At 63.7% G+C, this 113,661-nt stretch carries 106 protein-coding genes (1 of these 106 only partly in view); 59 read left to right on the top strand and 47 right to left on the bottom strand.

The genetic code is table 11. From position 1 onward, the window contains the following. The 6 genes in view from FJ951_RS11145 to FJ951_RS11120 are tightly spaced (at most 53 nt apart) and all read left to right on the top strand, a layout consistent with a single transcriptional unit that may run on beyond the window. A protein-coding gene (locus FJ951_RS11145; RefSeq protein ID WP_224619126.1) for an ABC transporter permease crosses the window boundary here: on the top strand, positions 1-599 show its 3' portion. The gene continues 340 nt to the left of window position 1, outside the view; 599 of the gene's 939 nt are visible here — the last part of the coding sequence; its start codon lies beyond the left edge, outside the window; the stop codon is at positions 597-599. A 15-nt stretch (positions 600-614) separates the two neighbouring features. After that, the gene (locus tag FJ951_RS11140) at positions 615-2,570 is read left to right on the top strand and encodes a hypothetical protein (RefSeq protein ID WP_140515077.1); all 1,956 of its coding nucleotides are present in this window, start codon (positions 615-617) and stop codon (positions 2,568-2,570) included. Positions 2,571-2,611: 41 nt separating this feature from the next. Beyond that, a complete protein-coding gene (gene denD / locus FJ951_RS11135) occupies positions 2,612-3,598 on the top strand; it encodes a D-erythronate dehydrogenase (protein ID WP_140498331.1) in 987 nt (328 codons plus the stop codon). Between the two features lie 53 nt (positions 3,599-3,651). After that, on the top strand, positions 3,652-4,917 hold the full coding sequence (otnK, locus tag FJ951_RS11130; protein WP_140515075.1) for a 3-oxo-tetronate kinase: 1,266 nt from the start codon (positions 3,652-3,654) through the stop codon (positions 4,915-4,917). Then, a complete protein-coding gene (otnC, locus tag FJ951_RS11125; RefSeq protein ID WP_140498333.1) occupies positions 4,914-5,567 on the top strand; it encodes a 3-oxo-tetronate 4-phosphate decarboxylase in 654 nt (217 codons plus the stop codon). The genes otnK and otnC overlap by 4 nt, the downstream gene beginning before the upstream one ends. Continuing rightward, a complete protein-coding gene (locus FJ951_RS11120) occupies positions 5,567-6,319 on the top strand; it encodes a TIM barrel protein (RefSeq protein ID WP_140515074.1) in 753 nt (250 codons plus the stop codon). The genes otnC and FJ951_RS11120 overlap by 1 nt, the downstream gene beginning before the upstream one ends. 402 nt (positions 6,320-6,721) lie before the next feature. Here the strand turns inward: FJ951_RS11120 and guaA are convergent, their stop codons facing one another. The 4 genes from guaA to FJ951_RS11100 all read right to left on the bottom strand — a co-directional run bounded on the left by guaA (position 6,722) and on the right by FJ951_RS11100 (position 11,018). Beyond that, positions 6,722-8,284: a glutamine-hydrolyzing GMP synthase gene (gene guaA / locus FJ951_RS11115; RefSeq protein WP_140515072.1), complete on the bottom strand. Its 1,563-nt coding sequence runs from the start codon at positions 8,282-8,284 to the stop codon at positions 6,722-6,724. 54 nt (positions 8,285-8,338) lie between these two features. Continuing rightward, entirely contained in the window at positions 8,339-9,007 is a 669-nt protein-coding gene (locus FJ951_RS11110) for a 5'-methylthioadenosine/S-adenosylhomocysteine nucleosidase (RefSeq protein WP_140515070.1), read from the bottom strand. 134 nt (positions 9,008-9,141) lie between these two features. After that, complete coding sequence (locus FJ951_RS11105; RefSeq protein WP_027146613.1) at positions 9,142-9,600, bottom strand: PaaI family thioesterase; 459 nt, start codon at positions 9,598-9,600, stop codon at positions 9,142-9,144. A gap of 128 nt (positions 9,601-9,728) precedes the next feature. Then, positions 9,729-11,018 (bottom strand): RsmB/NOP family class I SAM-dependent RNA methyltransferase, encoded by a 1,290-nt coding sequence (locus FJ951_RS11100; protein ID WP_140515069.1) that lies wholly within the window; start codon positions 11,016-11,018, stop codon positions 9,729-9,731. Between the two features lie 318 nt (positions 11,019-11,336). Here FJ951_RS11100 and FJ951_RS11095 point away from each other — a divergent pair, with 318 nt between their 5' ends. After that, entirely contained in the window at positions 11,337-12,014 is a 678-nt protein-coding gene (locus FJ951_RS11095) for an MIP family channel protein (RefSeq protein ID WP_140498338.1), read from the top strand. A 77-nt stretch (positions 12,015-12,091) separates the two neighbouring features. Here FJ951_RS11095 and katG read toward each other — a convergent pair whose 3' ends face one another. Further along, positions 12,092-14,290, bottom strand: coding sequence for a catalase/peroxidase HPI (gene katG / locus FJ951_RS11090; protein WP_140515067.1), 2,199 nt, complete (start codon positions 14,288-14,290; stop codon positions 12,092-12,094). 125 nt (positions 14,291-14,415) lie between these two features. On the opposite strand from katG, the gene FJ951_RS11085 reads away from it, so the two are divergent. Then, positions 14,416-15,324 (top strand): hydrogen peroxide-inducible genes activator, encoded by a 909-nt coding sequence (locus tag FJ951_RS11085; RefSeq protein WP_140515065.1) that lies wholly within the window; start codon positions 14,416-14,418, stop codon positions 15,322-15,324. Positions 15,325-15,552: 228 nt separating this feature from the next. On the opposite strand, the gene FJ951_RS11080 is transcribed toward FJ951_RS11085, so the two are convergent. The 5 genes from FJ951_RS11080 to FJ951_RS11060 form a co-directional block, all read right to left on the bottom strand. Next, complete coding sequence (locus tag FJ951_RS11080; RefSeq protein WP_140498341.1) at positions 15,553-16,236, bottom strand: SGNH/GDSL hydrolase family protein; 684 nt, start codon at positions 16,234-16,236, stop codon at positions 15,553-15,555. 88 nt (positions 16,237-16,324) lie between these two features. Next, positions 16,325-17,278 carry an ABC transporter permease gene (locus FJ951_RS11075; protein ID WP_140498342.1) on the bottom strand — a complete coding sequence of 318 codons (954 nt, stop codon included), beginning with the start codon at positions 17,276-17,278 and terminating at the stop codon, positions 16,325-16,327. A gap of 3 nt (positions 17,279-17,281) precedes the next feature. Continuing rightward, entirely contained in the window at positions 17,282-18,244 is a 963-nt protein-coding gene (locus FJ951_RS11070; protein WP_140515064.1) for an ABC transporter permease, read from the bottom strand. Between the two features lie 9 nt (positions 18,245-18,253). After that, on the bottom strand, positions 18,254-19,765 hold the full coding sequence (locus tag FJ951_RS11065) for a sugar ABC transporter ATP-binding protein (protein ID WP_140515062.1): 1,512 nt from the start codon (positions 19,763-19,765) through the stop codon (positions 18,254-18,256). A gap of 68 nt (positions 19,766-19,833) precedes the next feature. Then, entirely contained in the window at positions 19,834-20,880 is a 1,047-nt protein-coding gene (locus FJ951_RS11060; protein WP_318013802.1) for a substrate-binding domain-containing protein, read from the bottom strand. Between the two features lie 355 nt (positions 20,881-21,235). On the opposite strand from FJ951_RS11060, the gene FJ951_RS11055 reads away from it, so the two are divergent. Both FJ951_RS11055 and FJ951_RS11050 read left to right on the top strand, forming a co-directional pair. Then, positions 21,236-21,886, top strand: coding sequence for an SGNH/GDSL hydrolase family protein (locus FJ951_RS11055; protein ID WP_140498346.1), 651 nt, complete (start codon positions 21,236-21,238; stop codon positions 21,884-21,886). Positions 21,887-21,967: 81 nt separating this feature from the next. Beyond that, positions 21,968-23,038 carry an ROK family transcriptional regulator gene (locus tag FJ951_RS11050; RefSeq protein ID WP_246671711.1) on the top strand — a complete coding sequence of 357 codons (1,071 nt, stop codon included), beginning with the start codon at positions 21,968-21,970 and terminating at the stop codon, positions 23,036-23,038. On the opposite strand, the gene FJ951_RS11045 is transcribed toward FJ951_RS11050, so the two are convergent. After that, positions 23,032-23,814 (bottom strand): class I SAM-dependent methyltransferase, encoded by a 783-nt coding sequence (locus tag FJ951_RS11045; protein WP_246671710.1) that lies wholly within the window; start codon positions 23,812-23,814, stop codon positions 23,032-23,034. The two genes, FJ951_RS11050 and FJ951_RS11045, sit on opposite strands and share 7 nt — an antisense overlap. Positions 23,815-24,109: 295 nt before the next feature. On the opposite strand from FJ951_RS11045, the gene FJ951_RS11040 reads away from it, so the two are divergent. Beyond that, the gene (locus FJ951_RS11040) at positions 24,110-25,654 is read left to right on the top strand and encodes an alpha/beta hydrolase (protein ID WP_140515254.1); all 1,545 of its coding nucleotides are present in this window, start codon (positions 24,110-24,112) and stop codon (positions 25,652-25,654) included. 160 nt (positions 25,655-25,814) lie between these two features. Here the strand turns inward: FJ951_RS11040 and FJ951_RS11035 are convergent, their stop codons facing one another. After that, positions 25,815-26,342, bottom strand: coding sequence for a cytochrome c (locus FJ951_RS11035; RefSeq protein WP_140498540.1), 528 nt, complete (start codon positions 26,340-26,342; stop codon positions 25,815-25,817). Between the two features lie 121 nt (positions 26,343-26,463). Beyond that, on the bottom strand, positions 26,464-27,939 hold the full coding sequence (locus FJ951_RS11030) for an acetylserotonin O-methyltransferase (protein WP_246671709.1): 1,476 nt from the start codon (positions 27,937-27,939) through the stop codon (positions 26,464-26,466). Between the two features lie 225 nt (positions 27,940-28,164). On the opposite strand from FJ951_RS11030, the gene FJ951_RS11025 reads away from it, so the two are divergent. Further along, the gene (locus FJ951_RS11025; protein ID WP_140515057.1) at positions 28,165-29,601 is read left to right on the top strand and encodes a PLP-dependent aminotransferase family protein; all 1,437 of its coding nucleotides are present in this window, start codon (positions 28,165-28,167) and stop codon (positions 29,599-29,601) included. A 12-nt stretch (positions 29,602-29,613) separates the two neighbouring features. Here FJ951_RS11025 and FJ951_RS11020 read toward each other — a convergent pair whose 3' ends face one another. Then, entirely contained in the window at positions 29,614-30,567 is a 954-nt protein-coding gene (locus tag FJ951_RS11020; RefSeq protein ID WP_140515056.1) for an EamA family transporter, read from the bottom strand. Between the two features lie 262 nt (positions 30,568-30,829). Here FJ951_RS11020 and FJ951_RS11015 point away from each other — a divergent pair, with 262 nt between their 5' ends. The 3 genes from FJ951_RS11015 to FJ951_RS11005 all read left to right on the top strand — a co-directional run bounded on the left by FJ951_RS11015 (position 30,830) and on the right by FJ951_RS11005 (position 33,692). Beyond that, positions 30,830-31,786: an AraC family transcriptional regulator gene (locus FJ951_RS11015; RefSeq protein WP_140515054.1), complete on the top strand. Its 957-nt coding sequence runs from the start codon at positions 30,830-30,832 to the stop codon at positions 31,784-31,786. Positions 31,787-31,916: 130 nt separating this feature from the next. After that, the gene (locus tag FJ951_RS11010; protein ID WP_246671708.1) at positions 31,917-32,618 is read left to right on the top strand and encodes a nitroreductase family protein; all 702 of its coding nucleotides are present in this window, start codon (positions 31,917-31,919) and stop codon (positions 32,616-32,618) included. A gap of 156 nt (positions 32,619-32,774) precedes the next feature. Next, positions 32,775-33,692: an NADP-dependent oxidoreductase gene (locus FJ951_RS11005; RefSeq protein WP_140515053.1), complete on the top strand. Its 918-nt coding sequence runs from the start codon at positions 32,775-32,777 to the stop codon at positions 33,690-33,692. A gap of 195 nt (positions 33,693-33,887) precedes the next feature. Here FJ951_RS11005 and FJ951_RS11000 read toward each other — a convergent pair whose 3' ends face one another. Then, positions 33,888-34,793, bottom strand: coding sequence for a LysR family transcriptional regulator (locus FJ951_RS11000; protein ID WP_140498353.1), 906 nt, complete (start codon positions 34,791-34,793; stop codon positions 33,888-33,890). A gap of 117 nt (positions 34,794-34,910) precedes the next feature. Between FJ951_RS11000 and FJ951_RS10995 the strand changes: the two genes are divergently transcribed. From FJ951_RS10995 to FJ951_RS28730, 3 genes are all read left to right on the top strand, one after another. Then, complete coding sequence (locus tag FJ951_RS10995) at positions 34,911-35,333, top strand: DoxX family protein (RefSeq protein WP_140515051.1); 423 nt, start codon at positions 34,911-34,913, stop codon at positions 35,331-35,333. Positions 35,334-35,378: 45 nt separating this feature from the next. Next, positions 35,379-36,251, top strand: coding sequence for an NmrA family NAD(P)-binding protein (locus FJ951_RS10990; protein WP_140515049.1), 873 nt, complete (start codon positions 35,379-35,381; stop codon positions 36,249-36,251). A 563-nt stretch (positions 36,252-36,814) separates the two neighbouring features. Then, positions 36,815-37,084 (top strand): TMEM175 family protein, encoded by a 270-nt coding sequence (locus FJ951_RS28730; RefSeq protein ID WP_246670999.1) that lies wholly within the window; start codon positions 36,815-36,817, stop codon positions 37,082-37,084. Between the two features lie 341 nt (positions 37,085-37,425). Here the strand turns inward: FJ951_RS28730 and FJ951_RS10980 are convergent, their stop codons facing one another. The 7 genes from FJ951_RS10980 to hisS all read right to left on the bottom strand — a co-directional run bounded on the left by FJ951_RS10980 (position 37,426) and on the right by hisS (position 46,463). After that, a complete protein-coding gene (locus FJ951_RS10980; RefSeq protein WP_140515048.1) occupies positions 37,426-37,881 on the bottom strand; it encodes a VOC family protein in 456 nt (151 codons plus the stop codon). Positions 37,882-37,902: 21 nt separating this feature from the next. Further along, complete coding sequence (locus tag FJ951_RS10975) at positions 37,903-39,666, bottom strand: MOSC and FAD-binding oxidoreductase domain-containing protein (RefSeq protein ID WP_140498357.1); 1,764 nt, start codon at positions 39,664-39,666, stop codon at positions 37,903-37,905. 29 nt (positions 39,667-39,695) lie between these two features. Then, complete coding sequence (locus FJ951_RS10970) at positions 39,696-40,511, bottom strand: DUF427 domain-containing protein (RefSeq protein WP_246671707.1); 816 nt, start codon at positions 40,509-40,511, stop codon at positions 39,696-39,698. 432 nt (positions 40,512-40,943) lie between these two features. Further along, the gene (locus tag FJ951_RS10965) at positions 40,944-42,716 is read right to left on the bottom strand and encodes an AMP-binding protein (RefSeq protein ID WP_140515044.1); all 1,773 of its coding nucleotides are present in this window, start codon (positions 42,714-42,716) and stop codon (positions 40,944-40,946) included. Positions 42,717-42,962: 246 nt separating this feature from the next. Continuing rightward, a complete protein-coding gene (gene hisG / locus FJ951_RS10960; RefSeq protein ID WP_140498360.1) occupies positions 42,963-43,661 on the bottom strand; it encodes an ATP phosphoribosyltransferase in 699 nt (232 codons plus the stop codon). Beyond that, positions 43,658-44,779 (bottom strand): ATP phosphoribosyltransferase regulatory subunit, encoded by a 1,122-nt coding sequence (locus FJ951_RS10955; protein ID WP_140515251.1) that lies wholly within the window; start codon positions 44,777-44,779, stop codon positions 43,658-43,660. Before FJ951_RS10955 ends, hisG begins: the two co-directional genes overlap by 4 nt. A gap of 178 nt (positions 44,780-44,957) precedes the next feature. Then, a complete protein-coding gene (gene hisS, locus FJ951_RS10950) occupies positions 44,958-46,463 on the bottom strand; it encodes a histidine--tRNA ligase (RefSeq protein ID WP_140515042.1) in 1,506 nt (501 codons plus the stop codon). Between the two features lie 249 nt (positions 46,464-46,712). Here hisS and FJ951_RS10945 point away from each other — a divergent pair, with 249 nt between their 5' ends. Then, entirely contained in the window at positions 46,713-46,964 is a 252-nt protein-coding gene (locus FJ951_RS10945) for a hypothetical protein (RefSeq protein ID WP_140515041.1), read from the top strand. Positions 46,965-46,966: 2 nt separating this feature from the next. On the opposite strand, the gene FJ951_RS10940 is transcribed toward FJ951_RS10945, so the two are convergent. Beyond that, positions 46,967-47,605, bottom strand: coding sequence for a DNA-3-methyladenine glycosylase I (locus FJ951_RS10940; RefSeq protein WP_140515039.1), 639 nt, complete (start codon positions 47,603-47,605; stop codon positions 46,967-46,969). A 214-nt stretch (positions 47,606-47,819) separates the two neighbouring features. Between FJ951_RS10940 and FJ951_RS10935 the strand changes: the two genes are divergently transcribed. Further along, on the top strand, positions 47,820-48,554 hold the full coding sequence (locus FJ951_RS10935) for a L,D-transpeptidase (RefSeq protein ID WP_140515038.1): 735 nt from the start codon (positions 47,820-47,822) through the stop codon (positions 48,552-48,554). Between the two features lie 249 nt (positions 48,555-48,803). Then, a complete protein-coding gene (locus tag FJ951_RS10930) occupies positions 48,804-49,724 on the top strand; it encodes a bifunctional 5,10-methylenetetrahydrofolate dehydrogenase/5,10-methenyltetrahydrofolate cyclohydrolase (RefSeq protein ID WP_140498366.1) in 921 nt (306 codons plus the stop codon). 14 nt (positions 49,725-49,738) lie between these two features. On the opposite strand, the gene glcF is transcribed toward FJ951_RS10930, so the two are convergent. The 4 genes from glcF to FJ951_RS10905 all read right to left on the bottom strand — a co-directional run bounded on the left by glcF (position 49,739) and on the right by FJ951_RS10905 (position 55,477). Continuing rightward, positions 49,739-51,064, bottom strand: coding sequence for a glycolate oxidase subunit GlcF (gene glcF, locus FJ951_RS10925; protein ID WP_140515036.1), 1,326 nt, complete (start codon positions 51,062-51,064; stop codon positions 49,739-49,741). A gap of 10 nt (positions 51,065-51,074) precedes the next feature. After that, positions 51,075-52,280 carry a glycolate oxidase subunit GlcE gene (gene glcE, locus FJ951_RS10920; RefSeq protein WP_140515034.1) on the bottom strand — a complete coding sequence of 402 codons (1,206 nt, stop codon included), beginning with the start codon at positions 52,278-52,280 and terminating at the stop codon, positions 51,075-51,077. Positions 52,281-52,497: 217 nt separating this feature from the next. Beyond that, positions 52,498-53,994 carry an FAD-linked oxidase C-terminal domain-containing protein gene (locus FJ951_RS10910; protein WP_140515031.1) on the bottom strand — a complete coding sequence of 499 codons (1,497 nt, stop codon included), beginning with the start codon at positions 53,992-53,994 and terminating at the stop codon, positions 52,498-52,500. A gap of 160 nt (positions 53,995-54,154) precedes the next feature. Continuing rightward, a complete protein-coding gene (locus FJ951_RS10905) occupies positions 54,155-55,477 on the bottom strand; it encodes a DUF3422 family protein (RefSeq protein WP_140498370.1) in 1,323 nt (440 codons plus the stop codon). 210 nt (positions 55,478-55,687) lie between these two features. Between FJ951_RS10905 and FJ951_RS10900 the strand changes: the two genes are divergently transcribed. Genes FJ951_RS10900 through FJ951_RS10890 form a run of 3 tightly spaced genes read left to right on the top strand, consistent with a single transcriptional unit; the run spans position 55,688 to position 58,460 of the window. Then, positions 55,688-56,491: an FCD domain-containing protein gene (locus FJ951_RS10900; RefSeq protein WP_140515030.1), complete on the top strand. Its 804-nt coding sequence runs from the start codon at positions 55,688-55,690 to the stop codon at positions 56,489-56,491. Between the two features lie 25 nt (positions 56,492-56,516). Further along, positions 56,517-57,653: an alpha-hydroxy acid oxidase gene (locus tag FJ951_RS10895; RefSeq protein WP_140515028.1), complete on the top strand. Its 1,137-nt coding sequence runs from the start codon at positions 56,517-56,519 to the stop codon at positions 57,651-57,653. A 39-nt stretch (positions 57,654-57,692) separates the two neighbouring features. Continuing rightward, complete coding sequence (locus FJ951_RS10890) at positions 57,693-58,460, top strand: metallophosphoesterase family protein (protein WP_140498373.1); 768 nt, start codon at positions 57,693-57,695, stop codon at positions 58,458-58,460. A 40-nt stretch (positions 58,461-58,500) separates the two neighbouring features. Here FJ951_RS10890 and FJ951_RS10885 read toward each other — a convergent pair whose 3' ends face one another. Next, a complete protein-coding gene (locus FJ951_RS10885) occupies positions 58,501-58,641 on the bottom strand; it encodes a hypothetical protein (protein ID WP_181165325.1) in 141 nt (46 codons plus the stop codon). Positions 58,642-58,922: 281 nt separating this feature from the next. Further along, positions 58,923-59,621, bottom strand: coding sequence for a type 1 glutamine amidotransferase (locus FJ951_RS10880; RefSeq protein ID WP_140515250.1), 699 nt, complete (start codon positions 59,619-59,621; stop codon positions 58,923-58,925). Positions 59,622-59,709: 88 nt separating this feature from the next. Between FJ951_RS10880 and FJ951_RS10875 the strand changes: the two genes are divergently transcribed. From FJ951_RS10875 to FJ951_RS10860, 4 genes are all read left to right on the top strand, one after another. Further along, on the top strand, positions 59,710-60,372 hold the full coding sequence (locus FJ951_RS10875; RefSeq protein ID WP_140515026.1) for a hypothetical protein: 663 nt from the start codon (positions 59,710-59,712) through the stop codon (positions 60,370-60,372). A gap of 31 nt (positions 60,373-60,403) precedes the next feature. Next, positions 60,404-61,138 carry a 16S rRNA (uracil(1498)-N(3))-methyltransferase gene (locus tag FJ951_RS10870; protein ID WP_140515024.1) on the top strand — a complete coding sequence of 245 codons (735 nt, stop codon included), beginning with the start codon at positions 60,404-60,406 and terminating at the stop codon, positions 61,136-61,138. A 244-nt stretch (positions 61,139-61,382) separates the two neighbouring features. After that, complete coding sequence (locus tag FJ951_RS10865; RefSeq protein ID WP_140515023.1) at positions 61,383-62,756, top strand: glutamate--cysteine ligase; 1,374 nt, start codon at positions 61,383-61,385, stop codon at positions 62,754-62,756. A gap of 99 nt (positions 62,757-62,855) precedes the next feature. Further along, positions 62,856-63,902, top strand: coding sequence for a DUF937 domain-containing protein (locus FJ951_RS10860; protein ID WP_140515021.1), 1,047 nt, complete (start codon positions 62,856-62,858; stop codon positions 63,900-63,902). Positions 63,903-64,071: 169 nt separating this feature from the next. Here FJ951_RS10860 and FJ951_RS10855 read toward each other — a convergent pair whose 3' ends face one another. Then, complete coding sequence (locus FJ951_RS10855; RefSeq protein WP_140498379.1) at positions 64,072-64,362, bottom strand: DUF1127 domain-containing protein; 291 nt, start codon at positions 64,360-64,362, stop codon at positions 64,072-64,074. 177 nt (positions 64,363-64,539) lie between these two features. Between FJ951_RS10855 and FJ951_RS10850 the strand changes: the two genes are divergently transcribed. The 3 genes from FJ951_RS10850 to FJ951_RS10840 all read left to right on the top strand — a co-directional run bounded on the left by FJ951_RS10850 (position 64,540) and on the right by FJ951_RS10840 (position 68,331). Beyond that, positions 64,540-65,496, top strand: a complete 957-nt coding sequence (locus FJ951_RS10850; RefSeq protein WP_140498380.1) for a LysR substrate-binding domain-containing protein — start codon at positions 64,540-64,542, stop codon at positions 65,494-65,496. 76 nt (positions 65,497-65,572) lie between these two features. Next, complete coding sequence (gene xseA, locus FJ951_RS10845) at positions 65,573-67,204, top strand: exodeoxyribonuclease VII large subunit (RefSeq protein ID WP_140515019.1); 1,632 nt, start codon at positions 65,573-65,575, stop codon at positions 67,202-67,204. Positions 67,205-67,212: 8 nt separating this feature from the next. Next, complete coding sequence (locus tag FJ951_RS10840) at positions 67,213-68,331, top strand: P1 family peptidase (RefSeq protein ID WP_140515017.1); 1,119 nt, start codon at positions 67,213-67,215, stop codon at positions 68,329-68,331. A 52-nt stretch (positions 68,332-68,383) separates the two neighbouring features. Here FJ951_RS10840 and FJ951_RS10835 read toward each other — a convergent pair whose 3' ends face one another. From FJ951_RS10835 to FJ951_RS10825, 3 genes are all read right to left on the bottom strand, one after another. After that, on the bottom strand, positions 68,384-68,635 hold the full coding sequence (locus tag FJ951_RS10835) for a DUF768 domain-containing protein (RefSeq protein WP_140498383.1): 252 nt from the start codon (positions 68,633-68,635) through the stop codon (positions 68,384-68,386). Between the two features lie 409 nt (positions 68,636-69,044). Then, positions 69,045-69,734: an SDR family NAD(P)-dependent oxidoreductase gene (locus tag FJ951_RS10830; RefSeq protein ID WP_140515016.1), complete on the bottom strand. Its 690-nt coding sequence runs from the start codon at positions 69,732-69,734 to the stop codon at positions 69,045-69,047. Between the two features lie 325 nt (positions 69,735-70,059). Further along, a complete protein-coding gene (locus FJ951_RS10825) occupies positions 70,060-71,079 on the bottom strand; it encodes an isopenicillin N synthase family oxygenase (RefSeq protein ID WP_140515014.1) in 1,020 nt (339 codons plus the stop codon). A 63-nt stretch (positions 71,080-71,142) separates the two neighbouring features. Between FJ951_RS10825 and FJ951_RS10820 the strand changes: the two genes are divergently transcribed. Further along, the gene (locus FJ951_RS10820) at positions 71,143-71,358 is read left to right on the top strand and encodes a hypothetical protein (protein WP_140498386.1); all 216 of its coding nucleotides are present in this window, start codon (positions 71,143-71,145) and stop codon (positions 71,356-71,358) included. Between the two features lie 93 nt (positions 71,359-71,451). Next, entirely contained in the window at positions 71,452-71,733 is a 282-nt protein-coding gene (locus FJ951_RS10815; RefSeq protein WP_224619155.1) for a hypothetical protein, read from the top strand. A 214-nt stretch (positions 71,734-71,947) separates the two neighbouring features. On the opposite strand, the gene FJ951_RS10810 is transcribed toward FJ951_RS10815, so the two are convergent. The 4 genes from FJ951_RS10810 to FJ951_RS10795 all read right to left on the bottom strand — a co-directional run bounded on the left by FJ951_RS10810 (position 71,948) and on the right by FJ951_RS10795 (position 76,918). Then, a complete protein-coding gene (locus FJ951_RS10810) occupies positions 71,948-74,227 on the bottom strand; it encodes a xanthine dehydrogenase family protein molybdopterin-binding subunit (protein WP_140515013.1) in 2,280 nt (759 codons plus the stop codon). A 2-nt stretch (positions 74,228-74,229) separates the two neighbouring features. Continuing rightward, positions 74,230-75,249 carry a xanthine dehydrogenase family protein subunit M gene (locus FJ951_RS10805; RefSeq protein ID WP_140515011.1) on the bottom strand — a complete coding sequence of 340 codons (1,020 nt, stop codon included), beginning with the start codon at positions 75,247-75,249 and terminating at the stop codon, positions 74,230-74,232. Between the two features lies 1 nt (position 75,250). Next, on the bottom strand, positions 75,251-75,871 hold the full coding sequence (locus FJ951_RS10800) for a (2Fe-2S)-binding protein (protein WP_140498389.1): 621 nt from the start codon (positions 75,869-75,871) through the stop codon (positions 75,251-75,253). A gap of 213 nt (positions 75,872-76,084) precedes the next feature. Continuing rightward, positions 76,085-76,918, bottom strand: coding sequence for a 3-keto-5-aminohexanoate cleavage protein (locus FJ951_RS10795; protein ID WP_210239614.1), 834 nt, complete (start codon positions 76,916-76,918; stop codon positions 76,085-76,087). A gap of 80 nt (positions 76,919-76,998) precedes the next feature. Between FJ951_RS10795 and FJ951_RS10790 the strand changes: the two genes are divergently transcribed. Continuing rightward, on the top strand, positions 76,999-78,414 hold the full coding sequence (locus FJ951_RS10790) for an amidase (RefSeq protein WP_140515008.1): 1,416 nt from the start codon (positions 76,999-77,001) through the stop codon (positions 78,412-78,414). Between the two features lie 9 nt (positions 78,415-78,423). On the opposite strand, the gene FJ951_RS28725 is transcribed toward FJ951_RS10790, so the two are convergent. The 5 genes from FJ951_RS28725 to FJ951_RS10765 form a co-directional block, all read right to left on the bottom strand. Then, entirely contained in the window at positions 78,424-79,182 is a 759-nt protein-coding gene (locus FJ951_RS28725; protein WP_181168460.1) for an ABC transporter ATP-binding protein, read from the bottom strand. After that, on the bottom strand, positions 79,182-79,937 hold the full coding sequence (locus FJ951_RS10780) for an ATP-binding cassette domain-containing protein (protein ID WP_140515007.1): 756 nt from the start codon (positions 79,935-79,937) through the stop codon (positions 79,182-79,184). The genes FJ951_RS28725 and FJ951_RS10780 overlap by 1 nt, the downstream gene beginning before the upstream one ends. Then, positions 79,927-80,907, bottom strand: coding sequence for a branched-chain amino acid ABC transporter permease (locus FJ951_RS10775; protein WP_140498394.1), 981 nt, complete (start codon positions 80,905-80,907; stop codon positions 79,927-79,929). The genes FJ951_RS10780 and FJ951_RS10775 overlap by 11 nt, the downstream gene beginning before the upstream one ends. Positions 80,908-80,917: 10 nt before the next feature. Further along, a complete protein-coding gene (locus tag FJ951_RS10770) occupies positions 80,918-81,817 on the bottom strand; it encodes a branched-chain amino acid ABC transporter permease (protein WP_140515005.1) in 900 nt (299 codons plus the stop codon). Positions 81,818-81,894: 77 nt separating this feature from the next. Beyond that, entirely contained in the window at positions 81,895-83,124 is a 1,230-nt protein-coding gene (locus FJ951_RS10765; protein WP_140515004.1) for an ABC transporter substrate-binding protein, read from the bottom strand. Between the two features lie 107 nt (positions 83,125-83,231). On the opposite strand from FJ951_RS10765, the gene FJ951_RS10760 reads away from it, so the two are divergent. After that, complete coding sequence (locus FJ951_RS10760) at positions 83,232-84,116, top strand: MurR/RpiR family transcriptional regulator (RefSeq protein ID WP_140515002.1); 885 nt, start codon at positions 83,232-83,234, stop codon at positions 84,114-84,116. Next, a complete protein-coding gene (locus FJ951_RS10755; RefSeq protein WP_140515001.1) occupies positions 84,113-85,444 on the top strand; it encodes an aspartate aminotransferase family protein in 1,332 nt (443 codons plus the stop codon). The genes FJ951_RS10760 and FJ951_RS10755 overlap by 4 nt, the downstream gene beginning before the upstream one ends. A 41-nt stretch (positions 85,445-85,485) precedes the next feature. Here the strand turns inward: FJ951_RS10755 and FJ951_RS10750 are convergent, their stop codons facing one another. Beyond that, the gene (locus tag FJ951_RS10750; RefSeq protein ID WP_140514999.1) at positions 85,486-86,511 is read right to left on the bottom strand and encodes a substrate-binding domain-containing protein; all 1,026 of its coding nucleotides are present in this window, start codon (positions 86,509-86,511) and stop codon (positions 85,486-85,488) included. Positions 86,512-86,747: 236 nt separating this feature from the next. On the opposite strand from FJ951_RS10750, the gene FJ951_RS10745 reads away from it, so the two are divergent. The 13 genes from FJ951_RS10745 to FJ951_RS10685 all read left to right on the top strand — a co-directional run bounded on the left by FJ951_RS10745 (position 86,748) and on the right by FJ951_RS10685 (position 101,473). Then, complete coding sequence (locus FJ951_RS10745; protein WP_181172228.1) at positions 86,748-87,548, top strand: inositol monophosphatase family protein; 801 nt, start codon at positions 86,748-86,750, stop codon at positions 87,546-87,548. Between the two features lie 34 nt (positions 87,549-87,582). After that, entirely contained in the window at positions 87,583-88,629 is a 1,047-nt protein-coding gene (locus tag FJ951_RS10740; protein WP_140514998.1) for an ABC transporter substrate-binding protein, read from the top strand. 78 nt (positions 88,630-88,707) lie between these two features. Continuing rightward, positions 88,708-90,918 (top strand): iron ABC transporter permease, encoded by a 2,211-nt coding sequence (locus tag FJ951_RS10735; RefSeq protein WP_246671706.1) that lies wholly within the window; start codon positions 88,708-88,710, stop codon positions 90,916-90,918. Positions 90,919-90,931: 13 nt separating this feature from the next. Next, the gene (locus FJ951_RS10730; protein ID WP_140514996.1) at positions 90,932-92,041 is read left to right on the top strand and encodes an ABC transporter ATP-binding protein; all 1,110 of its coding nucleotides are present in this window, start codon (positions 90,932-90,934) and stop codon (positions 92,039-92,041) included. A 238-nt stretch (positions 92,042-92,279) separates the two neighbouring features. Then, positions 92,280-93,488, top strand: a complete 1,209-nt coding sequence (locus tag FJ951_RS10725; RefSeq protein WP_140514995.1) for an ABC transporter substrate-binding protein — start codon at positions 92,280-92,282, stop codon at positions 93,486-93,488. Next, positions 93,485-94,285 carry an ABC transporter ATP-binding protein gene (locus FJ951_RS10720; protein ID WP_181167435.1) on the top strand — a complete coding sequence of 267 codons (801 nt, stop codon included), beginning with the start codon at positions 93,485-93,487 and terminating at the stop codon, positions 94,283-94,285. Before FJ951_RS10725 ends, FJ951_RS10720 begins: the two co-directional genes overlap by 4 nt. Then, the gene (locus tag FJ951_RS10715) at positions 94,278-94,982 is read left to right on the top strand and encodes an ABC transporter ATP-binding protein (protein WP_140498404.1); all 705 of its coding nucleotides are present in this window, start codon (positions 94,278-94,280) and stop codon (positions 94,980-94,982) included. The genes FJ951_RS10720 and FJ951_RS10715 overlap by 8 nt, the downstream gene beginning before the upstream one ends. Before the next feature lie 7 nt (positions 94,983-94,989). Then, positions 94,990-95,877, top strand: coding sequence for a branched-chain amino acid ABC transporter permease (locus FJ951_RS10710; protein WP_140514993.1), 888 nt, complete (start codon positions 94,990-94,992; stop codon positions 95,875-95,877). Position 95,878: 1 nt separating this feature from the next. Further along, entirely contained in the window at positions 95,879-96,856 is a 978-nt protein-coding gene (locus FJ951_RS10705) for a branched-chain amino acid ABC transporter permease (protein ID WP_140514992.1), read from the top strand. 230 nt (positions 96,857-97,086) lie between these two features. Further along, entirely contained in the window at positions 97,087-98,169 is a 1,083-nt protein-coding gene (ugpC, locus tag FJ951_RS10700) for a sn-glycerol-3-phosphate ABC transporter ATP-binding protein UgpC (protein WP_140514990.1), read from the top strand. Between the two features lie 38 nt (positions 98,170-98,207). Further along, positions 98,208-99,533 carry an ABC transporter substrate-binding protein gene (locus FJ951_RS10695; protein ID WP_140498408.1) on the top strand — a complete coding sequence of 442 codons (1,326 nt, stop codon included), beginning with the start codon at positions 98,208-98,210 and terminating at the stop codon, positions 99,531-99,533. Between the two features lie 106 nt (positions 99,534-99,639). After that, positions 99,640-100,578: a sugar ABC transporter permease gene (locus tag FJ951_RS10690; RefSeq protein WP_140498409.1), complete on the top strand. Its 939-nt coding sequence runs from the start codon at positions 99,640-99,642 to the stop codon at positions 100,576-100,578. A gap of 1 nt (position 100,579) precedes the next feature. Continuing rightward, positions 100,580-101,473, top strand: coding sequence for a carbohydrate ABC transporter permease (locus FJ951_RS10685; protein WP_140514989.1), 894 nt, complete (start codon positions 100,580-100,582; stop codon positions 101,471-101,473). Between the two features lie 38 nt (positions 101,474-101,511). On the opposite strand, the gene FJ951_RS10680 is transcribed toward FJ951_RS10685, so the two are convergent. Then, positions 101,512-102,630, bottom strand: a complete 1,119-nt coding sequence (locus tag FJ951_RS10680; protein ID WP_140514987.1) for a mandelate racemase/muconate lactonizing enzyme family protein — start codon at positions 102,628-102,630, stop codon at positions 101,512-101,514. Positions 102,631-102,657: 27 nt separating this feature from the next. Then, positions 102,658-103,404 carry an amino acid ABC transporter ATP-binding protein gene (locus FJ951_RS10675; protein ID WP_140514986.1) on the bottom strand — a complete coding sequence of 249 codons (747 nt, stop codon included), beginning with the start codon at positions 103,402-103,404 and terminating at the stop codon, positions 102,658-102,660. Between the two features lie 119 nt (positions 103,405-103,523). Between FJ951_RS10675 and FJ951_RS10670 the strand changes: the two genes are divergently transcribed. The 10 genes from FJ951_RS10670 to FJ951_RS10625 all read left to right on the top strand — a co-directional run bounded on the left by FJ951_RS10670 (position 103,524) and on the right by FJ951_RS10625 (position 111,591). Continuing rightward, positions 103,524-104,207, top strand: coding sequence for a GntR family transcriptional regulator (locus tag FJ951_RS10670; RefSeq protein ID WP_140514984.1), 684 nt, complete (start codon positions 103,524-103,526; stop codon positions 104,205-104,207). Positions 104,208-104,222: 15 nt separating this feature from the next. Next, positions 104,223-104,894 (top strand): amino acid ABC transporter permease, encoded by a 672-nt coding sequence (locus FJ951_RS10665; protein WP_140514983.1) that lies wholly within the window; start codon positions 104,223-104,225, stop codon positions 104,892-104,894. Positions 104,895-104,896: 2 nt separating this feature from the next. After that, positions 104,897-105,550, top strand: a complete 654-nt coding sequence (locus FJ951_RS10660) for an amino acid ABC transporter permease (protein ID WP_140514981.1) — start codon at positions 104,897-104,899, stop codon at positions 105,548-105,550. Positions 105,551-105,584: 34 nt separating this feature from the next. Beyond that, on the top strand, positions 105,585-106,361 hold the full coding sequence (locus FJ951_RS10655) for a transporter substrate-binding domain-containing protein (protein WP_181165309.1): 777 nt from the start codon (positions 105,585-105,587) through the stop codon (positions 106,359-106,361). 68 nt (positions 106,362-106,429) lie between these two features. After that, a complete protein-coding gene (locus FJ951_RS10650; RefSeq protein WP_140514980.1) occupies positions 106,430-107,539 on the top strand; it encodes an enolase C-terminal domain-like protein in 1,110 nt (369 codons plus the stop codon). Between the two features lie 5 nt (positions 107,540-107,544). Next, positions 107,545-108,579: a zinc-binding alcohol dehydrogenase family protein gene (locus tag FJ951_RS10645; protein ID WP_140514978.1), complete on the top strand. Its 1,035-nt coding sequence runs from the start codon at positions 107,545-107,547 to the stop codon at positions 108,577-108,579. Then, the gene (locus tag FJ951_RS10640) at positions 108,576-109,337 is read left to right on the top strand and encodes an SDR family oxidoreductase (protein ID WP_140514976.1); all 762 of its coding nucleotides are present in this window, start codon (positions 108,576-108,578) and stop codon (positions 109,335-109,337) included. The genes FJ951_RS10645 and FJ951_RS10640 overlap by 4 nt, the downstream gene beginning before the upstream one ends. 28 nt (positions 109,338-109,365) lie before the next feature. After that, positions 109,366-110,055, top strand: a complete 690-nt coding sequence (locus FJ951_RS10635; protein WP_140514975.1) for an RraA family protein — start codon at positions 109,366-109,368, stop codon at positions 110,053-110,055. Positions 110,056-110,062: 7 nt separating this feature from the next. Further along, positions 110,063-110,359 carry a UxaA family hydrolase gene (locus FJ951_RS10630; protein WP_140498421.1) on the top strand — a complete coding sequence of 99 codons (297 nt, stop codon included), beginning with the start codon at positions 110,063-110,065 and terminating at the stop codon, positions 110,357-110,359. After that, on the top strand, positions 110,356-111,591 hold the full coding sequence (locus tag FJ951_RS10625; protein WP_140514973.1) for a UxaA family hydrolase: 1,236 nt from the start codon (positions 110,356-110,358) through the stop codon (positions 111,589-111,591). The genes FJ951_RS10630 and FJ951_RS10625 overlap by 4 nt, the downstream gene beginning before the upstream one ends. Positions 111,592-111,859: 268 nt before the next feature. Here the strand turns inward: FJ951_RS10625 and FJ951_RS10620 are convergent, their stop codons facing one another. Together FJ951_RS10620 and FJ951_RS10615 are read right to left on the bottom strand one after the other, a co-directional pair. Further along, complete coding sequence (locus FJ951_RS10620; RefSeq protein WP_140514972.1) at positions 111,860-113,008, bottom strand: sulfate/molybdate ABC transporter ATP-binding protein; 1,149 nt, start codon at positions 113,006-113,008, stop codon at positions 111,860-111,862. A 125-nt stretch (positions 113,009-113,133) separates the two neighbouring features. After that, positions 113,134-113,661 (bottom strand): ABC transporter permease subunit (locus FJ951_RS10615; protein ID WP_140514970.1); only part of this gene is annotated, 528 nt, incomplete at its 5' end.

Here is a 113,661-nt window from a genome sequence, read left to right as displayed (position 1 = left end):
CCCCCTTCGTGGTGACGCTCGGGGTCATGGCGATGGGGCGCAGTCTCGCCTACATCGTGTCGGGACAGCGCTCGATTTCGGGACTGCCCATGGGGCTGCAGAATATCGTCTACACGAACCTGCTGGGCATCCCCGCCAACGTCATCTTCCTCATCGCGCTCTACCTCGCCACCTGGGCGTGGCTGACATATTCCAAGGGCGGGCGAACCATCTACGCGGTCGGCTCGAACATTGAAGCCGCCCGGGCGGCCGGCCTCAACACCCTCTTCTACTCGATCTTTCCCTACGTGGCGTCCGGTGCCCTTTCGGCGACGGCGATGACCTTTTCGCTGGCGCAGATCATGTCGGCTGACCCGATCGGGGGGAACCAGCTTGAACTCGACGCCATCGCGGCCGTGGTCATCGGTGGCGCGAGCCTCTACGGCGGACGAGGCACGATATTCGGCACGCTGATGGGGGTTCTGATCATGGTGATGATCCGCAATGGCCTCAACCTGCTCGGCGTCTCGCCGTTCTGGCAGGGGACCGCCATCGGCGCCATCATCATCCTCGCCTTGCTGGCCGAGCGCCTCATCACCTGGAAATCGCGCCGCGTTTGAGACCAGGAGAATCCTATGACACAGTCCGATCCTTCCCGCGCCGTCCGCCTCTACGGCACCGAAGAACTACCGGCAGAGGAGCGGCTACTGAGCGCCGGGCCCCTCAGCGTGCTTTTCGACGGCGCGAACCTGCGCGACTGCCGCATGCATGGCGAAGAGGTGATCCGCGCAATCTCGTTCGTGGTCCGCGACAAGGACTGGGCGACGCTCATTCCGAAGATCACCGACCTGGTCGTCGAAAAGGACGACGATCGCTTTCGTGTGGCCTATCGCGCAAGCGTTGCCAGCAAAGGCGAGACCTTCGGCTATGACGTGGGCATCGCTGGTACCGCGGCAGGCGTTCTGACCTATTCGGCTCGCGGAACCACGCCGACCGGGCTTCTCACGAACCGGACCGGCTTTGTCGTCCTGCATCCCATAGAGGGCATAAGCGGCGCGGCCGCCACGATCACGCACACAAGCGGCGAGAGGGTCGAGACACGGTTTCCTGTGGAGATCGATCCGGTGCAGCCGATGATGGATCTGCGTGAAATCTCGCACCGTACTCCCGGCGGGCTGGAGGTCAGCTGCCTTATGGAGGGCGACGCGTTCGAGATGGAGGACCAGCGGAACTGGACCGACGCCTCCTACAAGACCTATGTTCGTCCCCTCGCTCTGCCCTGGCCATACAGGATCGAGCCCGGCGAGGTCGTCGAACAGAAGATCACCCTGACCGTCAAGGGCTCTCCCAAGGGTCCGTCGCGTCAGGCGGGAGGCATCGCCGCCCTGACGCTCGGCGAGGCGGCGGACGCGATTCCACCTCTCGGCGTCGGATTGCATCCCGATGACGCTTCGGCCGCATTGCGGCATGTCGAGACGCTTGCCCAGCTCGGCGTCGCCCATGTCATCTGCCATTACGATCCGCGGCTCGGCCATGATGCCGAAACGCTGGCGAGGCAGGTCGAGATCGCCATCGCAATGGGCGCCCAACCCTGGCTCGAAGCAGTGGTCGAGCATGCCGACGATGCTGGCGCCGCGGCGGAAATCGACTCCCTGGGCAAGGTGGCCGCGAGGCTCGATCATCGCTTCACGACGGTTCTGGTGTCGCCCGCACCCGATCTTAAATGCACGCTGCCCGGCAGCATCTGGCCGCCAGCGCCGGATGCGGCGAAGCTCTATACGGCCGCGCGCGCGGCCTTCCCCGGATCTCGCATCGGCGGAGGCATGTTCAGCTTCTTCACCGAGCTCAACCGCAAACGTCCCCCGGCCGAGGCGATAGACCTCGTGACATTCACGACGGCGGCGATCTTCCACGCTGGTGACGACCGCTCCTTGATGGAGACGCTCGAATGCCTGCCGCATATTGTCAGGACCGTGCCGGCGATCGCCAAGGGCCGCCCATATTCCGTTGGGCCGTCCGCAATCGGGTTGCGCGACAATCCCTATGGCGAAGCGCCGGTCGCCAATCCCGCCAACATCCGGCAGGCGGTCAATTTCAATGATCCGCGCCAGCGGGGCGTCATGGGAGCGGCCTGGAACCTCGGCTACTTCGCCGCCTTCGCGGAAGGCGGCGCGGCGGCCATCGCGCTCGGCGCCGCGGTCGGCCCGTTCGGCGTCCTCTCCGTGCCGACGTCGTTTCCGCAGCCCTGGTTCGAAGGCAAGGGCGAGCTCTATCCTGTCTGGCACATCGTGCGAGGCCTGGCGAAGCTCAAAGGCTGCCCGCTCCGTCCGCTGCGATCGTCGGTCCCTGGCGCAGTGCGAGGGATCGCGGCGGTTACCGAAAAAGGCACCGAGCTGTGGTTATGCAACCCCTCGCCCAACGCGCTGGAGGTGCGCCTCCCCGAAGGCTTCGCGCGCGCTGCAATTCTTGACGCCTCATCTTTCGTCGCGGCATCGCGCCAACCGGATCTGCTCGATCGGCTGACGCATGACGGAACGCAAACCCTGTCGCTCGAAGCCTACGCAGTCGTGCGCGCGCTCAGGCAGGTCTGAAGCGGCATCACAAACCAGTCCCGGAAGAGAACGGAGCATCCATGCATATACTCATCATTGGCGCTGGTGGAATGATCGGCCGCAAACTCGCGGCCGAGCTTTCGCGGACAGCATCGCTTGGAGATCGAAAGATCGACCGGATGACGCTGGCGGACGTGACGAAGCCGCCGGTGCCAACCGGTGACATAGGTTTTGTCGAAGCCATTGCCGCCGATATTTCCGCTCCCGGCGCAGCGCAGGATCTGGCCGCGCGCCGCGCGGATGTGATCTTCCATCTCGCGGCCATCGTGTCCGGCGAAGCGGAACGCGATTTCGAGAAGGGCTATCGCATCAATATGGACGGCACGCGCGCTCTTTTCGAGGCGATCCGGCTGGAAGGAACCCGGCGGAAATATATCCCCAGGCTGGTGTTCACCTCCTCGGTTGCTGTCTATGGCGCGCCTCTGCCCGACCCTATTCCCGACGACTACATCCTTGCCCCGCTGACCAGCTACGGCACCCAGAAGGCGATATCCGAGCTGTTGCTGGCCGACTATTCGCGCCGCGGCTTCCTCGACGGCGTCGGGATACGCCTGCCGACGATCGTCATTCGGCCCGGCGCTCCCAACGCGGCAGCCTCGGGCTTCTTCTCCGGCATCCTGCGCGAGCCACTCGCCGGGCAGCGCTCCGTGCTGCCGGTGAAGGAGACCGTCAAGCATTGGCTGGCGAGCCCGCGCTCGGCGGTAGCCTTCCTCATCCATGCCGCGATGCTCGATACATCCGCGCTGGGCGCCCGGCGCACGCTGAACATGCCGGGTGTCGCGGCCACGGTCTCCGACCAGATTGCCGCGCTCCGCCGCGTGGCAGGGGCCGAAGCCGAGGCGTTGATAGACCGCACGCCGGACGAGGCGATCGAGGCCATTATTGCCGGGTGGCCGAAATCCTTCACGCCCAGGCTGGCCAACAGTCTGGGCTTTGTGGCCGAAAGCACGGTCGACGAACTGATCGCGGTTTACCTGGCGGACGACGCCCCGAAGACCATCCCTTAACCGTTAGGGCATGGTCGCCAAAGTTCCGTGAAAGTTGAAACTGGGGAATTCCGATGCTTCTGGGCTGCATAGGCGATGATTTCACCGGGTCTTCCGACCTGGCCAACACGCTTGCAAAGGGGGGCATGCGCACGGTCCAGTACAACGGCGTTCCCAACACCGCCTCCGACCGCTCGGTTGACGCGGGCGTCGTTGCCCTGAAGACCAGAACGATATCCGCCTCGGAGGCGGTGAAGCAGTCGCTCGCGGCGTTGGAGTGGCTTCGACGCCAAGGCTGCCGCCAATATCTGTTCAAGTACTGCTCGACATTCGACTCGACGCCCGAAGGCAATATCGGTCCCGTGCTGGACGCTCTTGGCGACGCGTTGGGAGCGGCACGCGCGATCGTCTGTCCGGCGTTTCCCGCAACCGGCCGGTCGATCTACCAGGGGCATCTTTTCGTCAACGATCAGCTGTTGAGCGAATCCGGCATGGAGAAGCATCCGCTTACGCCGATGACGGATCCCGATCTGCGGCGTTGGCTTGCGCGACAGACCGCGCGCGGGATCGGTCATGTCCCCTACAGCGTCGTGGCGGAAGGAAGCGGCCCAATCAGGGATGCTCTGAAGGCGGCATCCGCCAGCGGCTCTCGCTACGTCGTGGTCGACGCCATCCAGGACAAGGACCTTATCGCCATTGGCGAGGCTGCCGAAGCCGATGTTCTGCTCAGCGGCGGTTCGGGAATAGCGCTGGGACTTCCGGCCAACCTTCGTCGGGCCGGGTTGATCGGCACGGCGGCCACGCATTGGAAGGGAATACAGGGGCCAGGGGCCGCGCTTTGCGGTTCGTGCTCGACCATGAGCCGGCGCCAGATTGCCGAGCACCGGAAAAACCATCCGACGCGCATTGTGGAGGTGGATGCGGTCGTGGACGGCACGGCCAATCCTGTTGAATATGCCGAGTGGGCGATCGGCCATCAGCACCACGGCTTGCCACTGGTGTTCTCGTCGGCCGATCCCGAAGCCGTGGCCGCCGCACAGAACCGCTACGGGAAGGAGTGCGTCGCGACGGCGGTTGAAGGTTTTTTCGGCGAACTGGCGCGTCAGCTTTCGGCGCGTGGCGTACGCCGGCTGGTTACGGCGGGCGGCGAGACATCGGGGGCCGTCGTATCAGCGCTCAACATTTCGTCATTCGAGATCGGACCGGAGATCGACCCCGGTGTTCCGGCGTTGAAGGCCCGTGACCCGGATATGGTGCTCGCCCTTAAATCGGGCAATTTCGGTTCGGCCGGGTTCTTCGAAAAGGCAGCCGACGTCCTTACGGGAGGCGTTCTACGATGAGCGATGAAACAAGACTCAGGGATCAGATCTGCAGCATCGCTGCGTCCATGTTCGCGCGGGGCCTCACTGCGGGAAGCTCGGGGAACATCTCCGCCCGCCTCGGCGATGGTCGGCTGCTCGTCACGCCGACAGGATCGTCCTTTGGCGCGCTCGACCCCGCCCGCCTGTCGCTCTTCGACGCTGAGGGACGGTTCCTGGACGGCGACAAGCCGACGAAGGAGATGCCGCTGCATCAGGCGTTCTACGAGACACGCGGCGCGCGCACCGGAGCGGTCGTCCATCTTCATTCGACCCATTCTGTCGCGGTTTCGCTTCTGCCCGACATCGATCCCGACAGCGTCTTCAAGCCGCTGACGGCCTATTCGATCATGCGGCTGGGAAAGGTGAAACTGCTGCCCTACATCCGGCCCGGCGATCCGGCGATGGGAGACGCCGTGCGCGGACTCGCTGGGAAACGGTCGGCCGTATTGCTGGCCCACCACGGACCCGTCGTCGCCGGCAAGGATCTCGAAGCCGCCGCCTACGCGATGGAGGAACTTGAGGAAACGGCCAAGCTCACGCTTCTCACCCAGGGCTTGCGGCCCAGGATCCTCGCGGCTCCGCAAATTCGCGAGTTGGTGGAACACTTTGACGTGGAGTGGGACGACTGATGCAACTTTCGGCCAATCTGGGATTTCTCTTTCGTGACCTATCGCTTCCGGATGCGATCCGCTCGGCCAAGCGGCGCGGTTTCGCGGCGGTCGAGATGCATTGGCCGTACGATACCGACGCATCGGTGGTCGCGGCGCTGCTCGCCGAAACCGGTCTTCCGCTGCTTGGCATCAACACGGCCCGGGGGGATGTTGGGGCGGGTGATTTCGGCCTCTCCGCGCTGCCGGGCCGTGAAACGGAAGCGCGCGCGGCGATCGACCAGGCGATTGAATGGGCAGCCGTAACAGGCTGTCGCAACATCCATGTGATGGCAGGAAAGGCAATCGGTGACGAAGCCTTCGCGACGTTCACCGGCAATTTGCGGTACGCTTCGAAGGCGGCGGCACGGCACAACATCGGCATATTGATCGAGCCTCTGAACCCGCGCGATGCGCCGGGCTATTTCCTCTCCGACCTTTCCACCGCATTGCGTGTGATCGATGCGACAGACGGTGCGGTAAAGGTAATGTTCGACTGCTATCACATGCAGATCATTCAAGGCGATTTGCTTAACTCGGTAAGGCAATTTTCCGACAAGATCGGCCATATCCAATTCGCCGCCGTACCGGATCGTAGCGAGCCCGATCACGGCGAGGTGGACTATGGCTGGCTCCTGCGCGCAATCGCGGACGCCGGCTATGATGGCGCATTCGGCGCCGAATATCGCCCCACTACCGATTCCTTTGCTTGGATGAAGCGTTTCGACCACTAGAGGCCTGAGTGCGCGTGCTTGGCGCGGCACGCTTTCGGCCCCGGTGGAGCCGATATCCACGCCAGACAGGAGGCGTGAGAACACCCGGTCGATAGCGGATCTGCCGCGTTCGGGATGGCCTTAGGCTAGAAAGCCGACCTTGCGTTCGAGGGGCCAATGCAACTGCCAGGGTCATATGCTGCTATGCTGCGATCAGGGACAAATGTCCCCTTTCAGAAGTTTGCAGAGCAAGTCTGTTCGACTGATATACGGCGCAAAGACGTCGTTCGCGTCATCAGCCGGGGTTGGCGATCTTCTCTGCGCACCGATTGTGGCTGATTGCCCCAGATAGGATTTATATTTGTTATCAGACAGTTACGTCGCGGATTGGCGTATTTTCGGCGGCGTTTGAGTGGGCCTGAATCACTCCCACTCGATTGTTCCCGGCGGCTTCGACGTCACATCATAGACCACGCGGTTGATGCCGCGGACCTCGTTGATGATGCGGGTGGCGGCGGCGCCCAGGAAGGCCATGTCGTAGTGATAGAAATCTGCCGTCATGCCGTCGACCGAGGTGACGGCGCGCAGCGCGCAGACGAATTCGTAGGTGCGGCCGTCGCCCATGACGCCGACCGTCTGCACCGGCAAGAGCACGGCGAAGGCCTGCCAGATGGCGTCGTACAGCCCCGCCTTGCGGATCTCGTCGAGATAGATGGCGTCGGCCTCGCGCAGGATCTCCAGCTTCTCGCGCGTGATGCCGCCGGGGCAGCGTATGGCAAGGCCCGGGCCCGGGAACGGGTGGCGGCCGATGAAACTCTCGGGCAGGCCGAGTTCCTTGCCGAGCGCGCGGACCTCGTCCTTGAACAGTTCGCGCAGCGGCTCGACCAGCTTCATGTTCATGCGCTCGGGCAGGCCGCCGACATTGTGGTGCGACTTGATCGTCACCGACGGGCCACCGGTGAAGGAGACGCTTTCGATGACGTCGGGATAGAGCGTGCCTTGCGCCAGGAAATCGGCGCCACCGAGTTTCTTGGCCTCTTCCTCGAACACCTCGATGAAGAGCCGGCCAATGGTCTTGCGTTTCTTCTCGGGATCCGCCTCGCCTTCGAGCGCACCGATGAAGCGATCCGACGCGTTCACCAGAATGAGCGGCAAATTGTAATGTTCGCGGAACATCGAAACGACGCCGGCGGCCTCGTCTTTACGCATCAGGCCATGGTCGACGAGGATGCAAGTGAGCTGGTCACCGACGGCCTCGTGGATGAGCAGCGCGGCGACCGAGGAGTCGACCCCGCCCGAGAGCGCGCAGATGACCTTGCCCTTGCCGACCTGCTTGCGGATCGCCTCGACCGCGTGCTCGCGGTAGGCGCGCATCGTCCAGTCGCCCTCGATGCCGGCGATGTTGTGGACGAAATTCCTGAGCAGCCGGGCGCCGTCGGGCGTATGCACCACTTCCGGATGGAACATGATGCCATACATCTTGCGCTCGACATTGCCGAAGATGGCGAAGGGCGAGCCTTCCGACTTGCCGAACACCTCGAACCCCTTGGGCAAGGAGATGACGCGGTCGCCATGGCTCATCCACACCTGGTGACGCTGGCCGATTGCCCAGAGGCCCTCGAACAGCGGACTTTCCTTCTCGATCTCCACGAAGGCGCGGCCGAATTCGCGATGGTTGGAGCTTTCGGCAACGCCGCCCATCTGCACGCACATTGCCATCTGGCCATAGCAGATGCCGAGCACCGGCACGCCGGCGTCGAAGACGATCTGCGGCGCCCGCGGACTGCCGATATCCGTGGTCGAGGCCGGACCGCCGGACAGGATCACGGCTTTTGGATTGATGCGCTTGAATGCCGCCTCGGCCGACTGGAACGGCACGATCTCGGAAAACACGCCGGCCTCGCGGATGCGGCGGGCAATGAGCTGGGTGAACTGGCTGCCGAAATCGACAATCAGGACGGTGTCGGGTTGATTGGCTGTTTTCATGGCGAGCGTTTAGAGAAAGAAACGAGTCGACGCAATGGGTTGCGAACCTGACTTTCAGACCGGTCCCGTCACGTCACCGGGAGATGCCGTCCGAAGCAAGCCCGAGCCGATCGCCTGTTCGAGGCGCATGACGGCATCCGCCAGCTTTTCGTCGATGACGTGCAGATATTCGGTCCAGTCGCCGACATGCCTGAGATCAGCCGCGCCGTCGGAAATGCCGCGCAGCCCAATCAGGGGCACCTCGAACAGTTGGCAGGCGCGCAGGCAGGCGAAGGTCTCCATGTCGACCATGTCGGCCGCGATTGCGTCAAAGGCCGCGCCGGTGATGATTGCGCCGCCCGTCGACAGCGTCGCCTCCTTTATGCCCGGGATGCGCAACGGCAGCGGCACCGTAACCGGCAAATCGAGAAATGGCGTCGCGCCTTTCTCAAAGCCAAGCGGCGAGGCGTCGATGTCACGATAGCTGACCGAGATGGCCTGGTAGATCTCCGTCTGCTCCAAGGTCCGGCTGCCGGCGGAGCCGAGCGACACGACGAGGTCCGGCAGCGCATCTTGCGACTTCAGCCAAGACAATTCGGCGCCAAGCCGGACGGCTGCCTCGACCGGGCCGACACCGGTCATCAGCGGGGTAAACAGCCGCTGTAGATGCGGCCCGTATTCGGCCTGCACCGCCATGACGAAGAGGACGTTCTTGCCGGACAGGCGCGACACTTTATCGGTCATGATGATTTACTCCTCCCTGTCCTGCTGTCTCCACCACCTGCTCGCCGGGACCCGCTGCCTCCGGCAGCTCCCGGCGTTCGTGGCCTTTCATCGTGCCACTGGCACGATGAATTCGCCTGCGGCGAACCGGCCATTCACCCAGCAATCCCGTCGCGGCCCACCATCGTCATCATGGTGCCGGTCATGGTGGCGATCAACTTGGCTTCGCCGTCGGCGGCGAAGGCATAGGCCTGGCCGTCGGCGACGATGATGGTGCGGCCAGGCTTGGTCACCGAGCCGCGGAACAGGAAGCGCTCGCCCCTGCCCGGCGCCAGCAGATTGACCTTGAACTCGATGGTCAGCACGCCGGAATTCTCCGGCATCAGCGAGAAGGCCGCATAGCCGCAAGCCGAGTCCAGCGCGGTCGAGATGACGCCGGCATGCAGGAAACCATGCTGCTGGGTGAGTGCGGCCGAATAGGGCATTTCGATTTCGATGATGCCGGGCGTCACCAGCGTCAATTCGGCGCCGATGGTCGCCATCGCCTGCTGGCGCGCGAAGGACGCCCTGACGCGGTCCTCATAGTCCGGAGCGGGTACGATCTTTGCTGCCATGGCCGTCGCTGCTTTCACCTTTGCCGGAAAAGCTTATTGCAGAGGCGTGAGCGGCAAGCAATCATCCAATGCTGCACTGCAGCAATTTGATCTCGAGAGCGGAAGCGCAAGTTTCGCTTCCGCTCCATTCAGGAAGCCCTACGCAGCGCGCAGATGTAGAAACCGTCGGTGCCGCTCAGCGCCGGCGACAGGCAGATACCGCCCAGCGCGCCGAGCCGCATCGCCGTTTCATGGCCGGGAAAACGGCTGTCCCAGAGCCGGCGATGGTCGACCGGGGCAAAACCGCCATTGCGCTGGCAAAACGCTGCGACCTGGTCGCCATTCTCCTCGTCGAACACCGAACAGGTGACGTAGACCAGCAGGCCACCCGGCTTGACGAAGCTGCTTGCGGCATCGAGGATCGCCATCTGCTCGCCCTTGCGGGCGTCGAGCTGCCTTTGCGTCAGCCGCCATTTGGCGTCCGGGCGCCGCCGCCAGGTGCCGCTGCCGGTGCAAGGCGCGTCGACCAGGACGAGGTCCATATGGCCAGTGAGCGGCGACAATTCCGCCGGCTTGGTGACGATCTGCACGTTGCGGTTTTCCGAGCGGCGGATGCGGTCGAAGATCGGCGCCAGGCGCGCCTTCTCGGCATCATGGGCGAAGACCTGACCCGTATTGCCCATCGCCGCCGACAGCGCCAGCGTCTTGCCGCCGGCGCCGGCGCAGAAATCGAGCACCTGCATTCCAGGCTCGGCGCCGGCAAGAGCGGCGGCGATTTGCGATCCCTCGTCCTGGACTTCGAACCAGCCCTTCTGGAAAGCCGGCTCGGCCTGCACGTTGGGATGCCGGCCGTCGCCGTCGATCGGCGGTATGCGAATGCCTTGGGGCGCGATTTGGGCTGGCTTGGCGCCGGTTTCGGCAAGTTCCGCCAGCACTTTGGCCCGATCGGCCTGCAAAGTGTTGACGCGGATGTCGAGCGGCGGGCGGGTGGCGAGCGCCGCGCCCTCCTCGACCCAGGCCTCACCGAACGCGCGTTGCAAAAGCGGCTCGCACCAATCCGGTATGTCGGCGCGCACCGCGGGCGGCGCGTCGGCAACCCGCCGCTCGTCGGTTGCCTGGAGTTCCGCGGGCGTCAGCAGCGGCGGCGCGAACTTGTCGCCGTCGAGCGCTTCGTTGAGCGAGCGCGCGGTCTGGCCCCATTCGAGCAGCAGGGCGCCGAAGCCGATGGCGCGCGGCGTGTCCTCGCCCAGCAGCCAGCCTGCCGAGCGCTTGCGGCGTAGCGCATCGTAGACGATGTTGCCGATCGCCGCACGATCGCCGCCGCCGGCGAAACGGTGCGACAGGCCCCAGTCCTTCAGCGCATCGGCCACCGGCCGGTGACGCCGGCCAATGTCTTCCAGCACTTCGATGGCCGCAGCCAGCCGTCCGCCTAGTCGCATTCTTCAGTCCACCAAATCGAGCGCATCATTTCGGTCTGCTCTTAGAGCCTTTCACGGTGAGATTGAACCCCGCCCCCTCTCGCGACGGCAGGCCGCCTGTTGGGATCGGCGAAAACCGCTCGAGCAGTAAATCTTCCGGTGCGGTCAACAGCAGTTCGTCAATAGATGCAAGCTCTCTAATGTTCTTAACTGGGGGCTGCAAGCACGGTAGGGATACGACAGCTCAGCTTTCCAAGTTTTTTGGTTGGGAATACTCTTACCACCATGATTCGCGGCGCGGAAAGCGTTTGACCGGCGGATCGTCACGAGGAGAGGGCAATGAAGACTTATCTGGCGGAAGTTCTAGGCACATTCCTGTTGGTGTTCATCGGCACCGCGTCGGTGGTGACGGGCGGCTTCGGCGGCGCGCTGCCGCTGGGACAAGAAGGCATCGGGCTGGCCTTCGGCATCGGCCTTATCGCGGCCGCTTACGCGATCGGCCCCATTTCGGGCGCGCATCTCAACCCGGCTGTGACACTCGGCGTGTTCCTTGCCGGCCGGTTGCCGGCCAAGGACGTCATCCCCTACTGGATCGCGCAGATCATCGGCGCCATCCTGGCATCGCTGGCGCTGTGGATCATCGTCTCCGGCCAGGCCGGGGGACACACTGGCGGCTTCGGCGCCAATGGCTGGGACGAGACGAAATGGGGCGTCTCTTCCGCGTTCCTGTGGGAGCTGATCGGCACCTTCACCTTCGTCACCGTGATCCTCGGCGTTACCGCGGAAAGGCATGCGACGGCCTTCGCCGGACTGGTCATTGGCCTGACGCTGGCGGGCATCCACTTCGCCATGATCCCGGTGACCGGCACATCGGTCAATCCGGCCCGTTCCATTGGCCCGGCGCTGTTCTCGGGCGGCGCCGCGATCAGCCAGCTCTGGCTGTTCATCGTCGCGCCGCTGATCGGCGGCGCCATTGCCGGCGTCGTCGCCAAGGCGCGCGTCTTCGAAAAGGACTGATTTCGAAAGCCTGGACAAGAAAAGGCGCGGGGCCGAGCCTCGCGCCTTTTTTATGGGGTGGAAAAATTCCGCCTGAATCAGGCGGTGATATCGAACCGGTCGGCGTTCATCACCTTGGTCCACGCCGCAACGAAATCCCTGGCGAATTTCTGCCCGGCATCCGCGGACCCGTACACCTCAGACAGCGCACGCAGTTGCGCATGTGAGCCGAAGATCAGGTCGGCGCGGGTGCCGGTCCACCTGACCGCCTTGGTCTTGCGGTCGCGCGCTTCGTAGATCTCATCCAACCCGGCGGCCGGATCCCAGACCGTGTTCATGCTGAGCAGGTTGACGAAGAAGTCGTTCGTCAGCGTGCCCGGCCTGTCGGTGAAAACGCCGTGCCTGGACTTGCCGGTATTGGCGCCGAGCACCCGCAGGCCGCCGACCAGCACCGTCATCTCCGGCGCGGTCAGCGTCAGCAACTGTGCCCGGTCGACCAGCATCGCCTCGATCGACATCGGCTGCGGCCCCCGGACATAGTTGCGGAAGCCGTCGACTTTCGGCTCAAGCGCGGCAAAGGAGGCGACGTCGGTCTGTTCCTGCGAGGCATCCATGCGGCCCGGCGTGAACGGCACCTTCACCTCGTTTCCACCATCCTTCGCCGCCTTCTCGATCGCGGCGACGCCGCCGAGCACGATCAGATCGGCCAGCGAGATCTTTTTCCCGCCGGTCTGTGCGGCGTTGAAGGTCTTCTGGATGGCTTCGAGCGTGGCAAGCACCTTGGCCAATTCAGCAGGCTGATTGACGTCCCAGTCCTTCTGCGGCGCTAGCCGAATGCGGGCGCCATTGGCGCCGCCGCGCTTGTCGGAACCCCTGAACGTCGAGGCCGAAGCCCAGGCGGTCGAGACCAGTTCGGAAACAGACAGGCCCGAGGCCAGGATCTTGGCCTTCAGCGATGCGATATCCTGTTCGCTGACCAGTTCATGATCGACGGCCGGGATGGGATCCTGCCAGATCAGCTCTTCCTTCGGCACGAGCGGGCCAAGGTAGCGAACGACCGGGCCCATATCGCGATGGGTGAGCTTGAACCAGGCGCGGGCGAAGGCGTCGGCGAACTGATCCGGATTCTGGTGGAACCGCCGCGAGATCTTCTCGTAAGCCGGGTCAACCCGCAGCGCGAGGTCGGTGGTCAGCATGGCCGGCGCGCGGCGCTTGGAGGGATCATGCGCGTCCGGCACCGTGCCGGCACCGGCGCCGCCCTTCGGCGTCCACTGATGGGCGCCGGCCGGGCTTTTCGTCAATTCCCATTCGTAGTTGAACAGGTTGTCGAAGAAGTTGTTGCTCCATTTTGTCGGCGTCGTGGTCCAGGTGACCTCGAGCCCCGAAGTGATGGCATCGCCGGCAATGCCTGACGCGTGCTTGCTCGACCAGCCGAGGCCCTGCGCCTCGATGCCGGCGCCTTCCGGCTCGGCGCCAACCAGCGAGGCATCGCCGGCGCCATGGGTTTTGCCGAAGGTGTGGCCGCCGGCGATCAGCGCCACCGTCTCCTCGTCATTCATCGCCATGCGGCCGAAGGTTTCCCTGATGTCGCGTGCCGAGGCAAGCGGATCAGGCTTGCCGTTCGGGCCTTCCGGATTGACGTAGATCAGGCCCATCTGCACGGCCCCGAGATGGCCGCGAAGCTCGCGGTCGCCGGAGTAGCGCTCGTCGTCGAGCCATTTGGTTTCCGATCCCCAATCGACGTCCTGCTCGGGTTCCCAGACGTCGGCGCGGCCGCCGGCGAAGCCGAAGGTCTTGAAGCCCATCGATTCCAGGGCGACATTGCCGGTGAGGATCAGCAGGTCGGCCCAGGAAATCTTGCGGCCATATTTCTGCTTGACCGGCCACAGCAGGCGGCGCGCCTTGTCGAGATTGGCGTTGTCAGGCCAGCTGTTGAGCGGTGCGAAACGCTGCTGGCCGGCGCCGGCGCCGCCGCGGCCGTCACCGATGCGGTAGGTGCCGGCGCTGTGCCAGGCCATGCGGATGAACAGCGGCCCGTAATGGCCGAAGTCGGCCGGCCACCAATCCTGCGAATCCGTCATGACATGGTGCAGGTCCTTGATCACCGCGTCGAGATCGAGGCTCGCGAACTCCTTGGCATAGTCGAAGTCCTCGCCCATCGGGTCGGAGAGGTTCGACTGCTGGTGGAGAACACCGAGGTCCAGCTGGTTGGGCCACCAGTCACGGTTGGTCCTGGCACCGGGTCCATGCGCGACAGGGCATTTGCCCGCGCTGTTGTCGTCGGTTTTCGCGTCCATCTTGCACTCCAATTTTGCCGAGGGTTCCGGGCAGCCAGCGCCGCCATCCTGGAATGATTCCAGACTAGGCCAGCCTGCCGATAAAAACAAATTGCCTTTCCTGTTCCTTTCAATAGGATTTTCTTATGATAGGCCTAACCGTCCGCCAGATGCATTATTTCGACGCACTTGCGCAGACGCTGCATTTCGGGCGTGCGGCGAAACTTGCAGGCGTGAGCCAGCCGGCGCTGTCCTCGCAGATCGCGGAAATGGAGCAGCGGCTGAACTGCCGGCTGTTCGAACGCGGCGGCAAATCGGTGCGCATGACCGACGAGGCGGCAGCCCTTTTGCCGCGCATCGAACGCATCCTTTCCGACATACGCGAGGTCGAGACCATCGCCCGGCGTGGCCGCCCTGCCATGGGAGGGCGCTTCCGGCTGGGCATCATTCCGACCGTCGCGCCCTATCTTTTGCCGCGTGCGCTGCCCGAGCTGAAAATGCATTTCCCGGACTTGATGCTCGAACTGCGCGAGGCGGTGACCGCCTCGCTCGTCGAGGACATCGCGTCGCAAAAGCTCGATGCTTTCATCGCCGCGCTTCCGCTCGACCATCCCGGCCTGGTGACCGAGGCTTTGTTCCCCGACCGGTTTTTCCTGGCCGTGCCGTCAGGCGATCCGGCTTTCGCCTCGCCGCCGGTGCCGCCTGAAAGCCCGGCGCTGGAAAGGCTGATGCTGCTGGAGGAAGGCCATTGCCTGCGCGAACAGGCACTGGCTGTCTGCGGCAATGTGCGGCCGGTGGCGATGGCAAGCTACGGCGCCACCAGCCTGACCACGCTCTTGCAGATGGTGGCGCACGGGCTCGGCGTGACGCTGATCCCGGAAATGGCCACGGGACCTGCCGGCACTATCCCCGATCTCAAGATCGTGCCGTTCCAGGAACCCATGCCGCAGCGCACGATCTGCTTTGCCTGGCGGCGCAACAGCACCTTGCACAATGAGTGCAGGGAGCTGGCGAAGATCATCCGAGGATTGGCGGCGGCGGTGCAGGCGGTGTGAAGGACGAGGAGCCCAAGCTGGCTATCGGCCCAGGCAAACCTCGAATGTGCGCTTGTTGAACGGCTTGAGTGGATAGCTCGTCTTCATAAAAGCAAGTGGGTCAAGTGCCACGGAACGTGTTGGGCAGAATTACGGACCGGGCTCATCGTTGGGTCCATAATGGCATACAGGAAGAATGCGACACGCCTGCGAACCGGCCCGTTGCGCAAGCCGGCGGGCGTCGCGACTTCAGGCGGCGGTGCTGGCGCGGCTTGGCTCAAGAATAGACTTGACCTTGTCGGCGACCGCGCGGCCGAGATCGGCGTTGTTGCCAGCGGTGAAATGGATGCCGTCGATACCGTCCGTGGTGACGAAATCGCCGGCATTCAGAAAGTCGATCTTCATGAAATCCGCCATCGCCTTGTACTGCCTGGCCAGCTCCCTGGACTTTTCGTGGCCGCCGCCGAACATACCCTCGAACCAGGGATCGGGCATCGGGGTCAGCGGCGGCGGCGCGATGACCAGCGCCTTCGGAGCCGGATAAGGCGTGCCGATACCGCCGGCGCTCGTCAGGATCTGCCCGACCAGTTTCGCCATTCCGTTGGCGATCTCGTAGGGTGTCCGGCGAAAATAGGACTTCGTGTCATTGGTGCCCAGCATGACGATGACCAGATCCAGCGGGAGATGGCTGGCGATGGCAGAGGGCAGATAATTGGCGCCGTTGAGGCGCGGATCGTTGGGATCGTCGAGACAGGTCGTGCGCGCGCTCAACCCTTCTTCGATGATATGGTAGCCCGCTCCCAGCGCCGCCGCCATAACACCCGTCCAGCGCTGATCATAGGGGTAGCGGTAGGTCGGCGACCCTTCCTTGACCGGAACCCAGCCCCAGGTCAGCGAGTCGCCGTAGCACATGATGTTTTTTGGCGGTGACATCCATGTTTCTCCATCTGTTTGCAGTTGTCTGAACGTGCAGATCTATCGATCCAGCCCTAACGCCGGTGCCGGCTTGCCTTGTTTCGATTCAGGAGGTTCGCACGCGCACTCCGTAGAAGATCGCCGCACCGAGGATGATGACGCCCTGGGCGATGAGCTTGCCGGGTTCGTCGATGCCGAGCACCGTCATCACGACGAACAAAAGCGCGAAGCACAGCGAGCCGAAGAAAGGTCCCCAGACGCCGCCGTCGCCGCGACCGAAGGCGACGCCGCCAAGGATTGTCGCCGCGACTGCCAGGATCGGCAGGTCGAGACCGACGCGCACGCTGCCGACGGCGATTGAACCTGTCTGTACCAGGGCCGCGATCGCCGCGATCAGGCCGGCGAGCGTATGCGCCAGGATGACCGTGCGCTGGACCGGCACGCCGGAAAAATGGGCGGCTTCGGCATTCTCGCCGACAGAGGCCACGTAACGACCAAACACTGTCTGCGACAGAAGCAGCCACACCGCGGCGGTCAGCATGATCCAGAACAGCACCGGCGTCGGAACCGACAGGAACTTCGTGTTGTAGAGGTCGTTGAACAGTTTCGGCACATCGCCGGGTGGATTGCCGCTCGACAGGAACTGCACCAGTCCGACCAGGATGATGCTGACGGCCAGCGTGACTATGACGGCCGACACCCGCCGGATGCCGATCATGAAGCCGTTGAACAGGCCAATGACGAGGCCCGTGGCGAGCGCCAGTACGACGAAGAAGGGCAGCGACGCGCCCGGGAAACTGCCCGACGAGATGAAATAGTTGATCAGCAGGATGATGCCGCCGCCGGAGAGGTCGATCGACTTCACGCGCATGACGACGAGCTGCCCCAGCACGAGAATGCCGAGCGGAACGATCTGCCTGATGAAGATGCCCATGATGTTGAGGTTGAGCATGTTCGGCCGTGCGACCCACAGCGTGGCCAGAAGCACGAGGAAGACAAAGTAGGACGGCGGTATGCGAAGCAGACGCCGGGCGATCGGGTTTGCGAGAACGGCAGTCATCGCTCAGAGCCCCATCTTCTTGCGGGATTGCAGCCCGACCACGGCCAAGAGAATGCCGCCCTTGATCGCCGTCTGGACAAAGGGCGAGACGTTGGCGAGGTTCATGCCATTGGCCAGCAGTGCCATCACAAGCGCGCCGATCACCGTGCCGTGCAGGCTGCCGATTCCGCCTGAAAGCTGGGTGCCTCCAAGTGCGACGGCGGTGACCGTGTCGAGTTCGAAAAGCAACCCGACATTTGGATCACCCGACACGATGCGCCCGGCCAGGAAGACACCGGCAACGGCCGCGAAACAGGAGCAGACCACATAGGCGAGGATGATGTTGCGGCGATCGGAGACGCCGAAATTGCGGGCAGCGCTTTCGGCCCCCGACGCGATGCCGCCGCCGATCGCAAACAGATGCAGGCCGTATCGCGATCCGTAGAGCAGCTTCCAGGCCAACAGCATCACGACGATTCCCCAAAAGACCGGATAAGGAATACCGAGGAAACTGCCTGAGACGGCAGCAATGACGATCTCCGGAACGGTGCCGCCGGAGACGGGACGCAAGATGCGCGTGATGCCAAGGACAATGTACTGCGTCGATAGCGTGGCGATGATTGGATGGACGTTGAAACGGGTGATCGCCAGGCCGTTGATCAGCCCGATGAATGCGGCCAGCACGAAGACCGCCGGGATCAGCACGATCGCCGGCTGGTCGAGCGCCAGCACCGCCGTCGTGAAACTGATGACCGAGCCGACCGATAGATCGAGCCCGCCGACGAGCACGACAACGAGTTGTCCGGCCGCCGCGATGACCAGCGGCATCGCCTGCGCAACCAGGTTGAAAAGGTTTTCGGCCGTTGCGAACTGCGTCGTCTGAACCGACAGCCACAGCGAAATGAGCAAGGCAACCAACAATGGCAGACCCCATTGGCCCTGCCGTGTGTTCCGGCCACTCACGATGTTGGACAGGCTACGATACATGGAAGGCCCCTAGTGCTGGCGCGCCGAGCCGCCCGTCAGGGCCGCGTCGAGGATCTTGTGCTCCGTCGCCTGTGCTGCCGGCATTTCGGCCACGACTGTGTCGTGGTGGACGACATAGATGCGGTCGCACAGCCCGATCAGCTCGATCGTCTCGCGCGACAGCACCAGCACCGCGCCACCCTTGCGGGTGAAGTCGCGCAGCAGATGGTAGATCTCGGACTTGGCGCCGATGTCGACGCCACGGGTCGGCTCTTCCACCAGGAGAAGATCGAGATCCGCGGCGAGGTAGCGGCCGAGCAGTACTTTTTGCTGATTGCCGCCCGACAGCGAACCGACCGGAGCGGACGGCCCTGTCGCCTTTATGTTCATGACATCCATCATGCGGGCGATGACGCTTCGATAGGGCCGCGCCGGCGCAAGTTCGCGTCGCCTCGAATGCAATCCGATGGCGATGTTGTGGGCGATCGGCAAAGCGAGAAAGAGCCCCTCCTCCTTGCGGTCCTCGGGGACGAAACCGACCTTCAGCTGCTGCAAATGGCGAACGCCTGATGATGTCGAGAGCGGCATGTCGAGCGTTTTGCCGTTGATGGAAATCGTCCCGGCAAAAGGATGGTAGCGGCCGATGAGGGAGCGCAAGAAGCGCTGCTGGCCCTGTCCCTCAAGCCCGGCGAGGGCGACGATCTCGCCCTTGTGCAACGTCAGCGACAGAGGCTGCGATGTCTCGGTGATCCTGAGATTCTCGACGCGCAGGATTTCGCCGCCCCTGTCGCCCGTGCGATCTGGGAACAGGTCCTGGAGTTCGCGCCCGACCATCATGGCGATGAGTTCGTCTGCGGTGATCTCGGACACCGTTCTGGTGCCGACCAGTGCGCCGTCCTTCAGCACCGTCACAGTGTCGCACAGCTCGAAGATTTCCTCCATGCGATGCGAAATGTAGACGATTGCCTTTCCCCTATCGCGCAGGCGGCGGATATTGCGGTTGAGCACATCGACATCGGCCGCGTTGAGCGCCGCTGTCGGCTCGTCGAGAATAAGCACGCCGGCGTCGGCCTGGATGCAATGCGCGATCTCGACGAATTGCCGCTCGGCAATGGTCAGGTTGGAAACGAGTTGCGAGGAGTCTAGCGTGAGACCGAGTTCGCCGAGTGCCTTGGCGGTTCGGCTGTTCATCGCGGAATAGTCGATCGAGCCGAACCGGTTCGTCGGCTCCCGGCCGAGAAACATGTTCTCGGCGATCGACAGATTAGGCAGCAGCGAGTGTTCCTGGAAAACGGTCGAGATGCCGGCATCGAGCGCGGCGCGCGGTGACTTCAGATCGAGCTTTTCCCCATTCATGAAGATCCCGCCGGAATCGGGCTGATACACGCCCGCCAGGATCTTCATCAAGGTCGATTTTCCGGCGCCGTTCTCGCCCATCAGGGCGTGAACGCTGCCGGCCTTCAGATCGAGGGAAACGGAGTGGAGCGCCTTGCTTCCCCCGAATGCCTTCGAAATGTGCGACATCTCGATAAGATTGGCCACTAAACCCTCGCTTCACCACTGGAAGGGCCCGCGGGGACGCTTGTCCACTCCCCGCCGGCCACGGCGTGTCACTTCTTGCCGTAATATTCCTTGAGCTTTTCTTCGGGGAGTTCGCTCGGCCACCAGACATTGGCCGTCAGGTCGTCGCGATAGTATTTCGCGGCCTTGTCCTTGTCCCAGCCATCAGGGTTGTAGACATAGCGCTTGTAGAGTTGCTTGCCCTCGAGCAGGGCTACAGCGGCGCGCACGCCGGCAGCACCCTGGGCCGGGCTGTATTCCGGAGAGATCGACTTGAATCCATCCGTGATCCACTGGCCGAAATAGCCATTGTTGCCCTCGCCCGAAATCGGCGGGATCGGCGTGCCGAACTGCTTGAAGACATCGACGCAGGCGCGCGTCATGTCGGCGCCGGACGACCAGATGCCGTCGACCTGCGGATTGTTCAGATAGAGCGTCTCGCACAGCTTCTTGGCCTTGTCATACTGCCAGTCGCCATGCTCCTCGGCGATGATCTGCACATGCGTGCCCTTGAGCGATTCCAGCAGCCCGTTGTAGCGGTTGGTGTCTTCCGGGTGGCCGGCAAGGCCACGCAAGACCCAGATCTTGCCGTTGTCGCCAACGGTCTTCACCAGCCAGTCGCCCATTACCTTGCCGAAGTGCTCGGCTCCCCCTTGGATTTCGGTGGTGTAGGCATCGGAATCGATGCGGCCGGTGTGAAGGATGACGGGGATGCCGGCGGCGACCGCCTTGGCAATGCTGGCGTTGGCGGACGTGCTGGTCACCGGCTGAACGATGATCGCGTCGACATGCTGGGCGATCAGATCCTCGATATCGGCTACCTGCTTCTTCTGATCGAAGCCGGCATCGAGGAGGATGAACTTCGAGATGCGCTTGTCCTTTGCCGCGGCATTTTCCGCCTCATGCGCGACCTGCACGGTCCAGGTGTTGGCGTTGACGCCGAAGTCGCTCATTCCGATCACCCAGGGGGGGTCCTTCTTGAATGCGCCGGCCGCGGTCATGCGCGTGTCGTCGTGGCGCGGCGCGACGCCGTCCATCAGCTTGATATCTTCCGCGTGCGCCAGGGGCGTTACGGCAAGCGCTGATACAACGAGCATCCCCAGCCCGACGGTTTTCAGCAATCCTAACATTGAACTCCTCCTTGTGGTTGCTCCAGCCGTACGGACGCGCACGGGCCGCGAGACGCTCTCCCGATGCATGCCTGTCGTCGCGAACCGACCTATGCACGCAATTCTCCCGCCCCCGAACACATCTGTGTCGAGGCCCAATTTCGGCTGGACAATGATGACGGTCGAGAACTCCTCCGGGCACTTTAGAAGCATAGTGGGTTTGACCTGTCAATAGTTAGTCATGTTGAATGACTATTCCGTTGCTTGCCTTTCGCCACTCCGCTATTCATCATGAAGAGCGCTCGTCCTGCACCGGCGCGCGGTCAGTCCCGGCGGGAAAATCATGCGATCAGTCTTGTGCTACGGCGACTCCAACACACACGGCCAGATCCCCGGCAAGGGGCCGCTCGAGCGCTATGGCCCGGCTGAGCGCTGGCCGGGGATACTGCGCGCTCAGCTAGGCCCCGACTGGTATGTCATCGAGGAAGGATTGAGCGGTCGAACCACCGTCCACGACGATCCGATCGAGGGGGCACACAAGAACGGTAGAACCTATCTCCGCCCCTGTCTGCAGAGCCATGCGACGCTCGACCTCGTCATCATCATGCTCGGCACCAATGACCTCAAGATCCGCTTCAACAAACCGCCGTCGGAAGTGGCTATGGGCATCGGCTGCCTTGTCTACGACATCAAGGAACTGGCGCCCGGTCCGGGCGGCACCACACCCGAAATCATGATCGTCGCACCGCCGCCGATGCAGGACGACGTCAAGGAGTGGAAGTCCATCTTCGCCGGCGCACCGGAGAAATCGCGGCTGCTGGCGCTCGAGTTCGAGGTGCTGGCGGATTCGCTCGAACTGCACTTTTTCGATGCCGGCTCGGTGGTGTCCTGCAGCGAAGCGGACGGATTTCACATCGATGCCGAAGCGCACAGACTGCTTGGAATCGCACTCGCCCGCGCGGTCGATGCGATCGGCTGGAGCCGCTCGACATGAGCAACCATACCGCCGCCCGGCAATGCGCTCTTACCGATGGGGCGACCCTTGCCTGACATGAGGTTTGCACCACCCAATCCCTTGCGCATCGCCGATCGTGCGAGCGGGCTGAACGCGTTGAGCGTGCGCAGCTACAACGAGCGTCTGGTGCTGTCGCTGCTGCTTCAGAACGAGGGCATATCGCGGATGGAAATCGGCGAGAAGACCGGTCTGTCGGCGCAGACGGCCTCGGTCATCGTCCGCTCCCTCGAACAGGAAGGGCTGGTCTCGCAGGGCGAGGCGCAGCGCGGCCGTGTCGGGCCCCCCACCATCCCGCTTTCACTCAACCCGGAAGGCGCCTACGCGGTCGGCGTCGGCTTCAGCCGGCGCAGGATCGACATCGCGCTCATCGACTTCATCGGCACCGTGCGCTTCCACACGCAGTTGCCCGCGGATGAAGCCAATCCGTTTCCGAAAAGCGGCGATTTGCTTGCGACGATCAGGCGAGCCATGACGAGCCTGCCGGTCGAGGCGCGCAGCCGGGTCGCGGGTATCGGGCTGGCCGTTCCCGATGAGGTCGACGCCATGGCTGCAACCGGCAACGGATCGAGCACGTCCCTGAAGGCTTTGCAAAGCGAGATCGAAGAGCAGATCAAGCTGCCGGTCTTCGTCCAGAACGACATCACCGCGGCGGCCGGCGGTGAGAGCATGTTCGGCGTCGCAAAGCCGCTGAACGACTATTTGTTCTTCTATCTCGGAGCTAGGCTGCAGAGCAGGCTCATCCTCAACCACCAGATCTATAAGGGAAACTCCAGTGCCAGCTTCGATCATGGCCTCATGCGCCTGGAAAGCGAACTGGCCATGCGCGGACGCTCGTCCGAAATCATCTGGAGCAGCAGCCCTGAGTGGCCTGATCTTGGAGAGGCCTACACCGAATGGCTGGGGGAATGCTCAAACCGCCTGAAAGCATCGATCTCGGCGCTGACCCAGTTTGTCGAGTTCAGGACGGTCCTCCTGTCCAGCTATGCGCCGCAGAAAATCGCCAAGGCCTTGTGCGCCGATATCGGCCGGGAATTTGCCGCTGTCCAAGCGTTGCCAGCGCGGGTGACCATCAGCCCGAAAGCCGTCGGCGCAGCCAGCCTGCCGTTCAGCTCGCGGTTTATGATTCAATGATCGGAACGCTGATAACAGAAGGGTTGCAAAGCCCCATCTGAGACGTGGATGCACCCGGTTTGAATGTCGGCTAACTCCGGTGCGAGAAGCTGTCCCTCACGCCATCTTCTGTGACCTCGCGCATCAGGAACGGGATGCCGACGACCGTCATCGGCAATTCCGCGCGGAAGCGGATGTGCGTGGGACCTCGTAATGCACGATCTGGCCTGGGGTGATGGCCCGTCACCCTGTCGGAGCACCGCGACGCCGGCGTAGTGGCTTCCCAATTGCCAGAAGGGCAGCGGGAACCGCCCGCGCTCCTCTTCAACGATGCGGAAGCCCGCCTCTCGGATCAAGTGCAGCGGTTGGCGGTTGAGATGACAGCCGCCGGCGATCTGTCCCCACGGCTTGTTCAGCCGCTCCTGCCATCTGCGGCCGCGCGGCCCCTCGGCCTGGCCGTGCTCGATGAAGATCAGCCGGCCCATAGGTTTCAATATGCGGCGGATCTCGGTCAGCGCCGCGTCAGGGTCGGGAATGGTGCAGAAGGCATAGGTGACGACGACCGTGTCGGCGAGGTCATCGATCAAGGGCAGCCTTTCGCCGCTGGCCCGGATGCAGTCGACGTCGAACGGCAGGGAACGGATCTTCGGTTCGGCCAGGCCAAGCATTGTGCCGTCGGGATCGATGCCGACCAGCCGCTCCACCCTGGCGGCGTCGTAATAGGGAAGGTTCAAGCCGGACCCGAAGCCGACTTCGACGACAATGCCCTGCGCCCGCGGGATCAGGCGCCTTCGCATGCGCGCGAACACGTTTGCCGAACAGCCGGCGTGGACGAGGTAGGGAGCAATGCAGCGTGCGTACCAGGAGAGACAGGATTGGCACATGTCTCAGCCTCCTTTCCCTGCGTTCTTGACGCCGATGGGAACGCCACCCCCGGCAATGGCCTCGGACGTGCAATGCTGGCTGAGAGTATTGACCGGTGACATTTCTCGCTCCAAGGAGTCTCCTGATCGGGCCCGATCGGCCCGACGTCGTGGGATGGATAGAAGGCCGGCGTCCCCTGAACGTCCCCGCTCGGCCGCGTACGGGTCGATGGAAAGATTGGAGTTCCGACTTCTGGGGTTTCCGGAGTTCCGTCTGAACGGGCAGCCGGTGGAGCTCGCCTTGCGCAAGGCGGCCGCGCTCCTCATCTATGTCGCCGAGGCCGGCGGGCCCGTGGCGCGCGAGGTCGCCGCCACGCTTCTGTGGCCCGAAACCGACGAAGAAGCCGCACGAGCACGCCTTCGGCGCACACTGCATAAAATTCGCATCGCGTTCGGCACGGAGGTCATCGCCGCCACGGGGGCATCCCTCAGCCTACACCCGGCGCTTTTCGTCGAGCTCGACTCCAAGATTTTCGAGCATGCCTGCAATGTCGGCCCGCTCGACGAGGCGGCCGACATCTATAAGGGCGACTATCTCGGCGGCTTCTCACTCCCGGATTGTCCGGAATTCGACGAATGGGTCTTTTTCAGGCGCGAGGCCTTGCGTAGCCGACTGGTGCAGACGCTGGAGCGTACCATCGAAGCGAAGATCGCCGGCGGCGAACCACGCAGCGGGGTGGTGCATGCGACGCGCCTGGCGGCACTCGACCCCTTGAGCGAAAGTGCGCACCGTCACCTGATCCGCGCCCACCTGGCGGCCGGGGACAGGGCGGCAGCCGAGCGCCAGGCCGAAAGCTGTGTCCGGCTGTTACGAGACGAACTCGGCGTAGCGCCGGACCCGGCCACGCTTGCCCTGGTGCGGGAGCCAACTCAAGATGTCACTTTGGACGTGCCCAGGACGCGCTACGTCGAAGTGGACGGCATCCATCTCGCCTATCAGATCGTCGGCAGCGGACCGACGGACATCGTGCTTGTTCCCGGCTTCATTTCGCATGTCGAGCGTATCTGGGAAGACAGACGCTGCCGCGCCTGGATATCAGCGGTTTCGCGCTTGGGCCGCCTGATCCTGTTCGACCGGCGCGGCATGGGACTTTCCGACCGTGTCGGTGTCCGTGCCACAGTCGAAACGACAGCGCAGGATATTCTGGCAGTCATGAACGCGGCCGGCAGCAGCCGGGCCTTGCTCATCGGCGCCTCGGAAGGCGGGCCGGGTTGTGTCCGTTTCGCCATCGATCATCCGGATCGGCTCATCGGCCTTGTCCTGTGGGGCTCGCTCGCGAAAGGCAGCCGCGCGTCGGACTATCCCTTCGCCTTGACCGCCGCGCAATACGATCTGTGGAAGCAGCGGCTGATCGCCGGCTGGGGCGGCCCGGCGGAAATCGAGACCTTCGCCCCCAGCCTCTCCGGAGACCGCCAGGCGGAGACCTGGTGGGCGGGATTGCTCAGGGCAGCCTCCAGCCCCGGCGCGGTCGCGGGTCTGCTCGAAGCGCTGCGTGATACCGATGTCCGTTCCCTGCTCGCAAAAGTCTCGGCCCCGACGGTGGTCCTGCACCGGTCCGGCGACCGCGCCGTGCGCGTCGAGGCAGGGCGGCTCCTGGCCGCCGGGATCCCGGGCGCGCGGTTCATCGAGATCGCCGGTGACGACCACTGGTTTTGGGTCGGCGACCAACAGCCGCTGCTCGACAGCATCGGCGCGCTTGCACGAAGCAGTTGATGCGCGGATGCGGCATCTGCCGCCGTCAGTTCCGCGTGTGCAAATGGTTGTGGGGACTGGCCGCGAATGGCGAGGCCGGCGCGGATGCCATTTTGGCCATGCTCCGGGACGACGCCGGGCGGCGTCGAACACGACGTCCGGTGGAAGGCCGGTTTTCGGCCTATTTCGGTGCAGCGGCAGCGGTTCCGCCCGGCGGGATGATCCGCATCATGGATGTCGACACCGTGTCGCCAGGCTTGAACGGGCCCGGGACCTTGTTGCTTACCGGCTTCACGCTTTGCAGGAACGCCGCGATGGCCATGGCATCGTCCGCTGTGAGATGCGCAAAAGCAGGCCAGGGCATAATCGGCGCCAGGGTGCGGCCGTCCGGCCGCTGGCCAGTCTGGATCGCAGCGACGATCTGCTCCGGGGTCCAGCTGCCGATGCCGGTCTCCCTGTCGGGCGTGATGTTTCGACCGGGAAAGACACCGACGCCAGGTATTTCAAAGCCCACATCCGAGCCGCCAAGAAAGCGCGACATATCGGGTTTGCCGAAGAAGTAGCCGGGCGTGTGGCAGTCGTTGCAGCCGGCGATCGTGACCAGGTACTCGCCACGCGCGACCTGCGCGTCGTCGGCCACGGCGACGTATGATGGAAGGGCGACGACCGAGGCCGTGAGCAATGCGAGACGAACTGACGCTGGAAACATGGTTTTCTCCCTTGGTTGTTCTTGGCTTCTCCTATGACCTTTGTCGTGCTCCCGTCGGGGGCTGCCGTTACGCAGCCCGGCCAGCCGATTGCGGCGCACCTGATCCGCTCTACGTTGCGCCTTACGGTTTGCGGCCGATCACGGCGCCGTTCGCGGCGGGAGCATCGAACCAGACCGTCTCGACGTGCCTGAATCCGGCTTCCTCGAGCCACGCCGAATACTCGGCCGGGGTGTAGTTTCGTCCTTCCGTCTCGATCAGCATGTTGAGGCTCATCAGCGCGGCCGGCGCCGGGCCGGTCTTTTCATCATTGACGAGAAGCTCGCTGATGACGACCGCGCCGCCGCTTGGCAAAGCCTCGAAGGATCGGCGCAGCAGGGCGCGATTCTTCGCCTCGTCCCAATCGTGCATGATCATCGACAGGAGATGCACGTCGTGATCCCCGGGAAGCTGTTCGAAGAAATTGCCGTCCGCGGTCTCGATGCGGTCGGTCAAGCCGGCCTCGGCGATCTTTCCCGCGGCGATCGCGGCCACATGCGGCAAGTCGAACACGGTCGCACGCAGCGCCCCATATTGTTTGCAAAGCTCGATGTCGTACGCGCCCGATCCGCCGCCGATGTCCAGGAGGCGGCGGAAATGACTGAGATCCACGGCTTCGCCGAGCTTGCGCGCGGTCATCGTGGAAAGCGAATGCATCGCCTCCCAGAAAAGCGCCAGCATCGTAGGATCCTCGCCCTCGAACATCGAGGATTGCACTGCCGGATCCCATGTGGTTGGCCGGTTCGTGCGCAGCGCCTCTGCAAGCCTTCCCCAGCCCGCATAGAGTCGCTTGTCGGCCATCTGCACGAAGCCACCGAAGTAATACGGCTTACCCTTCACGAGATAAGTTTCGCTTAAGGGCGTGTTGCGATAGCGGCCGTCCGTTTTCTCCAGGAGCCCAAGTGCAGCGCAGCCGGTCAACAGCATCTCGGCCGGTCGTTGATGCAGGCCGAGCGCTTCCGCCAAACCGGCAACCGTGATGGCGGCGCCGCTCGCAAGGCGGCTGAAGAGGTCCAACTCGTGCGCGGCGGCCAGAGTCTTGAAGGCCCAGAAACCGGTCGAAAGCGCCATCAGTGGGACAGCGGAAGGAAGCTCTTGCTTGGTGACGATTGGTCGGTCGGCCGCGCGCAGCCCTGTCTCGCCCGGGATCGAACCGGGCTGGTGGGCAAGCGTTGTCGTGCGCGTAGCAGAGCGCTGATGGTTGGGCATGGCACTCTCCCCAAAATGTTGACGGTTGGTTCGCAGCTTCGAGCCGCGCGGTGGTCTCGACGGCGCGGGTTTCGAAAATGCCGCCGATCGAATGGTCCACCAGCAAGCGGCGGCGGCCTTGTGCTCGCAAGGCCGCGCCGATGGCGCGAATAGGGTCAGCCGTGGCGACCGGCGTAGGATCGGCCCCGTGGTCCGAATGTCCCTCAACAGCTCGGGGGACAAATCCGCGATTGCCCGACCTCTTGAGACGGATAATTGCCAAGTCTTGAGGGCCGCGACTGTGGTTTTCGGCACAGACCAAGGTAGTCGCACGCTCGACGGGTGATGGATTCGAGTCTCCGCTCGAGGCATTTCAGCCTCCCATAGCCAGCCATCCGCTTCTTCCCTTGCCGCCGAAGCAATGGTAAGGAGGCTAGAGGACCGATAGAAGTGCCAATTCATGGATTCTTGGCCAGTCCAATTCCAATTGGCATGACGACACTTGCAAGGCGCTGCCGCTAAGCCGGCAGGACGCAGGAGGACTGGTGGCAGGCTGAATTCCAGTGCCTGCGTCAGACCAATTCCAGTTGCTGAACAATGACCACCTTTCACATAAGCCTGGTCGGGCGCAAGAATCTCAGCGGCGAGATTTATCGTCAGATACGGCGCGCCGTTCTGGATCGACGGCTGCGGCCCGGCGACCCTCTGCCGCCTGGCCGCGAACTGGCGCGGACGCTTGCCGTGTCGCGTGCCACCGTGACCGTGGTTTATGAACGGCTCGCCGCGGAAGGGTTCGTGACATCCCGGCAGGGGTCTGGGACGTTCATCAGCGAATTGGTCGTGCCGGCCGGGCGAGAAAAGACCGGACGCCGATCTACCGGCGTGCTCCAGCCACGCCAGATCTGGGAGGCGATAGCCCCACCACCCGCATTCGAGCCGGTTCGGTTCGACTTTCACGCCGGGTTTTGCGATGCTTCGCTGTTTCCGCACGGGGCGTTGCGGCGGTCGGTGGTTTGGGCGCTGCGTTCGGGCGAAGCGACCGCCGGCACTTACGAGCATCCCGCCGGACATCACGATCTCAGGGTCGCAATCGCCAGGCACATAGGCATCTCCCGAGGGATCGGGGCGGCTGCGGACGACATCATTGTCACAAACGGTACGCAGCAGGCACTGGATGTCCTGGCCCGCGTCCTGCTGGCACCGGGCGATGCAATTGCCATTGAAGATCCGGGCTACGGTCCTCCGAGGCATTTGTTCAAGGCCTTGGGTATTCGTGTGGTCGGTGTACCGGTGGATCGCCAGGGCCTGGTCGTTGATGCGCTACCGCGCGGAGTCCGAGCCGTGTATGTCACGCCGTCTCATCAATTTCCGCTTTCGGTGACGATGACGCTGCCGCGCCGGCAGGCGCTGCTGGCCTGGGCCGAGCGAAATAACGCGGCCATCATCGAAGACGACTACGACAGCGAGTTCCGTTTCGGAGGCCGTCCCCTCGAGCCGTTGCAGACGCTCGACGCAAAAGGCCGGGTCATCTACGTCGGCTCCTTCTCGAAGACAATGCTGCCGACGCTTCGGCTGGGCTTCATATTGACGCCGCCATCGCTGCGAGCGGCCGTGCACAAAGCGAAATTCGTCAGCGACTGGCATTCATCGACCCCGGCGCAAGCAGCGCTCGCGCGCTTCATCGATGAGGGCGCCTTTGCGCGTCACATCCGTCGGGTGAACGCAATCTACCGGGAACGGCACCAGATCATCGCGAACGCCATCGCCAATGATTTTGCCGATCATCTCGAACTCATCCCATCGACAACGGGGCTCCATCTCACCGCTCTTGCCCGGAAAATGTCGGCGGACCAGATCGCCGAGGTCGCGCGCCGCGCAGCCGATCGGAGCGTCGCCGTCCAGATCCTGTCACGGTTCGCCGTGAACGCCATACCGCGAGCCGGCATCATGCTGGGGTATGGCGCCATTCCGACGCCCCGCATCGAAGAAGGGTTGCATTTGCTGCGCGCCTGTTTCGACAGTGAACCGTCCTGACCTTCGATTTATCTACGCCACGCGTGGTTGAGCTGGCCTGGGTTTGACCACGGTGGCGAGTACGATGCCGGTGACGATGAAGGCCGCGCCGACCAGATCGTAATCGTGCAAGCCCTCGCCGAGCAGCAGATAGGCTAACACAGCGACGAACACCGTCTGCAGGTAGAGCAGCATGCTCGCTCGGCTCGCGCCGAGCGTTTCCACGCTTTTGTTGTAGAGATAGTACATCAAGGCGCCGCCCGGACCTGCCAGATAGGCGAGCGCGAGAATGCTGTGGACGTCCATGGCGGAGCGTTCGTCGTTGAACAATTCCCACACATGGAACGGCAAGGCGACCAGCGCACCAGCGCCGAGCAGCAGCACGACCATCGGCAGGAGTTCGATGCCGAATTTGGCACGGCGCAAAAGCACGGTGTACAGGCCCCAGCAGAACGCGCTGCCGACGATCCACAGCTCGCCGGCGTTGAACTTGAGTTGCAGCAGCGCCGTCAGGTTGCCGTGGGCAACGATGAAAATCATCCCGGCGAGCGCAACCAGCGCGCCTAGCGACTTCCACAGCCCGAGCGGCTCGCCAAGCACGAAACGGGCGAGCACCATCGTCATGACAGGCGACAGCGCCATGATGATGCCGGCAGTGGTGGCGTCGGTGTCGTTGAGGCCATGGTAGATCATACCTTGGCACAGGGTGAGGCCGATCGCCCCCACCGCGACGACCTCCACGACGCGCGTTCGCAACAGTCCGATCATCGCCTCGTGATGACGATGCACGATCGGCAGCAGGATGGCGCAGGCAAGCGTCAGCCGCCAGAAGCAGAGGCCCCAGGGTGGCATTTCAGGCGCCACCCATTTGGCCGCGATATAGACGCCAGCCGAAAGCAGCCAGCACAGGACGGCGGCCGGATAGCCGGTCAAGGAGGGCCCGACCTCGGGTTGCGCGGCGTGATGCGCTATCGGCATTGCCTGCATGTCATGCCCTCCCCTTCGATGACGTCGGCCCGATGGGACAATATAGCCTGCGCGGTTGGGTCGTGCATCCGTTTTGAAAGGCGAAAGGAACCTGCACTCGGCCGCGGCGCCTGATACAGGCCCCTGTTCCGATCGTGGGGCGCTCCGGTGGCTCGCTCGCGATCCAGGCGCAAGCGTAGCCGGGTTTGGAAATGTGAGCGACAGATAGAACCAGTGCACAATTGCGATAAGATGTTTCACCATTTCCGGTTTTCGAGGTCCAATGTCTGAAGTGGACTGGCTCAGCCATCTCTTGCAAATCATCACCGTTACCGGCCAGCTCGAGGTCCGCTGCGCCTACGGTGCGCCGTGGCGCATTGCCTGGAGCAAGGCTGCCGCCAACGAAATTCCCTACCACGTCATCGTCAGGGGCCGGGCCATTTTGGAGGACCCGGACACGAGAGCAGCAAGGGAGCTGGTGAGCGGGGATATTGTGCTGCTGCCTCACGGCGCGGCGCATGTGCTGCACGACGGCAGCGGGCAAATACCAATCCCTACTCAGCAACGCCGGGGGGCTGCCGGATGGATGCTGAGCGAGAATGATGGCCGGGGCGAGCAGCTGGATCTGCTGTGTGGGCGATTTTTTATCGCACCGCCCCATGATCGGCTGGTCCGCAACTACCTGCCTGCGGATCTGGTGGCGCGGTCCATGGACGGCGATGAAGAAAACGGCATCGGCTCCGCCTCCAGCCAACTGGCCGGTCTGGTGACGCTGATGCGAATGGAGTCCGCCGGAGACAGAGCCGGAGGACGCGCCATTCTCAACGCGCTTTCTTCGGCCCTGTTCACACTGGTACTGCGCGCGGCGAGCCAATCCGGGAAAGCCCCCGAAGGCTTGTTGGCCCTGGCCGGCAATCCCCGGCTTGCTCCAGCCATTTCCGCGATGTTCGCCGATGCGGCACGGCCTTGGAAACTGCCCGATCTGGCCGAATTGTGCGGGATGTCGCGCGCTACGTTCATGCGCCAGTTCCAGGACAAGCTGGGTCGCTCCGCGCTCGATTTGTTGACCGATCTCCGCATGAGCCTGGCCGCCAACGAGTTGAAGAAGCCGGCGATCAGCACCGAGGCCGTGGCCGAGACCGTCGGGTATCAATCCGTTTCGGCGTTCCGGCGTGTTTTCGCCGAAAGGACGGGGATGACGCCGGGGGAGTGGCGGCGACTGGCGCACAAGGGCGAGTAAGACGCGCGGTCCGGAATCGAGAAAGCGCAATTTGATCCTTTCGCGCATCATATTGAGCTAATTCAGCCTCGAAATAATCACTCTTCCCCGTAGATTAGGCTCCGCAATCACTTGATAAGGGAGCCATCCAATGAACTGCCTCGCCACCACCGGACCCGCAACCCGCGTAGCCGCCCAGATCTTCGCGCAAACCGGGAAGAGCGAAAACGCTTTCGCGACGAATGCCGTCATCGAAACGATCCTAAGCCGCAGCGCCGCCAAGTACTACGATCCCGCTGCCACCCTGAGCGACGACCAAATCCGCGACCTGGTGCGTATCGGCACGTCCGCGCCAACCTCCTTCCACCTGCAGAACTGGCGCTTCATCGCCGTACGCTCGCCGGAAGCCAAGGCACGGCTGCGCCCGATCGCCTGGAATCAGCCGGCGATCACCGATGCGGCCGTGACCTTCATCATCATCGGCAGGCTGGCCGATGCCAGCACCGTCCCAGCCCGCCTGGCGCCCGTGGTGGAGGCCGGCATCATGCCGGCGCACCTGGTGCCGGAATGGGAGATCCCCGCTCGCGGTTTGTATGACGATCAGCCGCGGCGCCAGCGCGACGAGGCGGTACGCTCCGCGACCTTTGGCACCGCGGCGATCATCTACACGGCCCGGTCGCTGGGCATGGGTTCGACGCCGATGATCGGTTTCGACGCCGAGGCGGTGCACCGCGAGTTCGGCCTGGCCGAAGACGAAGTGCCGGTCATGCTGCTGACCGTCGGGCCGGAGCGAGCCGGCAACTGGCCGCAGAAGCCGCGCATGCCGGTGGCCGATGTCCTGGACTTTGCATAATCCCCGGCAACTCCAGATCTTACGGAGACGAGGATGGCAAGAACTGCCGCTCTCGTGGAAGGCGCCGCGCCAATGGCTGATTGCATGAGAGATCGAAAAGTCCTTCCACGCCCGTAAATTACCCCGAACCAACAAATGTCTGAGGAGACAATTCCCATGAAAGCGATCGTAGTGACGGACCAGGCTGCAGGAACGGCCGGGATGAAATTGGTGCAGCGGCCCGAGCCGCAGGCGGCGATAAACGATGTCGTCGTCGAGATTCATGCGTCGGGGTTCGTCCCGACCGAGCTGACGTGGCCCTCGACCTGGACCGATCGCGTCGATCGCGACCGGACGCCATCGATCCCCGGGCACGAGCTGGCCGGGGTGGTCACCGCCCTGGGCTACGGTACGACGGGACTGTCGGTAGGCCAGCGGGTGTTCGGCCTCGCCGATTGGTATCGCGACGGCACCCTGGCGGAGTATATCGCCATCGAGGCCCGCAACCTCGCGCCATTGCCGGGCGATCTCGACTTCACGGTGGGCGCTAGCCTGCCGATCTCGGGCCTGACCGCGTGGCAGGGACTGTTTCAGCACGGCCGTCTTCAGGCGGGGCAGAGCGTCCTTGCGCATGGTGCGGCCGGCGCCGTCGGGTCGATGGTGACGCAGCTCGCACGAGAGGCCGGCGCCCACGTCATTGGCACGGGCCGCCCTGCCGACCGCCAGAAGGCGCTCGACTTCGGCGCAAATGAATTCGTCGACCTCGAGAACGACGCCCTCGAAGACGTGCGCGGCGTCGATCTGGTGTTCGATGTCATCGGCGGCGACATCCAGAAGCGGTCCGCGGCGCTGATCCGAGCCGGAGGCACGATGGTGACTGTCGTCGGCCCGGCCGAGGCGAGGCCCGTGGATGGCCTGGCGGTCGACTTCGTCGTCGAAGCCGATCGTGCCCAGCTGAGCGAGATCGTCCAGCGGGTGCGGAACGGACGGCTGCGGACGAACATCGGCAAAGTCGCTCCTCTCGACGAGGCGATCGCCGCCTTCAACTCGACCGAGCGACGCGCGGGGAAAACGGTCATCCGCGTTCGCCCGTGAGGTCTTGGGGGAGAGAGGGACGGTTCCTCTCTCCCCGATTTCGTCCAGACGGGCGGCCCCGGATAGGTTGCGAGCAGCGATATCTCATGTCGGCCCCGCCGGTTTCGGTGTCGCATTCTGTTGGCCCGCCGGGCCGCCGACCGGCAGACATACCCAGAATGTTGATTTCGAGGCGGGACGAAAATGTTCGTCCCGCTATTCGAGATACGGCGCCAGTACATCTTCGATCCATTTCATGAATGCGCGGACGCGGCGCGACAGATTGCTGCGATGTGCTACGACGAAGGACACGGGGATCGCCCGGCGACGCAAATCGGGCATGATCTCCACCAGCGCTCCACTCTTCAAGTATTGGCCAATCCCCAGAAGCGGCGCTTGAATCAGGCCAAGGCCGGCGACGGCGGCAGCGTCGTAGGTCTGCGCGCTGTTGACGTGTAGCGCGCCTGGCAACTGACGCGTCGAGTAGCCGTCGCCGTCCGGATATTCCCATCCATGCGGTCTCGCGCCCAGCATCGTCGAAAAATGAATTGTCCGATGTTCCTGGCGCTGGAGGTCGTCCAGCGACCGAGGGACGCCATAGCGCGCCAGATAAGCGGGACTGGCGGCGTTGACCATGCGCAACAGGCCCAGCGGGCGGGCAATCAGCGTCTCGTCTCCGATGGGACCAAGTCGCAAGACGCAGTCAAACCCCTCTTGAACCAGATCGACTTGCCGGTCGGTACTCGACACCTCCAGCTCCAACTCGGGGTGAGCCGCCATGAACTCCGGCAAGGCCGGCACGATCGTCGTGCGCGCCACTTCGGTCGGAAGATCGACCCGTAAGCGCCCGCGAAGCGCCACGCGATCGCCGGCGAACATCGAGTGCAGATCATCGACTTCAGCCAGCAGATCGCGGGCACGGGCATGAAACGCGCGCCCGTCCTCCGTCAGGCGCACGCTGCGCGTCGTGCGGTGCAGGAGCCTGGCACCGACGTCTTCTTCCAGCTTCCGGACCGCCGTCGAGGCCCTCCCCTTCTGGATGCCCAGGCTATCGGCCGCGCGGGTGAAGCTGCCCATTTCCGCTACCGTTATGAAAATGAGGACGTGCTCGAGATTCTGCATTTCGTGCCTCGTATTGTTTTCCAAGAAGAGAACAGTTGGTTCATTTTCTCGATGTTTATCACACTCAGGAGGCACAGTAAGTTTCGGATATGGGATCTCCCCATCGGAGAACGACAAGTGTCCGAAACCATGAACCCGCGTCAGGCAGCCGAAACCGTGACCTTGCATCGCGCCCTGTGGGCCGGCCGGATCATGAGCGCGCTTGTCGTTATCGCTCTGGTGGCAGACGGCACCATTCAGCTTTTCGCGCCGGCACAGATCGCGGGCATGTTGCAGGAAACCGGGTTCGCGATGGACCTGACCCGTGTCGTGGGGCCGATCATACTCGCCTGCGCCATCCTCTACGCCATTCCGGCCACCGCCGTCCTAGGCGCGATCCTGGTGACGGGCTTTCTGGGCGGTGCCATCTGCGCCCACGTCCGCATTGGTGAGTTGGGATCGCCGCCGGAGATCATTTCCCTGCTTCTGGGCGCGCTGGCGTGGGGCGGCCTCTATCTGCGCGATCCCCGAGTCCGGGCCATTCTACCACTCATCCATTGAACCAACCGGGGCAGTACCCTGTCCCCCGACATCAGGAGAAAACACATGTTTCTAGTCATGGGAATCACGGGAAAAGTTGGCGGCGCAACGGCAGAACATCTGTTGGCGCACCGCAAGGATGTACGCGCGCTCGTCCGCAATCGCGAGAAGGCTGCCAACTGGGCGAACAAGGGCGTGGAGCTGGTGGAGGGCGATTGGAATGATCCGGCAGCCATCGAGCAAGCGCTCGGAGGCGTCGAAGGCGCGTTCGTCATGTTGCCCCCTGTCTGGGCGCCCTCGCCCGATTACAAAGAAGCAAAGGGCGTGATTGCAAACTATGTCGAGGCGCTCACCAAGGCAGCGCCGCCGCGAGTGGTTGCGCTTTCGTCGATGGGCGCGAACCGAACCAGCGGGCACGGGGTGATCACGGCCCTGTCGCTTCTGGAGCAAGGTCTTCGCGACCTGAAATCGCCAATCGCATTTGTGCGCGCCGGCGGGTTCTTCGAAAACTTCCTCTACGGCTTGCAGGTCGCCGAAGGCGGAACGCTACCGGTCTACTACAATCCGACAAACCGGAAATCGACCATGGTCGCGACAAACGACATAGGCGCGGAGGTCGCAACCCTTTTGACCGGGCCGGCGTGGTCGGGCCAGCGCGTCATCGAGGTTGGTTCGATGGTCACCGCCGATGACGTCGCGGGGCAGCTGGGTGAGGTCCTCAATCGCGACGTGAAAGCCTTTGCAATCCCGCGTGCAGGGTGGGCGGAAGCCTTCGAGCAATTCGGCATCCCGAAAGGCCACTCCGGACCTGCCCAAGAAATGTTCGAGGCCGTCAACGCGGGATGGATGGACCTCGGCGTCGCGAGTACGGAGCACGTAGCCGGTACGACGTCCGCACGCGATGTGTTCGAGGCTGCACAGAACGCCGCCAAGGCGTAAGTCCGGGAGAGACGGAGACTTCCCGCGTTAGACGCGGCGCGGGAAGTGCTCAGCCGTTCACGCGGAGCGAGCGCCTCGGAAGCGGATGTGGCAGGCGAAAACAAGACGTGCCGGTTGGCGCGCTTACCGAGCGCCCGAACGTCTATGAATGGCAGGCGCGCTGATCGATCCGCTGCCGGTGCTCTATCATTCTTCGTCGAGCCCCCTCTACGGGGGGGCGGTGAAGGAGTGAGGGCTGAGGTCGGTGCCCTCCAGGCTTGAGGTCGGCGCAAGGCGAATGCGCGTTTGTTGGACGGCTGCTATGCGCCTCTTTCCCGCCATTCAGCAAACTTCAAACGTTCCCGAAAGTGGTCGTTTTCGTCTGCGTTCATGGCGGCAGAGATGTGAGCCGGATCCGAGCGGATCATCGATCTTCATTGCCTTCCCGATTGGCGCTTGGTTTGAGTGGCACGGGAAGACGCTATCTCGCAAGACCCTGAATGCCGGAACTCCGAGCCGAGATAGGTAAGTCGACAGCCAATTGACGTAAATATCTTGCCCTGCGACTCTAGAAACGACTGAGCATGTTCTCTGATGGCGTATTCGCCGTTCTCATCACCGTGCTAGTGCTGGAGTTGAGACCACCCGGTCAGCCGACTTTCGTTGCGTTGCTATCCCTGTGGCCGACGTGGCTGAGTTACGCCGTGAGCTACATCTTCATCGCCATCGTCTGGGCCAATCACCACTACCTCATGCGCTACGCTCGCGAGACGACACCGCACCTCATGTGGTTCAATTTCGCGCATTTGTTTTCGATCTCACTGCTCCGCTATCCACTGCTTGGATGGCGGTGAGCGAACTCGAGCCGCAGCCCGTAGCCTTTTACGCAGCCGCCTTCTCTCTGGTGAATGCAACCTACATCGGGCTGATCTGGGAGCTGCTCGATCGGCGAAGCAGCGTCAAGATTTCGCCCAAAGTACGCAGGCTCATGCGCGTCCGATCCTTACGACCTTGGCCCTCTTCGGCGTGGCTGCAATGATTGCGCTGAAGTACCCCCTTGCGGGCTTGGGTCTCTGCATCTGCTGTCTGCTCGGCTATTTGAATCCCGAACCGCCAATGGCTGAAACGCGGCGAAACTGACAAAAGTAGGCCTAACTCCGCAGCGTTTTTGCGATTTCACAGCGCTGCTCGCGCATCACACATCAGGGTGTCCCCGTTCCTGCAGCACCCAAGTGTTGCCATCTGGATCCGAGAAGCCCGCGAAGCTGGCATAGTCTCGGTGGTTGGGGTCGAAACCTGGGGCGAACGCTCCACCCCAGCCGTCGATCGGAGCCTTGTGCTTGAGTTCGCTGACTTCCACTCCGCGTTCGAGCAACCGGCTTCGCGCAGTCTCAATATCCGTAACGACAAGATAGATGTTGCGAAGCGACCCTGCGGGCGCGTCCGTAACGCCTTTGCCGAATTGTATTGAGCAGTGGGAGCCAGGCGGCGTGAGCTGGACCACACGGAAGGTGGTGTTCGGCGCATAGTCGACATCGAGCGCAAAGCCGACCCGGTCCACATAAAACCGGAGCGCACGATCGATATCGCTTATCGGCAGTGTGACAACCTCAAGCGATAATATTCCGAACGCGGCTGTGCCAGACTTCATAGTCCGTCCCCTTCGATTAGCTTACAAATCGATGACTAGATCACGGGTCGGTTGCGAGCAGCAAATGAGAAGGTTGCCGTCGGCCGGCCTTTCAAGCGGTTCAGGCTCATAGGCGATCGCGCCTGATATCAACCCACTTTCGCAGTTGTGACAAACACCGGTTCGGCATGACCACCGGGAGGGAACGTCACAGGCCTCTGCCAGCTCCAGAATGCTCCGGTACACTGAAGGGTTCCAATGGGCGGCTACACCACTTCGAGCGAAGGAGACCAGCGGACCGGCATCGGTGTCGCCTTCCGGCAGATGTGGCGCGCGCCGCTCGCTGGCAACAACACCGGGGTTCAGCGGCTCGCTCCCGTTGAAGATCTCGATACGAACGCGATCCGGGGCGACGCCCGATGCGGCTAGCGCCTCTTTCATGTCTGCCATGAAGTCGACAGGTCCGCAGAGATAGACGTCCGCGTCCTGCGGGATACTGACACTATTGAAGACCAATGATGATAGGTGGCCGGTTGCATCAAAATCGACGCCGAGTCTGTCGACCGGGTCTGGCCTGCTATAGCAGACATAACTGCGACCATGGGGGAGACTGGCCATCAGACGGCGGACTTCGGCTGCAAAAGGATGGTGCCGTCTGTCGCGAGCCGCGTATAGCCAGAGGACCTGCCGCGTGTCCCGGGCTGCCGCCAGCGCGTATAGTATTGCCAGAAGAGGTGTCGCGCCGATGCCTGCGCTGAGCAGAACCACGGGGCTCTGCCCAGGCTGCAATGTAAAGCTTCCGCGCGGCGAGCTTACGTCGACAAGATCGCCTATCCGCACATGATCCCGCAGAAAAAGGCCGGCCGTCCCGTGCGGTTCGATCTTGACGCTGATTCTGTAGCGCTCTTCCGAGAGTGGGCCCGAGAGCGAGTAGCTGCGAAATAGCGCAGCACTGGAACGGGTCGGGCGAAGGCGCAGCACGATATATTGACCAGGTAGAGCGGGCGGGAGCGGCTTTCCATCGGGATGCCGCATCGACAGAGAGACGACGTCCACGGACTCCTGCTCTAGATCAGCCACCGCGAGCGGCTGAAATCCGGGAGCAGCAGGGTGTAACGCGGCTGGCGGAGCGAGCCCGGCATTGCCGCTCTCTACGCCGGTCGATTGGCTGCGCAGCAAAGCCTCAAAAGAACCCCGCCATCCTGGCGAAAGCGCTTTGATCCGCGCCGCGCGCTCCAATTCGACGCGGGGATGTTCCGGTGAATAAAGCAGTGCATTCAGCTCAGCGACGGTTACCCGTTCATTCGCTTCGCCCACCTTGAGGATTTCGTCGCCCGCTCCTACCTCGCCTTCTTGCAGAACTCGGAAGTAGAATCCTGGCCGGCCGCTGGAAGTCAGCAATGCCGGCATTCGGGGCTCGTCCATGCGGATGCCAACCCGGTAGCATGTGACGCGAGGTTGAGTGACCTCGAAAAGCGCGCCTCCAATACGAAATCGATCTCCGATGCAAACTGCATCGTCTGGCAAGCCCTCGACCGTGAAGTTTTCGCCGAACTGACCATAGACGAAGTCGGTCCTGTTCAGGTGCTTCTGCCAGTAGCGATATGATGCGATTTGATAGACGAAGACGGCCCGCTGCTCGCCCCCGTGCCCGGCGAGGTCGCCCTGACCGTCACCGTCCAAATTCAATCGGCCAACGCGACAACGTCCGGCTACCGGGTTTTTGAAAATGCCGGTGTATACGGTGCGGTCATTCCAAGAGATGTTGCGCGGAAGCCCCACGTTCACGGACAATAGTCGCGCCATGCTCCGCTCCGTTTAATCGCGACCGGTAGCTAGCCGCCGGCAATCATTTCGGGGCCTCCACCAGGTGCCCGCTCCAACTCGGCCACATCGAGATTTCGATCAGGACCGTGAGGGACGACCGTCTGGCCAGGCTCGAGATGAAGCTGAACGTCGTCGAGGAAGACCGGAACTATGTCCGGCTCAAACGACACAAGGTTGGCAATGCGGCGGACTTCGGGATAGGCGTCGGTGTAGGACCATGCCGCCTGACGAGCGTCGCCAATAGAATAATAGCTGCAGAGCCCTTTGTAGGGACAGAACGTCTGAAGCTTTACCGCTGTGAGGGAGGACTCGTGGATGTCATCACGAGGGACATACCAGCGTGGAGCGAACCCGGATTCGTAAAGGCCCAATGGATGCCTGGTATCCGCAACGACGCGGTCGTTGTAGCGGACCACGAGGTGACGAGAACTCTGTCGAATATCTACGCGATGGTATGGGTCGGCAGCATGACCCAGGATTCGTTCGTCTTCTTCATAGAAGGCATCCATGGCGCGCCATGCGAACGCCAATCGTCCCTGGAGTTCTGTTGCATGGGCAGGGAGGTTCGTGTGTTGCCACGCTCCTCTGGCGGCCACGTGTTGCTCGCCTACCCGGACAGTGTACCATGAAGTAGACCCAAGATCAGGATGTTGGGTGATCTGCTCTGTCCGCTCCAACACATGTGCTGAAATGTCGGACTCCGGAAAATAAGCTACCGGGTAGCGGGCGGGTTCAAACAGTAGGAGAACGTCGTCGCTTTCGGCAACCCAAACCCCGCCAAACAATACGCGCATGCGCCGGCGCAGCCGTTCCACATATAACATTCTCTTGGGCAACGCTCCGGGGACGAGAAACCGACCGATGGCTCCCGTCGAGAGAGGACCTTGTTGCCAAGACAGTCCCACTGCTCAGTTCCCGATATCGCGGCAGAGCCGCAAATAGCTATTTGCAACGTAAGTCCGAGAAATTGGTTCCACCACCGATCGCAAACTTCCAGAGCGGCTCGCGCGCTCGGAAATTCGCACCCACTTCGCGGAAGACGGCTAGGCGACTGCAAGCCGGCTGAGGGACGGCCGTTCGCACGCTATATGGGTCGATCAAATCGGCGCGGCGCAGCAGCAATCGGCCATTCAACCACCCCAGCGATTGTCCACTTTGGCAGGCGCATTGCCTATAACCTGCCAGTCCGCTTTCGGCCCCGAAATGCGACATTCACACTCGTCTCGGCAACCGCACCTTCCCGCCCCGCGCTCCCCTCACGCGGTCTTCTGCGCCACCAACCCCAGCTCCTCCACCATGGCCTGGCGCATCAGGAATTTCTGCGGCTTGCCGGTCACCGTCATCGGCAATTCGGCGCGAAAGCGGATGTGACGCGGGATCTTGTAATGCGCGATCTGGCCGGCGCAGAAGGCCTTAATCTCCTGCTCGGTGGCGATCTGGCCGGGCTTGAGCACAATCCAGGCGCAGAGCTCCTCGCCGTATTTGGCGTCGGGAATACCGAACACCTGCACCTCCCTGACCTTGGGGTGCCGGTAGAGGAACTCCTCGACCTCGCGCGGATAGACGTTCTCGCCGCCGCGGATGACCATGTCCTTGACCCGGCCGACGATGTTGCAATAGCCCTCGGCATCGATCGTGGCGAGGTCGCCCGTATGCATCCAGCCGTCGGCATCGATCGCCTCGCGGGTCTTGTCCTCGTCGTCCCAATAGCCCTTCATCACGGAATAGCCGCGTGTGCAGAGTTCGCCCGGCGCACCGACGGCAACGGTTGCGCCATCGGCATCGACGGCCTTGACCTCGACATGGGGATGAACGCGCCCGACAGTCGAGACGCGTTTTTCCAAGGGGTCGTCGACGCTGCTCTGGAAGGAGACCGGGCTGGTCTCGGTCATGCCGTAGGCGATGGTCACTTCGGACATATGCATCAGCGACACCACCTTCTTCATCACCTCGATCGGGCATGGCGAGCCGGCCATGATGCCGGTGCGCAGGCTGGACAGGTCGAAGGCGGCGAAATCGGGATGGTCGAGCAGGCCGACGAACATGGTCGGCACGCCGTAGAGGCCGGTGCAGCGTTCCTGCGCCACCGCGTTCAGTGTCGCGCCGGCATCGAAGCCCTCGCCAGGGAACACCATGGTCGAGCCCTTGGTGACACAGCCCATCGTACCCATCGACATGCCGAAACAATGGTAGAGCGGCACGGGAATGCAAAGCCGGTCGTCGACCGTCAACCTGATGGCCGAGGTGACGAAATTGCCGTTGTTGAGGATGTTGTTGTGGGTCAGCGTCGCGCCCTTGGGCGCGCCCGTGGTTCCGCTGGTGAACTGGATGTTGATGGCGTCCTCCGGCTTCAGCCCTTCGGAGATGCGGTCGAGGCTGTCATGCTCGTCGCGCCCCGCCATCGCCAGCACATCGGCGAAATTGAACATGCCGGGCGAGTTCTCCTCGCCCATGCGGATGACGATCCGGAGCGCCGGCAGTTTCTGTGCCCTGAGCTTGCCGGGCGTGGCCGTCGCGATCTCCGGCGCCAGCGTCTCGATCATGCCGAGATAATCCGAGGTCTTGAAGCTGGCCGCGGTGACCAGAGCCTTGCAGCCGACCTTGTTCAGCGCATAGTCCAGCTCGGTGAGCCGGTAGGCCGGGTTGATGTTGACCAGGATCAGGCCGATGCGGGCGGTGGCGAATTGCGTCACCAGCCATTCCCAGCGGTTGGGCGACCAGATGCCGACGCGATCTCCCTTTTCGAGGCCCAGCGCCAGGAAACCGGCGGCCAGCGCATCCACCGTGTCGGACAGCTCGCTCCAGGTGAAGCGCTTGTCCTGGCCGACGAAGACGGCGGCATCGAGCGTGCCGTATTTGCCGGCCGTGTCGGAGAACAGTGCGGGAATGGTCTTGTTGAGCAGCGGCACGCCACGCTCGCCCGAGACGTGCGCCTTGCCGTCGACGGGCGCGACAAAGACGCTGCCGGCGCGCGCCCCGCGTCCGCGCAAACTGGTGGCGTTCTTCAGCTCGTCGAGATTGACCGGCATCGCTCTCTCCTCCCAGAACATCCGAACCTATCAGCCTGCCGGGACGGTGGAAATCCCGCCGAAGGTAGGGCCAAGCTTCGAAGGCGGACCGCGCCGCCTTCCACGGTCATAAGAATGGCAGGGTCGTGAGAATGGCGCAGAACGAAAAACCCCGCCTCGAAGGGCGGGGGGCGCAAATCATCACCATAGCGGTATTTGTAGCATAGTGGCCGGCACAAAGCAAGAACAAAATTTGTCCGCCGCCAGCTATCCCTTCACCGAGGCCATGCTGGCCGCTATGTCGCGCAGCATCGTCTCGTCGGCCGTGGAACGCGTCTTTCGCGATGCGACAAGACACGCCTGCGACCGCAGCACGACGCCGTCGACCAGCACCTTGAGATGGTTGGCGCGCAGCGTCGAGCCGGTGGTGGTGATGTCGACGATGACATCGGCAAGGCCGGCCGCCGGCGCGCCCTCGGTGGCGCCCAGGCTCTCGACGATGCGATAGACCTGGATACCGTGCTTCTGCGAGAAGAATTGCTGGGTCAGCCGCCAGTATTTGGTGGCGATCCTGAGCCGCCTTCCGTGACGCTGGCGGAAATCGGCGGCGACATCATCGAGGTCGGCCATGGTCTCGACGTCGAGCCAGATGTCGGGCACGGCCACCACGACATCGGCATGGCCGAAGCCGAGACGGGCGACGATTTCGGCGCGCGCCTCCCAGTCGGCGAGGTTCTCGCGCACGAGGTCCTCGCCGGTGATGCCGAGATCGACGGCACCTTGCCCGATCTCGCCCGATATTTCGGAGGCGGACAGGAAAACGACCTCGACATTGTCCATGCCTTCGACGCGGGCGTGATATTTGCGCTCGTCACCGGGCAGGCTGATGGCGAGGCCGGCTTTCGCCAGCACCTCCAGCGCCTGCTCCTTCAACCGGCCCTTGGACGGGATCGCCAGCGTGATCATGGCGCGTGCTCCCGCAATGCCTCGATGCGGTCGAGCCAGACCGAGAAGCCGACGCCGGGGATCGGCGTCTTGGCGCCGAGCAGCGTCAGCAGCCGGTCGTAGCGGCCGCCGCCGGCCAGCGGCCTTTCACCATCTTGCGCCGCGATCTCGAAGACGAGGCCGGTGTAATAATCGAGCGGGCGGCCGAAGGCGGCGTCATAGCGGATCTTTTGCGCCGGCAGGCCGTTCGCCTCGACGGCCTTGGCGCGCGCCGCGAATTTTTCCAGCGCGGCTCCCAGCGAAAGCCCGGCGGCACCGGCAAAACTCTCGAGCGCCTGGGCCGCGCCGTCGAGCGGCACGTCGATCGCCAGAAAGGTCTTCAGCGCCGCGAAGGCTTCGTTGGACAGCCGCACGCTGCGCAGCTCGGCCTTTTCGATCAGCCGCCGCGCGATATCGGCCGGCGCGCGTCCGGCCGAAGCCGACAGGCCGGCCTGTTCCATGCCGCCGGCTATATGCGCGGAGAGACCGTCCAGGTCACCGTCGAGCACAAGTGCCGCGACCGGGCCGGAGAGCTGGCTGTTGCGCGGCGGGTTGGCGAGATCGGCAAGGGATGCCTCCAGCATCGGCGCCGAGCCGAAGGCGCGGGCGAGCCGCATGCGCCAGCCGCGCGGCAGGCCGAGAGCCGCCAGCACCGCCTCGAAGATGGCCTGGTCGCCGAGTGTGATCGAGAGCGTCTGGCCCGGCAGCGCCAGCGACAGCAGCGCATGCGCGTCGGCCACCGAGCGGGCATCGGCCGCGGCCGTGTCGCGGTCGCCGAGATCCTCGATGCCGGCCTGGAAGAACTCGTTGCCGCCTTCGCGGCGCTGGCGGAACACTTCGCCCAGATAGGAGTAGCGACGCGGCGTACCGGCCTGGCTGGCGATATGATCGAGGCAGACGGGAATGGTGAATTCCGGCCGCAGGCAGAGCGTCTGCCCGGTCTCGCTTTCGGTCAGGAAAATGCGGCGGCGCAAATCCTCGCCGGCCATGTCGAGGAACGGATCGGCCGGCTGGAGCACGGCGACCTCCACCGCATGCGTGTCGCGGGTCGCGAAGAGGCCGGCGATGTCGGCCGCGATGGCGGGATAGCGGGAGGTCATAGAGCCCATGGGCGCGAGGCACCCCCCTCTGTCCTGCCGGACATCTCCCCCGCAAGGGGGGAGATCGGCAGCTTCGAGCGCAGCGCCTTTTCTGCCACGACGGAGATTGGCGAAAGCATACGCGACATCCAATCTCCCCCCTTGCGGGGGAGATGGCCGGCAGGCCAGAGGGGGGTGCTCAAGCGCCACCCTTCGCGCGGTCGGCTGCCTGCGCCGCCAGGATCTTCCTCACCTCTGCCACCAGCTCGCTTTCCGCCACCGTGACCTGCGCCGGGCGGGCGGCACGCCATTCGGCGTTATCGGTGATCTCGGCCGACAGGCGCGCGCCTTCGATCAGGTCCTTGATCTGCAATTCGCCCTTGGCGCGCTCGTCGCCGCCCTGGATGATCGCGACCGGGCAGCCGCGACGGTCGGCATATTTGAGCTGCGCCTTCATGCCGGCGCCGCCGAGATACATTTCGGAACGGATGCCGGCGGCACGCAGCTCGCCCACCATCTTCTGGTAGCGGCCGAGGCTTTCGGTGTCCCTGTCCATGACCAGCACGACGACCGGCGCGATCACATCGGGGCTGTCGAGCTTGCCGAGGTTCTTCAGCGCCGTCATCAGCCGGGAAACGCCGATGGAGAAACCGGTCGCCGGCACCGGCTCGCCGCGGAAGCGCGACACCAGCCCGTCATAGCGCCCGCCGCCTCCGACCGAACCGAAGCGCACGATCTGACCATCCTCGTTGGGGATCTCGGCCAGGAGCTCGGCTTCGAAGACCGGGCCGGTGTAGTATTCTAGGCCGCGCACCACGGAGCGGTCCATGGCGACGCGGTCTTCGCCGTATCCCGCCGCCCTGACCAGGGCCTCGATGGTCGCGAGCTCGCCAACGCCCTGCTGATAAACGGCGTTCGCACTGACGCTGGCATCCTGGCCGGCCTGCGCATTGGGCGCGGTCGCCAGAAGAACCGCTTCGGCTTGCGCATCGTTCAGTCCGGCGCCCTTGGCGAAGTCGCCCTCGCCTTCCTTGCCGCCGTCCCAGCGCCCCGGTCCCAAGAGAAGCCGCACGCCTTCCGGCCCGAGCTTGTCCAGCTTGTCGATCGCCCGCAGCACGGTCAGCCGACGGCCCATATTCTCGTCACCGCCGAGGCCGATCGCCTCGAGCACGCCGTCCAGCACCTTGCGGTTGTTGACGCGGATGACGTAGTCGCCGCGCTTGATGCCGAGCGCTTCCATCACATCGGCCATCATCATCGTCATTTCGGCGTCGGCCGCGACGCCCGGCGTGCCGATCGTGTCGGCGTCGAACTGCATGAACTGGCGGAAGCGGCCGGGACCGGGCTTCTCGTTGCGGAAAACCCAGCCGGAACGGTAGCTGCGATAAGGCTTCGGCAAGCGCTCGAAATTCTCGGCGACGAAACGCGCCGTCGGCGCGGTCAGGTCGTAGCGCAGCGACAGCCACTGGTCGTCATCGTCCTGGAAGGAGAACACGCCTTCGTTCGGCCGGTCCTGGTCGGGCAGGAATTTTCCGAGCGCATCGGTGTATTCGATCAGCGGCTGGTCGGCGGGCTCGAAACCGTAGAGTTCGTAGACCGAGCGGATCGTCGCCATCATCTTCTCGACGGCGCGGATATCTTCGGCGCTGCGGTCGGCAAAACCGCGCGGCAGCCGCGCTTTCGTCTTTTCCGATTTGTCGGCCATGGATTCGCCCGGTGTTTCGTGTTGCTGAAAACTCAACAGCGTTGCGATTTTCGCAACGGGCGTGTCCTAACCGAACAGGTCCTACCGGGCAAGGCCGGCGGCAGGCGCTGTCTCCATGCATGCGAGAAGGCACGCGGGCGTTCGCCGAAACAAAAACGCACCGAAAATGAAACAATCCCGCCATCGGCGCGGCATCGTGCCGACATAATCGAGGCCGATACAGCACACCGCAATGAAGGGGTTCGGGACATGATGAGCGCGGTGGAGTTTCACGACAACAGGGATGCGGGCGACATGCCGGCACGCCTGCGCGCCGCAGATGTCCATGCTCCCAGGATGATCGGCCAGCCGGCCGGACCGTTCGAGGTACACGCCGATACCGGCAAGGGACCTTCCCTGCGCGACGCATTGGTGACCGGCCTGCTGGTGATCTATCCAACCGTCGCCACCGTGGTCGCGATCGTCGCCGGCCTGTTCCTGGGAAGTGCCAACGGCGCCTGAGGCTATTTCGGCCGTTTGAAAGCCTTCCGCTCCTTCTCGACCTCCTTGCGGCACACACACCCCTCGAGATGATCGTTGACCAGACCCATCGCCTGCATGAAGGCGTAGACCGTGGTCGGGCCGACGAAGGTCCAGCCGCGCTTCTTCAGGTCCTTGGAAATGCGGATCGAGACCGCCGTGGTGGGATTGGCGCGCAGATGGCCGAGGTCGACGACCTGCGGCCGTTCCTCCTTGCCGGGTTCGAATTTCCAGAACCAGGCAGCGAGCGAGCCGAATTCATCGGCCATCTCGCGGGCACGCCTGGCGTTGTTGATGGTTGAGACGATCTTGCCGCGATGGCGGATGATGCCGGCATCGCCGAGCAGGCGCTCGACGTCCTTGTCGGTGAAGGCGGCGACCTTGTCGAAATCGAAGCCGGCGAAAGCGGCGCGAAAATTCTCCCGCTTGCGCAGGATGGTCAGCCAGGACAGGCCCGACTGGAAACCTTCGAGACAGATCTTCTCGAACAGCCGGCGGTCGTCCGCCACCGGGCGGCCCCATTCATGGTCATGGTAATGCAGGTAGTCGGGCAGATTGCCATGCCAGAAGCAGCGCGCGACACCGTCGGGTCCGGCGAGAAGGCCGGTTTGTTCCTTGTCCATGGCGAGAATTCCATTCGTTAACGCGCTGGTTGCGCTGCTTTACCTTGGCTTTACCAGATTCCTGAACGCGGCGGTAACCACACCAAAAGGTTTACCGACAGTTCCGCATTTTACACATTCCGATTCATGTTTCGGTTGCTGTTCCCGCGCCAATGATCGCTGAACCGGGAGGTCGTTTCCACCCGGTTTGTCAGACGATCAAGGTGCTTTCCCGATGAAGAGAGTTTTGTTTTCCGTGCTCGGCGCCGTGGCTGCGTTTGCCGCAGGCGTCACACCTTCCACGGCCGGAGACCGCTATGCCGACAGACCGCCGGTGATGGTGAGCCCCGACCTTTCCGCCCCCTGGGTGCTGCAGCTTGGCCAAGCGCCGGGGATCGTGCGGCAGAACCGGCAGGTCGCGCAGCAGCCGCGCCCGCGTTATGCGCAGCCCGACCGCGTGCAAACGGCGGCCGTGCAGGCCCCGGCCAAGCGCATGGTCGCGCGCCCGCAGATCAATCCGATCTACCTGCCGCAGGAAGTCGCCTATGACGGCTCCCAGAAGCCGGGCACCATCGTCATCGATACGACCCAGAACTTCCTCTATCTGGTCGAGAAGGACGGCAAGGCGCGGCGCTATGGCGTCGGCACCGGCAAGCCGGGCTTCGAATGGTCGGGCACGCACAAGATCACCAACAAGCGGGTCTGGCCGGACTGGCGCCCGCCGGCCGCGATGATCAAGCGCGAGGCCGCCAAGGGGCGCTACCTGCCAACCTACCTGGCCGGCGGCATGGAGAACCCGCTCGGCGCGCGCGCGCTCTATCTCGGTAGTACGGAATATCGCATCCACGGCACCAACCAGCCCTGGACCATCGGCGGCGCCGTGTCGTCGGGCTGCATCCGCATGCGCAACGAGGATGTCGTCGACCTTTATGAACGGGTCGATGTCGGAACCACTGTCGAGGTGATATAATAGTTGCTGCGAATCACCCGCTCCGGAAGCGCAGCGCTTCCCGGATCGGAAGAAATAACGGGGGACGGGCCGTATGGGGATGCGGCCGGTCAGAAAGGGCGGCACGGGAAACCGTGCTGCCCTTTCCGTTTCGGACGAAGCTGCCGCGCCCGCACGTCGCGCAAAAGGCATGACGGTTCGCATTCGTGCTGCCATTGCCGCTGTTCTTTTGCTATGGCAAGGCAACGCTCAGGTCAGAAGAGTCCGATCATGTCACTGTCCGACGACAGCCGCTATCTCAAGGGCGGCCCGGTTGCCCGGCGCATCATCGCCGCCGTGCGCGAGGATGCGGCGATCGCACGGGCCGAAGGTTTCCCGCCCAAACTGGTGTCGATCACCGTCGGCGATACGGCGGCGGTGGATGTCTATGTACGAAACCAGCGCGCCAAGGCAGAGCTGGCGGACATCGATTTCGACGAACGGCGCTTTCCCGCCACCATCACCGCGGGCGAACTGGAAGCGGCGATCCACGGCCTGAACGCCGATCCGCGCGTTACCGGCATCATCATCCAGCGGCCGGTGCCGGCACATATCCCGATCAGGACGTTGCAGGCGGCGGTGCATCCGCTGAAGGACGTCGAAGGCATGCATCCGGCCTCGATCGGCAACATCGTCTATAACCAGCTCGATCTGGCGCCCTGCACGGCGGCCGCCTCGGTCGAGTTGCTCAAGGAAACCGGCCTCGACCTCAAGGGCCTGGAAGTGGTGATGGTCGGCCACTCCGAGATCGTCGGCAAGCCGATCGCCTTCCTCTTGATGAGCGAAGGCGCGACGGTCACGGTCTGCCACCACATGACGCGCTCGGTCGCCGCACACGCGCGCCGCGCCGATGCGCTGTTCGTCGCCGTCGGCAAGCCGCGCCTGATCAAGGCCGACATGGTAAAGCCGGGTGCGGCCGTCATCGACATCGGCATCAATTCCGAGACGCTGCCGGACGGTTCCACCCGTATCGTCGGGGACGTCGACACCGACAGCGTGAAGGACGTGGCCTCCTGGATCACTCCGGTGCCGGGCGGCGTCGGTCCGATCACCGTTGCGATCCTGCTGCGCAACACGATGGTGGCGCTCAGCCGCCAGCGCGCGCTCTACGAGGCGACCTACGGCACGATCGACAGGCTGGCGGCCGAATAACGCCGGGGCGGCCCCTACTCAGCGGCGATCAGGCCGGGTTCCGCGACACCTTCCGGCCCCGGCCCGCCATAGGCCCAGTCGAGCAGCTTGATCGTATGCACCACCGGCAGCTTCGCGGCAGACGCGATCTGCGTTATGCAGCCGATATTGCCGGTGGCGACGACCGAAGCGCCGGTAGCCTCGATGTTTTTCACCTTGCGGTCGCGCAGCCCGGCCGAAATATCCGGCTGCAAGATGTTGTAGGTGCCGGCCGAACCGCAGCACAAATGCCCTTCGCGCGGCTCGCGCACGATGAAACCGGCTTTGGCCAGCAATTCCCTAGGCTGGCGGGTGATCTTCTGGCCGTGCTGCATCGAGCAGGCCGAATGATAGGCGACGACCGTGCCCGGCTTGCGCACCGGTTCGGGCAGGTCGATGGCGGTCAGGTATTCGGTAATGTCCTTGGCCAGCGCGGAGACACGTGCAGCCTTCTCGGCGTAGGCCGGATCAAGCCGCAGCATGAAACCGTAGTCCTTGATGGTCGTGCCGCAGCCCGACGCGGTGATGATGATGGCATCGATCCCGCCTTGTTCAATCGCGCGGGTCCAGGCATCGACATTTTGCCTTGCAGAAGCAAGGGCGGCTTGCTCGCGGCCCATGTGATGGACGAGCGCGCCGCAACAGCCCTCGCCCGGCGGCACCACGACCTCGACCCCAAGCCGCGTCAGCAGTGAAATGGTCGTGTCGTTGATGGCGGGATCGAGCACCGATTGCGCGCAACCGGTGAGGATGGCGACGCGGCCCCTCTTCGCCCCCTGCCCGGTATGGGTGCCCGGCGAAGCCATCGGCGATGCTCCCGGGATCGATTCCGGGGCGAGCTTGAGCATTGCGCCAAGCGGCTTCAATGCCGGGATCTTCTCGAACAGGCCAATGAACGGCTTGCCCAGTTTCGCCAATTTGAGCGCGGCGCGAAAACGCCGGGGATAGGGCAGGACGAAGGCCAGCATGGCGCGGGTCAGGCGATCGAGCAGCGGCCGCCTATAGGTCTGCTGGATATGGGCGCGGGCATGGTCGACCAGATGCATGTAGTTGACGCCAGACGGGCAGGTGGTCATGCAGGCGAGGCAGGAAAGGCAGCGATCGATATGGGTGACGATCTCCTTGTCGGCGGGGCGACCGTTTTCCAGCATGTCCTTGATCAGGTAGATGCGCCCGCGCGGTGAATCGAGTTCGTTGCCCAGCGTCACATAGGTCGGGCAGGTGGCGGTGCAGAAGCCGCAATGCACGCATTTACGCAGGATTTTTTCCGACTCGGCGACATGCGGGTCGGCAAGCTGGGCAAGCGAAAAATTGGTCTGCATCTCTGATGTCCTAGGCCATGCGGCCGGGATTGAGGATGTTCTTGGGGTCGAATTCCTGCTTCAGCCGCTGGCTGAGCGCAGTCAGCGCCGGAGCCTGCGGCTCGAACACCGGCAGAGCGGCGCGATGCGAAGGAGCCGCGCGCACCAATGTCGCATGGCCGCCGCCATGTTTTCTCAGAAGTCCGCGCAGCAGCGTCGCTTCCGGGTCACCCTCCTCCATGCGCAGCCACACCAGTCCGCCCTGCCAGTCATAGAAGGCGCTGACGGCGGCCTGCATGCGCAGCGTCAAAACCATCTTGTGCGCCTGGGCAGGCGCCATCGATACGCGCCAGAGCGGTTTGTCGTTGTTGTCCGCGAAAGGCCTGCAATCGCGCACGTCACGCCACAGGGCAGCTGACGCTTCGCTGCAAATCTCCTCCAGTGGTCCGGCATTTCCGAGCAACGCCTTCAGCGCGGCGATGCGATAGGCGACGGAGGGGCCAAAACCCTCCACCCGAAGCAGCGTGGCCGCATCATTGCCGAGCGCACCTGCGGCAACCCGTGCGGCAATCCGCTCCGGAAGGTGCGCGGCGCTCGATACTTCAGCACTGGAGCCGAGCGCCAGGGCCATGGCCGCGGCGGCCGCATCGTCGAGCAGGCCGCGGATGGCGAGCGTAACCTCGGTCTCGGCCGACGGCAGCACCTTGAAGGTGACGTCGGTGAACACGGCCAGCGTGCCCCAACTGTTGGCCATCAGCTTGGACAAGTCATAACCGGTGACGTTCTTCACCACGCGGCCGCCGGATTTGAAGGCCTCGCCGCGCCCGGAAACCACATGGATGCCCAGGATGTGATCGCGCGCCGCCCCCGCTTTCAGCCGGCGCGGGCCGGAGAGGTTCGCTGCAAGCGCACCACCAAGCGTGCCCTTGCCCGGCTCGCCGCCGAGCAGCGGGCCGTAGTCCATCGGCTCGAAAGCGAGTTGCTGGCCGTTTTGCGCCAGCAGCGTCTCGATTTCGGCCAGCGGCGTGCCGGCCTTTGCGGACAGCACCAGTTCGGCTGGTTCATAGAGCGTGACCCCGGCGAGCCTCGACAGGTCGAGCGTGTGCTCCGTCTGCAGCGGACGGCCGATGCCGCGCTTGGAGCCGTGACCGAGGATTTCGAGCGGCGAGCCTTCCGCCGCCGCCCAGGCGACGGTGGAGAGGACTTCGGAAGGGGTGATGGGAGTGAAGGTGGTCATGGCGCCGATGCGCAATATGCGGGAATGCCGCGTTCCTTCGCGCCCCCCTCTGTCCTGCCGGACATCTCCCCCTCAAGGGTGGAGATTGGATGCCGCGCCGGGTTTCGCCAATCTCCAGCGTTGGCGGAAGGGCGAAGCGACGAAGCTGCCAATCTCCCCCCGTGAGGGGGAGATGTCCGGCAGGACAGAGGGGGGCGTTCAGGCGCTGACATAACCCTCAAAACCTCGGAATGTCCGGAAACGCCATCTGTCCGCGATGCACATGCATGCGCCCCAGCTCCGCGCAGCGGCGCAGTTGCGGGAACACCTTTCCCGGGTTGAGCAGATGATTGGGATCGAAGGCGCATTTGACCCGCATCTGCTGGTCGAGGTCGATCTGGTTGAACATTTCCGGCATCAGGTCGCGTTTCTCGACGCCCACCCCATGCTCGCCGGTCAAGACGCCGCCGACCTTGACGCACAGCCGCAATATGTCGGCGCCGAAACTCTCGGCCTTGTCGAGTTCGCCCGGCACGTTGGCATCATAGAGGATCAGCGGATGCAAATTGCCGTCGCCGGCATGGAAGACATTGGCGACGCCGAGCCCGTATTTTTCGGAGAGCTCGCGCATGCCGGCCAGCACGCGCGGCAGTTCCTTGCGCGGGATGGTGCCGTCCATGCAATAATAGTCGGGCGAGATACGGCCGACCGCGGGGAAGGCAGCCTTGCGCCCTGCCCAGAAGCTCAATCGCTCCTGCTCCGACTGCGAAATGCGGCAGGTGGTCGAACCGTTGCGGATGGCGATCGCCTCGACCGCGGTGATGAGATGATCGACCTCGACGCTGGGCCCATCGAGCTCGACGATCAGCAGAGCCTCGACATCCAGGGGATATCCGGCATGGACGAAATCCTCCGCCGCATGAATCGCCGGACGGTCCATCATCTCCATGCCACCGGGAATGATGCCGGCGCCGATAATGTCGGCGACGCATTGGCCACCCTGCTCGCTGGTCGGGAAGCCGATCAGCAGCGCACGTGCCGTCTCCGGCCTCTTCAAAATGCGCACGATGACTTCGGTGACGACGCCCAGCAGGCCTTCGGAGCCGGTCATGACGCCGAGCAGGTCGTAGCCTTCCGCGTCCAGATGCCTGCCGCCGAGCCGCACCACCTCGCCGCTCATCAGCACCATCTCGATGCCGAGCACATTGTTGGCGGTCAGGCCGTATTTGAGGCAGTGCACGCCGCCGGAATTTTCGGCGACATTGCCGCCGATCGAACAGGCGATCTGGGAAGATGGGTCGGGGGCGTAGTAAAAACCCTCCTGCTCGACGGCGGTGGTGATGCCGAGATTGGTGACGCCCGGCTGGGCGACGACGATGCGATTGGGGAAATCGATCTCGATAATGCGGTTGAAGCGGCTCATGACCAGGAGCACCGCGTCCTCCAGCGGCAGCGCGCCGCCCGACAGCGAGGTGCCGGAGCCGCGCGGCACGACGCGGATGTTGCGGTCATTGCAGTATTTCAGCACGCGCGAAACCTGTGCCACCGTTTCGGGAAGCACCACGACCAATGGCAATTGCCGGTAGGCGGTCAGGCCATCGCTCTCGAAGGCGCGCATTTCGTTGGCCGCGTCGACCACACCCTCGCCCGGCACGATAATGCGCATGTCGGCGACGATCTCGCCGCGCCGGCGCATCGTGGCGTCGTCTGGCTTGGGCATGGCAAGGCCGGACATCGGCAGCCTCATCTCGCGTGACTGGTCAAAATCTTTTACCAGTGAAGGGCGTCGGTTGCAAACCCCGCTTTGACCGAGAGCGGACACGGACGCAACGGACGCCTTCCGTAGCGGCAATCTGCCGCTGGCGCGCTTTACCCTGTGGGAAGTAAAGGCGCGCCTACTCGCCCGGATGTTTCGTCGGCTCGGAATGCATGCGCCGCACCCGCCGCACGCCCCACCAGACCAGCAGGATGGCGAGCGGCACGCACGCCGCCGTGACCACTTCGGGCGCGAAGGCATGGCCGAAGATCGAGGCGCCCTTGGCGACATAGCCGACGAGGCCGACGACATAGTAGGAAACGGCCGCGACCGACAGGCCTTCGACGGTCTGCTGCAGGCGCAGTTGCAACCGGGCGCGATTGTTCATCGAGGCGAGCAGGTCGCGGTTCTGCTTCTCGACCTCGACATCGACCCAGGTGCGCAGCAGCGTGGTGGCGCGCGTCAGCTTGCGCGACAGGTTGGCCTGACGCTCCTCGACCGAACGGCAGGTGCGCATGGCAGGCGCCATGCGCCGCCGCAGGAACCCCGCCCAGGTGTCATATCCCTGTACGGCTTCTTCCTCGAGCGCTTCCAGCCTTTCGCCGACGATGCCGTCATAGGCACGGCTGGCGCCGAAGCGGTAGAGGCTCGACGCCGCGTCGGCTTCCAACTCAGCCGCGAGTTCGGTCAGGTCGGCAAGCAATTTCTGGCTGTCGCGGGTCTCGGCGAGTTTCATCTCCAGCGTGATCTGGGCCAGCCTGTCCTCGATACGGCGGGCGCGACCGGACAAGGCCAGCGCCAACGGCAGGCCGAGCATGGCGAGCGTGCGGTAGGTCTCGATGTCGATCAGCCGCTGCGACAAGGCGCCGGTACTGGCCGGCGTCAGGGCGCGGTCAAGGATCAGCATACGGGTCAGGCCGTCGCCATCCTGGCGGAAATCGGTGACGATTGCTGCATTGCCGCGTTCGACCAGCGAATAGCAGAGGCTGGTCGGATCGAAGCCGGCGATCGACCGCTCGCCCGCCTGCGTCCATTTGCGGATCTCGAGCCGGATGCCTGAAATAACGGTTCCGGGTGGAGAAAATCCGTTGCCGAACGGCGAATCCTCCTGGCCCTTGCCGCCTTCGGCAAGCGGCCCTTCCCACAGATAGGTGGAGAATTCGGTATGCCGCTCCCAGCGCAACGAGCCCTGGCCCCATCTCATGGCGTGATGGCGGGCCTGACGGTCGGGCGCGGCTATGCCGAGCCGGCGCGACAGCTCGGAAAGCACCGAATGATCGACGCCGGCGCCACCCTCGGTCATGAAGGCGAGCTGGATCAGCACACGCGGCTTCTCGACCAGCGGGTGCGGACGGGCATGGACTTCGCCCAGCGCGCCGGGCCGTCCCTCATGCGCCGGAAAGCCGAGCACGCTGCCCTTGGCGCGCGGCTGAAATTCGAGATTGGACGGGTCGTGCGACACGGCTTGTTCCCCGGGTTTCTTTGAACCCTCTTGCAGTTGCGTCCTCTAGAGCCAATAGGCTCCTGACGCAAACAGCAAAGTTTAGCCGAAGACGATATGGGCGCGAGCGGGGAAGCCGACACGCTTCGACCAATTGGATAAATAATTTGACCAGTTGGCGACGCTGGCTTTATCTTGCGTGACACCGGTTCAACACTCCCAGGCATGCCGTTGAGCGACATTTTTTCCAGGATCGAGCACTCGCGAACCGCCGACGAGGTGGTGCAGCAGATCGAAAGCCTCGTCCTCGAAGGCGTGCTGCGCACCGGCGACCGGCTGCCTGGCGAGCGCGAGCTGGCACGCCAGTTCGATGTGTCCCGGCCGATCCTGCGCGACGCGCTGAAGGCGCTCGAGGGACGCGGCCTTTTGACGACGCGGCCGGGCGGCGGCACATATGTCGCCGACATCATCGGCCAGCTGTTCACCAAGCCGGTGGCGGACCTGATCTCGACGCATCGCAAGGCGGTGGCCGATTACCTGGAATATCGCCGCGAGGTGGAGGGGATCGCCGCCGAATATGCGGCGCGGCGCGCCACGCCGGAGGACCTGGCCCTGCTCGACCGCATCATGGCACGCATGGACGAAGCGCACCGCACCGGGGATTTCGACGACGAAGCCGAGATCGACGTCGAATTCCATCATGCGATCTGCGAATGCGCGCACAACATCCTGCTCCTGCATACGCTGCGCTCCTGCTACAGGCTGCTGTCGGAAGGCGTGTTCCAGAACCGGTTGCTAGTGTTCACGGTGCCCGGCGCGCGCGATGCGCTGCTGGCCCAGCACCGGGCGATCCACATCGCGGTCAAGGCCGGCGACCCGGCCGGCGCGCGGCAGGCGGCGATGGACCACATGATCTATGTCGAGCGGTCGATGGCGCAAGCCGAGCGCAGCGGCGACTGGCAGCGCGTATCGCGGCTCAGGCTCAGGCAACGCTCTGAAGCCGGCGATGCCGAACCGGCGCGCAAACGCTCCTGAACGATATCGATCAAGCGGGGACACGATGAGCGACATTCTCACCATTGCCGACCTCAAGGACCTGGCGCGACGGCGCGTGCCCAGGATGTTCTTCGAGTATGCCGATTCCGGCGCATGGACCGAGAGCACCTACCGGGCCAACGAGGAGGACTTCCAGAAGATCAAGTTCCGCCAGCGCGTGCTGGTCGACATGAGCAACCGCTCACTGGAATCGACCATGATCGGCGAGAAGGTGGCCATGCCGGTGGCGCTGGCCCCAACCGGCCTGACCGGCATGCAGCATGCCGACGGCGAGATGCTGGCGGCGCAGGCGGCCGAGGAATTCGGCGTGCCGTTCACGCTGTCGACGATGAGCATCTGCTCGATCGAGGATGTCGCGTCGGTGACGAAGAAGCCGTTCTGGTTCCAGCTTTACGTGCTGCGCGATAAGGACTTCGTGCTCGACCTGATCGACCGGGCAAAAGCGGCGAAATGCTCGGCGTTGGTGCTGACGCTCGACCTGCAGATCCTCGGCCAACGGCACAAGGATGTCCGCAACGGACTTTCGGCGCCGCCCAAGATGACGCTGGCCAACATCGCCAACATCGCGGTCCGTCCGCGCTGGTGGATGCGCATGGCCGGCACGAAGCGCCGCACGTTCCGCAACATCGTCGGCCACGCCAAGGGCGTCGGCGACGTGGCTTCGCTGGCGTCATGGACGACGGAGCAGTTCGACCCGCATCTGTCGTGGAAGGATGTCGCCTGGATCAAGGAACGCTGGGGCGGCAAGCTGATCCTGAAAGGCATTCTCGACAAGGAAGACGCGTTGATGGCCGCTGAAACGGGCGCCGATGCGATCGTGGTTTCCAACCATGGCGGGCGTCAGTTGGACGGCGCATCCTCGTCGATCATGGCGCTGGAGGAAATCGCGGACGCGGTCGGCGACAGGATCGAGGTGCACATGGATGGCGGCATCCGCTCCGGCCAGGACGTGCTGAAGGCACTGTGCCTCGGCGCCAGGGGCACCTATATCGGCCGGCCGTTTCTCTACGGCCTGGGCGCGCTCGGCAAGGAAGGCGTTACCAAGGCGCTGGAAATCATACGTAAGGAGATGGACATCACACTGGCGCTGTGCGGAAAACGTCTGGTGACCGACATGGGCAAGGACCAGATCCGGCGCTAGCCAGGTCGGCGACGGCCTGATCACGGAGACAGCGATACGTTGGCAGAACCCGACATTCATTTCCTGGACGCGCGCGGACCGGACGGCATGCGGCTCTACGCAATCGGCGATGTCCATGGCCGGCTCGATTTGCTGGCCGCCATGCATCAGCGAATCGAGAGCGAGCTCGAATGGAAGCCGGCTCGCGACTGGCGCGTCATCCACCTCGGCGACTATGTCGACCGTGGGCCGGACTCCAAGGACGTCGTCGATTTCCTGATCGAGGCGCGCAAACGCGATCCGCGAAACCTGATGCTTGCCGGCAATCACGATCTCGGCTTTCTCGATTTTCTCGATACCCCTGACCCGGACGGGCTTTTCATGCGCTATGGCGGGGTCCAGACGGCGCTATCCTACGGTGTGCCCCTCGCGGCCGACGCCGGCTGGTTCGGCAGGATGGAGACGATGAGACGGGGGCATCAGGCTCTGCTCGAAGCAGTACCGCAACACCATATCGATTTCCTGCGTTCGCTACCCTTCTCAATCAGCTTCGGCGACTTCTTCTTCTGCCATGCCGGCATCCGGCCAGGCGTTGCCCTGGAGAACCAGAATCCGCAGGATCTGATCTGGATCCGCGACGTTTTCCACGATCACGCCGGCCTTTTCCCGAAGATCGTGGTGCACGGCCACACGCCCGTTCCCGAGGCGGAGGTCATGGCCAACCGCGTCAATGTCGATACGCTCGCCTGGCAATCAGGCATGCTGAGCGCGCTCGTTGTCGAGGACGCCGACAAACGCATTCTGACAATGACAATAAGGGAAGCTTGAGTGGCGCGCGTCGCGGAAACGACGCGAACGGTCCGGCTATTCAGCGCAGCGAAGCGGTGACGCCGTAGCCGTCGACGGCGTTGTGGTTGTTGGCGGCATCGGCCGCATAGATGCCGAGACCGCAAATCACGATGGCGGACATCATGGCAAAGGACAGAAGCGCTGCTTTCACGGACGTCATCTCTTGTTGAGCTTCCTGCATCTGTGCACGAGGCGGTTACCAATGCGTTGAAACCGAAAATACGTCTCAAAGTTTCGACGATTTCGCGCTTCTAGGCACGTTCTGTATCGGCGGTGTGTCGCACGGGCCACACAAAGGTCCATCGCGGTTGCACCGGTGATGCAGAGCGCGCGCCTTCTAGGATGGCGGGCGTACACAAGCCAAGGACGAAACCGGTTTTCCCCAGGCGGATTCACCGCCGCGTGCCAATTATGCCACGCCCTGGTCCGCAGAGATGATGCTCAGATCGTCGCCACCCATGCGCGGGCGATGGCAAGGCCGGCAGCATCGGCATCCGGTCCGTTACGGGCCATTTCGCCATCGAGCTTGCCGGCCCAGTCGGGGTGGCGCGCTGCAATGATCGGCGCGAAAGAGGTGCTCCAGTCCTTCACCAGCGGCCGATCGGCCTCGAAGTGGAACTGGAAGCCGTAGACGGCGCGGCCGACGCGGAACGCCTGGTTCTCGGCGACATCATTGCCGGCGAGCCGCACGGCGTTTTCAGGCAGCACGAAGGTGTCGTCGTGCCATTGGAAGATCGGGAACTTTTCCGGAAGCTCGGCCAGCACCGGATCGGCCTTGGCGTCCGGCGTCAGCGAAACGCCGCGCCAGCCGAATTCGTTGGCGCCGCCGATGCGGTTCTCGCCGCCGAAGGCGCGGGCAACCAGCTGGCTGCCGAGGCAGATGCCGAGCACCGCGCGGTTCTTGCCGGCGAAATCGCGGGTCAGTTCGAGCAGCGCCGGAAAATAGGGATATTCCTCATCGGCCAGCGCGTTCTGGCCGCCGCCGAGCACCACCATGGCGTCGTGGCCGTTCGCATCATCCGGCAGCGGATCGCCCTTGTAAGGAAGGCGGATGTCGAGATCGGCACCGGCTTCCGCAAGTGCCGCGCCGACCTGGCCGAGGCCGGTGTTGTCGTAGTTCTGGACCACCAGCACCCGCATCGCAAAACCCTGCTGACGTGAAAACGATGCGACGAGCGATATCATGGCGCCGGCATTTCAGCCAAGATGCGGGCGCGCGGAGAAAACTATGCCACTGCAAAACCGGGTCGATCCGTTCGGCGCTATCCACGCCGTGCCCGAGCGCGGCCTGTTCATGGGCAATCGCGGCATCATCCACGATCCCGAGACCAGGACGCTGTTGAAAAAACGCTGGGCGCTTCACGCCTGGATCATCTGCGTCTGCGACTTCGGCGACGTGCGGCGCGAGCCGATGGGCCGCAACCGGCGACGTGATGATCTATCGGGACCCAAGGCGGGCTGGACGGAACTGTTCTTCCTCGACGAGGTGACGGCGCTGGCGGCGGGCCATCGGCCCTGCTTCTTCTGCCGGCGCGAACGGGCCAGGGATTTTGTGGGTCGCTTCGGCGAAGCCTTCGGCATAACGGAGCCGCGCGCGCCGCAGGTCGACAAGCGGCTGCACAAGGAGCGGCTGGCCGCGGGCGGCAAGCCGCCGGTGGTGGCGGCTGACGAGCTTGCAGGCCTGCCCGACGGCACGATGGTCGAGGGTGGAGGCAATGCCTACGCCTTGCGTCGCGGCAAGGCGCTGCGCTGGTCGTTCGCAGGATATTGCGGAGCGCAGGATTTCAACGACCTCGCTCATCGGCCGCTACGGCTGCTGACGCCGCCGACCACGATCGGGGTGTTGAGGCGAGGCTACGAACCCGTCTGGCATCCTTCCGCCAAGGCTTGACGCCAACCGCCGGCTCGCCCATTCCTCGGCCATGCGCGCCAATTACAAGATGCAACGCCTGTTCGTGCCCGACGATCTCGGGCCGGAGATCGAGTTCGACGCCGGCCACCAGCAGAGCCATTATCTCCTGCACGTGCTGCGGCTTGGCGAGGGCGCCGAGATCCTGTTGTTCAACGGCCGCGACGGCGAATGGTCGGCGGCCATCGCGGCCAAATCCAAGAAGGCGGTGAAGTTGAGGGTGCTGGCGCGGCAACGGCCGCAGCCGCCGCTGCCCGATCTCGTCTACTGCTTCGCACCGCTGAAGCAGGGCCGGCTCGACTATCTGGTGCAGAAGGCGGTCGAAATGGGCGCCGGCGTGCTGCAGCCGGTCATCACCCAGCACACGCAAGTGGCCAAACCCTCCATCGACCGCTTGCGCGCCAACGTCGTCGAGGCGGCCGAGCAGTGCGGCATACTTGCGGTGCCGCAGGTGCGGGAAGCGGAAAAGTTCGAACGCCTGCTGACCGGCTGGGACACGGATCGGCGGCTGGTCTTCTGCGACGAGGACGCTTCGACCAACAATCCCCTGCCCGCGCTGCAAGCGGTAAGCGAAAGGAAGCTCGGCCTGCTGGTCGGGCCGGAAGGCGGATTTTCCGATGAGGAGCGCAAGCTGTTGCGCGCTCTGCCTTTCGTCACTGCCATTCCGCTCGGCCCGCGCATCCTGCGCGCCGATACGGCCGCCGTGGCCGCACTGGCGGTGATGCAGGCCACAATCGGCGATTGGTGAGGGTTTCTTCCTTCTCACACAAGGGAGACGGGAAGAGCCGCATCGTTCAATTCCTGTTGACCTCTGGCTCAGGATTTTTCGCTTGATCGGCTACTGACATTTCGTCCATCTAGCGCCGGCGGTCTTCCGGCCGCCCTGCAGTGCCGCGCGTCGACGCGCAAAGGCCGCTGTAGTACTTTGATTTTGGCGCATATCCCGAAAATCGAGGTCGATTTCGGGATCATAGCGCCGCAGGGGCTTGATGATGGCGCGCGACACAACCGATTTCCGGCCGATCGAAGGCATGGACGAACTCGTCGCGCATCTGGCCGAGGGCAACAAGCCGCGGGACAAGTGGCGCATCGGCACCGAGCACGAGAAATTCCCGTTCTACGTCGACGGCAACGGGCCCGTGCCCTATGGCGGCGAGCGCGGCATACGCGCCATCCTCGAAGGCATGCAGTCAAAGCTCGGCTGGGACCCCATCATCGATGACGGCCGCATCATCGGCCTGGTCGAGCCGACCGGCCAGGGCGCGATTTCGCTGGAGCCCGGCGGCCAGTTCGAACTCTCCGGCGCGCCGCTGGAGACGATCCACCAGACCTGCCGCGAGGGCAATGCCCACCTGGCGCAGGTGCGCGAGATCGCCGAGCCGATGGGCATCCGCTTCCTTGGCCTTGGCGGCAGCCCGAAATGGTCGCTGGCCGAGACGCCGAAAATGCCGAAGTCGCGCTACGAGATCATGACGCGCTACATGCCCAAGGTCGGCACCAAGGGCCTCGACATGATGTACCGCACCTGCACGATCCAGGTTAATCTCGACTTCGAGAGCGAGGTGGACATGCGGCGCAAGATGCAGGTGTCGCTGAAGCTGCAGCCGCTGTCGACGGCGCTGTTCGCCAATTCGCCCTTCACGGAAAGCCGGCCGAACGGCTTGCAGAGCTGGCGCGGCGACATCTGGCGGGACACCGACAACCAACGCTCGGGCCTGCTCGAATTCTGCTTCTCGCCCGATTTCGGTTTTGCCGACTATGTCGAATGGGCACTCGACGTGCCGATGTATTTCGTCATCCGCGACGGCCAGTACCACGACATGACGCACGTCACCTTCCGTCAGTTCATGGCCGGGGCCGTCCGCAATGAAATCCCGGACGGATTGCCGACGATGGGCGACTGGGCTAACCATCTGTCGACGCTCTTCCCCGACGTGCGGCTGAAGCGCTTTCTCGAGATGCGCGGCGCCGATGGCGGGCCGTGGCGGCGCATCTGCGCCCTTCCGGCCTTCTGGGTCGGGCTGCTCTACGACGAGGCAGCGCTCGATGCGGCGGAGGCGCTGACCTCGAGCTGGACCTACGGGGAAGTGCTGGCGATGCGCAACGCCGTGCCCGAACAAGGCATTTCGGCGCCGTTCCGCAACGCCACGTTGCGCGACATCGCTCGCGACGTGCTTACCATCTCGCGCATGGGGCTGAAGAACCGCGGCAAGAAGAACCGCGACGGCTATGACGAGACCTCGTTCCTCAACACGCTCGACGAGGTCGTGGCGCGCGGCACCACCAGCGCCGAGGAGATGCTGTCGGCCTACCACACACGCTGGGGCGGCTCGATCGAGCCGGTGTTCATGGAATACGCCTATTGACCCTCGGCTTCGAGGCGGCCGAGCTCCTGCAAAAGCCGCTTCAATCGGCGGTGGAAACGAATTAGGCTTCTCCGGCGAGGATTTCCGGAGGAGAGACCAATGCCTTCCTTGTTCGACATGCTGGCGCAAGCCCAGAACGGCAGCGGCATGCAGGCGCTTGCCCAACAATACGGGCTCTCGATGCAGCAGACGCAATCTGCGGTAGAGGCGTTGCTGCCCGCCTTTTCGCAAGGACTGAGGCGCAACACCGCCGATCCCTATGGGCTCGGCGCCTTCATGACGGCGATGGCGAGCGGCCAGCACGCCAAGTATTTCGAGGACGCGACCCGGGCCTTCTCGCCGCAAGGCATCAATGAGGGCAACGGCATTCTGGGGCATCTGTTCGGCTCGAAGGATCTGTCGCGCGCGGTTGCCGGCCAGGCGGCGCAAGCGACGGGTATCAGCCAGCAGGTGCTGCAACAGATGCTGCCGGCCCTGGCCTCGATGATGATGGGCGGGCTGTTCAAGCAGACCACCAATCAGTTGGCCGGGGGGCAGATGCAGGCGGCCAGCGGCTTCGGCGCCGCCGGCAGCAATCCGCTGGGCGAGATCATCGAGCAGATGATGCGCCAGGGAGGAGGCTTGGGCGGCGCCCAGGCGCCGGCGCCGCAGCCGAGCCCGCCATCGCAAGACCCCATGGACAACCCGCTTGGCAAGGTGCTGCAGGACATGTTCGGCGGCGGCGCGCCACAGCCGCAAAGCCGATCCCAGCCGCAACCGCAGCAGACACAGAACCCCTTTGGCGACAATCCGCTCGGCAAGGTGCTGCACGACATGTTCGGCGGTGGCGCGCAGCCGCCGCAAGACCAGCTTCAGCCGCAGCAGACCCAGAGCCCCTATGGCGACAGTCCGCTAGGCAAGATCTTCGAGGAGATGCTGCGGCAAGGTGGCGGTGTATCAGGCGGCGAGCAGCCGGCGCCGCAGCCCCAAGCTCGGCGGCAGCCCCAGGCGCCGCAGCCGCAGGCCAATCCGAGCGGCAGGCCGACGAACCCGTTCGACGATCTGTTCGGTAAGATGTTCGAGACCGGAGCGCAGCAGCGCGACGACTACCAGAAAGGCATGGAGTCGATTTTCGACCAGTTCAAGCGCGGCATGGATCGGCGGTAGCCGTCGCCCAGGTTTTGGCTTTTGCCTCGCGCAAAAAGAAAGCCCGGTCCTTGGGAGGACCGGGCAGCGTGCAGGCAGGCCGGCGGGGGACCGGCAGGGAGTGGGAAGCCTGCATGAACCTTGGTCGCGCTGACTGATGAAAGGTTCAGCGGGACCGAAATTCAACCGATCAGGCCACCCTGCGGGCGATGTCCTCGATGGTTTCGACGCGATCGCTGGCGATTTCGCGCAGCATCGCCGTCGGATCGCGGCCAAACGGCACGTCGATGGCGACGTGCAGGTCGGCGCGCGTCAGGCCGATATCGGCAAGCTCGGCGTCCGACATCTCGCCGAGGCGATAGAAGGCACGGCGGTTTTTCCAGGCCTGGTAGACATTGGAGACCGCATTGATCGCGCGCGTCGCAACGGCCGGACGCGTGGTGATGCGCGAGGTCTCGGTGGCGAAATCAAACGTAACCATGTCGGTCTCCTTCAGACTCGAACGGGCAAAACCAGGCGATCGGCGCTGGCGACAGCGGCCGTTCCGGCTTCGATTCACATGCCTTCATGTGGACATCAGTAATTTGCCATTGCTCGATTGATTAATCCAACGAATGTTTCTAATCTTAAGCATCAACACTAGTGATGGATCATGCCGATGAAAGCGCCGCTCGATCTCGATCAGTTGCAGACCTTCATCTCGATCGCCGACACTGGCAGTTTCACCCGGGCGGCCGAAGAGGTGCACCGCACCCAGTCGGCGGTGTCGATGCAGATGCGCCGGCTGGAGGAGCGGATCGGCAAGCCGCTGTTCGAAAAGGAGGGGCGCAGCAACCGACTGACGGAGGAAGGGGACAAGCTGCTTTCCTACGCAAGACGTCTGCTCTATCTCAACCGCGAAACGCTGGCCGCCTTCGACGACCGGCGGCTCGAAGGCACCATCCGCATCGGTACGCCGGACGACTACGCCGACCGTTTCCTGCCCGAGATCATGGCGCGCTTCACGCGTTCCAATCCACGCGTCGAACTGACCGTCGTCTGCGAACCGACGCCGGGGCTGGTCGAACACATCAAGCGCGGCAATCTCGACCTGGCGCTGGTGACGCATAACGACGTGCGCGGCCAGTCCGAGGTGGTGCGGCGCGAACCGCTGCTGTGGGTCACCTCGGCCAACCATGCCACGCACGAGCAGGAAACGCTGCCTATGGCCTTTGGCCGGCCAAACTGTATCTGGCGGCGCGCCGCCGTCGACGTGCTTGACCAGCAGAACCGCGACTATCGCATCCTGTTCACCAGCTTTTCCGCAACGGTCATCACCGCCGCGGTGTTGTCGGGCCTGGCGATCTCGGTGCTGCCGGAATGCGCGCTCAGGCCCGGCATGCGGGTGCTGGGCGAGGCCGACGGCTTCGGCGCCCTGCCCGACTGCCGCATCGGCATCATGCGCGGCCAAACCTCGCGGCCGGAGATCGTCGATGCACTGGCCCGGCACATTTCCGAAAGCCTGGACAACATCTCGGTGCCGCTTGGCGAAGAGGCGGGAACGTTCGATTTCGCGGCACTCGCCTTCAGCAAGATGCGGCGAACCAAGCCGAACCAGATCCTGCCGGGCTGGTAAGCGATCAGACGCACCTGAACGCCGACCTGAAAACAGCCAGCTTGACGCCGGCGCGCAACCACCCCCCAATCGGCCGATGAGCGAAGCAGCATCCGAATCACGCAGCAACGCCACCGAATATACGGTGAGCGAAATATCAGGCGCCCTGAAGCGCACGGTCGAGGATGCCTTCGGCAATGTACGGGTGCGCGGTGAAATCTCGGGTTATCGCGGGCCGCACTCCTCCGGCCATGCCTATTTCACGCTGAAGGACGACCGCGCTCGGCTCGACGCCGTGGTGTGGAAAGGCACGATGGGCCGGCTGAAATTCCGCCCCGAAGAAGGAATGGAGGTGATCGCCACCGGCAGGCTCACCACCTATCCCGGCAAATCCAACTACCAGATCGTCATCGACAATCTGGAACCGGCGGGCGCCGGAGCCTTGATGGCGCTGCTGGAGGAGCGCAAGCGCCGGCTGCAGGCCGAAGGCCTGTTCGAGGGGGGCCGCAAGCGGTTGCTGCCCTTCATGCCGCGCGTCATCGGCGTCGTCACCTCGCCGACGGGGGCCGTCATCCGCGACATCATCCACCGGATCAAGGATCGTTTTCCGCTGCATGTGCTCGTCTGGCCGGTGCGGGTGCAAGGCGAAACCGCGGGCGCCGAGGTGACCGCCGCCGTCGCCGGTTTCAACGCGCTGGCAAGGGATGGCACCATCGAGCGCCCGGACCTGCTGATCGTGGCGCGGGGCGGCGGCAGCCTCGAGGACTTGTGGGGCTTCAACGACGAGGCCCTGGCCCGTGCCGTCGCCGCCTCCGCCATTCCGGTGATCTCGGCCGTCGGCCACGAAACCGACTGGACGCTGATCGACCTCGTCGCGGATGTGAGGGCGCCGACGCCGACGGGGGCGGCCGAAATCGCCGTTCCGGTGAAGGCCGACCTCGAAGCGGCGCTCGCCAGTCTCGGCGCACGGCTCAAGGCTGCGGTTTCGCGCAATTTCGAGCGCAAGCGCCAGTCCGTGCGCGCGGCGGCGCGTGCGCTGCCCTCGCCCGATCAGTTGCTGGCGCTGCCACGTCGTCGCCTCGACGAGGCGGCGAGCCGGCTCGGGCGCGGCCTCATGGTTTCGACCGAACGAAAGCGCGGACGCTTCCTCGCCCTGAAACTGACGCCGGCAATGCTGTCGCAGCGAATTGCCGAGGCGCGGCGGACCAACGAGCGCAATCTCCTGCGGGCACAGGGCGCGTTGCGCACGCTGACGAGGGCCCGGCGCGCGGAGCTCAATCGCGCCGCCGATCAGTTGCCGAAATGCGCCCGGGCGTCGCTGCAGCGGCACCGGCAGCAATTGGCGGCGCTGCAGGGCCGCATCACCATCGAGCCCACGGCGCGGCGGCAGCGGACCCAAAGGGATTTCCTGACCGCGCTGACGCGGCGCAGCACGCATGCGGCATCGCTGAGGCTGGAGCGGCTGCGCAGTCGCGTCGCCCAGGCCGACCGCTTGCTGGCGACGCTGTCGCACAAGGCCGTGCTGGCACGCGGCTTCGCCCTGGTGAAGGATGCCGACGGCGCCGTCGTCAAGCGTGCGGCGGAATTGACGGCGGGGATGGCGCTGTCCCTGGAGTTCGCCGACGGCACGGCGGATGCTGTCGCGACCAGCGGCTCGGCGCGGCCACGACCGGTCGCCAAAACCGCGACCAAGGCCAAGGAGCCCGGCAGCCAGGGCTCCCTATTCTGAACCGTGACATGACAGACAATCCGCATCATCACAAAACGCCCTCCGGCAAGCCGCGCGCGCGAAGCTTCGGTATCGGCTTCGACGGCACGCCCGGCCCGTTCAACGCGATCACCGACGTGGCTGGAGTGTCGGTCGGCTATTCCACGCTGATTTCAGGCGACGGCCCGCTCGTCGTGGGCCAGGGACCGGTGCGCACCGGCGTGACCGCGATCCTGCCCAGGCCGCAGGCCGACCTTGCCACACCGGTCTTCGCCGGCATCTTCAGCCAGAACGGCAATGGCGAACTGACCGGCTCGCATATCGTCGAGGAGACCGGCGCCTTCAACTTCCCCATCACCGTCACCAACACGCATTCCTGCGGCGTTTCGCGCGACGGCACGCTGCGCTGGATGAGCCAAGTGCTGCCGGCCGCACTCGACAGCGGCTGGGGACTGCCGGTGGCAGCGGAAACCTATGACGGCTTCCTCAACGACATCAACGGCCACCACGTGACATCAGGGCATGTTGCCGAGGCGCTCGACGGTGCCGCCAGCGGACCGATCGAGGAAGGCAGCGTCGGCGGCGGCACCGGCATGATCGCCTTCGGCTTCAAGGCCGGTTCGGGCACCGCGTCGCGCATCACCGAATGGCAAGGGCGTGCCTATACTGTCGGCGCCTTCGTGCAGGCGAATTTCGGCAAGCGGCGCAATTTCACGCTTCGAGGCCTGCGCGCCGGGCTGGAGCTCGTCGAACCGGCGATCCGCGAAGGCACCCCACGTGCCGAAAAAGGCTCGATCATCGCCGTTATTGCCACCGACGCACCGTTCCTGCCGCATCAGATGAAGCGGCTGGCCCGCCGTGTGCCGCTCGGCGTCGCCATGACCGGCGGCTTCGGCTATCACAGTTCCGGCGACATCTTCCTCGCCTTCTCTACCGCCAATCCCGACGCGGCCCTGGCGCCGCCGGGCCGGATCGCTCGCGCCGAGTTCATCCCCGACAGCGACATCGATCCGTTCTTCGATGCCGTGGTCCAGGGCGTCGAGGAAGCCGTCCTCAATGCGATGGTCGCCAACGAAGACATGACCGGCCGCGACGGCAATTTCGTGCCGGCGCTGCCGAAGGCGTGGCTGGAGGAGAAATTCGGCTGAGACAAATACGCGGACCGAATGGTCCGCGTATTCATACAGGATTGCTCCTGAATTATTCCGCGGCCTTGCTCGCGGCCTGCTGGTGCTCGTCGGCCTCGGCCGCTTCCTCGAGCCGGGAGGCGATGAGTTCCTGGATGTCGCCGACTTCTTCCTGGATATCCTCCAGCGGTATGCCGACCTCGGCCGCCTTGGCAGCGCATTCCCTGGCCAGCGTCTCGGCCTGCTTCTCGATCCTGGCGTGGGACTGGCAATGGACTTTTTCGCCAATCCATCCCTGCAAGAATTCGATGGCGTGCTCACTCATATTGCTTTTCCCTGGCGGCGAAGCCGGTTGGTAATCATAAACGTCGGCATCCGGTGAAGGATGCATGTCCCCATTCCAGCCGAGTCGCCACCGGACGGCAAGCCGATGTCGTCCAAGGTCCACAGAGCCAAAGGAAATAGAGGATTGAAGAACATTTTCTGTTTCTGGGGGGCGGGTATCGTTTGGCGGGAATCCTGTCCCGCCTCGAGAGGCTGCTTCTACTTGCTTCTTACGGTTTTCAGGTCCGCTTGCATCTCAATGGCTGTCACAACAGCTGCCCGATGACGTTGCCGTTTCCAGGCACAAGCCATCGAAGCCGCCGCTATATAGTGACATCCCCATGCAATGTCGACTCTCTCCGCCGCCTTGCATGGAAGCCCCGCGAAAGCCGCATAGGTCACCGTGCCGATCAGAAGGTCTCGACCCAGGGCCTGAGCTCGAGTTCCCAGGTCCAGGCGCTGCGGTTCTGGCGATGGATGCCGAGATAGGCCTCGGCGATCGCGTCCGGCGATAACCGTCGATCCTGCGGGTCGGGAGCCCCTCCCGGCACGGTCGAGGCAATGGCGCCATCGATGACGAAATGCGCGACATGGATGTTCTTGGGGGCCAGTTCGCGAGCCATGGATTGCGCCAGTCCACGCAAGCCGAATTTGGGCATCGCGAAACCGGCCGAGCCGGCGAATCCCTTGACGCTTGCCGTCGCGCCGGTGAAGAAGATCGAGCCCGAGCCTTGCGAAAGCAGCCGGTTGGCTGCTTGCTGGCCAACCAGGAAGCCGCCATAGGCCCCCACCAGCAAGGCCTGCCTGACAGCCTCTGGATCGAGTTCGGCTATCGGGCCACGGGCGCGTCCGCTGGCATTGAAGACCACGAGCGACAGCGGGCCGGCCTTGTCAGCGACCTCGAACAGGCGCTGCACCGACGCGGCATCGGAGACATCGGTTGCCACGGCTTGGGCGCCGGTCTGCGCCAGCAACGGGTCGAGCTTCTCGACGTTGCGGGCGGCCAGCACGACACGAAAACCTTCCCTTGCGAGAAGGCGCGCAAGCGAGGCGCTCAATCCGGATCCCGCTCCGGCAATGACGGCGACATTGGATGTCATGAGCATCTCTCTTTCGCGGTGGTGACTGGATTGGAGAGGGTTGCGCCTTCCCAAGTGGAACGCAAGAGAAAGCATTTCCAAGAAAATGGCGTGTCGTCGTGGCGCGCTCCCAGGCCGCAAAAACTGTTCCCGGCAAAGAAAAATGGCCGGGCGCGAAGACGGCCCGGCCAGAAAGAAGGTCATAACCTTCAGAGGGGAACACCGTTCGGAGGAATGGGAGGAAACCTCGAACGATAATTTTATCTTGAGCCCATTTTCGCGCGCTGACGACGAATAGAATTCTAAAATTTTGCTGCCCTACAAAAATTTCTACCTGCCGAATGGCTCAGCCTGCCCGGGTCTCGGGCTCAAACAGATCGGCATAATGACGCCGCGCAACGTCGGGATGGGAGCGCAGCCTGCTCTTCAGCACATTGGTTCCGACATCGCGAAACAGCGGATTGTCGGGATCGCTGGCCGGCCCGCGCGCCTGCGCCGCCAGTTCCTCGGGAAGCTCGAGCAGCGGTATCGTGGCATCGAGCTTGGCGCTGAAGAAGAACGGCACCGAGATGCGTTCGACGCCGGCGGGCGGCGTCACGACGCGATGCACGGTGGCTCTCAAATAGCCGTTCGAGGCGAGCTCCAGCAGCTCGCCGATGTTGACGACGAGCGTTCCGGGAATCGGATCCACGTCCACCCAGCTTCCGTCATAGTCTACCTGCAGGCCCTTGTTGTCGTCCTGGAGCAGCAGCGTCAGGAAGCCGCCATCCTTATGCGCGCCGACGCCCTGGTCGCCGCCGGTCGCTTCGCGGCCGGGGTAGCGCACGATCTTCATGCGATGATTGGGTTCGCCGCCATAGATCGGATCGAAAGCGTCCTCGGCCTGGTCGAGCGACAGCGCGAAGGCCTTGAGCAGACGAATGGCCACGGCCGTCGCCTTCGCCTGCCAGGCCAGCAGCGCCGGCTTCAGCTCCGGCAACGCCGACGGCCACTGGTTCGGCCCCTGCAGCCGCGTCCAAGCAGGAATTCCCGGGCCTTGCGCGATGGGCGGGCGCTCGACGCCGATGTCGAGCTGCTCGCGCCAGTCGGCCTTGCCCTTGGTCAGTTCGCCGCCAGCGCGGGTATAACCGCGGAACTGCGAGGAATTGACCATCTCTATCGACAGCTTGTCGGCTTCCGGCAAGGCAAAGAAACGCCGCGAAGCGGCGAGCGTCTCGCTGATGTCGGCCCATGGGATGCCGTGGCCCGCCAAATAGAAAAAACCGATATCGCGCGAGGCGGAGCGCAGATCCGCCAGAAACGTCCGGCGCTCCGACGCGCCTTGTTCGAGACGGCTCAGATCGAGCACGGGCACTATTCTGGGCATGTCAGCTCCTTTCCGGGTTCTTTCCGGGTGCTGCTTGAAAACTTCGCCCGGAAAACCGGGCCCGTGGATGTGCTGCTCCTTTTCCAGCGGCCGAAGCCGCCATCGATGCCCCAAATCTCACGGAGTTCAGTGCGCCGGGAAAGGAACGATCGGCTTTTCGATGCCGCCGGGACGAACAATTTTTCTATTTGGGCGGGCAGCCTGACGATGAGCGCGATCATTGCGCGAAACAGCGGCGTGTCATTTCAGGCACAGCGCGAAGCTGTCATTGGCCCTTGAACGGCCGCGCGGGAGGCGCGTAACATCGTGGCACTTGAATTTGAGTCTGTTTCATTCGTCCGGGCTAAAGTCCGGATCGGTTTGGATAGGTCCTTGAACACGCAAGCAATCGGCAGCGCGGCGGGGCGCGGCAAATCGTTTGCCCATGTGGCGCAAGCCTCCTGGGGCAAGGGCCCTGGCACCTTGCTGCGTATCATGCGCATGACGCTGCGCCACCCTTGGCAGGTCGCCATCACCATCGTCTCGACCTTCATCGCCGCGACGCTGCAGCTTTTCATTCCGCGCCTGCTGGGACACGCCATCGACCAGGCGCAGGGCGTGGTGGCTGCCGGTGCAAATACCGGGCCGAGCAGGCGCTGTGGAATACGGCGCTGACGCTGCTCGTCGTCAGCATCCTGCGCGGCCAAGGCTGAGCGCTCCTACGGTCAGTTCCGTTCGATGGGGCGGGAAGGGTTCCGGCTGTTCCGGATCACCCTGGCATGAAACAGTCGGTTCCTGACGCATCAGCATCCCGATCCGCAAGGCAGTGAAACTGGGCGAGGACAAACCCACGCTTGTTGCGGCGGAGCAATCCTCTTTGTCTCGGTCCTCAAACGATCAGATCGTCAATTCTGATCGGCAAGTCGCGGATCCGCTTGCCGGTCGCGTGGTAGACAGCGCTGGCGACGGCAGCGGCGGTGCCGACATTGCCGAGTTCGCCCAGGCCCTTCACACCAGCCGGATTGACCTCATGGTCAATCTCCGGAACCAGTATGACGTCAAGGTCCCTGACATCGGCATTCACCGGGACCAGATAATCCTGCAGGTCGCGGTTCACATAGCGGGCATAGCGGGTATCGATCTCGGTCGCCTCATGCAGGGCCTGGCCAATGCCCCAGATCATGCCTCCCATCAGCTGGCTGCGCGCGGTGCGCGTGTTCATGATGCGCCCGGCGGCGAACGCACCGACAATGCGCGGCACACGGATTTCGCGCGTGTAGCTGTTGATGTGCACCTCCACGAATTCGGCCCCGAACGCATATTTCACCGAATCCGCGTCGGACTCGCCGCCATGGAATTCCGACTGGCCGGCATAGAGTTTTTTGAGCGCTTCGGGGGTCGAGCCCTTCGGCGCGAATTCGGCATATTCCTCGATAGCGCCTACCTGCATGGCCTTGAATATATCGGCGGTGCTTGCCGACGCCCCGCCCTTGGTGAGGATCCGTCCCTCGTGGAGGTCCAGTTCCTCATTGTGCGAGCCTGCAAGAGGGCCATCCTCCGCGACCGCTGCGGCGAACAATTTCGTGCGCACAGCATCACACGCCTTGAGCACGGCCGAACAGACGCTGGCAGTGGAAATCGAACCTCCCGATACCGGCGCCGGCGGCAAGGCACTGTCGCCCATCTCGACGGCGACCTTGCCGATGTCGACACCGAGACGTTCCGCCGCCATCTGGCCGGCAACGGTTCGCACACCGGTGCCGATTTCATGCGAGCCGCACTGCACGCGCACGTCTCCTTCGGCCGTCAGGCGCACGCGGGCCGCGCATGGCGCGGCCGCGGTCGGGTAGACTGCCGTCGCGCATCCCATGCCGACGAGCCAGTCTCCGTCACGCATCGAGCCGACTTTCGCATCCCGTCTCGTCCAGCCGAAGGCATCAGCGGCCTGATCGTAGCATTTCATCAGCGACCGGCTGGAGAACGGCTTGCCGCCGATCGGCTCCTTCTGGGGCTCGTTGATCCGGCGAAATTCGATCGGGTCCATGCCGAGTGCGACGGCCATTTCGTCCATGGCGCTCTCGAGGGCATAGACGTAGGGCGTCTCGGGCGGCGAGCGCATATAACCGGGCGTGTTGCGATCCGCCTGCACCAGCGAGACATGCGTCAGCACCGAGCCATAAGCATACATGCGACCGGTGGCCGAAGTCCCGCCGACGACATAGGAATCGGGTCTCGAGGTCACCTCCCAGCCCTCATGGCCGAAAGCAGTGATGCGGCCGTCCTTGCCGGCGCCGATGCGGATGCGGTGCCGGGTTTCGGCCCGATAGGTGTGGGTGCCGAACGCCTGCATGCGGCTGACCACACAGCGCACCGGCCGGCCAAGCCGCCTGGCGGCCACAGCCACGATGGCCGTTCGCGCCGTCATCGGCCCCTTCGAGCCGAATGCGCCGCCTACGTTGGGGCAGACGATGCGCACATTCGCTGGGTCGAGCCTCAATTGCCGCGCCAACTCGACTTTCCAGCCGGTCACGTTCTGGGAGGGCTCGTAAACGGTGAGTTGGTCGCCTTGCCAAACAGCGGTGGTCGAGAACAGCTCTATCGGGTTGTGATGCTGGGTCGGCGTCGAATACCGCGCATCGATCTTCATCGGGGCCGATTCATAGGCGGCATCGAAATCGCCGGCCTTGACGTCATCCTTGAACAACGGGCTTTTGCCGGCGGCGTCGATGGTCTTTGTCCCCGGCATGTCGAAACTGGCGGTCGGCTTTTCCTCGGCATAGTCCGCGCGGATCCTTTGCGCCGCCTCCTCGGCTGCTTCGAAGGTCTCGGCGACCACCAGCGCAATGATCTGACCGTCATGGAAGATCGCCTTGTCATGCAGCGGCCCGATAGAACTCGCGCCGGTATTTCCGAATTTCGGCGTCTCGACCTTGTCGAGGTCGCCATAGGTGACGATGTCGAGGACGCCGGGCACCGAGCGCGCGTCATCCAGGTAAAGCCTGGCGACCTTGCCCTTGGCGATGCTGCTCGTCGCGAGCACGGCGTGCGCAATGTTGGCAGCCGGGAGATCCGCCGCGTATTCGGCCTGGCCGGTCACTTTCAGCCGCGCATCGATACGCGGCAGCGGCTGTCCCATGTTTTCCTTCGGCTGTGGAGCGGCGACGTTCATGATCACACCTTCATGTCACGGGTTTCGAGCAGCCCCCTGATCAAGGTTCGCTTGCCGAGTTTTATCTTGAATGCATTGTGCCGACGCGGCTGGGCCTCGGCGAACGCGGCTTCGGCGGCCTCGGCCGCCGCTGCCTCGTCGAGCACCTTGCCGCGCAGGATCTCCTCCGCCGCTCTTGCCCGCCAGGGTACGGTCGCCACGCCGCCAAGCGCGATGCGCGCCTCGTTCACGGTCTCGCCGTCGAGGTCGAGGGCGACCGCGGCCGATGCAAGGGCAAACGCATAGGATTGCCGATCGCGGATCTTGAGATAGCGCGAACGCCTGGTCCATGCGCCGGCGGGCACCTCTATGGCGGTGACGATCTCGTCGGGTGCCAGGTCGGTCTCGATGTGAGGGCTGTCCTCGGGCAGGCGATGCAGGCTGGCAAACGGAATCTTTCGCCGCCCGTTGTGGCCTTGGACATGAACCGTGGCGTCAAGCGCGATCAGGGCCTGGGCAAAGTCACCGTGATAGGTCGCGATGCAGTTCTCACTGGTCCCCAGCACGGCATGCTGGCGGTTGAACCCGTCCATCGCGGCGCAGCCCGAGCCTGGCTCGCGCTTGTTGCATGGCCATGAGGTTTCGCGGAAATATTCGCAGCGGGTGCGCTGCAGGATGTTGCCGGCAAGACTTGCCATGTTGCGCAGCTGGCCGCTTGCCGCCAGTTGCAGGCTCTCCGCGATCACCGGATACCGACGCTTGATCTCGGCATTCTCGGCCGCGTCGCCCATCCGCACAAGAGCGCCAAGGCGCAGACCCTCACCATCGGTCTCGATCCGCCGCAATGCCGGTTCGGAGAGACCGTTCAAATCGAGCAAGCGTTCCGGCCGGGCGACGCCGAGTTTCATATAGTCGGCGAGATTGGTGCCACCGGCAATGAACTGCGCGGGGGCTTGCGTCGGCGGATGCCTGGTGGCCGAGCGCGAGGCGACGGCGACCGCCGCGGAGAGGCTGGCGGGCCTCTCATAGACGAAAGGATGCATCTCAGGCCCTCCTGATCTGGTCGCGGGCCTGGACGATTGCCGCGACGATGTTCGGGTATGCCGCGCATCGGCAAAGGTTGCCGCTCATATATTCGCGAATGTCGTCCTCTGAACCGGCATGTCCTTCGTGGACGCAGCCGATCGCGGACATGATCTGGCCGGGCGTGCAATAGCCGCACTGGAACGCATCGTGATCGATGAAGGCCTGCTGCATCGGATGCAGGCCGCCATCCGTCGACGCCAACCCTTCGACGGTGGTTACCGCCTTGCCCTCGTTCATCACCGCGAAGCTGAGGCAGGAGAGCACGCGATGGCCATCGACCAGCACCGTACAGGCACCGCATTGGCCATGATCGCAACCTTTCTTCGTGCCCGTCAGGCCGACATGGTCGCGCAAGGCGTCGAGCAGGCTGGTTCGGCTGTCGAGCGCCAGATTGTATGGCTGCTTGTTGATGGTCAGTGTTGTCATGACAGGCTCGTTTGGCTTGGCGGCAGCAGCCGGAGGCTCCTCGGACCTGGCTGTCGAGGCCAGAAGCGGAGTCACCGCAGCCGCGGAGACGGTCGCGGTCATAAAGCTTCGTCTGCTGAGACTGGAGGAGTTTGGGGGAACATGCTCGGACATCGCTGGCTCCGTCGCTCGCTATGTCGCGACCAAACCCCTCATCGGGGCCATTGTTCCGGGCCATCCGCGATAAAACGCACAAGGAAGACGGCTCGCAAGGCAAGCCGCCCGATTTGGATGCAAGGATATGACGGGTCCGTTCGAGACCGTGCCCGTCCTACCCTGGCGAATTTGCAGGCGCGCGGCCGATCCCCTAACAAGGCGCGCGGGCCCTCACTGCTGGCGGGCAATTCCGAGAATATCAAGCGCCTGCGCGGCAGAAGCAATCGGGCGCCCCGTGCGGCCAGCGGCTTCGACGATTGCCGCGACCCGTTCGGCATTGTCGCGGGCGAGGCTGCCATCGGCGTGCCAGAGAGAGTTCTCGAAGCCGACCCGCACGTGCCCTCCCGCCGCGATCGCCGCCGTCAGCGCCAAGGTCTCGCCCCGTCCGAAGGCGCAGACCGACCATACGGCGCCTTCAAGACCATGCGCATCGAGCCCTTCAAGGAAGACATCGAGGTCTTCGGGCCGGCTTTCCTGATCGGCGGCATAGCGTCCAAGGACGAACAGCAGCCGGGGGCTTGTGGGCTCCGCCAGAATGCCTCGCCGCCGCAGATCGATGAAACGGTCGAGATCGGCCCGATCATAGAGAATGTGCTGGACCGCGATGCCTTCCCGACCGGCCCACGCGAAGAAGCGGGCCGGCTCCGCCTCGCCATCGCTGATTATCTCACGCAAGCCGATCGAGACGGAAACCGGATGAAGCGCCCGAACAAGGTCCATCTGTTCGCGTGGCGAATAGAGCCCGATCGCTTCAGTCGTGATCTGGATCGCCATGACGCCCTGCGTCCGCTCCCGGATCGCCGCGATGGCATCCCGGTAAAGCGCGGCGTCAAGCGTGTGCCGGCCTGAAGCATCGCGGACATGCACATGGATGGCGGCGGCGCCGGCAGCGAGACACTGCCTCGCCGTTTCGGCAAGTTCGTCGGCGGTCATCGGCAGAGCCGGATGATCGGCCTTCGTTCTGCGCGCTCCGTTCGGCGCAACCATGATCAGCAACGGCTTCAATTTCATCTCCGGGCCCAATTGGCTCTCCCGCAACGTGGTTTTCCATGCTTCATTTCACCGACTCGCACAGGTAGGACAGCATGAACGCCACCGCCCAAGGGATTTCCGCCTTCGCCACCGCCGCCGAACTCGGCCGCGCGCTCGCCGATGGCAACACATCCTCGACCGAGATCGTCCGGCGCGCGCTGGATCGTGTCGACGTTCATGACAATTCGCTGCATGCGTTCGTCCGGCTGTTTCCTGAGGCTGCGCTCCAGGCCGCCGGCGAAGCCGACGAGCGTCGCCGTCGCGGCGTCTCGAAAGGGCCGCTGGACGGTATCCCTTTCGCGGCCAAGGACCTGCTTGACGTCGAAGGCTATCCGACCCTGGCAGGCTCGAAAGCGCTTGCGGGCGAACCCGCAACCGCCACGGCAACGGCAATCGAACGCCTTGTCGCGGCCGGGATGATCCTGCTGGGCAAGGTGCACACCGTGGAATTTGCTTTTGGCAGTTGGGGGACCAACCCGGTCGCCGGCACGCCCCTGAACCCGCGTGACAGCGCCATCCCGCGCGCGCCGGGCGGATCGTCGAGCGGTTCGGGCGTGGCCGTCGCCGCCGGACTGGTGCCGGTCGCGCTCGGCACCGACACTACGGGCTCCATCCGCAATCCGTCCGCCATGTGCGGAATCGTGGGCCTGAAGACGTCCTTCGGCCTTATCGGGCGCGGCGGCTTGCTGCCGCTTGCCATGTCCTTCGACAGCATCGGTCCCATGACCCGGTCGGTGGAGGATGCAGCCCTTCTGCTGGCCGCGCTCGAGGGTCCCGATCCCGGCGATCCGGCCACCTTTGGCGTGGCGCCGACCTCGCCGCTCGACGGGCTCGAGCGGAGCATATCGGGCCTTCGCCTGCGCATCCCCTCGGCCCTGGACCTTGCCGGCGTAGACCCCGGCATCCTGGACCGCTTCGACTCCACCGTCGCTGAACTGGAGGCGCTCGGTGCCAATGTCGATCGGATGCCGATGCCGCAATCTTACGACACCTACAAGGCCCTGGCCGGCGACATCATGGCCGTCGAAGCCTGGCATCATCTCGGCCGTTACGTGGAACCCGCGGACAGCGGCGTCGGCACGGCGATCCGCATGCGGGTTCTCAAGGGCAGGGAAATCGGCCTCGCCGCTTATCACGAGTTGATTGCAAGGCGCCGGGCCGCGCAGATCGAGTTTCATCGCGATCTCGAAGGCGCCGATGCGTTCCTGACGCCAACGGCGCCGATTACCGCGCCGCCATTGGCCGACATCGATGAGACAACGACGCCGCTTGGGACGTTTACCCGCATGGTGAACCTCCTCGACATGGCAGCGCTCAGCGTCCCCATCGGTCTCGTCAATGGTCTGCCCGCAGGATTGCAGATCGCGGTTCGCCGCTTCCAGGATCCGCTGGCGCTGAGGATCGGGCGGGCGCTCGAGATCCGGCGCGGCGGCCTGTTCGAACAGCCGCCGGGCTACGCCACGCCGTAAGCTGCCCGTTCATTCACCGCTCGCATACAGCCAACGTGCGACAAGAGCGTCGGTGTCGGCACCGAAATCCGCGCGCGCGCCTTCGGAAAAAACCGTGCCGTTCTTGACCACATAGACGTAGTCGGTGATGGCAAGCGCGGCGCGAATATCCTGGTCGACCAGCAGCACGGCCTTGCCGAGTTCGCGGGCAAGATCGCGGACGATGTCGTAGATCGTCTCGCTGGTCTGCGGATCGACGCCGGCGGTCGGTTCGTCGATCAGGTAGACCGACGGATCGGCCATCAGGCTGCGTGCGATCTCGACCTGTCGCTGCTGGCCTCCCGAGAGCTGGCCGGCAGGCTGCGTGCGTTTCTCCCGAACGACGGGAAACCGCTCATAGACATGTTCCAGTTTCTCGGTCAGCACCGTCTTCTTCGGCCTGGCATGCCAGAGACCGAGTTTCAGGTTCGATTCGACCGAGAGATGAGGAAAGAGGCTCGGCCGCTGCGGCAGGTAGGCCAGGCCAAGGCCCAGCATCCGGAAGGGCGGGTTTCCGGTGATGTCCACGTCTCGCAGAAGCACCCGGCCAGCACTCGGTTTCAGAAAGCCGAACAACGCCTTGAGAAGCGTCGACTTGCCCGTGCCGTTCGGGCCGACCACACAGGAAATGCTGCCAGACCAGGCTCTGACCGAAACGTCGCGCAATATGTCGATGTCGCGCGTATAGCCGGCGACAAGGTTCTCGCAGGCGATCAGCGGCGGGGTCGATGGCAGGGAAGCGGTTTCCATCATCGTGCTTCCCGATGCGTTGCGCGGGATCCCGTATAGGCGTGCACGACCTCGGGATTGCGCAGCACCTCGGCGACCGCGCCGTCGGCGATCTTGCGCCCTCGCGCCATCACCATGACGCGCGTTACGACCGACTGAATAGCCTCGAGGTTGTGATCGACAACGACGATGGTGTGACCGTCGCGATTGAGGCTCCTTATGTGCTCGATGATCTCCTCCAGCAGGCGCGGGTGGACGCCGGCGAAGGGCTCGTCCAGAAGCAGCAATCTCGGTTTGAGCATCAGCGCCCGGCCGAGTTCCAGCAGCTTCTGCTGGCCGCCGGAAAGCGCTCTTGCATAACTGTCGGCGAGATGGTCGAGCCTCAGGAAAGCAAGAACCCCACGGGCGCGCTCCTCTGCCGCGGCGCGCCGTTCCGCCGGGTCGGAAAGCGCCGGCACGATCAGGTTTTCCAGGACGGTCATGCGGCGGAACAGGCGGGGAACCTGAAAAGTACGGGCAACACCGCGGCGCGCGAAAAGATTGGCCGGCGAGCGCGCCATGTCGGTGCCCTCGACGAGGATGGCACCGCCGTCGGGTTTGAGCGCGCCCGTCACCATGTTGATGGTGGTTGTCTTTCCCGAGCCGTTGGGACCGATCAACCCGACAATTTCGCCGCGGGCCAAGGCAAAGGATAAGCCTTCGACGGCATGGATGCCGCCGAAATGCTTGGCAAGACCACTGACCGAGAAAAAAGCGGTGTCCTTCTCAACCGGCATGGGGTTCCTCGGTGGTAGCAGTTGGAACAGGCGCTTGTTCCCGTGGCCGCGCGCGGAAGCGCGCCCAGTTTTCGACCATCGGATACAGGCCGTTCTGCGCGAAGCGTTGCACCAGGATAAGCGCCAGACCCATCAGCACGAAACGCCATTCGCCGTAGGACCGCAGCGTCTCGGAAAGCAGGAAGACGACGACTGCGCCGACCACGGCGCCGGGCAGGCTTTCGATGCCGCCGATCACCGCCATCGCGATAACCAGACCCATCTCCGGCAGGATAGCCATGTTGGGCGTCAGGATGCCGATGAAATGGCCGTAATAAATGCCGGCTATCGCCGCGATCACGCTGGTTACCACGAAGACGAGGATCTTGTAGCGCGTGGTATCCACCCCGCTGGCGCGCGCGGCGCCCTCGTCTTCCCGGATGGCACGTAGAAAAAGACCGACGCGGGTCGCCAACAAGGCATTCATTCCCAATACCGCCAGGACGACGAGCGCAAGGCCGAGATAGTAATAAGGCAGGTCCGATCGACCGGAAAAGAGGCCGGGCACCGGCAAGCCCAGCATGCCGCGTGTGATGTCCTCCTCCGCGACCAGAACGAGGCGGAAGATTTCCGAAATGGCAAGCGTGAAGAGGGCCAGATAAGGCCCGGAAAGCCTCAGGACGAGCGCGCCGATCAGGGCGCCGGCCACGACGGCAAGAGCGATGGCGGCAAGAATGGCAAGCGGCAGCGGCATGCCGATCTGGCCAACGAACAAGGCCGAGGCATATCCGCCCAGCGCGGCAAAAGCCACATGGGCGAAGGAGAACTGACCGGCGAAACCGGCAAGCAGCGCCCAGCTCGCGGCAAGCAGCGCATAGTACCAGGCGATGGCGCCGACGTGGGTCCAGTATGGTCCGACGCCGAGCGGCACCAGCAACGCTACCACGAGCAGAATCGCCTGAGCCGATTGCGAGAATGTTGGACGGATCATTGCCGTGCCCCTATTCCAGCCGCAGATGCGAGCGGCCGAACAGGCCGGTCGGCCGGAAGAGCAACGCAATGACGAGCAGCAGCGCTCCGAACGCCTGCGTATAGGCAAGCGCGCGATTGGGATCCGGCAGATAGCCGACACCCAGCCCTTGCACCAGGCCGAGCAGGATGCCGCCGGTAATGCTTCCGCCGACGGAACCCATGCCGCCGAGCACGATGATGATGAAGGCCTGCACGGCCGGCAACTCACCCATCGACGGCGACAGGGCGAAGATCGGCGCGATCAACGCCCCTGCCCCGCCGGCAAGCGCCGAGCCGATGCCGAAAGCGATGGTGTACATGCGGCGTGGATCGATACCGATGACCGCGGCGGACTCGCGGCTCTGGCTCACCGCATCGAGTGCCTGGCCAAGCGAGGTGCGCTTCAGGAAAAGCGTCAGACCGACAAGCAGGAGGACGGCAGCGACCGCAGCGATCAGCCGGTCGTAAGGCAGGATCAACGGACCGAGGATCAGCGCTCCTGTCATGAAGGACGGCGGCGCCTTGGCGAAGGGACCGAAGACGACAAGGCCGAGATTGGTGATCAGAATGGTGAGGCCGAAGGTGACGATAATGGCGTATTCGTCCTTGCGCTCGACCTTGTCGGTATACATCGGCGCTATGACGAGCCTCTCGAAGAGCACGCCGAAGATGAACAGGGCCACCATCGCGCCGGCGACACCGACAAGCGGCGGCGCATGGAACCAGGCGATGATGTAGTAGGACGCATAGCCGCCCAGCATATAGAGCGATCCATGGCCGAAATTGACGACCTTCAACACCGAGAAGACCAAAGTGAGCCCCGCCGCCGTCAGCGCGAAAATGAGGCCGATGACCAGGCCGTTGACGGCCAGGAGGAGGAAATAGCTCATGGGTTCACATCACCTCGTTGTCGGCCGCCTGTCCAGTGAAGCGGCCGCCGGCGGCTATGGAGCCGCCGGCGTGCCGTTCATTTGCCGGGCATGACCTTGTCGGTGGTGGCCCACTTCTTCGGATAGACGATCGCAGCATCCTCCGGCGCCTGGTTCACGGCCGTGTATTGGATGATCGTGAACGGCACGTCGACGAACTGATGGAAAGCCCAGTCGGGAGATTTGGTGGTCGGGAAGGTGTAGGTGGCGTTCACCCCTTCATATTTGATCTCTTCCAGTGCCTTCACGATCGCCGCGCGGTCAGCCGAGCCTGCCTTCTTGATCGCTTCGACGACGACACCGAACGTGTCATAGGCCTCCATGGCCACGCCGGTCGGTGCCCTATTGTAGCGTTCGGTGAACGCCTTCACGAATGCTTTGGCCTTGTCGTTCCATTGCGACTTGGGCTGCGCGACGTTGACGATGAGAAGATTGTTGGCGCATTCGCCGTCGACTTCCCACACTTCCTTCTGCAGCAGACCCGAGGAGCCGATGAGGGCCGTTTCGGCAGTCGGTGCGAGGCCGAGCTGGCAGGCCTGCTTGACCAGCTGATACTGCGCCTGTCCGGCGATCACCATCTGGATCGCATCAGGCTTCGGGCTCTGGTTCATCAGGCGCAGCAGCGCGGGCGTGAAATCCTGCTGGTTCAGGTCGATCGTTGCCAGCGTATAGGGGACGTTCTTGGCCTTCAGCTCATCGGCGACGACCTTGGCCCCGCCCTGGCCGAAGTCCGTGTTTTCGGCGATGATGGCGATGTTCTTGAAACCTTGCTCGACCGTCCAGTCGGCTGCCTTAACGTAAACGAGCGAGTTGGCCGGAGCGAGACGATAGACTTCCGGATACTGCTTGGCCGTGATGGCATCCGCCCATACGTCTGTACCGACCCAGGCGACGCCGTATTTGTGCGCCTCCTCGATTTCTGCGAGGGCGACCGAGGAATGGAATTCGCCGAAGATCGCGGCGACGTTGTCCTTGGTGATGAGTCGAACCGCCGCCGCGCTGCCGTCGGCCGGCTGCCCTTTGGTGTCCTCGTAGCTCACCTTCAGCTGACGGCCGAGCACGCCGCCGGCCTTGTTGACCTCGTCAACACCGAGCTGCACCGCCCATTGCATCTCCTGGCCGCCGGAATAGTTGCCGGGCGGGGACAGCGGCCCCACCCAGCCTAGCGCGATTGGATCCTCGGCCAGAGCCGGTGCGGCTGCGAACGGCAAGGAAGCCAGCGCGAGTGCCGCCAGCGCTCCCAAATGACTGGATATGGTCTGTTTCATGCGAATTTCCCCTGTTCTTGTTTTCTGATTGAATGAAACACTACGCTCATTTCTGGCAGATTGAAATATTCATTGCAGCTCGTCAACGGCCGGCGTAAATTCGCGCCATGTTGGAACCCGCCTTCCGCTCGCGCCTGCTCGAGAGTTTCGAGACGATGCCGCGCCAGCTTCGCGCGGCGGCGCAATGGGTGCTCGACAATCCGCGTGACGTTGCCCTCCTGTCGATGCGCGTCCAGGCGCAGCGCGCCGGGGTGACCCCGGCATCGATGACGCGGCTTGCCCAGCGCATGGGCTTCGACGGCTACGATAGCCTGCGCGACCTCTACGCCGAGCAACTTCGCCGCGGCGAGAAGGAGTTCTTGGGCAAGGCCGAAGCATTGATGGCGCGGCGCAAGCGCGGAGGAGACGGCGCGCTGGCCTTCGAGCTGGCCGAAACGCTCGAGCGCCATATGGCGAAGCTTTGCGATCCGGCGACGCTGGAGGCGGTGACCCGGGCAGCCTCGGTGCTGGCAGGCGCCAAGCGCATCTATGCGCTGGGCTATCGGTCGAGCTACCCCGTCGCCTGCCATTTCGCCTACGTCTATGGCCTCGCCGGCGGCGCGGTGCGTCTGCTTGACGGCGTCGGCGGAACCGGACCTGATCCTTTGTGGGAAGCGGGAGCGGGCGACGTGCTTTTGGCGATCAGCGTCAAGCCCTATACGCGCGCCGCCGTCGAACTCGTCGATTATGCACGCAGCCGCGCGCTCGAAATCGTGGCGATTACCGACAGCGTGGTCTCGCCGCTCGTCAACCGGGCGGGCGCCGTCATCATCGTGCCGACCGAGAGCCCGTCCTTTTTCCACACGATGGCACCGGCCTTTGCCATCGCCGAAACGCTGGCCGCGATCCTGGCGGCCGCCGCCGGCGATCGCGCGCTGGCCGCCATGCGCGACGTCGAACGTCAGTTCGACACCCTTTCCACCCATATCTACGAAACCAGGCAACGGTCATGACGCATATCCTCCATCGCCAGATCCACCACGACTATCCCGTTGCCGTCGGCGGCGATGGCGTCACCGTCATCGACAGCAAGGGACGCCGCTATATCGACGCCTCCGGCGGTGCGGCCGTCTCATGTCTTGGCCATCAGCATCCGGCTGTTCTTGCCGCGATGCATGCCGAACTCGACCGGCTCGCCTATGCGCATAGCAGCTTCTTCACCACCCGGCCGGCGGAGGAACTGGCGGACGAACTTGCCGCTCACGCGCCGGGCGATCTTCATCACGTCTATTTCGTCTCCGGCGGATCGGAAGGCATCGAGACCGCCCTGAAGATGGCGCGGCAATATTTCGTCGAGCGCGGCGAGCCGCAGCGCCGCCGCTTCGTGGCCCGTCAGCAGAGCTATCACGGCAATACGCTGGGCGCGCTTTCGGTGGGAGGCAACGCCTGGCGCAAGGCGCCGTTCGAGCCCATGCTGATCGAAAACCATCATATCGAACCATGCTATGCCTATCGGCATCAGCGGCCGGATGAAGGCAGCGAGGCCTACGGCCTGCGGGCCGCCGATGCGCTTGAAACGAAGCTGCAGGAACTCGGGCCGGAAACGGTCATTGCTTTTGTCGCAGAGACCGTGGTTGGAGCGACTCTCGGCGCCGTGCCACCCGCACCCGGTTATTTCAGGCGCATCCGCGAGATTTGCGATCGCCACGGCGTGCTGCTCATCCTCGACGAAGTCATGTGCGGCATGGGTCGCACCGGAACACTGCATGCCTGCGAGCAGGAGGGCGTCGCACCCGACATTATGGTGATCGCCAAAGGGCTCGGCGGCGGCTATGCCCCGCTCGGGGCGGTGCTGGCATCCGACCGGATATTCGATGCTTTTTCGCAAGGCAGCGACTTCCAGCACGGTCACACCTATATCGGTCATCCGCTCGCCTGTGCGGCCGGCCTCGCCGTGCAGCGGGTCATCGAGCGTGATGGTCTGCTTGCCAATGTCGCGGCGCGAGGCGCCACGCTCGAACGACGGCTGCGTGAGCGCTTCGGCAACCATCACCATGTCGGGGACATTCGCGGGCGCGGCCTTTTCCAGGGCATCGAACTTGTCGCGGATCGCTCGGCCAAGGCCCCGTTCGATCCGCGCCTGAAGGTCCATGCCCGGATAAAATCGGAAGCGATGCAGCGGGGGTTGATGGTTTATCCGATGGGCGGCACCGTCGATGGGCGGGCCGGCGATCACGTCCTGCTTGCACCGCCATTCATCGTCGACGACGGCACGGTCGATATTATCGTCGACCGTTTGGGCGACGCCGTCGATGCCGCGATCGGCAGCATTGCGATCTAGCGCATGAGACGCTCACCGACCGGACTCTGGTCCAATCGGCATCAGCCCCGACCTGGCCTCACAGTGCCGCGCCAGACCATCGGCGCGTGGCAGGTCAGGCGACTGCCGGCGCCTGCTTCCTCGCGCGAACCGGCGGCCAGTCGCACGGCGTGCGTGGCGATCTCCTCAATCGGCGGCGCAAAGGTCGTCAGCCGGTAGGAAGCCCAGTCAGCCTGCTCGATGTCGTCGAAGCCGGCGACGCAGAGATCGCGCGGGACGTCGACGCCGAACTCGTGGCGCGCCGCGTCCAGAAAACCGCAGGCGATCAGGTCGGTCACGCAGAATGCCGCATCCGGTCGCTGCCGGCCCGAAAGCAGGCGCCTTGCGCCTTCTGCCCCGGTCGCATAACCCGTGCGGCCCTCGCGCCACTGGATCACCTCCAGTCCTTCCTTGCGCGCTGCGGCAAGAAAGGCCGTCTCGCGCGCCACCAGACTGGGCGTGCCGGCTGCCGACGTCACCAGGGCAGGCCTGGTGCAACCGGCACGAAGAAAGGCGTGAAGTGCCGCCTCGGCGGCGGCGGCGTTGTCCACGCCGATGTTATGCGGTCCGTCGAACCGGTCGTCGCGATTGATCAGGATCAGGCGCTGCCCGTTCTCGAGGCAGGTTCGGATCAGCTCCTGCGGCGGCGTGCCGGACAGCACGATCGTCGCATCGGCACGGTAGTTCAGCGTGTTGCGCAGCGCCTGGTCGACATGGTGGCTGGGGCCCGACGTGTTGAATACCATGGCCACTTTGCCGGCATCCCTCAAATGCTGTGTCAGCGCCCGCAGGATACGAGCCTGATAGGGCGTGTCGCCATCGGCGACGACAAGGCAGACGATGCCCGTCGATGCCCGCATCAGGCCGCGCGCCAGATGGTTGACGTGATAGCCGAGCTGCTCGGCCGCCAGCAGCACCCGCTCCCGGGTTTCTTCCGAAACGCTGGCGCCGGGCGTGAACGTGCGTGACACGGCCGAGCGCGAAACGCCGGCAAGGTCCGCGACTTGCTGGGCACTGGAAAAGCCATTACGGCCTCTTGGCGTCGTCATGCACACTCCCACTGCCGTTTACCGATTCCTTGCACGCACGTGCAGCATAGCGCAAGCCGGTCACAGGTGTCACCGCCGCCCTTGACACACATGCGTAAATGAAACAGCTTTGCACAGCCGTGCATGAAGCCGGCGCCGGAGGCTACCTTGCCCATTTCTTCGCAGACCGCATCGGAGCTGCCATTGCCTGGACGGACAGCGTGAACAGCATGGCGGTGCAGCCGAAAGCCAGCCGGATGTCCGAAGCCGAACTCGACAGGCGCGCCGATGTTTGCCGGCAACTGCTCTTGTCGTCGGGAAACATGGCGATGCAGGGCTACAGCCAAATCGACGCAGCGCAGCCTGTGGAGATGAAGGGCCCGCAGGATTTCCTGACCGAGACCGACGGCAAGGTCGAGCATCACATCCGTACGACGTTGGCCGCGGCCTTTCCCGAGGACGGGTTTTTGGGCGAGGAAACCGGCGGCAGCGGCGGCTCTGATCGCATGTGGGTCGTCGACCCGATCGACGGTACGGCGAATTTCATGCGCGGCATTCCGCATTTCTGCGTTTCGATCGTCTTCGTTCAGAACGGCCGCAGCGAGATCGGCGGGATCGCCAATCCGGCGATCGGGGAGGTCTATTTTGCCCGCCGCGGGCACGGTGCGACGCGCAACGGCGCGGCGATCCATGTTTCGCGCACCCAGGCCTTCGACCGCGCCTCCGTGGAGTTCGGCTGGTCGCCGCGGATTCCCAACCGCGACTATCTGGACAAGGTGGCCCTGGTCTGGTCGCTGGGCGCCAATGTGCGCCGCTCCGGTTCGGGGGCGCTGGGCCTTGCCTATGTGGCCGACGGCCGCTCGGATGCCTATGCCGAGCTTCATATCAATGCATGGGACTGCCTGGCCGGATTGCTGCTGGTCGAGGAAGCCGGCGGGCGCGTCAACCGCTTTCTCGACGGCGACGGCATGGCGAAGGGCAATCCGGTGCTTGCTGCGGCGCCGGGTGTGGCGGCGAGATTGTCCCAGGTGATCGGAGTGCCGCTCGACGACGAATAACCAATTCCAGAGAGCATGAAAGGGAGGAATATCGATGAAAGGTCCATTTGATCGCAGACAAGGCAGGACGTGGCTTGGCCTTGCGGTGCTGGCCATTTTCGGTCTGGCCGGCGGCACCCATGCGGCGGATCGCAACCTCGTGATGTATTGCGGCGTCGACGAAGCCTGGTGCCGGGCCATGGCCACGACCTACCAGAAGGAAACCGGCGTCAGCGTCGACATGACCCGCATGAGCGCCGGCGAGATCTATGCGCGCCTGCGGGCCGAGAAGGACAATCCGCAAGCCGACATCTGGTGGGGCGGCACCGGCGACCCGCATCTTCAGGCGGCGGAAGAAGGTCTCACCCAGGAATACAAGTCGCCGCAGCTGGCGAACCTGCGCGACTGGGCTTTGAGGCAGGCTGAACGCGCCAAGAACCGCACCGTCGGCATCTATCTCGGCGCGCTTGGCTACGGCTACAACGAGGAAGACCTGAAACAGCGCGGCCTGACGGCGCCGGCCTGCTGGGCGGATCTGGTCAAGCCCGATTTCCAGGGCGAGATCGAGATGGCCGACCCCAATTCCTCGGGTACCGCCTGGACGATGCTGGCGACAATCGTGCAACTGATGGGCGAGGACAAGGCTTTCGACTATCTCAAGCAGCTCAACAAGAACATCGCCGAATACACCAAGGCGGGCGCCGCACCCGCGCTCGCCGTGGGCAAGGGCGAGACGCTGGTCGGCATTTCCTTCCAGCACGACGTCATCAACGCCGCCAAGCAGAACCCGGCCGTCAAGGTGGTCTCGCCCTGTGAAGGCACCGGTTTCGAGATCGGGTCGATGAGCATTGTTGCCGGGGCCAAGCACATCGACGAGGCGCGGAAATTCTACGACTGGGCGCTGACGCCAGACGCGCAGAAACTGGCGGCTCCGAACGGCAGCTACCAGATCCCGTCGAACACCGGCACCCCGGTGCCGCCCGAGGCGCCGGACCTTAGCAAGATCAAGCTGATCGACTACGACTTCGCCAAATACGGATCGTCAGCGGAGCGCAAGCGGCTGTTGAAGAAATTCACCGATGAGGTCCGCAACGGCGGCTGATCTGGTCCGTACGGCCGATCCGCCGGCTGCCTGCGGGGCAGCCGGCGCAACCCCGACCATACCAAAGGAAGATGTCGAATGGCACGGGCTTCGCCCTATCCCATGGCCAATGACCTCCCGGGGCGCAGTGCCGCCGGATGGCTGGCGCTGGCATGGGCGAGCTTCATTGTGCTGCCATGGTACCAAGTCGAAGGCGGCTTGCTTTCCTTTGACTGGCTGGCGCGTCCGGCAGAGGCGGCACCAGCCATCCTGCTGTCGCTGAACGGTCGGCTCTGGCTGCTTCCCTTGATCCTGCCACTTCTCCTGGCAAGCTGGCTCGTCGCGCGCCGGAACCTCCCCGGCCTGGCGACGGCGGGCGCTGCCGGTCTCGCCTGGCTGGCGATCGAGGGTTTTTCCATCATCCATTCGGGTTGGGGATTTGCCTGGCTTGGGCATCTCGCCAGTACGCCGGGGCCGGTGCAGCCGGGTCTCGGCTGGGGTGCCGTGCTGTACGCGGTGACGATGCTGATGTTCATCGCCGAGGCGCTGGCCGCGCGTGGCTGGTGCAAGGGCGACCGTTTTGTCGTCGGCTCGCTGCTGATCGTGATCGCTTCGCTGATCCTGTTCGTGGCTTATCCGCTGTTGTCGATCCTCGCTTCCGCCATCGAGGACAATGACGGCGATATCGTGCCGGCTCTGTTTGCCGAAAAGCTGTTCAGTGCCAACATCTGGAGCCTGCGCTGCCTCTACGGCGACGGTTCCTGCGGGGTGGCGTGGAATACGGTGGCGATCGCGGTGCTGGTCGGATTCTTCTGCACGGCGCTAGGCCTGGCGCTGGCGCTGATTGCGTTGCGCACCAGGCTGCCTGCCAAATGGCTGCTGCGCGGCCTCTCCATCTTGCCGATCATCACGCCGCCTTTCGTCATCGGCCTGGCGCTGATCCTGTTGTTCGGCCGGGCCGGCATCGTCACCAATCTTTTGTCAGAACATCTCGGTATTCCGCGCAGCCGCTGGATCTACGGCATGGCCGGCATCACCATCGCGCAGGTGCTGGCTTTCACGCCGATCGCCTTCCTGGTCCTGGCCGGCGTGCTGCAGGGCGTCAGCCCGAGCATGGAGGAGGCCTCGCAGACCTTGCGCGCCAGCCGTTGGCGCACTTTCAGCACAATCACCTGGCCGTTGATCCGCCCGGGGCTGGCCAGCGCCTTCCTGATCTCGTTCATCGAGAGCATGGCCGACTTTGCCAACCCGCTGGTGCTGGGCGGCAACTTCAACGTGCTGTCGACGGACATCTTCTTTGCGGTGGTGGGCGCTGCGCATGATCAAGGCCGTGCGGCGGTGCTGGCGATCGTGCTTCTGGGATTCACGCTCGCCGCTTTCGTCATCCAGCGCCGCTGGATCGGCAGCCGCAGCTACGTCACCGTCGCCGGCAAGGGCGATGGCGGTGTGCCGGCCACGCTGCCCAAGGGCTTGCGCATCGGCTGCTACGCCGCCGTCATTCCCTGGCTGCTTCTGACCATCGTGGTCTATGGCATCATCCTGGGCGGCGGCTTCGTGCAATCGATCGGCCGCGACAACACGCCGACGCTCGAATATTTCCTCACCGCTTTCTCCGTCGAGAAAGGCGTCAATGGCTGGTTCCTGAGCGGGTCGGCCTGGCCGTCGCTGCTGATGACCATCGGCCTTGCGCTGGTGGCGATGCCGTTCACCGCCGCGCTCGGCATCCTGACCGCCTATCTGCTCGACCGGCAGCATTTCGCCGGGCGCACGATGTTCGAATTCCTCGCCATGATGAGCTTTGCCATTCCCGGCACGGTCGTCGGCGTCAGCTATATCCTCGCCTTCAACGTGCCGCCGGTGCAACTGACCGGCACCGGACTGATCATCGTCATCTCGTTCATCTTCCGCAACATGCCGGTTGCGATCCGTGCGGGCCTCGCCAATCTTGGGCAGATCGACAAGAGCCTGGACGAGGCATCGCTGACACTGGGGGCGCGTTCCTTCGCCACCTTGCGGCGGGTGATCCTGCCGATCCTGAAGCCGGCTATCGTGACCGCGATGATCTACAGTTTCGTGCGTGCGGTGACCGCCGTCAGCGCCGTCATCTTCCTGGCGACCGGCCGCTTCAATCTCGCCACCGTCTATATTGTCGGGCGAGCCGATGTCGGCGAATACGGCATCGCCATCGTCTATTCGGCGGTGCTGATCGTCGTCATGATGATCATTCTGATCGGCATCCAGCTGCTGGTCGGGGAACGCCGGCTTGGCCGGCGCCGGGCCGAGGCGCAAGCCGTCGTGGCACCAATCTGATCGGGAGACGCGTATGGATCAAACGGCGAAGAACGCTGCCCCCGGCGTGGTGGACAGACCGGCAGTGCGTTTCGAGGGCGTCACCAAGAAATACGGCGCCGTCACTGCCGTCGACAATGTCAGCTTCGACATCGCACCGGCCAGCCTGGTGACGCTGCTCGGACCTTCCGGCTGCGGCAAGACGACGACGCTTAGGCTGATTGCCGGGCTGGAGCACGCAAGCCACGGGCGCGTCGTCATCGACGGCAAGGACGTCACCTTGCTGTCAGCCGCCGAACGGGACGTCAGCATGGTCTTCCAGTCCTACGCGCTGTTCCCGCACATGAACGTCATAGAAAATGTCAGCTACGGCCTGCGGGCGACCGGGCTCGGCAAGGTTGAGGCCGCGGGGCGCGCCGCCGAGAAGCTGGCACAGGTCGGCCTGTCCGGCTACGAGAAGCGCCAGCCGAGCGAACTTTCGGGCGGCCAGCAGCAGCGCGTGGCCGTGGCGCGCGCCATCGTGCTGGAGCCGAAGGTGCTTCTGTTCGACGAGCCGCTGTCCAATCTCGATGCCAAGTTGCGCCGGCGCGTGCGCGATGAAATCCGCGGTCTTCAGCAGGACCTCGCGCTGACCGTTGTCTATGTGACGCATGACCAGGAGGAGGCGTTGGCCGTGTCCGATCGCATCATCGTCATGAACGCTGCCCGCGTCGCTCAGGACGGGACCCCGCGCGACCTCTACAACGAACCCAGGAACTCTTTCATCGCCGACTTCATGGGCGACGCCAACCTGCTCGATGTCGAGGTTCTCGCCAGCAATGGGACGAATGCCGAGGTAAAGATCGGGCCGCTGCGGCTCGACATGCCGCATCGCGGCATCGCGGCGGGGCCGGCGGTGCTGGCCGTCCGGCCGAATGCCGTGCGCCTCGTCGCCGGCCAGCCGGCAGCCGGCGGGATGAGAGGGCGCGTGGTCAAGAGTTCTTATCTCGGCGACCACATGGAATACCGCGTCGCGATAAACGATCCGGCGGTCGAGCTGTTTGCGACGTCGCCGATCGTCACACCCGCCCTGCCGGAAGGCAGCGTCGTCGCGGTCGATTTCGATCCGGCAAAGATCGTGCTGATAGCGCGCGACAAGTCCTAGCCAGCAGCGGACACCGCTACCGGTGCGCCTGATACGAAAATAGTGGTTCTCGACGTTCCATGTCGATGTTACGAATCTCTGTGCATTCCGAATGTGCGCTTGTGACCATGTGTCCGGGCAATTTGGAACTGTGGCGAGCACAGGACGTATTCTTCACGCGGGACCAGACGGTGCACTCGAAGCCGTCACAGGGCCGCAATGGGCGTTTTCGACAGTGGCCACAAGGGAGGAAATACCAGTGAAAGCATCCTATCTCATCTCAGCCGCGCTGCTTGTGGGGACCGCGATGCCAGCGGCGGCAGCCGAAATTTCCGACGGCAAGGTCAAGATCGGCATCCTCAACGACCAGTCGGGTGTCTATGCCGATTTCGGCGGCAAATGGTCCGTCGAGGCGGCCAAGATGGCTGTCGAGGATTTCGGCGGCAAGGTCCAGAACGCGCCTATCGAGGTCATCAGCGCCGACCACCAGAACAAGCCGGACATCGCCTCCAACATCGCGCGCCAGTGGTACGACACCGAGCAGGTCGATGCCATAATGGAACTGACCACCTCCTCGGTGGCGCTAGCCGTTCAGGGACTTTCCAAGGAAAAGAAGAAGATCGACATCGTCACCGGCGCGGCTGCGACCGACCTGACCGGCAAGCAGTGCTCGCCCTATGGTTTCCATTGGGCCTACGACACCCATTCCCAGGCCGTCGGCACAGGCGGTGCCCTGGTGCAGCAAGGCGGCGACAGCTGGTATTTCATCACCGTCGACTACGCCTTTGGCTATTCGCTCGAGGAGCAGACCGCCAAGCTCGTCAAGGATCGCGGCGGCAAGGTGCTTGGTGAAGTGCGCTATCCGCTCGGCTCGACCGACTACTCATCCTTCCTGCTGCAGGCGCAATCCTCCGGCGCCAAGATCGTTGGCCTTGCCAATGCCGGTCTCGACACTTCCAACTCGATCAAGCAGGCGGCCGAATTCGGCATCGTCGCCGGCGGCCAGCGGCTCGCGGCACTTCTGTTCACGCTGGCCGAAGTGCATGGCCTTGGCTTGCAGGCGGCCCAGGGCGTCGTGCTGACCGAAGGCTTTTACTGGGATCGCGACGACAAGAGCCGCGAGTTCGCCAACCGCTTCTTCAAACGCACCGGCAGGATGCCGAACATGATCCAGGCCGGGACGTATTCGGCGGTGTCGCAGTATCTCAAGGCCATCGACAAGGCCGGCACCGACGAAACCGAAGCGGTGGCCAAGGAAATGCATTCGATGCCGGTCAATGACGTCTTTACCGCCAACGGCAAGGTGCAGGCCGACGGCTCCATGGTGCACGACATGTACCTCTATCAGGTCAAGAAGCCCGAGGAGAGCAAGAAGGATTGGGACTACTACACCTATCTTGCAACCATTCCGGGCGACCAGGCCTTCATGAAGGCCACGGATAGCGGCTGCCCGCTCGTCAGCAAGTGACGACGGCAACCGCCGCGGCCGTCAGGCCTGACGGCGATGGAGCCGTGCCGCGGGTGGTGCTTTCCGCCCGCGGCCTCAGGCGCGACTTCGCCGGGTTCGTTGCGGTGAAGGATGTCGATCTCGACGTTCATCACGGCAGGATTCACGCCTTGATCGGACCCAACGGCGCCGGCAAGACCACGATCTTCAATCTTTTGACCAAGTTCCTGCAGCCGACCAGCGGCACGATTGAACTGCTCGGCACCGACATAACCCGGACACCGCCGGCCAAGGTGGCGCGGATGGGCCTCGTGCGCTCGTTCCAGATATCGGCGATCTTTCCGCATCTGAGCGTGCTCGACAATGTGCGCGTCGCGCTGCAGCGGCCAGGCGGGCTGGGTTTCCAGTTCTGGCGCCCGCTTTCGGCGCTCGACCAACTGACGCCGCGGGCGCGCGAGCTTCTCGGCACGGTCGGCCTCGACGACGCGGCGCACCGGCTCGCCGGCGATCTCTCCTATGGCCGCAAGCGCGTGCTCGAGATCGCCACCACGCTGGCGCTCGATCCAAAGGTGCTGCTGCTCGACGAGCCGATGGCCGGCATGGGGCACGAGGATGTCAGCATGATCTCCGGGATCATCCGCGCCTTGGCCCGCGATCGGGCCGTGCTCATGGTGGAGCACAATCTGACCGTCGTTGCCGATCTTTGCGACTGGATCACCGTGATGCAGCGCGGCAAGGTGCTCGCGGCGGGCGACTATCCGACGGTCAGCCAGGATGAACGCGTCCGGATAGCCTATATGGGAACCGAGCATGAGTGAGCCGCTGCTTGCCGTGCGCGATCTCCATGCCTGGTACGGCGAGGGCCACGCGCTGCACGGCGTCGACCTCGATGTGTTCCGCGGCGAAACCGTGACGCTGCTTGGCCGCAACGGCGTCGGCAAGACCACGACGCTGCGCGCCATCATGGGGCTGATCCGCAAGCGCACCGGCAGTGTCGTCTTCAACAGCAACGACTTGATCGGCCTGCCCTTGCACCGTGTCGCCCACCAAGGCATCGGTTTCGTTCCCGAGGAGCGCGGCATTTTCGCCACGCTGACAGTCGACGAGAACCTGATCCTGCCGCCGGTGGTGGCCAAGGGCGGCATGAGCGTCGAGGAGATCTTCGAGCTCTTTCCCAACCTGAAGGAGCGCCGCAACAGCCCGGGCACCAGGCTATCCGGCGGCGAGCAGCAGATGCTGGCGATCGCCCGCATCCTGAGGACGGGTGTCCGGATGCTGCTCCTCGACGAGCCGACCGAAGGCCTGGCGCCGGTCATCGTCCAGCGCATCGGCGAATTGCTTGCGACGTTGAAAAAGCGCGGCATGACGATCCTGCTCGTGGAGCAGAATTTCCGTTTCGCCGCCCGCATTGCCGACCGCTTCTACCTGATGGAGCACGGCAAGGTGCTGAGCGGGTTTCCGGTCGGCGAACTGGCCGCCCACGACGCTCAACTTCACGAGGTGCTCGGAGTATGATCGCGCCATGACGATGATCTTCGGCATCCCCATCCAGGCCTTTCTCGGGCAGTTGCTGGTCGGGCTGATCAACGGTTCCTTCTATGCGATGCTGAGCCTTGGCCTCGCCGTCATCTTCGGCCTGCTGCGCATCATCAATTTCGCCCACGGCGCGCTCTACATGCTGGGCGCCTTCATCGGTTATCTGCTGCTTGTCCATCTCGGCATCGGCTATTGGCCGGCGCTGATCCTGGTGCCGCTCGCCGTCGGGCTGTTCGGCATTGCGGTCGAGCGTGCAGCGCTCTCGCGGCTCTACCAGCTCGACCCTCTCTACGGCCTGCTCTTCACTTTCGGCCTGGCCTTGGTCATCGAGGGCGTCTTCCGTTATTATTACGGCGTCTCGGGAAATCCCTATGCGGTGCCGGCGCTACTTGCGGGCGGCACCAATCTCGGCTTCATGTTCCTGCCCAACTATCGCGGCTGGGTGGTGCTGGCATCGCTTCTCGTCTGCCTGGGCACATGGCTTTTGATCGAGAAGACCAGGCTTGGCTCCTATCTGCGCGCCGCGACCGAAAATCCAGAACTGGTCCAGGCTTTCGGCGTCAACGTGCCACTGCTTTTGACACTCACCTATGGACTGGGTGCGGCACTTGCCGGTCTTGCCGGGATCCTGGCGGCTCCCGTCTACCAGGTCAGTCCGCTGATGGGGTCGGATCTGATCATCGTCGTCTTCGCCGTCGTCGTGGTCGGCGGCATGGGCTCGATCCTGGGCGCCATCGTCACCGGCTACATGCTCGGCCTCGCCGAGGGCCTAACCAAGGTGTTCTATCCCGAGGCGTCGAACCTTGTCGTCTTCGTCATCATGGCGATCGTGCTTCTACTGCGGCCGGCCGGCCTGTTCGGAAGGGACGCCTGAGATGAGCGAGCTGACGCTTCAGGAAAAGCGCGCCGCGGCCTCCGTGCGGCTGGAACGCGCGCTGGTGGCGCTGGCGGTATTGGCGCTCATCGCCGCGCCGTTCTTCGTCTACCCGTTCTTCCTTATGAAGATGCTGTGCTTTGCGCTGTTTGCCTGCGCCTTCAACCTGTTGCTCGGCTACACCGGCCTGTTGTCCTTCGGCCACGCGACCTTCTTCGGCGGCGCCGCCTATTTCTGCGCGCATGCCGTCAAGGTATGGGGCTGGCCGCCAGAGGCAGGCATTCTGCTGGGTACCGCCGGCGCGGCCCTGCTCGGGCTGGTCATGGGCTTCTTCGCCATCCGCCGGCAAGGCATCTATTTCGCCATGATCACGCTGGCGCTGGCGCAGATGTTCTTCTTCTTCTGCGTGCAGGCACCGTTCACGCAAGGCGAGGACGGCATCCAGGGCGTTCCGCGCGGCAACCTCTTCGGCATCATCGATTTGAGCGCTACGGTCAACATGTACTATGTCGTATTGGCCATCTTCCTGATCGGCGTCTTCGCCATTTGGCGGATCGTCAACTCGCCCTTCGGCATGATCCTGCGCTCGATCCGCGAGAACGAGAACCGCGCCATCTCGCTCGGCTATTCCGTCGCCAGGTATAAGCTCGCCGCTTTCGTCATGTCGGCCGCACTTGCGGGGCTTGCCGGCGCGGTCAAGGCAATCGTGTTCCAGTTCGCGACGCTCACCGACGTGACATGGCAGATGTCGGGCGAGGTGATCCTGATGTCGCTGCTTGGCGGCATCGGCACCATGGTCGGGCCGGTCGTCGGCGCCGGCTTCGTCGTCGGCCTTGAAAACACACTCGCCACCTCAGGCTTTCCGGTGACCATCGCCACCGGCCTGATATTCATGGTCTGCGTGCTCGTCTTCCGGCGCGGCATCGTCGGCGAATTCCAGGCGCGGCTGCCCAGGCCGGCGGACGGTGCAAGTGGTTGATATTCATCCCGTGGCCGATCTGCCTGCTGTCTCCAGCCATGTGGTGGGCAGTCCAGTGAGCAACCGGGAATGCAGCCTGGATGTTTATCGAAGCGCCTGCTTTACAGGCAGGTTTGGTAGCGCTACCGTCTCCGTATCGCGTGACCACATGAAGGTTGGAGGGCCGTCGCCGGGAGAGGTCAGCGGTTCCTTCGAAGAGACGTCGCGGGAATCGTTCGGGAGGAGGATCGATGGCGTCTGTCGCGATTAGCGAGGTTTACAAATCATTCGGGACCGTCGAGGTTCTGCACGGCGTCAGCGTGAACATCGACGACGGCGAATTCGTCACGCTGGTCGGGCCGTCGGGTTGCGGAAAATCAACCCTGCTCAGGATGATCGCGGGCCTGGAAAAGATTTCGCGGGGCCAGATCGCGATTGGCGAGCGTGTCGTCAACAACGTTGCGCCGAAGGAACGCGACGTCGCCATGGTCTTCCAGAACTATGCGCTGTACCCGCATATGACCGTCGCCGAGAACATGGCGTTTTCGCTCATGCTGAAGGGCGTTTCGAAGGCTGAGAGCGGCGCCGGCGTCCAGCGCGCTGCGGAGATTCTGGGGCTCGTGCCGCTGTTGGCGCGCTATCCCCGCCAGCTTTCCGGCGGACAGCGCCAGCGAGTTGCCATGGGGCGGGCGATCGTGCGCGATCCGGCGGTTTTCCTGTTCGACGAGCCGCTGTCCAATCTTGACGCCAAGCTCAGGGTGCAGATGCGCGCCGAGATCAAGGAACTGCACCAGCGCCTGAAAACCACGACGGTCTATGTTACCCATGACCAGATCGAAGCCATGACCATGGCAGACAAGATCGTGGTCATGCATGACGGCATCGTCGAGCAGATCGGGCCGCCGCTGGAACTCTACGACAGGCCGGACAATCTCTTCGTCGCCAGTTTCATCGGCTCGCCCGCCATGAATTTGCTGCGGGGCGAAATCGCGACGAACGGGTCGCCGTCCTTTCGGGGCGCGGGCGGAATTTCCGTGCCGTTGGACGCAGCATCGTCCGTCAAAGGCGGCGAGCCGGTGGTGCTGGGCATACGGCCCGAGCATTTGCGGCTGTCCGACCAGGGCATTGCGGTCACCATCGCGGTGATCGAGCCGACCGGGTCGGAGGTACAGCTCATCGGCCGGACAGCCGGCGGTGAAGAGATCGTGGCCAACTTCCGGGAACGTCATTCCTTCACGCCGGGCGAAACCATCCGGCTCACCGCCGAACCCGGCCTCATTCATCTCTTCCACGGCGAAACCGGGCAGCGGCTTCAAACGCGCAGCAAGCTGTAGAGACCAAAGGGCAAGAGAAACAAACAGGAGGAACGAGCATGAAATTCACCAGACGTGACGTGATCCGCACGACGGCCGGCGCTGCTGCCGGCGTTTTGGGAAGCCGCTTCGCCGGCTCTCCGGCATTCGCCCAGGAGGGGCTGAAGTACAAGCCGGAGGACGGTGCGAAGCTCAGGCTGCTGCGCTGGTCGCCTTTCGTGCAGGGTGACGAGGACCAGTGGCTGAAAAACACCAAGCGGTTCACCGAAGCGACGGGCGTGGAGGTACGTGTCGACAAGGAAAGCTGGGAAGACATTCGCCCCAAGGCAGCGGTCGCCGCCAATGTCGGTTCAGGTCCGGATCTGATGTTCGTCTGGTTCGACGACCCGCATCAGTATCCCGACAAGCTGCACGACGTGACGGAACTGGGCGAGTATCTGGGGTCGAAATATGGCGGCTGGCACGACGGACCAAAGCAATATGCGACCCGGGAAGGCAAATTCATCGGCCTGCCGCTCGCCACCATCGGAAATGCCATCGTCTATCGGGAAAGCTGGGTGAAAGAGGCCGGCTTTTCGGAGTTCCCCAAGGATACGAAAGGCTTCCTCGAACTTTGCAAGGCCCTGCAGGCGAAGGGGCATCCGGCCGGCTTCACGCACGGCCATGGTGTCGGCGACGGCAACAACTACGCGCACTGGCTGCTGTGGAGCCATGGCGGCCAGATGGTCGACGAGAGCGGCAAGGTGACGATCAACAGCCCCGAGACCCTCAAGGCGATCGAATACGCGCAGGAACTCTACAAGACTTTTATTCCAGGCACCGAAAGCTGGCTCGACGTCAACAACAATCGCGCCTTCCTGGCCGGCGAACTCAGTGTGATCGCCAATGGCATTTCCGCCTACAACACGGCCAAGATCAACAAGGACAATGATCCGAAGCTGGCGGAAATGGCCAAGGACATACGCACCACCAACCTGCCGATCGGTCCTGTCGGCAAATCCGTCGAACTGTTCCAGGTGACCACAGCCGTCATCTTCGACTACACGCCCTACCCCAACGCGGCCAAAGCCTATCTGCAATTCATGTTCGAGGACCCGCAAATGCCAGATTGGATCACCTCCTCGGCGGGCTACTGCTGCCAGACGCTCAAGGCGTTCGACAACAATCCGGTGTGGACAGCCGATCCGAACAATGCCGCTTACGCCAAGGCTTCGGCGACGCTGCGGCCCAACGGCTATGCCGGGCCGCTCGGCTATGCCTCGGCGGCGACCATGGCCGACTATGTCCTGGTCGACATGTTCGCCAAGGCCGTCACGGGACAGGCCACGCCCCAGGAGGCAATGGAAGAGGCGGAAAAGCGCGCAAACCGGTATTATCGCGTTTGATCCATGCCAGCTGAGCCTGGCGGCACTGCCCCGCGCTATCCGACCCTCCGGAAGCGCAGGGCGGCCGCCAGGCCGATCAACGAGACCCTTGCAGGGAGCCCGCCCCATGGCCGTGCCGTCCGTCGCCGCTCAGCCGCGTTCCTCGATGCTGTCGCGCCTGGCCGAGAGCAGGAACGCGCTTGGCTTCGGCTTCATGCTGCCGGCGGCGGCATTGCTGCTTGTCTTCCTGACCTATCCGCTTGGGCTCGGCGTCTGGCTCGGCTTCACCGATGCCCGCATCGGCCGTCCCGGCATCTTCATCGGCATCGAGAACTATGAATATCTGTGGAGCGACGCCGTTTTCTGGCTCTCCGTCTTCAATACCCTGCTCTACACCGTCAGCGCCTCGATCCTGAAATTCGCGCTCGGCCTTTGGCTGGCGCTTATCCTCAATCAGAACCTTCCCTTCAAATCGTTCTTCCGCGCGATTGTCCTGCTGCCGTGGGTGGTGCCGACGGTGCTCTCGGCAATCGCCTTCTGGTGGATTTACGATTCGCAGTTCTCGATCCTGTCCTGGGCGCTCCAGCAGATGGGCCTGATCGACCATCGCATCAATTTCCTCGGCGATCCGGAGAACGCGCGTGCTTCGGTGATCGCGGCCAATGTCTGGCGCGGCATCCCTTTCGTAGCCATCACGCTGCTTGCCGGCTTGCAGACAATCCCCCAATCGCTTTACGAGGCCGCCACGCTCGACGGCGCCAGCCGCTGGCAATTGTTTCGCCATGTGACGCTGCCGCTGCTCACCCCTATCATCGCGATCACGATGACGTTCTCGGTGCTGTTCACCTTCACGGATTTCCAGCTGATCTATGTGCTGACCCGCGGCGGACCGGTAAATGCCACCCATCTGATGGCGACGCTGTCGTTCCAGCGCGGCATTTCGGGCGGCCAGCTCGGCGAGGGCGCTGCGATCGCGGTCGCCATGATCCCATTCCTCCTTGCCGCAATCCTGTTCAGTTATTTCGGCTTGCAACGCCGTAAATGGCAGCAGGGGGGCGGAGACTGACATGGCTGCGACCAGGAAGACAAAACAGCCGCAGCTCGATGAAGGCGGCATGGGCTATTTGCAGAGCGTGCCGCGCCGTGTGGTGACGGTCTATCTCCCCCTGCTCGTGTTCGTCATCGTGCTCTTATTCCCGTTCTACTGGATGACGATCACAGCGGTTAAGCCCAATGTCGAAATGACCGACTATGCCAATTTCAACCCGCTCTGGGTCGTGCATCCGACATTGGAGCACATCCGCTATCTTCTCTTCGAGACGTCCTATCCGGGCTGGCTGCTCAACACGATCATCATTTCGACCGCCGCCACTTCCCTGTCGCTGGTGGCGTCGGTTTTCGCGGCCTATGCGATCGAGCGGCTGCGGTTCTCCGGGGCACGGCAGGTCGGCCTCGCGGTGTTCCTCGCCTATCTCGTGCCGCCCTCGATACTGTTCATCCCCTTGTCGGTGATGGTGTTCAACCTCGGGCTTTACGACACACCCTTCGCGCTCATCCTCACCTACCCGACCTTCCTGATCCCCTTCTGCACCTGGCTGCTGATGGGTTACTTCCGCTCCATCCCCTTTGAACTGGAAGAATGCGCGCTCATAGACGGGGCAAGCCGCTGGCAGATCCTGAGCAAGATCGTGCTGCCCCTGTCGGTGCCAGGCCTGATCTCGGCGGGCATATTCGCATTCACCCTGTCATGGAACGAGTTCATCTATGCCTTGACGTTCATCCAGTCGTCCGAAAACAAGACCGTGCCGGTCGGGGTGCTCACCGAACTCGTCCGCTCCGACGTCTATGAGTGGGGTGCCCTGATGGCGGGCGCGCTGATCGGATCCCTGCCGGTCGTCGTGCTTTACTCGTTCTTCGTCGAGCACTATGTCTCCTCGATGACCGGCGCGGTGAAGGAATAGCGCCGCCCCGATGCCGCGGGCGCTTTTCCTGGAATGCCCTAGCCCAGGCTTTTGCCGTAGCGGGCAAAGCTTTCGGCCAGGACGGTCGTGCTCGCACCGGCCCGTTCGGGCCGTTTGTAGATGCCGCCTTCGACGCGGATCGGCTCCTCGAAGTGATCCTTGATCCAGGGGATGTATTCGAGGATCGTCGATGCAGGATGCCAGTAGCTCAGATGCACATGCACCTGGCTCATCTCCCCTGCATGCGGAACGACGGGAAGCCGATGCGCCAGTGCCAGGTCCGCGACCTGGATGTATTCGGTTATTCCTCCGAGCCGCGTGACGTCCGGCTGGACGTAGGCGACGGCTCCTGCATCGACGAAGGAGCGGAACGCGTCGATGGTGTAGAGCTGCTCGCCGAGCGCGATCGGGATCGATGTATTGCGCGCGAGCGTGGCGTGGCTGGCGACATCGTCATACCAGAGCGGCTCCTCGAACCAGTAGATATCGAGGTCGCGCGCCAGCGCGCAGAACCGCTGGCAGGTCGGAAGATCCCACTTGCCGTTGCCGTCGATTGCGATCCGGATCCTTGATCCGACACGTTTGCGCACAGCCGCCAGGCGCTCGACGTCGACATTTGGGTCGTCATGGCCGACCTTGATCTTGATGCGTGTGAATCCATCCTCCTCGACGGCTTTCGCGGAGCCGCGCAGCAACGTGTCCAGGTCGAACGAAATCCAGCCGATATCGGTATTGTAAGCCTCCAGGGCATCGGTGCGCGCGCCGCCGAGATAACTCCACAGCGGCAGGCCCGCCCATTTCGCCTTCAGATCCCACAGCGCGATATCGATTGCAGCCAGCGCCAGATGCGTGATGCCGGCCCGACCGACCCATTGAAGCGAAGGATGGCGCGCAAGCCTGGTCCATAGGCGCTGATGATCCGAGGCGTCTTCGCCTACCAGAAGCGGCGCGTAACACTCGCCGATGCAGGACGTTATCAGCCGGTCGGCGGCCAGATGGGCATGCGTGCCGGTGAAGCCATAACCTTCCAGCCCATCCGTGGTGACGATCTTCGTACCCACGACACCCCAATGGGTAATGCTGTGGGTCGAGTCCGAAATGGAGTCCGAGGTGAGTGGAAGATGGAGAATGAACGGGCGGACGGAGGCGATTTTCATCTATGACCCTTGGCGGATATGAATTTGTCAATGAAGGAGCTGCGAGAGGAATTCGCGTGCCCGCTGATGCTTCGGGGCTGCGAAGAATTCCTTCGGCGTGGCCTCCTCGAGTATCCGACCCTTGTCCATGAAGACGACCCGGTCGGCCACCTGGCTGGCGAAGCCCATTTCGTGCGTCACGCAAATCATCGTCATGCCTTCGGATGCCAGCGAGACCATGGTGTCGAGCACTTCCTTGACCATTTCCGGATCGAGAGCCGAGGTCGGTTCATCGAAGAGCATGATCCTGGGTTGCATGCAGAGCGCTCGGGCAATCGCGACGCGCTGCTGCTGACCGCCGGAAAGCTGGGACGGATACTTATCCGCCTGATCTGCGATCCGAACCTTTTGCAACATCTCCAGCGCTCTCTCCGAAGCGTCCTTGCGGGATTTTCCGAGCACGCGGACCGGCGCCAGCGTACAATTCTCGATTACCTTGAGATGCGGGAAGAGGTTGAACTGCTGGAACACCATGCCGATGTCCCGGCGCGGAACCATACGTCCATGGGACTTCTCGACCAGCGGTTTCCCGTCGATTTCCACCGAGCCTTGCTGCAGGTCTTCCAAGCCGTTGATGCAGCGGATCAAGGTCGACTTGCCTGAGCCCGACGGCCCGCAGACGACGATCTTTTCGCCCTTCGCCACCTCAAGGCTGACGTGATCGAGCGCCTGAAACCCGCCGAACATCTTCACCGCGTCGCGCAGTTTCACAAAGGCGCTGCCGTTGGCGTCCATGAACTCCTCCTTGTTGCGAGGTTGGCTTGTAACCCGAAAGATCGAAATCGGAAAATAAAAAATTTTCTATTTTTAATTTTTCTGTTGCGCCGAACCGGAACCTGACCGATGCTTGGGCCATGAGCATGATCAAGACAACATTGGCCGAGCAGGCCTACCAGGAGCTGCGGTCGCGGATCGTCGGCGGCAGGCTGGCAGGCGGGCAACGCCTGTTGCCAAACGAATTGGCGGCGGAACTGGGCATCAGTCCCACGCCTGTCAAGGAAGCCTGCCTGCGGCTGGAGGCGGACGGGCTTCTCGTCAATTCCTCGCGGCGCGGCATGGTGGTCCGCAGCTTCAACGAGGAAGCCGTCGAGGAATTATACGCGGCCAGGACACTGCTCGAGAAAGGGGCCGTGGAAGCAGCCTTCGACGCAGGACGGCTCGATGAGGCGCTGCGGGCGAAGCTCCAGGACAGCCTCGGAAACCACAGGCGCTTCGCCAAAGGGTCGTCGCTCGACGATCTGGCGAAGGCGCTCTCCCATGACCGGGCCTTCCACAGTTCGCTCGTCGGCGCCGCGGGGATACCGATGATCTCCGAGGTCCACTCCCGCATTGTCGGCCAGACGCATACGGTCTTCGTCTCGATTCCAGGCGATTACAGCCGCTCGGTCGAGGAGCACCAAAATATTCTCGATGCCATCATCGCCGGCAAGAAGAGCCAGATCCTCGCGGCGCTGCAGCGACATCTCGAGAGAAGCCGGCAGAACACCTTGCGCCAGGTGAAAGTCCTTGCGCGAGCGATCGAACCGAACCTTGTTTAAAGACCGGGGACGAGTGTGGAGTACCTAGATTTTTCCGGGACATTCGCGCGCGGCGACCTGTTCGTGCACGCCGCCATGCTGACCGTCGGCCTGTCGGCCGCCGCGCTGGTTCTGGGCATGTGCGTCGGCATCGTCGGCGCCCTGATGAGACTTTCGAGCTCGAAAGTCCTCTCCTCAATCGCGGCCGCCTATGTGGAGATCATCCGCAACACGCCGTTTCTGGTGCAGATCTATATCGTCTATTTCGGCCTGCCCTCGATCGGCATCCGCATTTCCGAAGTGACGGCGGCCATCCTCTCCCTGACGCTCTACGCGGGCGCCTATATCACCGAGATCGTCCGTGTCGGTATCCAGACGATCGGCAAGGGACAGCGGGAGGCGGCGCACACGCTTGGCATGTCACCGTATCTCACCTTCCGCTATGTCGTTCTGCTGCCGGCGATTTCAGCGATCTTCCCGGCACTGACCAGCCAGTTCATCCTGATCATGCTGGCCTCCAGCGTCGTTTCCGTCATCTCCGTCCCGGAACTGACCGGCGTCGCCAATGACGTGCAGGGCCTGACCTTCAGAAGCCTGGAAGCCTATCTCGTGGTCGCGGCCATCTACCTTGTCCTGACGGCTGCATTCAAAGGCGTCTTCGCGCTGATTGACCGCGCCCTCTTCTCCTTCCGCTTTGCAGGGCGATGACGATGTTCCAGACATTCAACCTCCATCATGTCGGGTTTCTGCTGCAATGTGGGACGTGGACGGTCGCCCTCTCGGGAATTGCGCTTGCAGGCGGCGCCATCGGCGGATCGATTATCGCCCTCATGCGCCTCTCCCGTTTCGCCTGGCTGCGCTGGATCGCACAGGCCTACATCTATGTCATCCAGGGAACGCCCCTGCTCGTCATTCTCTTCATCGCCTATTTCGGCGTCGCCAATCTCGGCTATGACCTTCCGGCGATCTACGCGGCCGGCCTTGGATTTACGCTCTACAGCAGCGCGTTCCTCGGCGAGATCTGGCGCGGGTCGATCCAGTCGATCAACAAGGGGCAATGGGAAGCGTCGTTCGTGCTGGCGCTTGGCTGGCGGCACACGATGACCGACGTCATCATCCCGCAGGCGCTTCGCGTCGCCATTCCTCCGACGGTCGGCTTCTCCGTTCAGGTCGTCAAGAACACCGCGCTTGCTTCGGTCGTCGGCTTTATCGAACTGACGAGAGCAGGACAGATCGTCTCCAGCGCCACGTTCCAGCCGCTGCCCGTCTATCTGACGGTCGCGGCCATCTACTTCGGCATCTGCTCCATACTGTCCCATGCCAGCCGCCGCCTGGAGCGCCGCCTGCAGCAGGCAGCCAACTGAAGATCCGGTTCATCACACCAGGGAGGAAAGTATCATGCTATTGAAGAGACTTGCTGTCGGGGTCGCCGCGATGCTGGCGATGATATTGCCCGCAAAGGCCGAGAGCACGCTGGACGCCATCGTGCAGCGCGGCACCATCAATGTCGGCGTCGGCCTTGGAACGCCGCCTTATGGCCTGATGGACAGCAGCATGCAGCCCGACGGCTATGACGTGTCCGTGGCAAAGGCAATCGCCCGCGATCTCGGCGTCAAGGTCAACATCGTCGACACGACGGCAGCCAACCGCATCCCGAACCTGACTTCGGGCAAGCTCGACATCGTGATCTATTCGTTCTCGATCACCGCCGAGCGCGCCAAGGCCATCGCGTTCACCAACACGTACTATGTCGACCAGCAGGTCTATGTCGGTCCCGCCGACCAGCCGATCACCAAGATCGAGGATCTGGCGGGCAGGAAGATCGGCGTGACGCGGGCCAGCACGAACGACATCGTCATGACCAAAAAGGCCGTCGAAGGCGCACAGATCCAGCGCTATGACGATGACGCGTCGACATCCCAGGCGCTGTTCGCAGGCCAGGTCGAAGGCATCGTGACCAGCGGCGCGCTTGCCCGCGCCGTCGAGGAGCACGATCCTAACCTCAAGAAGCAGTTCGTTGTGGCGCAGGCGCCGATGGGCATAGGCCTGCGCCGCAACGACCCGGACTTCCTGCACTGGCTGAACACGGAGCTCTTCATGCTTCAGTCGACAGGTGAGCTGCAGGCCCTGCAGAAAAAATGGATGGGTGTCGAAGTCGACCTGCCCCGCTTCTGAGAATGACTGGATCCGGGACTCCCCGGATCCACACATGCCGCTGCGATCGGTTTATCGAAGGTTTTTCCATGAAAATCACGGATGTGAAGGTGCGCTGCTGCCAGCGCAAACCAGGCGATTTTGCCGCCAGCGCGTTTCGAACCGGGGATTTCGCGAAGTTCGAATTTCTCACCGTCACCATGATGACGGACACCGGGCTCGAGGCAACCGCCTTCGGGTTCGCCGGTCGTTCGGCGGCGGGCGCCGGCAGGCTGATTGCCGACACGCTGCGTCCGTTCTTCATCGGCCGTGACCCGCTCGACCGGGAAAAGGCATGGCACGATTTCCGGGTGGCCGACCGCTGGTGGGGCCACTTGCCGATCTATGCCTACGGACCATTCGACACCTGCCTCTGGCTGCTGTCGGCCACCGCCGCCGGGCAGCCTCTCTACAAATATCTCGGCGCCTTCCGCGAACGCGTGCCGGTCTATGGCAGCTCGATGATCCTGTCGGGGCCGCAGGACTATGTGAAAGAGGCGCTGCGCGCCAGGGCCGAAGGGTTGCGGGCCTACAAGCTCCATACACCCGGTCTCGATCTCGACTACGATATCGACGTCCATCGCCAGGTCCGCGCCGCCGTCGGGCCGGATTTCACGCTGATGTCGGATCCGGTCTCGATGTTCAATCTCGAGCAGTCGATCCGCTTCGGCCGCGAGCTGGAAAGGCTCGACTTCTACTGGCTGGAAGAGCCTTTATACGACGAGGACGTTCATTCGCTGCGGGAGCTCGCACGCACGCTCGAAATCCCGCTCGTCGGGACAGAAGTCCTTGCGAAGCACCCTTACAGCATCGCCGAATGCATCTCGACGCGTGTCGTCGATCGTGTCCGGGCAGACGTTTCCTGGACGGGCGGCGTCACGGGCGTCATGAAGACGGCCCGCCTCGCCGAAGCCTTCGGCGTCAATTGCGAGATCCATACCGCCATCTTCCACCCGATGGAGATCGTCAACCTGCATTGCGCCGCGGCGATCAAGAACTGCGACTTCTTCGAAGTGCTCTATCCAATGGAGAACTTCGCCTTCGGCCTCAAGCAGCCGCTGCCGATCAAGGACGGCTACGCCGCGCCGCCGTCAGCCCCCGGCCTCGGGGTCGAGATCGACTGGGATGCCATCGACAACAGCACGATCTGTGAGGCCTGAGCGCCATGATGAAAGCTGTCTGCCTCGAGGAACCCGGCAAGATCTCGCTGGTCGAATTGCCCGAACCAAAACCGGGCCCGGGCGAAGTCGCGGTGCGGATGGAGTATGTGGGGTATTGCGGTTCCGACCTGACGTCGTTTCGCGGCCTCAATCCGCTGATCTCCTACCCGCGCGTCCTGGGCCATGAAATCTCCGGCACCATCTCGGCGCTCGGCGACGGCGTCAGCGCGCTTGCGGTCGGCCAGTCCGTGACTATTCTTCCCTATTTCAATTGCGGCAGGTGCCATGCGTGCCGCCTTGGCAGGCCGAACGCCTGCAAGGACAACCGGACGATGGGCGTCCAGCGCGAGGGCGCGATGGCCTCGATCATCGTCGTTCCCGCGGGCAAGATCATTCCGGTCGAGGGCATGCGCCAGCGGGACCTCGCGCTGATCGAGCCGCTTGCCGTCGGCTTCCATGCCGTCCGCCGCTCCGAGCTTTCGGCTGGAGAAACCGTCGTCATCCTTGGCTGCGGCGTCATTGGGCTCGGCGCCTTGCTCGGCGCTGTCAGGCGGGGCTCACGCGTGATCGCAGTGGACCTTAGCGCCGACAAACTCGCCGTTGCCAAGGTGCTCGGCGCCACTGACACCATCGATGCGTCGCGCGAAGATGTCCTGGCGCATGTCCTGGAACTGACCAGTGGGGACGGTCCGCAGGTCGTCATCGAGGCGGTCGGCGCGGATGCGACCTTTCGGCAGGCGATCGATCTCGTGGCGTCCTGCGGCCGGGTCGTCTATGTCGGCTACGCCAAGAACAAGATCGCTTACGACACCAAGTTCTTCCTGCTCAAGGAGATGGATATCCGCGGGTCGCGCGGCTCCGAGATCGCCGATTTCCACGATGTTATCGGCTATCTGAAGCAACATCGGGACGCCGGCGACCGCATCGTCTCACGCGTCGTGCCAATCGAGGAAGCCGGTGCGGCCATGCAAGCCTGGGACAAGAGCCCCGGAGGCTTCACCAAGATCGTCGTCCGGATCGAAGCGAAGGAAGACGCATGAGCATCAAGGATATCTTCGGGCTGGAGGGGCAGCATGCGCTGGTGACCGGCGGCGGAAGCGGTCTCGGCCTTGCGATCGCCACCTGTTTCGTCGAAGCCGGCGCCAAGGTGACGATCGTCGGCACCAACGCCGCGAAGCTCGCTGCCGCCTGCGAGACGCTGGGGCCTTCCGCCACGAGCCATGTCTTCGACGTGACCGACACTGCCGGTGCCACGGGTTTCGCCAGCGAGGTGGCAAAAAAATCCGGACGCGTCTCGATCCTCGTCAACAATGCCGGCAACACGGTCAAGAAGCCGCTCGGCGAGATGAGCGTCGAGGCTTTCAATTCGGTGCTGAACGTCCATGTCGGCGGCGCCTTCGCCCTCTCGCGCGCCTTCCTGCCGCAGGTGACGGAAGCAAGGGGCAGCATTCTTTTCACCGCCTCGATGAGCTCTTTCCTCGGCATTCCCAACGTGATCGGCTATTCGGCGGCGAAAGCCGCCTATGTCGGCATGGTGAGGGCGCTCGCGACCGAACTTGCGCCCAGCGGGATACGCGTCAACGGTGTGGCACCAGGCTGGATCGACACCGCGCTTCTACGCCAGGCCACCGCAGCCGATCCGGAAAGGGCGCGCAAGATCAACAGCCGCATTCCCATGGGTCGTTTCGGCGAGGGCGCCGATATCGGCTGGGCCATGACCTATCTCGCCTCACGCGCCTCAGCCTATGTGACCGGCCATATACTGGTGGTCGACGGCGGCGCGCTGCACGGCTTCTGACACCATAGTTTTTCGAGGGAGAAAACAGATGACGACCGATACTGACAAGGCGATCTTCGAAGTCATCCGCAAGGAACTCTTCACGGCCGTCGTCGGCGACGTGCTCGATGTAATGGGCCACCGCCGGCAGTTCCTGCCGGCCGGGATCGTGCCGTTGCAGCCGGAGATGAAAGTCATCGGCCGCGCGATGCCGGTGCTGGAGGCGGACGTGTTTTCCGGCGGTTCGCCGGATGCGCACGGTCCGCTCGCGAACAAACCGTTCGGCCTCATGATGGAAGCGCTGGACAGCCTGACGGAGAACGATGTCTACATCGCCAGCGGCTCCTCCTTCCGCTACGCGCTGTGGGGCGGGCTGATGTCCACCAGGGCCCAGAAGCTGAAGGCTGCCGGCGCCGTCCTCAACGGCTATATCCGCGACTCCTGGGAAATCGAAAAGCTCGGCTTTTCGGTCTTCTCGCGCGGCATCTATGCCCAAGACCAGGGCCCGCGAGGCAAGGTGATCGACTATGGCTGCCCACTCGAGATCGAAGGCATCCTGGTAACGCCCGGCGACCTGATCTTCGGCGACCGCGAGGGCGTGCTTGTGATCCCGCGCGAGGCGGAAAAGGAAGCGATCGAGCGCGCGATCGAGAAGGTCAGCACAGAGAACAAGGTCGCAACCGCGATCCGCGACGGCATGAGCGCCTGCGAAGCCTTCCGTACCTTCGGCGTCATGTGAGCCGACGATGGACGATCCTCGTCTGCTCCTGCTCTGCGATCACGACAATGTGCTGGTCGCCTGCCGGCGCATCGAAGCCGGTGAGACCATCATCGTTGGCGGCGAGTCGCGCATTCTGATCAAGGCCGTGGAGCTCGGCCACAAGCTGGCGCGGCTGCCGATCGCCCCGGGGATGAAGGTCATCAAATACGGCGTCCCGATCGGCTCGGCGACGCGGTCGATCGGACCCGGCGAGCACGTCCATATTCACAATCTGAAGAGCGACTACACCAAAACGCACGTAATAGCGGAGACCGGATCATGACCGGCGAACAGTCCACCATCCTCGGCTATCTCAGGCCGGACGGTCGCAAGGGCATCCGCAACATTGTGATCGTGGCCTATCTGGTAGAGTGCGCGCATCATGTCGGTCGCGAAATTGTCTCCCATTTCCGCGGCAGGGACGTGCATCTGATCGGCTTTCCAGGCTGCTTTCCCAATCCCTATGCGCAGCGGATGATGGAGCGTCTGTGTACGCATCCCAATGTCGCCGCGGTACTGCTGCTGTCACTGGGATGCGAAAGCTTCAACAAATTCTCGCTCGCCCGCACCGTCGAGGCAAGCGGACGGCCGGTGGCCACGCTGACGATCCAGGAAAACGGCGGTACTTTGTCGACGATTTCCGACGGCATCGAATGGGTCGGGCAACGCCTGCAAGAGCTGGGCGCGGTCGCGAGAGTGCCAATGGATGCGAGTGAACTTATTGTCGGCACGATCTGCGGCGGGTCGGACGGCACCAGCGGCATGACCGGCAATCCCGCCGCCGGCCTTGCCTTCGATCGGCTGGTCCGTGCGGGAGCAGCCTGTATTTTCGAGGAGACCGGCGAGCTGATCGGCTGCGAAGAGATCATGGCGAGCCGTGCCGTGACGCCTGAACTCGGCGTCGAGCTGCGCGCCTCCGTGGCAAAGGCAGCGCAATACTACGCGACGCTAGGCTATGGCAGTTTCGCTCCGGGCAATGCCGATGGCGGCCTATCCACCATCGAGGAGAAATCGATGGGTGCCTATGCCAAATCGGGCTCGTCGCCGATTTCGGGCCTCATCAAGCCGGGCGACATTCCCCCTGGCGGCGGACTCTACCTGATGGATGTCGTGCCGGACGGGGACGTGCGTTTTGGCTTCCCCAACATCTCGGACAATGCCGAGATCGTGGAGCTCATCGCTTCCGGTTGTCACCTCACGCTCTTCGTCACCGGCCGCGGTTCGGTCTCGGGGTCGGCGGTCGCACCGGTCATAAAGATCTGCGCCAATCCCGAAACATACCGTCGCCTGTCGGGCGACATGGACGTCGATGCCGGACGTATCCTCGAAGGGGCCGCCACCTTGTCGGATGTCGGCGACGAAATCTTCAATCTGGTTCTTGCTGTCGCCAATGGCCATGCGACGAAATCCGAACAACTCGGGCACCGCGAATTCATCCTGACCTACAAGACTTTCGAACCGATCGGTCCCGCATGTCTGCCGGGCGCACAGCGAAAGGCTGGTCACCGAAGCTGAAGCTGCCGGCGTTTGCCGTGTGCCTGCGAGCGCTGTTTGCCTCTGTGCTGAAGCTGCGCGATCCTTGACCAGCGCAGGAGCAAATGCGTGGCGGGCCGAACAATCTGGCGACAAGCTCACTCGTTTTGTTTGAAGCGCGGCACGCCGAAACGGATTCATGCGAGCCGCTTAGGTCTTGTTTTGCATGTCGCTAGATCGAACCGAGGTTGCTTGGGCAAACCAGCATTGGGCTGGCGGCTCGCAACCGCCTCACCTCCATACGGACAATTCAAATCAGCGGGCCTGCGTCAGCCATACGCCGCTTCCTGATATCTGGGGGAAGCGTCTTCTCGTTTTGGCGAGGGTTCTGTTCCGCCGGCGCGAATGAGCTGCCTGCCTGGTCGGAAAAAAACAGCTTCCAGCGGCCCGGGCGGAACGCTACCCGGCTCTTCTGGGCCGCGGGATGATCGACGGGCAGCTCGATCTCGACGCGCTGGCGTTCGCCGCCGATCTCGAGTTCCACCCGGCGGGTGCCGGCGACGCGGCGGCTGGCGACCACCGTGCCGGCGATGCAGCCAGAGCAGCCGCTCAGCAATTCGACGTCGTGCGGGCGGAAGTACAGCCTGGCGTTGCCGCTGGCGGCCTCCGGCGCCGACAGCCCGATCGGGCGATCGGCGAGCCAGACCTCGCCATTCTCGACCTTGACGGGAAGCGAGCTCGATTCGCCGATGAAGCCATAGACGAAAGGCGAGTTCGGCCTGTCATAGATGTCATCGGCGGTGCCGACCTGCTCGATGCGGCCCTGGCTCATCACCACGACGCGGTCGGCAAGCTCCAGCGCCTCTTCCTGGTCGTGGGTGACGAAGACGGTGGTGTGGCCGGTGGCGTCATGGATGTCGCGCAGCCAGCGGCGCAGTTCCCGGCGCACCTGCGCATCGAGCGCGCCGAACGGCTCGTCGAGCAGAAGCACTTTGGGTTCGATCGCCATGGCGCGGGCCAGCGCGACGCGCTGGCGCTGGCCGCCGGATAGCTGCGCCGGATAGCGCTTTTCCAGGCCCGAGAGCTGGACCAGGTCGAGCAGCTCGGAGGCGCGGCGGCGGATCTCCTGCGCCGGCGGCCGCGTCGAGCCCTGCCGGACCTTGAGGCCGAAGCCGATATTGTCCGAGACCGTCATGTGCCGGAACAGCGCGTAGTGCTGGAAGACGAAGCCGACATTGCGCTCCTGGATCGATTTGTGCGAGGCGTCCTCGTCGCCGAAGAAGATCTTGCCGCGCGTCGGCCGCTCCAGCCCGGCAATCAGCCGCAGCAGCGTCGTCTTGCCCGAGCCCGACGGCCCCAGCAACGCGATCAGCTCGCCCGACTTGATGTCGAGCGACACGTCATGGAGCGCGGGAAACCGCTCGAACTCCTTGCGCACATTGGCAACGCGAACTTCCATCAACAGTCCCTTTGTAGTGGCTGCATGCCGTTATCCCAAATCGGTTCCCGCTTTTGGGCGACATCAAATCCTTGATCATGCATGTCGTTATCCCAAAACCGGTTTCCACTTTTGGGCGACATGCATCAATGTCCACGCGCCGCGGCGATCTCGGCGCCGTAACGCATCTCGAGCAGTGTCTTCAGGACCAGCGTCACCAGCGCCAGGCCGGCCAGCAGCGAGGCGACGGCAAAGGCGCCGACGGCGTTGTATTCATTGTAGAGGATCTCGACATGCAGCGGCATGGTGTTGGTCAGGCCGCGTATATGGCCCGACACCACCGAGACCGCGCCGAACTCGCCCATGGCGCGCGCATTGCACAAGAGCACGCCGTAGAGCAGCCCCCATTTGACGTTGGGCAGCGTCACATACCAGAAGGCCTGCCAGCCATTGGCGCCAAGCGACAGCGCGGCCTCCTCGTCGCCATTGCCCTGTTCCTGCATCAGCGGGATCAGCTCGCGGGCCACGAAGGGGAAGGTGACGAAGATGGTGGCCAGCACAATGCCGGGCACGGCGAACAGGATGACGATGCCATGCGCCTTCAGCCAGGCGCCGAGCAGCCCCTGGGCGCCGAACAGAAGCACGTAGACCAGGCCCGAGATGACCGGCGAGAC

It is taken from the genome of Mesorhizobium sp. B2-2-3, assembly GCF_006442405.1.
Taxonomy (GTDB): domain Bacteria; phylum Pseudomonadota; class Alphaproteobacteria; order Rhizobiales; family Rhizobiaceae; genus Mesorhizobium.
The sequence above is the reverse complement of the archived record's forward strand: the minus strand, read 5'-3'. Positions and strand labels throughout refer to the sequence as shown.

Coding starts and splice junctions, on each gene's coding strand:
- FJ951_RS11140 (WP_140515077.1), top strand. CDS start 615: ATGACACAGTCCGATCCTTCCCGCGCCGTCCGCCTCTACGGCACCGAA.
- denD (WP_140498331.1), top strand. CDS start 2,612: ATGCATATACTCATCATTGGCGCTGGTGGAATGATCGGCCGCAAACTC.
- otnK (WP_140515075.1), top strand. CDS start 3,652: ATGCTTCTGGGCTGCATAGGCGATGATTTCACCGGGTCTTCCGACCTG.
- otnC (WP_140498333.1), top strand. CDS start 4,914: ATGAGCGATGAAACAAGACTCAGGGATCAGATCTGCAGCATCGCTGCG.
- FJ951_RS11120 (WP_140515074.1), top strand. CDS start 5,567: ATGCAACTTTCGGCCAATCTGGGATTTCTCTTTCGTGACCTATCGCTT.
- guaA (WP_140515072.1), bottom strand. CDS start 8,284: ATGAAAACAGCCAATCAACCCGACACCGTCCTGATTGTCGATTTCGGC.
- FJ951_RS11110 (WP_140515070.1), bottom strand. CDS start 9,007: ATGACCGATAAAGTGTCGCGCCTGTCCGGCAAGAACGTCCTCTTCGTC.
- FJ951_RS11105 (WP_027146613.1), bottom strand. CDS start 9,600: ATGGCAGCAAAGATCGTACCCGCTCCGGACTATGAGGACCGCGTCAGG.
- FJ951_RS11100 (WP_140515069.1), bottom strand. CDS start 11,018: ATGCGACTAGGCGGACGGCTGGCTGCGGCCATCGAAGTGCTGGAAGAC.
- FJ951_RS11095 (WP_140498338.1), top strand. CDS start 11,337: ATGAAGACTTATCTGGCGGAAGTTCTAGGCACATTCCTGTTGGTGTTC.
- katG (WP_140515067.1), bottom strand. CDS start 14,290: ATGGACGCGAAAACCGACGACAACAGCGCGGGCAAATGCCCTGTCGCG.
- FJ951_RS11085 (WP_140515065.1), top strand. CDS start 14,416: ATGATAGGCCTAACCGTCCGCCAGATGCATTATTTCGACGCACTTGCG.
- FJ951_RS11080 (WP_140498341.1), bottom strand. CDS start 16,236: ATGTCACCGCCAAAAAACATCATGTGCTACGGCGACTCGCTGACCTGG.
- FJ951_RS11075 (WP_140498342.1), bottom strand. CDS start 17,278: ATGACTGCCGTTCTCGCAAACCCGATCGCCCGGCGTCTGCTTCGCATA.
- FJ951_RS11070 (WP_140515064.1), bottom strand. CDS start 18,244: ATGTATCGTAGCCTGTCCAACATCGTGAGTGGCCGGAACACACGGCAG.
- FJ951_RS11060 (WP_318013802.1), bottom strand. CDS start 20,880: ATGCTCGTTGTATCAGCGCTTGCCGTAACGCCCCTGGCGCACGCGGAA.
- FJ951_RS11055 (WP_140498346.1), top strand. CDS start 21,236: ATGCGATCAGTCTTGTGCTACGGCGACTCCAACACACACGGCCAGATC.
- FJ951_RS11045 (WP_246671710.1), bottom strand. CDS start 23,814: ATGCGAAGGCGCCTGATCCCGCGGGCGCAGGGCATTGTCGTCGAAGTC.
- FJ951_RS11040 (WP_140515254.1), top strand. CDS start 24,110: ATGGAAAGATTGGAGTTCCGACTTCTGGGGTTTCCGGAGTTCCGTCTG.
- FJ951_RS11035 (WP_140498540.1), bottom strand. CDS start 26,342: ATGTTTCCAGCGTCAGTTCGTCTCGCATTGCTCACGGCCTCGGTCGTC.
- FJ951_RS11030 (WP_246671709.1), bottom strand. CDS start 27,939: ATGCCTCGAGCGGAGACTCGAATCCATCACCCGTCGAGCGTGCGACTA.
- FJ951_RS11025 (WP_140515057.1), top strand. CDS start 28,165: ATGACCACCTTTCACATAAGCCTGGTCGGGCGCAAGAATCTCAGCGGC.
- FJ951_RS11020 (WP_140515056.1), bottom strand. CDS start 30,567: ATGCAGGCAATGCCGATAGCGCATCACGCCGCGCAACCCGAGGTCGGG.
- FJ951_RS11015 (WP_140515054.1), top strand. CDS start 30,830: ATGTCTGAAGTGGACTGGCTCAGCCATCTCTTGCAAATCATCACCGTT.
- FJ951_RS11010 (WP_246671708.1), top strand. CDS start 31,917: ATGAACTGCCTCGCCACCACCGGACCCGCAACCCGCGTAGCCGCCCAG.
- FJ951_RS11005 (WP_140515053.1), top strand. CDS start 32,775: ATGAAAGCGATCGTAGTGACGGACCAGGCTGCAGGAACGGCCGGGATG.
- FJ951_RS11000 (WP_140498353.1), bottom strand. CDS start 34,793: ATGCAGAATCTCGAGCACGTCCTCATTTTCATAACGGTAGCGGAAATG.
- FJ951_RS10990 (WP_140515049.1), top strand. CDS start 35,379: ATGTTTCTAGTCATGGGAATCACGGGAAAAGTTGGCGGCGCAACGGCA.
- FJ951_RS28730 (WP_246670999.1), top strand. CDS start 36,815: ATGTTCTCTGATGGCGTATTCGCCGTTCTCATCACCGTGCTAGTGCTG.
- FJ951_RS10980 (WP_140515048.1), bottom strand. CDS start 37,881: ATGAAGTCTGGCACAGCCGCGTTCGGAATATTATCGCTTGAGGTTGTC.
- FJ951_RS10975 (WP_140498357.1), bottom strand. CDS start 39,666: ATGGCGCGACTATTGTCCGTGAACGTGGGGCTTCCGCGCAACATCTCT.
- FJ951_RS10970 (WP_246671707.1), bottom strand. CDS start 40,511: ATGTTATATGTGGAACGGCTGCGCCGGCGCATGCGCGTATTGTTTGGC.
- FJ951_RS10965 (WP_140515044.1), bottom strand. CDS start 42,716: ATGCCGGTCAATCTCGACGAGCTGAAGAACGCCACCAGTTTGCGCGGA.
- hisG (WP_140498360.1), bottom strand. CDS start 43,661: ATGATCACGCTGGCGATCCCGTCCAAGGGCCGGTTGAAGGAGCAGGCG.
- FJ951_RS10955 (WP_140515251.1), bottom strand. CDS start 44,779: ATGACCTCCCGCTATCCCGCCATCGCGGCCGACATCGCCGGCCTCTTC.
- hisS (WP_140515042.1), bottom strand. CDS start 46,463: ATGGCCGACAAATCGGAAAAGACGAAAGCGCGGCTGCCGCGCGGTTTT.
- FJ951_RS10945 (WP_140515041.1), top strand. CDS start 46,713: ATGATGAGCGCGGTGGAGTTTCACGACAACAGGGATGCGGGCGACATG.
- FJ951_RS10940 (WP_140515039.1), bottom strand. CDS start 47,605: ATGGACAAGGAACAAACCGGCCTTCTCGCCGGACCCGACGGTGTCGCG.
- FJ951_RS10935 (WP_140515038.1), top strand. CDS start 47,820: ATGAAGAGAGTTTTGTTTTCCGTGCTCGGCGCCGTGGCTGCGTTTGCC.
- FJ951_RS10930 (WP_140498366.1), top strand. CDS start 48,804: ATGTCACTGTCCGACGACAGCCGCTATCTCAAGGGCGGCCCGGTTGCC.
- glcF (WP_140515036.1), bottom strand. CDS start 51,064: ATGCAGACCAATTTTTCGCTTGCCCAGCTTGCCGACCCGCATGTCGCC.
- glcE (WP_140515034.1), bottom strand. CDS start 52,280: ATGACCACCTTCACTCCCATCACCCCTTCCGAAGTCCTCTCCACCGTC.
- FJ951_RS10910 (WP_140515031.1), bottom strand. CDS start 53,994: ATGTCCGGCCTTGCCATGCCCAAGCCAGACGACGCCACGATGCGCCGG.
- FJ951_RS10895 (WP_140515028.1), top strand. CDS start 56,517: ATGAGCGACATTCTCACCATTGCCGACCTCAAGGACCTGGCGCGACGG.
- FJ951_RS10885 (WP_181165325.1), bottom strand. CDS start 58,641: ATGACGTCCGTGAAAGCAGCGCTTCTGTCCTTTGCCATGATGTCCGCC.
- FJ951_RS10880 (WP_140515250.1), bottom strand. CDS start 59,621: ATGCGGGTGCTGGTGGTCCAGAACTACGACAACACCGGCCTCGGCCAG.
- FJ951_RS10875 (WP_140515026.1), top strand. CDS start 59,710: ATGCCACTGCAAAACCGGGTCGATCCGTTCGGCGCTATCCACGCCGTG.
- FJ951_RS10870 (WP_140515024.1), top strand. CDS start 60,404: ATGCGCGCCAATTACAAGATGCAACGCCTGTTCGTGCCCGACGATCTC.
- FJ951_RS10865 (WP_140515023.1), top strand. CDS start 61,383: ATGGCGCGCGACACAACCGATTTCCGGCCGATCGAAGGCATGGACGAA.
- FJ951_RS10860 (WP_140515021.1), top strand. CDS start 62,856: ATGCCTTCCTTGTTCGACATGCTGGCGCAAGCCCAGAACGGCAGCGGC.
- FJ951_RS10855 (WP_140498379.1), bottom strand. CDS start 64,362: ATGGTTACGTTTGATTTCGCCACCGAGACCTCGCGCATCACCACGCGT.
- FJ951_RS10850 (WP_140498380.1), top strand. CDS start 64,540: ATGAAAGCGCCGCTCGATCTCGATCAGTTGCAGACCTTCATCTCGATC.
- xseA (WP_140515019.1), top strand. CDS start 65,573: ATGAGCGAAGCAGCATCCGAATCACGCAGCAACGCCACCGAATATACG.
- FJ951_RS10840 (WP_140515017.1), top strand. CDS start 67,213: ATGACAGACAATCCGCATCATCACAAAACGCCCTCCGGCAAGCCGCGC.
- FJ951_RS10835 (WP_140498383.1), bottom strand. CDS start 68,635: ATGAGTGAGCACGCCATCGAATTCTTGCAGGGATGGATTGGCGAAAAA.
- FJ951_RS10830 (WP_140515016.1), bottom strand. CDS start 69,734: ATGACATCCAATGTCGCCGTCATTGCCGGAGCGGGATCCGGATTGAGC.
- FJ951_RS10825 (WP_140515014.1), bottom strand. CDS start 71,079: ATGCCCAGAATAGTGCCCGTGCTCGATCTGAGCCGTCTCGAACAAGGC.
- FJ951_RS10810 (WP_140515013.1), bottom strand. CDS start 74,227: ATGAACGTCGCCGCTCCACAGCCGAAGGAAAACATGGGACAGCCGCTG.
- FJ951_RS10805 (WP_140515011.1), bottom strand. CDS start 75,249: ATGCATCCTTTCGTCTATGAGAGGCCCGCCAGCCTCTCCGCGGCGGTC.
- FJ951_RS10800 (WP_140498389.1), bottom strand. CDS start 75,871: ATGTCCGAGCATGTTCCCCCAAACTCCTCCAGTCTCAGCAGACGAAGC.
- FJ951_RS10790 (WP_140515008.1), top strand. CDS start 76,999: ATGAACGCCACCGCCCAAGGGATTTCCGCCTTCGCCACCGCCGCCGAA.
- FJ951_RS28725 (WP_181168460.1), bottom strand. CDS start 79,182: ATGGAAACCGCTTCCCTGCCATCGACCCCGCCGCTGATCGCCTGCGAG.
- FJ951_RS10780 (WP_140515007.1), bottom strand. CDS start 79,937: ATGCCGGTTGAGAAGGACACCGCTTTTTTCTCGGTCAGTGGTCTTGCC.
- FJ951_RS10775 (WP_140498394.1), bottom strand. CDS start 80,907: ATGATCCGTCCAACATTCTCGCAATCGGCTCAGGCGATTCTGCTCGTG.
- FJ951_RS10770 (WP_140515005.1), bottom strand. CDS start 81,817: ATGAGCTATTTCCTCCTCCTGGCCGTCAACGGCCTGGTCATCGGCCTC.
- FJ951_RS10765 (WP_140515004.1), bottom strand. CDS start 83,124: ATGAAACAGACCATATCCAGTCATTTGGGAGCGCTGGCGGCACTCGCG.
- FJ951_RS10760 (WP_140515002.1), top strand. CDS start 83,232: ATGTTGGAACCCGCCTTCCGCTCGCGCCTGCTCGAGAGTTTCGAGACG.
- FJ951_RS10755 (WP_140515001.1), top strand. CDS start 84,113: ATGACGCATATCCTCCATCGCCAGATCCACCACGACTATCCCGTTGCC.
- FJ951_RS10750 (WP_140514999.1), bottom strand. CDS start 86,511: ATGACGACGCCAAGAGGCCGTAATGGCTTTTCCAGTGCCCAGCAAGTC.
- FJ951_RS10745 (WP_181172228.1), top strand. CDS start 86,748: ATGTCCGAAGCCGAACTCGACAGGCGCGCCGATGTTTGCCGGCAACTG.
- FJ951_RS10740 (WP_140514998.1), top strand. CDS start 87,583: ATGAAAGGTCCATTTGATCGCAGACAAGGCAGGACGTGGCTTGGCCTT.
- FJ951_RS10735 (WP_246671706.1), top strand. CDS start 88,708: ATGGCACGGGCTTCGCCCTATCCCATGGCCAATGACCTCCCGGGGCGC.
- FJ951_RS10730 (WP_140514996.1), top strand. CDS start 90,932: ATGGATCAAACGGCGAAGAACGCTGCCCCCGGCGTGGTGGACAGACCG.
- FJ951_RS10715 (WP_140498404.1), top strand. CDS start 94,278: ATGAGTGAGCCGCTGCTTGCCGTGCGCGATCTCCATGCCTGGTACGGC.
- FJ951_RS10710 (WP_140514993.1), top strand. CDS start 94,990: ATGACGATGATCTTCGGCATCCCCATCCAGGCCTTTCTCGGGCAGTTG.
- FJ951_RS10705 (WP_140514992.1), top strand. CDS start 95,879: ATGAGCGAGCTGACGCTTCAGGAAAAGCGCGCCGCGGCCTCCGTGCGG.
- ugpC (WP_140514990.1), top strand. CDS start 97,087: ATGGCGTCTGTCGCGATTAGCGAGGTTTACAAATCATTCGGGACCGTC.
- FJ951_RS10695 (WP_140498408.1), top strand. CDS start 98,208: ATGAAATTCACCAGACGTGACGTGATCCGCACGACGGCCGGCGCTGCT.
- FJ951_RS10690 (WP_140498409.1), top strand. CDS start 99,640: ATGGCCGTGCCGTCCGTCGCCGCTCAGCCGCGTTCCTCGATGCTGTCG.
- FJ951_RS10685 (WP_140514989.1), top strand. CDS start 100,580: ATGGCTGCGACCAGGAAGACAAAACAGCCGCAGCTCGATGAAGGCGGC.
- FJ951_RS10680 (WP_140514987.1), bottom strand. CDS start 102,630: ATGAAAATCGCCTCCGTCCGCCCGTTCATTCTCCATCTTCCACTCACC.
- FJ951_RS10675 (WP_140514986.1), bottom strand. CDS start 103,404: ATGGACGCCAACGGCAGCGCCTTTGTGAAACTGCGCGACGCGGTGAAG.
- FJ951_RS10670 (WP_140514984.1), top strand. CDS start 103,524: ATGAGCATGATCAAGACAACATTGGCCGAGCAGGCCTACCAGGAGCTG.
- FJ951_RS10660 (WP_140514981.1), top strand. CDS start 104,897: ATGTTCCAGACATTCAACCTCCATCATGTCGGGTTTCTGCTGCAATGT.
- FJ951_RS10655 (WP_181165309.1), top strand. CDS start 105,585: ATGCTATTGAAGAGACTTGCTGTCGGGGTCGCCGCGATGCTGGCGATG.
- FJ951_RS10650 (WP_140514980.1), top strand. CDS start 106,430: ATGAAAATCACGGATGTGAAGGTGCGCTGCTGCCAGCGCAAACCAGGC.
- FJ951_RS10645 (WP_140514978.1), top strand. CDS start 107,545: ATGATGAAAGCTGTCTGCCTCGAGGAACCCGGCAAGATCTCGCTGGTC.
- FJ951_RS10640 (WP_140514976.1), top strand. CDS start 108,576: ATGAGCATCAAGGATATCTTCGGGCTGGAGGGGCAGCATGCGCTGGTG.
- FJ951_RS10635 (WP_140514975.1), top strand. CDS start 109,366: ATGACGACCGATACTGACAAGGCGATCTTCGAAGTCATCCGCAAGGAA.
- FJ951_RS10630 (WP_140498421.1), top strand. CDS start 110,063: ATGGACGATCCTCGTCTGCTCCTGCTCTGCGATCACGACAATGTGCTG.
- FJ951_RS10625 (WP_140514973.1), top strand. CDS start 110,356: ATGACCGGCGAACAGTCCACCATCCTCGGCTATCTCAGGCCGGACGGT.
- FJ951_RS10620 (WP_140514972.1), bottom strand. CDS start 113,008: ATGGAAGTTCGCGTTGCCAATGTGCGCAAGGAGTTCGAGCGGTTTCCC.